Origin of the sequence: Agrobacterium sp. 10MFCol1.1 (assembly GCF_000381165.1) — a bacterium.
Lineage (GTDB): Bacteria > Pseudomonadota > Alphaproteobacteria > Rhizobiales > Rhizobiaceae > Agrobacterium > Agrobacterium tumefaciens.
Window position 1 is genome coordinate 57672 of record NZ_KB906073.1, and the last position, 115343, is coordinate 173014.

96 protein-coding genes and 1 riboswitch are annotated in these 115343 nt (G+C 59.1%); of the genes, 48 read left to right on the top strand and 48 right to left on the bottom strand.

The window, feature by feature from the left end; genetic code table 11:
- Positions 1-58 precede the first annotated feature (58 nt).
- On the top strand, positions 59-997 hold the full coding sequence (locus F617_RS0105015) for an AraC family transcriptional regulator (protein WP_013761499.1): 939 nt from the start codon (positions 59-61) through the stop codon (positions 995-997).
- 111 nt (positions 998-1108) lie between these two features.
- Here F617_RS0105015 and F617_RS0105020 read toward each other — a convergent pair whose 3' ends face one another.
- Genes F617_RS0105020 through F617_RS0105030 form a run of 3 tightly spaced genes read right to left on the bottom strand, consistent with a single transcriptional unit; the run spans position 1109 to position 6577 of the window.
- Complete coding sequence (locus F617_RS0105020) at positions 1109-4384, bottom strand: error-prone DNA polymerase (protein ID WP_019564606.1); 3276 nt, start codon at positions 4382-4384, stop codon at positions 1109-1111.
- The gene (locus F617_RS0105025; RefSeq protein WP_034501918.1) at positions 4381-5898 is read right to left on the bottom strand and encodes a DNA polymerase Y family protein; all 1518 of its coding nucleotides are present in this window, start codon (positions 5896-5898) and stop codon (positions 4381-4383) included. The genes F617_RS0105020 and F617_RS0105025 overlap by 4 nt, the downstream gene beginning before the upstream one ends.
- Positions 5813-6577: an ImuA family protein gene (locus F617_RS0105030; RefSeq protein WP_019564608.1), complete on the bottom strand. Its 765-nt coding sequence runs from the start codon at positions 6575-6577 to the stop codon at positions 5813-5815. Before F617_RS0105030 ends, F617_RS0105025 begins: the two co-directional genes overlap by 86 nt.
- A gap of 228 nt (positions 6578-6805) precedes the next feature.
- Here F617_RS0105030 and F617_RS0105040 point away from each other — a divergent pair, with 228 nt between their 5' ends.
- The 3 genes from F617_RS0105040 (at position 6806) to F617_RS28800 (ending at position 8799) form a co-directional block, all read left to right on the top strand.
- The gene (locus tag F617_RS0105040; protein ID WP_019564609.1) at positions 6806-7159 is read left to right on the top strand and encodes a DUF1304 domain-containing protein; all 354 of its coding nucleotides are present in this window, start codon (positions 6806-6808) and stop codon (positions 7157-7159) included.
- Positions 7160-7163: 4 nt separating this feature from the next.
- Positions 7164-8435 (top strand): glycerate kinase, encoded by a 1272-nt coding sequence (locus tag F617_RS0105045; protein ID WP_019564610.1) that lies wholly within the window; start codon positions 7164-7166, stop codon positions 8433-8435.
- A 115-nt stretch (positions 8436-8550) separates the two neighbouring features.
- Positions 8551-8799 carry a hypothetical protein gene (locus F617_RS28800; RefSeq protein ID WP_026330675.1) on the top strand — a complete coding sequence of 83 codons (249 nt, stop codon included), beginning with the start codon at positions 8551-8553 and terminating at the stop codon, positions 8797-8799.
- Between the two features lie 117 nt (positions 8800-8916).
- Here F617_RS28800 and F617_RS0105055 read toward each other — a convergent pair whose 3' ends face one another.
- From F617_RS0105055 to F617_RS0105080, 6 genes are all read right to left on the bottom strand, one after another.
- Positions 8917-10104: a Gfo/Idh/MocA family protein gene (locus tag F617_RS0105055; protein ID WP_013761506.1), complete on the bottom strand. Its 1188-nt coding sequence runs from the start codon at positions 10102-10104 to the stop codon at positions 8917-8919.
- 71 nt (positions 10105-10175) lie between these two features.
- Positions 10176-11228 (bottom strand): sugar phosphate isomerase/epimerase, encoded by a 1053-nt coding sequence (locus tag F617_RS0105060; protein WP_003510723.1) that lies wholly within the window; start codon positions 11226-11228, stop codon positions 10176-10178.
- A gap of 146 nt (positions 11229-11374) precedes the next feature.
- A complete protein-coding gene (locus F617_RS0105065; protein ID WP_003510725.1) occupies positions 11375-12448 on the bottom strand; it encodes an ABC transporter ATP-binding protein in 1074 nt (357 codons plus the stop codon).
- Between the two features lie 17 nt (positions 12449-12465).
- A complete protein-coding gene (locus tag F617_RS0105070; protein ID WP_003510727.1) occupies positions 12466-13314 on the bottom strand; it encodes a carbohydrate ABC transporter permease in 849 nt (282 codons plus the stop codon).
- Positions 13307-14245 (bottom strand): carbohydrate ABC transporter permease, encoded by a 939-nt coding sequence (locus F617_RS0105075; RefSeq protein ID WP_003510729.1) that lies wholly within the window; start codon positions 14243-14245, stop codon positions 13307-13309. The genes F617_RS0105070 and F617_RS0105075 overlap by 8 nt, the downstream gene beginning before the upstream one ends.
- A 69-nt stretch (positions 14246-14314) precedes the next feature.
- A complete protein-coding gene (locus F617_RS0105080; protein WP_019564612.1) occupies positions 14315-15616 on the bottom strand; it encodes an ABC transporter substrate-binding protein in 1302 nt (433 codons plus the stop codon).
- 196 nt (positions 15617-15812) lie between these two features.
- On the opposite strand from F617_RS0105080, the gene F617_RS0105085 reads away from it, so the two are divergent.
- The 3 genes from F617_RS0105085 to F617_RS0105095 are packed head-to-tail and all read left to right on the top strand — an operon-like array spanning position 15813 to position 18825.
- Positions 15813-17012: an ROK family transcriptional regulator gene (locus tag F617_RS0105085; RefSeq protein WP_019564613.1), complete on the top strand. Its 1200-nt coding sequence runs from the start codon at positions 15813-15815 to the stop codon at positions 17010-17012.
- Positions 17013-17065: 53 nt separating this feature from the next.
- Positions 17066-18166, top strand: coding sequence for a Gfo/Idh/MocA family protein (locus tag F617_RS0105090; protein WP_019564614.1), 1101 nt, complete (start codon positions 17066-17068; stop codon positions 18164-18166).
- 17 nt (positions 18167-18183) lie between these two features.
- Positions 18184-18825 (top strand): ThuA domain-containing protein, encoded by a 642-nt coding sequence (locus F617_RS0105095; RefSeq protein ID WP_003510737.1) that lies wholly within the window; start codon positions 18184-18186, stop codon positions 18823-18825.
- Between the two features lie 46 nt (positions 18826-18871).
- Here the strand turns inward: F617_RS0105095 and F617_RS0105100 are convergent, their stop codons facing one another.
- Positions 18872-20230, bottom strand: coding sequence for an amidase (locus tag F617_RS0105100; protein ID WP_019564615.1), 1359 nt, complete (start codon positions 20228-20230; stop codon positions 18872-18874).
- A gap of 346 nt (positions 20231-20576) precedes the next feature.
- Here F617_RS0105100 and F617_RS0105105 point away from each other — a divergent pair, with 346 nt between their 5' ends.
- The 3 genes from F617_RS0105105 to F617_RS0105115 all read left to right on the top strand — a co-directional run bounded on the left by F617_RS0105105 (position 20577) and on the right by F617_RS0105115 (position 24789).
- A complete protein-coding gene (locus F617_RS0105105; protein ID WP_013761514.1) occupies positions 20577-22895 on the top strand; it encodes an EAL domain-containing protein in 2319 nt (772 codons plus the stop codon).
- A gap of 30 nt (positions 22896-22925) precedes the next feature.
- A complete protein-coding gene (locus F617_RS0105110) occupies positions 22926-23819 on the top strand; it encodes an amino acid ABC transporter substrate-binding protein (RefSeq protein ID WP_019564616.1) in 894 nt (297 codons plus the stop codon).
- A 67-nt stretch (positions 23820-23886) separates the two neighbouring features.
- A complete protein-coding gene (locus F617_RS0105115; protein WP_003510747.1) occupies positions 23887-24789 on the top strand; it encodes an amino acid ABC transporter substrate-binding protein in 903 nt (300 codons plus the stop codon).
- A gap of 45 nt (positions 24790-24834) precedes the next feature.
- Here F617_RS0105115 and minE read toward each other — a convergent pair whose 3' ends face one another.
- From minE to minC, 3 genes are read right to left on the bottom strand one after another with little or no spacing between them, the layout of a single operon-like run.
- Positions 24835-25095 carry a cell division topological specificity factor MinE gene (gene minE, locus F617_RS0105120; protein ID WP_003510750.1) on the bottom strand — a complete coding sequence of 87 codons (261 nt, stop codon included), beginning with the start codon at positions 25093-25095 and terminating at the stop codon, positions 24835-24837.
- Positions 25092-25907, bottom strand: coding sequence for a septum site-determining protein MinD (gene minD / locus F617_RS0105125; RefSeq protein WP_003510752.1), 816 nt, complete (start codon positions 25905-25907; stop codon positions 25092-25094). Before minD ends, minE begins: the two co-directional genes overlap by 4 nt.
- A gap of 37 nt (positions 25908-25944) precedes the next feature.
- The gene (gene minC, locus F617_RS0105130) at positions 25945-26673 is read right to left on the bottom strand and encodes a septum site-determining protein MinC (RefSeq protein ID WP_003510754.1); all 729 of its coding nucleotides are present in this window, start codon (positions 26671-26673) and stop codon (positions 25945-25947) included.
- Between the two features lie 410 nt (positions 26674-27083).
- Between minC and F617_RS0105135 the strand changes: the two genes are divergently transcribed.
- The 7 genes from F617_RS0105135 to uxuA all read left to right on the top strand — a co-directional run bounded on the left by F617_RS0105135 (position 27084) and on the right by uxuA (position 34143).
- Entirely contained in the window at positions 27084-27770 is a 687-nt protein-coding gene (locus F617_RS0105135; RefSeq protein WP_019564617.1) for an HAD family hydrolase, read from the top strand.
- Between the two features lie 231 nt (positions 27771-28001).
- A complete protein-coding gene (locus F617_RS0105140; RefSeq protein ID WP_019564618.1) occupies positions 28002-28718 on the top strand; it encodes a FadR/GntR family transcriptional regulator in 717 nt (238 codons plus the stop codon).
- A gap of 61 nt (positions 28719-28779) precedes the next feature.
- The gene (locus F617_RS0105145) at positions 28780-29754 is read left to right on the top strand and encodes a sialic acid TRAP transporter substrate-binding protein SiaP (protein WP_013761518.1); all 975 of its coding nucleotides are present in this window, start codon (positions 28780-28782) and stop codon (positions 29752-29754) included.
- A gap of 61 nt (positions 29755-29815) precedes the next feature.
- Positions 29816-30388 (top strand): TRAP transporter small permease, encoded by a 573-nt coding sequence (locus F617_RS0105150; RefSeq protein ID WP_013761519.1) that lies wholly within the window; start codon positions 29816-29818, stop codon positions 30386-30388.
- A gap of 4 nt (positions 30389-30392) precedes the next feature.
- Positions 30393-31799, top strand: coding sequence for a TRAP transporter large permease (locus tag F617_RS0105155; protein WP_019564620.1), 1407 nt, complete (start codon positions 30393-30395; stop codon positions 31797-31799).
- 72 nt (positions 31800-31871) lie between these two features.
- Positions 31872-32918, top strand: a complete 1047-nt coding sequence (locus F617_RS0105160) for an L-idonate 5-dehydrogenase (RefSeq protein ID WP_019564621.1) — start codon at positions 31872-31874, stop codon at positions 32916-32918.
- Between the two features lie 16 nt (positions 32919-32934).
- Entirely contained in the window at positions 32935-34143 is a 1209-nt protein-coding gene (uxuA, locus tag F617_RS0105165) for a mannonate dehydratase (protein ID WP_019564622.1), read from the top strand.
- Positions 34144-34171: 28 nt separating this feature from the next.
- On the opposite strand, the gene F617_RS0105170 is transcribed toward uxuA, so the two are convergent.
- Positions 34172-34525, bottom strand: coding sequence for an antibiotic resistance protein VanZ (locus F617_RS0105170; protein ID WP_034501960.1), 354 nt, complete (start codon positions 34523-34525; stop codon positions 34172-34174).
- A 245-nt stretch (positions 34526-34770) separates the two neighbouring features.
- On the opposite strand from F617_RS0105170, the gene F617_RS0105175 reads away from it, so the two are divergent.
- A complete protein-coding gene (locus tag F617_RS0105175) occupies positions 34771-36282 on the top strand; it encodes an aldehyde dehydrogenase (NADP(+)) (RefSeq protein WP_019564624.1) in 1512 nt (503 codons plus the stop codon).
- Positions 36283-36339: 57 nt separating this feature from the next.
- Here F617_RS0105175 and F617_RS0105180 read toward each other — a convergent pair whose 3' ends face one another.
- From F617_RS0105180 to F617_RS0105195, 4 genes are read right to left on the bottom strand one after another with little or no spacing between them, the layout of a single operon-like run.
- The gene (locus tag F617_RS0105180; RefSeq protein WP_019564625.1) at positions 36340-37338 is read right to left on the bottom strand and encodes a TRAP transporter substrate-binding protein; all 999 of its coding nucleotides are present in this window, start codon (positions 37336-37338) and stop codon (positions 36340-36342) included.
- A gap of 16 nt (positions 37339-37354) precedes the next feature.
- Positions 37355-39187 carry a TRAP transporter large permease subunit gene (locus F617_RS0105185; protein WP_019564626.1) on the bottom strand — a complete coding sequence of 611 codons (1833 nt, stop codon included), beginning with the start codon at positions 39185-39187 and terminating at the stop codon, positions 37355-37357.
- A gap of 31 nt (positions 39188-39218) precedes the next feature.
- Positions 39219-40346 carry an LLM class flavin-dependent oxidoreductase gene (locus tag F617_RS0105190; protein ID WP_019564627.1) on the bottom strand — a complete coding sequence of 376 codons (1128 nt, stop codon included), beginning with the start codon at positions 40344-40346 and terminating at the stop codon, positions 39219-39221.
- Positions 40343-41209, bottom strand: coding sequence for an ABC transporter substrate-binding protein (locus tag F617_RS0105195; RefSeq protein ID WP_013761527.1), 867 nt, complete (start codon positions 41207-41209; stop codon positions 40343-40345). Before F617_RS0105195 ends, F617_RS0105190 begins: the two co-directional genes overlap by 4 nt.
- Before the next feature lie 212 nt (positions 41210-41421).
- On the opposite strand from F617_RS0105195, the gene F617_RS0105200 reads away from it, so the two are divergent.
- Both F617_RS0105200 and F617_RS0105205 read left to right on the top strand, forming a co-directional pair.
- Entirely contained in the window at positions 41422-41787 is a 366-nt protein-coding gene (locus tag F617_RS0105200; RefSeq protein WP_003510774.1) for a helix-turn-helix transcriptional regulator, read from the top strand.
- 1 nt (position 41788) lies between these two features.
- Positions 41789-42418: a glutathione S-transferase family protein gene (locus F617_RS0105205; protein WP_019564628.1), complete on the top strand. Its 630-nt coding sequence runs from the start codon at positions 41789-41791 to the stop codon at positions 42416-42418.
- A gap of 6 nt (positions 42419-42424) precedes the next feature.
- Here F617_RS0105205 and F617_RS0105210 read toward each other — a convergent pair whose 3' ends face one another.
- Together F617_RS0105210 and F617_RS0105215 are read right to left on the bottom strand one after the other, a co-directional pair.
- Positions 42425-44260, bottom strand: a complete 1836-nt coding sequence (locus F617_RS0105210) for an ABC transporter ATP-binding protein (protein ID WP_019564629.1) — start codon at positions 44258-44260, stop codon at positions 42425-42427.
- 48 nt (positions 44261-44308) lie between these two features.
- Positions 44309-45505: an aminotransferase class V-fold PLP-dependent enzyme gene (locus tag F617_RS0105215; RefSeq protein WP_026330676.1), complete on the bottom strand. Its 1197-nt coding sequence runs from the start codon at positions 45503-45505 to the stop codon at positions 44309-44311.
- Positions 45506-45594: 89 nt separating this feature from the next.
- Here F617_RS0105215 and F617_RS0105220 point away from each other — a divergent pair, with 89 nt between their 5' ends.
- Positions 45595-46431: an IclR family transcriptional regulator gene (locus F617_RS0105220; protein WP_019564631.1), complete on the top strand. Its 837-nt coding sequence runs from the start codon at positions 45595-45597 to the stop codon at positions 46429-46431.
- 6 nt (positions 46432-46437) lie between these two features.
- Here the strand turns inward: F617_RS0105220 and F617_RS0105225 are convergent, their stop codons facing one another.
- From F617_RS0105225 to F617_RS0105245, 5 genes are all read right to left on the bottom strand, one after another.
- The gene (locus tag F617_RS0105225; protein ID WP_019564632.1) at positions 46438-46932 is read right to left on the bottom strand and encodes a RidA family protein; all 495 of its coding nucleotides are present in this window, start codon (positions 46930-46932) and stop codon (positions 46438-46440) included.
- An 82-nt stretch (positions 46933-47014) separates the two neighbouring features.
- A complete protein-coding gene (locus F617_RS0105230) occupies positions 47015-48238 on the bottom strand; it encodes an amidohydrolase/deacetylase family metallohydrolase (RefSeq protein ID WP_019564633.1) in 1224 nt (407 codons plus the stop codon).
- Between the two features lies 1 nt (position 48239).
- Complete coding sequence (locus tag F617_RS0105235) at positions 48240-49115, bottom strand: ABC transporter permease (RefSeq protein WP_019564634.1); 876 nt, start codon at positions 49113-49115, stop codon at positions 48240-48242.
- Positions 49115-50056 (bottom strand): ABC transporter permease, encoded by a 942-nt coding sequence (locus F617_RS0105240; RefSeq protein ID WP_026330677.1) that lies wholly within the window; start codon positions 50054-50056, stop codon positions 49115-49117. The genes F617_RS0105235 and F617_RS0105240 overlap by 1 nt, the downstream gene beginning before the upstream one ends.
- Positions 50057-50289: 233 nt before the next feature.
- A complete protein-coding gene (locus tag F617_RS0105245; RefSeq protein WP_026330678.1) occupies positions 50290-51816 on the bottom strand; it encodes an ABC transporter substrate-binding protein in 1527 nt (508 codons plus the stop codon).
- Between the two features lie 136 nt (positions 51817-51952).
- On the opposite strand from F617_RS0105245, the gene F617_RS28630 reads away from it, so the two are divergent.
- The 7 genes from F617_RS28630 (at position 51953) to F617_RS0105275 (ending at position 60919) form a co-directional block, all read left to right on the top strand.
- Entirely contained in the window at positions 51953-52153 is a 201-nt protein-coding gene (locus F617_RS28630; RefSeq protein ID WP_127966203.1) for a hypothetical protein, read from the top strand.
- 178 nt (positions 52154-52331) lie between these two features.
- Positions 52332-53456, top strand: coding sequence for a glycosyltransferase family 4 protein (locus F617_RS0105250; protein WP_003510798.1), 1125 nt, complete (start codon positions 52332-52334; stop codon positions 53454-53456).
- Between the two features lie 282 nt (positions 53457-53738).
- Positions 53739-54257, top strand: a complete 519-nt coding sequence (locus F617_RS0105255; protein ID WP_019564637.1) for a helix-turn-helix domain-containing protein — start codon at positions 53739-53741, stop codon at positions 54255-54257.
- A gap of 158 nt (positions 54258-54415) precedes the next feature.
- Positions 54416-54574, top strand: a complete 159-nt coding sequence (locus F617_RS28635) for a hypothetical protein (protein ID WP_196811685.1) — start codon at positions 54416-54418, stop codon at positions 54572-54574.
- A gap of 412 nt (positions 54575-54986) precedes the next feature.
- Entirely contained in the window at positions 54987-56183 is a 1197-nt protein-coding gene (locus tag F617_RS0105265; protein WP_013761539.1) for a polysaccharide biosynthesis/export family protein, read from the top strand.
- A 294-nt stretch (positions 56184-56477) separates the two neighbouring features.
- On the top strand, positions 56478-57779 hold the full coding sequence (locus F617_RS0105270) for an efflux RND transporter periplasmic adaptor subunit (RefSeq protein ID WP_019564639.1): 1302 nt from the start codon (positions 56478-56480) through the stop codon (positions 57777-57779).
- The gene (locus F617_RS0105275) at positions 57776-60919 is read left to right on the top strand and encodes an efflux RND transporter permease subunit (protein WP_019564640.1); all 3144 of its coding nucleotides are present in this window, start codon (positions 57776-57778) and stop codon (positions 60917-60919) included. Before F617_RS0105270 ends, F617_RS0105275 begins: the two co-directional genes overlap by 4 nt.
- A 56-nt stretch (positions 60920-60975) precedes the next feature.
- Here the strand turns inward: F617_RS0105275 and F617_RS0105280 are convergent, their stop codons facing one another.
- The 5 genes from F617_RS0105280 to F617_RS0105300 form a co-directional block, all read right to left on the bottom strand.
- Positions 60976-61560, bottom strand: coding sequence for an invasion associated locus B family protein (locus F617_RS0105280; protein ID WP_019564641.1), 585 nt, complete (start codon positions 61558-61560; stop codon positions 60976-60978).
- Positions 61560-65528, bottom strand: coding sequence for an autotransporter domain-containing protein (locus F617_RS0105285; protein WP_019564642.1), 3969 nt, complete (start codon positions 65526-65528; stop codon positions 61560-61562). The genes F617_RS0105280 and F617_RS0105285 overlap by 1 nt, the downstream gene beginning before the upstream one ends.
- 232 nt (positions 65529-65760) lie before the next feature.
- On the bottom strand, positions 65761-66285 hold the full coding sequence (locus tag F617_RS0105290) for a flavin reductase family protein (protein WP_013761544.1): 525 nt from the start codon (positions 66283-66285) through the stop codon (positions 65761-65763).
- Positions 66285-67178 (bottom strand): aldo/keto reductase family oxidoreductase, encoded by an 894-nt coding sequence (locus tag F617_RS0105295; protein WP_019564643.1) that lies wholly within the window; start codon positions 67176-67178, stop codon positions 66285-66287. Before F617_RS0105295 ends, F617_RS0105290 begins: the two co-directional genes overlap by 1 nt.
- On the bottom strand, positions 67178-68335 hold the full coding sequence (locus F617_RS0105300) for an LLM class flavin-dependent oxidoreductase (RefSeq protein WP_019564644.1): 1158 nt from the start codon (positions 68333-68335) through the stop codon (positions 67178-67180). The genes F617_RS0105295 and F617_RS0105300 overlap by 1 nt, the downstream gene beginning before the upstream one ends.
- 100 nt (positions 68336-68435) lie before the next feature.
- Between F617_RS0105300 and F617_RS0105305 the strand changes: the two genes are divergently transcribed.
- From F617_RS0105305 to F617_RS0105330, 6 genes are all read left to right on the top strand, one after another.
- Positions 68436-69140 carry a GntR family transcriptional regulator gene (locus F617_RS0105305; protein ID WP_026330679.1) on the top strand — a complete coding sequence of 235 codons (705 nt, stop codon included), beginning with the start codon at positions 68436-68438 and terminating at the stop codon, positions 69138-69140.
- Between the two features lie 332 nt (positions 69141-69472).
- A complete protein-coding gene (locus tag F617_RS0105310) occupies positions 69473-70549 on the top strand; it encodes an ABC transporter ATP-binding protein (protein WP_003510819.1) in 1077 nt (358 codons plus the stop codon).
- Positions 70550-70603: 54 nt separating this feature from the next.
- Positions 70604-71839 carry an ABC transporter substrate-binding protein gene (locus F617_RS0105315; protein WP_013761547.1) on the top strand — a complete coding sequence of 412 codons (1236 nt, stop codon included), beginning with the start codon at positions 70604-70606 and terminating at the stop codon, positions 71837-71839.
- A gap of 174 nt (positions 71840-72013) precedes the next feature.
- Entirely contained in the window at positions 72014-72925 is a 912-nt protein-coding gene (locus F617_RS0105320) for a carbohydrate ABC transporter permease (RefSeq protein ID WP_003510821.1), read from the top strand.
- A gap of 4 nt (positions 72926-72929) precedes the next feature.
- Positions 72930-73787, top strand: a complete 858-nt coding sequence (locus tag F617_RS0105325) for a carbohydrate ABC transporter permease (protein ID WP_003500737.1) — start codon at positions 72930-72932, stop codon at positions 73785-73787.
- Positions 73788-73799: 12 nt separating this feature from the next.
- The gene (locus F617_RS0105330; protein WP_019564647.1) at positions 73800-75794 is read left to right on the top strand and encodes an alpha-glucosidase; all 1995 of its coding nucleotides are present in this window, start codon (positions 73800-73802) and stop codon (positions 75792-75794) included.
- A gap of 85 nt (positions 75795-75879) precedes the next feature.
- On the opposite strand, the gene F617_RS0105335 is transcribed toward F617_RS0105330, so the two are convergent.
- The gene (locus F617_RS0105335) at positions 75880-77169 is read right to left on the bottom strand and encodes a TadE/TadG family type IV pilus assembly protein (RefSeq protein WP_019564648.1); all 1290 of its coding nucleotides are present in this window, start codon (positions 77167-77169) and stop codon (positions 75880-75882) included.
- 181 nt (positions 77170-77350) lie between these two features.
- Positions 77351-77453, top strand: a riboswitch (TPP riboswitch).
- 128 nt (positions 77454-77581) lie between these two features.
- Here F617_RS0105335 and F617_RS0105340 point away from each other — a divergent pair.
- Genes F617_RS0105340 through thiD form a run of 5 tightly spaced genes read left to right on the top strand, consistent with a single transcriptional unit; the run spans position 77582 to position 81494 of the window.
- Complete coding sequence (locus tag F617_RS0105340; RefSeq protein ID WP_019564649.1) at positions 77582-78367, top strand: ABC transporter permease; 786 nt, start codon at positions 77582-77584, stop codon at positions 78365-78367.
- Complete coding sequence (locus tag F617_RS0105345; RefSeq protein ID WP_019564650.1) at positions 78364-79308, top strand: ABC transporter substrate-binding protein; 945 nt, start codon at positions 78364-78366, stop codon at positions 79306-79308. The genes F617_RS0105340 and F617_RS0105345 overlap by 4 nt, the downstream gene beginning before the upstream one ends.
- Positions 79309-79310: 2 nt before the next feature.
- Positions 79311-80051, top strand: coding sequence for a hydroxyethylthiazole kinase (locus F617_RS0105350; protein ID WP_019564651.1), 741 nt, complete (start codon positions 79311-79313; stop codon positions 80049-80051).
- Positions 80038-80700, top strand: coding sequence for a thiamine phosphate synthase (gene thiE / locus F617_RS0105355; protein WP_019564652.1), 663 nt, complete (start codon positions 80038-80040; stop codon positions 80698-80700). The genes F617_RS0105350 and thiE overlap by 14 nt, the downstream gene beginning before the upstream one ends.
- Positions 80697-81494, top strand: coding sequence for a bifunctional hydroxymethylpyrimidine kinase/phosphomethylpyrimidine kinase (gene thiD, locus F617_RS0105360; protein WP_019564653.1), 798 nt, complete (start codon positions 80697-80699; stop codon positions 81492-81494). The genes thiE and thiD overlap by 4 nt, the downstream gene beginning before the upstream one ends.
- Before the next feature lie 226 nt (positions 81495-81720).
- On the opposite strand, the gene F617_RS0105365 is transcribed toward thiD, so the two are convergent.
- On the bottom strand, positions 81721-82179 hold the full coding sequence (locus tag F617_RS0105365; protein WP_003500727.1) for an Lrp/AsnC family transcriptional regulator: 459 nt from the start codon (positions 82177-82179) through the stop codon (positions 81721-81723).
- Positions 82180-82306: 127 nt separating this feature from the next.
- Here F617_RS0105365 and alr point away from each other — a divergent pair, with 127 nt between their 5' ends.
- Both alr and F617_RS0105375 read left to right on the top strand, forming a co-directional pair.
- On the top strand, positions 82307-83473 hold the full coding sequence (gene alr / locus F617_RS0105370) for an alanine racemase (RefSeq protein WP_019564654.1): 1167 nt from the start codon (positions 82307-82309) through the stop codon (positions 83471-83473).
- Between the two features lie 7 nt (positions 83474-83480).
- Positions 83481-84737, top strand: a complete 1257-nt coding sequence (locus F617_RS0105375) for a D-amino acid dehydrogenase (RefSeq protein ID WP_019564655.1) — start codon at positions 83481-83483, stop codon at positions 84735-84737.
- 52 nt (positions 84738-84789) lie between these two features.
- Here F617_RS0105375 and F617_RS0105380 read toward each other — a convergent pair whose 3' ends face one another.
- Positions 84790-85500 (bottom strand): GntR family transcriptional regulator, encoded by a 711-nt coding sequence (locus F617_RS0105380; RefSeq protein WP_025595694.1) that lies wholly within the window; start codon positions 85498-85500, stop codon positions 84790-84792.
- Positions 85501-85676: 176 nt separating this feature from the next.
- Here F617_RS0105380 and F617_RS0105385 point away from each other — a divergent pair, with 176 nt between their 5' ends.
- The gene (locus tag F617_RS0105385) at positions 85677-86171 is read left to right on the top strand and encodes a BA14K family protein (RefSeq protein WP_019564657.1); all 495 of its coding nucleotides are present in this window, start codon (positions 85677-85679) and stop codon (positions 86169-86171) included.
- Positions 86172-86271: 100 nt separating this feature from the next.
- Here F617_RS0105385 and F617_RS0105390 read toward each other — a convergent pair whose 3' ends face one another.
- Both F617_RS0105390 and F617_RS0105395 read right to left on the bottom strand, forming a co-directional pair.
- Positions 86272-87636 carry a sigma-54 dependent transcriptional regulator gene (locus tag F617_RS0105390; protein ID WP_019564658.1) on the bottom strand — a complete coding sequence of 455 codons (1365 nt, stop codon included), beginning with the start codon at positions 87634-87636 and terminating at the stop codon, positions 86272-86274.
- A gap of 1 nt (position 87637) precedes the next feature.
- Positions 87638-89479, bottom strand: coding sequence for a sensor histidine kinase (locus F617_RS0105395; RefSeq protein WP_019564659.1), 1842 nt, complete (start codon positions 89477-89479; stop codon positions 87638-87640).
- A 236-nt stretch (positions 89480-89715) separates the two neighbouring features.
- Here F617_RS0105395 and F617_RS0105400 point away from each other — a divergent pair, with 236 nt between their 5' ends.
- Positions 89716-91062 (top strand): dicarboxylate/amino acid:cation symporter, encoded by a 1347-nt coding sequence (locus F617_RS0105400; protein ID WP_013761559.1) that lies wholly within the window; start codon positions 89716-89718, stop codon positions 91060-91062.
- Positions 91063-91254: 192 nt separating this feature from the next.
- Positions 91255-91692: an EamA family transporter gene (locus tag F617_RS0105405; RefSeq protein WP_019564660.1), complete on the top strand. Its 438-nt coding sequence runs from the start codon at positions 91255-91257 to the stop codon at positions 91690-91692.
- A gap of 56 nt (positions 91693-91748) precedes the next feature.
- Here the strand turns inward: F617_RS0105405 and F617_RS0105410 are convergent, their stop codons facing one another.
- A complete protein-coding gene (locus F617_RS0105410) occupies positions 91749-93101 on the bottom strand; it encodes an aspartate aminotransferase family protein (protein ID WP_019564661.1) in 1353 nt (450 codons plus the stop codon).
- A 38-nt stretch (positions 93102-93139) separates the two neighbouring features.
- Complete coding sequence (locus tag F617_RS0105415; protein ID WP_003510849.1) at positions 93140-93874, bottom strand: SDR family NAD(P)-dependent oxidoreductase; 735 nt, start codon at positions 93872-93874, stop codon at positions 93140-93142.
- Between the two features lie 233 nt (positions 93875-94107).
- Between F617_RS0105415 and F617_RS0105420 the strand changes: the two genes are divergently transcribed.
- Positions 94108-95754, top strand: coding sequence for a GNAT family N-acetyltransferase (locus F617_RS0105420; protein ID WP_019564662.1), 1647 nt, complete (start codon positions 94108-94110; stop codon positions 95752-95754).
- A 60-nt stretch (positions 95755-95814) separates the two neighbouring features.
- Positions 95815-96969, top strand: a complete 1155-nt coding sequence (locus F617_RS0105425; RefSeq protein WP_019564663.1) for an amidohydrolase — start codon at positions 95815-95817, stop codon at positions 96967-96969.
- Positions 96970-96999: 30 nt separating this feature from the next.
- Here the strand turns inward: F617_RS0105425 and F617_RS0105430 are convergent, their stop codons facing one another.
- From F617_RS0105430 to bcsN, 5 genes are all read right to left on the bottom strand, one after another.
- Entirely contained in the window at positions 97000-99348 is a 2349-nt protein-coding gene (locus F617_RS0105430) for a cellulose synthesis protein (protein WP_019564664.1), read from the bottom strand.
- Positions 99345-100400, bottom strand: a complete 1056-nt coding sequence (locus F617_RS0105435; protein ID WP_019564665.1) for a glycosyl hydrolase family 8 — start codon at positions 100398-100400, stop codon at positions 99345-99347. The genes F617_RS0105430 and F617_RS0105435 overlap by 4 nt, the downstream gene beginning before the upstream one ends.
- Entirely contained in the window at positions 100397-102883 is a 2487-nt protein-coding gene (locus tag F617_RS0105440) for a cellulose biosynthesis cyclic di-GMP-binding regulatory protein BcsB (protein ID WP_019564666.1), read from the bottom strand. The genes F617_RS0105435 and F617_RS0105440 overlap by 4 nt, the downstream gene beginning before the upstream one ends.
- Positions 102880-105069, bottom strand: a complete 2190-nt coding sequence (bcsA, locus tag F617_RS0105445) for a UDP-forming cellulose synthase catalytic subunit (RefSeq protein WP_003510865.1) — start codon at positions 105067-105069, stop codon at positions 102880-102882. Before bcsA ends, F617_RS0105440 begins: the two co-directional genes overlap by 4 nt.
- Before the next feature lie 82 nt (positions 105070-105151).
- Positions 105152-106051 (bottom strand): cellulose biosynthesis protein BcsN, encoded by a 900-nt coding sequence (gene bcsN / locus F617_RS0105450; RefSeq protein WP_019564667.1) that lies wholly within the window; start codon positions 106049-106051, stop codon positions 105152-105154.
- Positions 106052-106484: 433 nt separating this feature from the next.
- Between bcsN and F617_RS0105455 the strand changes: the two genes are divergently transcribed.
- Positions 106485-107669, top strand: coding sequence for an AGE family epimerase/isomerase (locus F617_RS0105455; protein WP_019564668.1), 1185 nt, complete (start codon positions 106485-106487; stop codon positions 107667-107669).
- Positions 107670-107717: 48 nt separating this feature from the next.
- Here the strand turns inward: F617_RS0105455 and F617_RS0105460 are convergent, their stop codons facing one another.
- The 5 genes from F617_RS0105460 to F617_RS0105480 are packed head-to-tail and all read right to left on the bottom strand — an operon-like array spanning position 107718 to position 113147.
- Positions 107718-108683, bottom strand: a complete 966-nt coding sequence (locus tag F617_RS0105460) for a glycoside hydrolase family 26 protein (RefSeq protein ID WP_003510877.1) — start codon at positions 108681-108683, stop codon at positions 107718-107720.
- Positions 108684-108695: 12 nt separating this feature from the next.
- Positions 108696-109199, bottom strand: a complete 504-nt coding sequence (locus F617_RS0105465; protein WP_003510879.1) for a DUF995 domain-containing protein — start codon at positions 109197-109199, stop codon at positions 108696-108698.
- 15 nt (positions 109200-109214) lie between these two features.
- Positions 109215-111143, bottom strand: a complete 1929-nt coding sequence (locus tag F617_RS0105470; protein WP_026330682.1) for a glycosyltransferase family 2 protein — start codon at positions 111141-111143, stop codon at positions 109215-109217.
- Entirely contained in the window at positions 111140-112123 is a 984-nt protein-coding gene (galE, locus tag F617_RS0105475; RefSeq protein WP_019564671.1) for a UDP-glucose 4-epimerase GalE, read from the bottom strand. Before galE ends, F617_RS0105470 begins: the two co-directional genes overlap by 4 nt.
- A 1-nt stretch (position 112124) precedes the next feature.
- A complete protein-coding gene (locus F617_RS0105480; protein ID WP_019564672.1) occupies positions 112125-113147 on the bottom strand; it encodes a UDP-glucuronic acid decarboxylase family protein in 1023 nt (340 codons plus the stop codon).
- A 396-nt stretch (positions 113148-113543) separates the two neighbouring features.
- Between F617_RS0105480 and F617_RS0105485 the strand changes: the two genes are divergently transcribed.
- The gene (locus F617_RS0105485; protein ID WP_003510891.1) at positions 113544-113894 is read left to right on the top strand and encodes a hypothetical protein; all 351 of its coding nucleotides are present in this window, start codon (positions 113544-113546) and stop codon (positions 113892-113894) included.
- A 60-nt stretch (positions 113895-113954) separates the two neighbouring features.
- Here F617_RS0105485 and F617_RS0105490 read toward each other — a convergent pair whose 3' ends face one another.
- Positions 113955-114725: a helix-turn-helix transcriptional regulator gene (locus F617_RS0105490; protein WP_019564673.1), complete on the bottom strand. Its 771-nt coding sequence runs from the start codon at positions 114723-114725 to the stop codon at positions 113955-113957.
- Positions 114726-115343: the final 618 nt, after the last annotated feature.

Here is a 115343-nt window from a genome sequence, read left to right on the forward strand (position 1 = left end):
CGTTTCCATGCTAAAAAATCCGCATTCCTTAACCAAACGTCCGAATTTGTGAGTTGCCATGAATGATGCATTGACGGAAATGCTGCGTGGTCTGCGGCTTGACGGCGTGGAATATGGCCGCTGCCGCATGGCAACGCCCTGGGCGACGGCCTTTCCCGAGCAGGAGGCGGCGCGGTTTCATTTTATTGGCGTGGGCCAGGCAAAATTACGCAAACCTTCCGGAGAATGGCTGACGCTTACGTGCGGCGATGCAGTGCTTCTTCCCCGTGGCCACGCTCATGTGCTGGGCAGCGGCGAGGATGTAACGCCTGCCCTCTTCGACCGGTTCGGTAAGAAGGAAGTGTGTCAGGGCATTTTCGACATGGAATGTGCCGGTGCCGGCGGCGACACGGTAGCGTTTACCGCCTCGATGCGTTTCAACATGGATAATCTGCATCCGCTTTTGCAACTGATGCCGGATGTGATGCTGACCAGCGATCTCGCCAAAAGCGATCCGGCCATTCCGCATCTCCTGGAAGCCATGGCGCGCGAAGTGGAACTGAACCGTGTTGGTGCCGGTGGCATTCTGGCGCGGCTTGCCGATGTCTTGACGGCGACACTGATCCGCACATGGGTAGAATATGGTTGCGGCGATTCCAGCGGCTGGCTTGCCGCCGTGCGCAATCCCGAACTCGGACGGGTGCTTGCAGCGATCCACCTTACCCCCGAGAAAGACTGGAGCGTGGAAGAGCTTGCCTCCCTGATGGGTGCATCCCGCTCGAGTTTTGCAGAACGCTTCACCCGTGTGGTGGGTGAAAGCCCAGCCCGTTATGTCGTTCGCATACGCATGCATCAGGCGCGACTGTGGCTGCGCGAGGGTATGCGTGTCACGTTGGCGGCGGAAAAGCTCGGCTACGATTCCGAGGCATCCTTCAGCCGCGCCTTCAAACGCGTGATCGGCGCGCCGCCCAGCCAGTTCCGCAGGAAGGACACCTCTGGTCTGGAAGATGCGGCATAGAGCGCATCTTAGAGCACGTCCGGTTTAAACAGAATCTTTGGACGCGCTCTATCTCTTTGTTTTACGTATTTTCCGGACGTAAAACCGCTACGCATTTTTACTGGAAATGCTCTAATGGAAATTGCGGGAAATTACCTTTATCCGCTCCACCTCATCTCCATCCTGGGTCGCAGGCGGTGGACGTTTCCTGATGTTGCGATGATCGTCCGGCGGAATACCGTGGTGGAACTCGTCGCCGCGCCCATGCGGCAGAGGAAAGGGGTGGTTGCGCTCACCCACGCTTGCCAGCGCCTCTGACAGATCGGTCAGCCGGTGTGCGACCAGATGCACCACCTCGCCTTCCCGTTGGATCTTGCCGTAAATGCCGACCATACCGGCGGAAAGCACCACGCGCCGGTATTTTTCGAAGGTCTTGACCCACAGAACCGCATTGGCGATACCTGTCTCATCCTCCAGAGTCATGAAGATCACTCCCTTTGCCGAGCCTGGGCGCTGGCGCACCAGAACCAGCCCCGCCGTTTCCAGCCACGTGCCATCACGGACGCGCACCGCCTCCGCGCAGCTGACGATCCGCCGGCGGGAAAGATCGCGCCGCAGGAAGGACATGGGGTGTTCGCGCAGGGTCAGCCCCACATGGCCATAATCCTGCACCACCTCGCCGCCATCAGTCATCGGCCGCAGCGCGACGGAGGGTTCGGAAAGCTCATCCACCACAGCGTTTTCCCGACTGGCAGCGGCAGCAAAAAGCGGCAGCGGCTCATCCCGCAACGCCTTGATGGCCCACAGCGCCTCGCGTCTGGAAAGCGACAGCGACGGCAGAAAGGCATCGGCTTCGGCGAGACAGACTAGGGCAGCGGCGGGAACACCTGCCCTCCGCCAGAGATCGTCCACGGAAACGAAATCGCGATCCTGACGGCAGGCGACGATTTTTGCTGCATGATCGTTGGAAAGCCCCTTCACCATGCGCAGGCCAAGACGCACGGCGTAGCGCTCTTTACCATTCGCATTCTTCTTGCCCGTGGGCTCCAGCGTGCAATCAAACCGGCTGTTGTTGACGCAAACCGGGCGCACCTCCACGCCATGGTCACGCGCATCACGCACAATCTGCGCCGGGGCGTAAAACCCCATGGGTTGCGAATTGAGAAGCGCCGTACAGAAAATATCGGGATGATGGCATTTCAGCCATGAGGAGGCATAGGCGATCAGCGCGAAGGAGGCCGCATGGCTTTCTGGAAAACCATAACTGCCGAACCCTTCCAGCTGCTTGAAGATGCGTTCGGCGAATTCTTGCTCATAACCACGATCCACCATGCCATCGATCATATCCTGACGGAATTTGGAGATGGTGCCGACATTCTTGAAGGTCGCCATGGCGCGACGCAACTGATCCGCCTTACCGGGTGAAAAACCGGCGCATTCGATGGCGACGCGCATCGCCTGCTCCTGAAACAGCGGTACACCCAGCGTTTTGCCCAGCACGCCTCTCAGCTCCTCTTTGGGATAATGTTCTTCTTCTTTTTTGTCACGGCGACGAAGATAGGGGTGCACCATATCGCCCTGAATGGGACCGGGACGAACGATGGCGACCTGAATGACGAGATCGTAAAATATCTTTGGCTTCAACCGCGGCAGCATGGACATCTGCGCCCGGCTTTCAATCTGGAAGGTACCCAGCGTGTCGGCTTTCTGGATCATGGCATAGGTGGGGTTATCATCCTGTGGGACAGTGGCGAGATCGTATTTAACGCCCGTGCGCTCCTCCAGCATGTTGAAACCGCGTCTCATGCAGGAGAGCATGCCGAGCGCCAGGCAATCCATCTTCATGAATTTGACGATATCTATGTCATCTTTGTCCCATTCGATGATCTGCCGGTCGTCCATGGCGGCGGGTTCGATCGGCACCAACTCGTCCAGCCGGTCATGGGTCAGAACGAAGCCGCCCGGATGCTGGCTGTGATGGCGCGGTGTGCCGACAAGCTGGTTGGCCAGCTCGAAGGCGAGCTTCAGGCGGCGGTCCTCCATATTGAGGTTCAGTTCCTGCACCTGTTTTTCGCCCACCCCTTCGCTCCAGCGCCAGACCTGCGAGGACAGAAGTTTGGTCAAATCTTCCGGCAGGCCCAGAACCTTGCCGACATCGCGCAGCGCCCCGCGCCCGCGATAACGGGTGACGACCGAGCACAGCGCGGCCTTGTCGCGACCATAAGTGTTATAAACCCACTGGATGACCTCCTCGCGCCTTTGATGCTCAAAATCCACGTCGATATCAGGCGGCTCGCGCCGTTCTTCCGAAACGAAACGTTCGAACAGGAGATCAACCTTGAGAGGATCGATGGCGGTGATGCCGAGCACATAACATACCACCGAATTGGCGGCTGAGCCGCGCCCCTGACAGAGAATATTTTCCCCCCGCGCAAATTGGACGATGGCATTTACTGTCAGAAAATAGGGTGCATATTCCAGCCTGCCGATAAGCCCCAACTCATGATGCAGTGCCTTTTCGACCTTCTCCGGCAGACCATCCGGATAACGCCCCGGCGCCGCTTCCCAGACGAGCTTTTCCAACGCCTGTTGCGCCGTCAGCCCCGGCAGGCTGCGCTCTTCAGGATATTGATAGACCAGCTCCTTCAACGAAAAGGTGCAACGCTTCGCGATTTCGAGGCTGCGGGCCAGTGCTTCCGGGTAGCGGGCAAACAGCCGGTGCATTTCCTGAGGCGGCTTCATATAGCGGTCGGCATGCCGCTCGCGCCGGAAACCCGCCTCGTCAATGGTGCAATTGTGCCGGATGCAGGTAACGACATCCTGCAGCATGCGCCGCTCGGGCACATGAAACAGCACGTCATTGGTAACAACAGTCGGCACATCAGCGGCTGCAGCCATATTCGACAATTCGAAAAGCCGCATCTGGTCGTTGGGTCGTCTTCGCAGGCTCAGCGCCATATAGGCCCGGTCAGCAAAAGCGGCTTTCAACCGGCGCAGGCGAAGCGCGCAGAGATCGTCAGCCAGATCGGCGAGCAGCACCACGATAAGGCCTTCGCCATAAGCTACGAGATCGTCCCATGTGAGCCGACATTTACCCTTGCCACCCCTCTTCTTGCCGACGGAAAGCAGCCGGCAAAGCCGCCCGTAAGCCGGGCGATCCATGGGATAGACAAGCACGGAAAGATCGTCATCCAGATCGAGCCGGCAGCCGATGACGAGCCGGATGCCATGATTATCGGCCGCTTCATAAGCGCGGGGAATGGCCGCAAGGCTATTGCGATCGACGATGCCGAGTGCCTCGATACCGAGATTTTTTGCCTGTTCGAACAGTTCATCACAGGAACTTGCACCGCGCAGGAAGGAGAAATGCGTTGTCACCTGAAGCTCGGCATAGCGCGGCGTGCTCATGCGAAGACCCCATGGATGAACCAGCCCTGCGAGCCCGTCTCGGTATGTTCGCCATCACCGGAGCGGAAAATCCAGAAACGCTCGCCGCTTTCGTTTTCGACAGTGAAATAATCGCGCACGGCGGCCTTTTCGCGGTCGCGTTTCCACCATTCGCCAAACACCCGTTCCGGCCCATCAGCGCGCCGCACATTATGGCGCACGCCTTTCCAGATGAAATAACGCGGCGGATGATCCGGAAGCAGCGCCAGAGTTTCGATGGGTTCCGGCCTTGCAAAAAGCCTGACCGGGCGCGGCCAGTGGCAAGGCCAGCCGAGCGTATCCTCAGGTGCCAACGCCGCAACGCTGGCAAGAGAACGTTCCGGCACGTCGCTTGCCACCGCCGCATAACGATAGACCCTGTGGCCGCGATTGAGGATGACATCGACCGTATCGGCGATTTCCGCACGCCCTTCCTCCAGAAGCGAGGACCGGGCCTGCGCGGCGACAAGCGGCTCGGCATGGGTGGCGGTCAGCACCATCAACTCGATGCCGAAGCCGGGATCGATGGTATCGATACGGTCGGTCAGAAGCCGGACAAGCTGTTTGACATCACGCACCGGTCTGGAGGTGCCGGCCCGCACGGCCTGCAAGCCGCTATCCACCCGGTGCAGCACCAGATCGACGCGACGTGCGCCAAGGCCGCGCTTTTCCAGCGAGACGCAAAGCTCAGCAACCAGCTTTTGCACATAGCGGGCAATTGTCTCCGCCGCCGCGATCGGCTCGGGAAAGGCGCGGCGCACCTCCACCAGTTCGGCAATGCGCACCGGCTCGATAGGTTCGCCAGTCTCGCCGAAAGCCTGGGTGAGCCGCCTGACCACTTCAGGGCCGAAACGCAGGGTCAGCGGCGCCCGTGGAGCCTCGGCAAGTTCGCCTATGGTGCGAAAACCGAGCACCTTCAATCCGGAAACGATACGCTCCTCCAGCCTGAGCGCCGCCAGCGGCAGCCCGCTGATCGCCGCCCGCTGCCCGCCCGGCGATACGATGCTGATCTCCTTACGGCCAAACCGGGCAAGCGCATGGGCCGCCCCCCAGCTATCGGCAATGGCAGCGCGGGCGGCGAAGCCTGCGGTATGCAGGCGGTTCACCATGCCGCTCAACATCAGCGTCTCATTGCCGTGCAGATGGTCCGCACCTGCCGTATCCAGCACCAGCCCATCAGGCGGATCTGCGGCGACGATCGGGGCATAGATACGCAGGAAATGAAAAGCGAGTTGTTGCAGGGCGCGGGCATCCGCCGCCGCATCCAGATCCTCGACAACGAGACCCGGCACCAAAGCCTGCGCCTTGCTGACAGGTGTACCGGGCCTGATGCCCGCCGCCTTTGCTGCCTTGTCCAGCGCCAGCACCAGGCGGCGGCTGCCCTGACGGCCGATCATGACCAGCGGCTTTTCAACCGGCGGCGCGTTCTGCCCCGAAAGACGCCGGTAGCGATCCGTCGACCATGTCGGCAGGTAAAGCGAGACGACCCTTTGCATCACAGGCTTCCACTTCAAATGCAGCGCTTTCGCCGCCGCGACATCGCAAAAGTTCCAGAAACCAGCGTGGCCTGCCCACCCCCGGCACCGGCAGGGGCGAAGATGGCCGGACAGAGACACGCCAGCGGGTGACAGCGGCCGTCGGCTCGCCAAACAACGCCGCATCGGCCGGGCGCCGGAAGCGGCGGATGGCGATGCCGGTGACACCAGAGGTTTCCGCCGCCAGTTGCAACCGCCGCGAGGCATTCATCGGCAACTTCGCAAGCTCGCCCATCACGGCGCCAAAACCGTTGCAGCGCAAGCCTTCCTCGAAACAGTCGAGCACGCCTTTCTCATCGCGGCATTCGACGATGATGACCCGGTTCTGCGACAGGCCCGCTTGCGTCAATCCCGGCATGAACAGATCCCTGCGGGTGACACACCATAAGACCTTGCCGGACAGCCTTGCTGCCACACCGGCCGCAAAAAGCGCCGCTGCTGCACCATCGGCGGCGCCATTGCCGCCGCCGCTCACCTCATGCAGGCAACCGAGCTTCAGCCCGCCTCTAGGCAAATGGTGATCGATGGCATCCACGCCAAAAGGCAAGGCCTCGTGCAGGCGGTGAGGACCGCCACCGATCCTTTCCAGCCTTTCACGCAGCTCTTCGACAACGAGCAACTGTTCCGCGCGCTTTTGCATGGCATGACAGGTTTCAATTCCGGTTTTTCAGTTTTATTGTTCCTGTTTTGTTCTTATTTCAGCAAAGAGTCAAGCAATGCTGTGTGGCTCTTCAACAGGTTTGCGCGGGAAGAGAGGGATTATGGCCTTGCGGCCATGTGTACCACCGTTAAAACGGATTATCCGGTCGCCTCTCCCTTTTTGCGGATAATTGACGCGCCGGACATCAGGGTTTGGAGGAAACCGCCGATGATCGCCAGCATTCTGATTGCCGTGGTTGCGGCCATCCATGTTTACATCACCATTCTGGAAATGCTGCTGTGGGAAAAGCCGGCCGGCCGCAAGGCCTTCGCCCTTTCTGCGGATTTTGCGCGACAGACGAAGGTGCTTGCCGCCAATCAGGGGCTTTACAATGGTTTTCTGGCAGCCGGATTGATCTATGGGCTCACGCAGGGCGATGAAGGACTGAGTTTCAAGGTCTTCTTCCTCACCTGTGTCCTGATAGCCGGCATTTTCGGCGCCATTACCGCCAATATGAAAATCCTGTTCATTCAGGCTTTGCCGGCATTGTTTGCGCTCGGCTTCCTCTGGATCGGAGTATGAACCTATGACCGCATGGAACGACCTCCGCGCAAAAGACGCCCTCAACCGCATATTTATGGCGGCAGTGGCGAGTGCAGATCCCGCAAAGGTGCTGCAACATCATCTTCCTTCCCCGCCCAAGGGCAGGTGCGTGGTGGTCGGCGCGGGCAAGGCCTCGGCTGCCATGGCCGCAGCGCTTGATAAGGCCTGGGCGGATGTGAACCTCTCCGGTATCGTCGTAACTCGTTACGGTCATGCCGTTCCGGCCGGGCGCATCGAAATCATCGAGGCCTCCCATCCCGTGCCCGACGACATGAGTGCGGAAGCGGCAAGACGCATTCTTGCCGCCGTTGAAGGGCTGACCGCAGACGACATGGTGATCGCGCTAATTTCCGGCGGCGGTTCGGCATTGATGGTCGCACCTGCACAAGGCATGGCGCTTGCGGACAAGATGGCCGTCAACCGCGCACTTCTTGCCAGCGGCGCGACGATTTCCGAGATGAATGCCGTGCGCAAGCACCTCTCCCGCATCAAAGGCGGGCGACTTGCGCTGGCCGCCAAACCGGCCAGAGTGGTTTCGCTGTTGATTTCAGACGTACCGGGCGACGATCCCTCCGAAATCGCTTCCGGCCCCACGGTTGCCGATCCGAGCGATATCAACAATGTGCGGGAAATCGTCTCCCGTTATGCGCTCGATCTTCCCGAGAATGTGCGCAAAGTGCTGGAAAAAGGGGAGGAAACGCCGAAGGCAGGCGATATAGAAGAGGACATCAGGCTGATCGCGACACCCTCGCTCGCCCTACAGGCGGCGGCGGACGAGGCGGTGAAGCTTGGCCTTACGCCGCTCATCCTCGGGGATTCGCTGGAGGGCGAGTCAAAGGATGTCGGCGCGATGATGGCGGGTATCGCCCTCTCCGCCAGCCGCAAGGGCCTGCCAGTCAAAGGCCCGGCCGTGGTGCTTTCCGGCGGAGAAACCACGGTGACGATCGGCAAAGGGCTGGCCGGCAAGGGTGGGCGCAACACGGAATTTCTGCTGAGCCTTGCGCTGACGCTGAAGGGTGCAGGCGGTATCTGGGCCATCGCCGGCGATAGCGACGGCATAGACGGCGTTGAGGATGCGGCAGGCGCACTGGTGACGCCGGATACGCTTGCGCGTATGCGCAAGGCAGGTGCCGATCCGCGCCAGTCGCTGGTGGGACACGACAGCTACACCGCCTTCAAGGCGGTTGGCGACCTTGTCGTGACCGGTCCGACGCTGACGAATGTAAATGATATCAGGGCGATTTTGATCGGGTGAAAGCGGGAGAGCTCAAGCCTGTTATGGCCGTGCGGTGCGCATCGTTGAGGGTGGCTGTTTTGACTATACCGTCGGACAGGTATAATCTGGTGGCCTGTCTTTTGGAGCCTCAGCCATGCGTTTTGGAGTGCTCGTAATTGGTCTAGCCGTGGCCCTGATCCCCACCTTGGCGGATGCCCACAATTGCAAATGCCGAAATCGCGGTGTTATGTTCGAACTCGGCCAGACATCCTGCCTGAGGGTCGATGGCGGCTCCTATCTCGCGCGCTGCGAAATGAAACTCAACGTCTCATCCTGGACGAGAATACAGGACGGTTGCCCCGTGACTGAACGAATGCAGCAGCAGATGAGACGCGTAAATTGATCACCTCTTCAGGTGGGTCATGAGGGGAAAGCGGGCAGAGAAGCCGAGAGCTTGCCCCCTCATCCGACCCTTCTCCCCCCGCAGGGAGAAGAAATACGCCGCGACGCCATGTCGATCTTACAGCTTCACCCAGCCGCCATTCTTCTTCCCGGATTCGATGCAGGCGGTGACAAAAGCGACGCCTTTGACACCGTCATCGACGGTCGGATAGGTGACCGCCTTGTCTAGCTCCGAACCGGTGCGGCGGGCTTCGATGGCGTGGGCCGCTTCGGTATAGATGGTCGCGAAGGCTTCGAGATATCCTTCCGGATGGCCCGAGGGAATGCGCGTGACGCGTGCGGCGGCGGCACCGGCGCCAGCACCGCCGCGGGTGATGAGCTGTTTCGGCTCGCCAAGCTTCGTGAACCAGAGATAGTTCGGATCAGCCTGCGTCCACTCGATGCCTGCCTTGTCGCCGTAAACGCGGACCTTCAGCCCGTTTTCATGCCCGACAGCAACCTGGCTGCACCAAAGCAGGCCCTTGGCTGGTTGCTTGCCGTCCTTTGGCTTGAAGCGCAGCATCACATGCGCATTGTCGTCCAGACGGCGACCTTCCACGAAGGTATGTACATCCGCTGCCAGTTCATCGGCTTCCAGACCGGAAATGAAGCAGCCGAGATTATAGGCATGGGTGCCGATATCCCCTGTGGAGCCGCCGACACCGGATTGCGCCGGATCGGTGCGCCAGACGGCCTGTTTCGCACCGGTCTGCTCCAACGGCTCAGCCAGCCAATCCTGCGGATATTCCATCTGCACCAGACGGATGTTCCCGAGCGCACCGGTTTCCACCAGTTCACGCGCATGCCGCACCATAGGATAACCGGTGTAGTTATGGGTGAGGATGAACAGCGCGTCCGCCTTGTCCGCCACGTCCTTCAGCTTTTTGGCATCCTCCAGATTGGAGGTCAGCGGCTTGTCGCAGATGACATGGATGCCGCGTTCCAGAAACGCCTTTGCCGCAGGATAATGTACGTGGTTGGGCGTGACGATCGCTACCGCCTCGATACCATCCTCGCGAAGCGCTTCCTTCTCGGCCATTTCTTCGAATGACCCATAGCAACGCTCTGGAGCAAGCCCGAGTTCGCGGCCGGAGGCGAGGGATTTTTCCGGTGTCGAGGACAAGGCCCCGGCCACGAGATCGAAGCGGTTGTCGAGCCGCGCGGCCATGCGGTGAACGCCGCCGATAAATGCACCCGAACCGCCACCCACCATGCCCAGGCGAATCCGCGTGTTCGCCTTGTCGGTTGTCTTTCCTTCAATAGCCATAATGTCTCCTCGGCATATTCTAAGCGCATTCCCACACGGAAAACGGCTTCACACTTTTCCTGGAAATGCTTTTAAAGCCCAAGCATGCGCCGGTTGGCCGCATCATCGGTGCCAGCAGATGCGAAATCATCAAAGGCTTTTTCCGTGACGCGGATGATATGGTGCTTGACGAACTCGGCCCCTTCCCGGGCACCGTCTTCAGGATGTTTCAGCGCGCATTCCCATTCAACCACTGCCCATCCGTCGAAATCATTGGCAGCCATTTTCGAGAATACCGCACCGAAATCCACCTGCCCGTCACCCAGCGAGCGGAAGCGGCCCGCACGGTTGACCCAACCCTGATAACCGCCATACACGCCCTGGCGGCCGGTCGGATTGAACTCAGCGTCCTTGACATGGAACATCTTGATGCGGTCTTTGTAGATGTCGATATTGTCAAGATAATCAAGGCATTGCAGCACGTAATGCGACGGGTCGTAGAGCATGTTGGCGCGCTTGTGGTTCTTCACACGCTCCAGGAACATCTCGAAAGTCACGCCATCATGCAGATCTTCGCCGGGATGGATTTCGTAGCAGACATCCACGCCCTGCTCATCGGCGTAATCAAGGATCGGCGTCCAGCGTCTTGCCAGCTCGTCAAAGGCGGTTTCCACCAGACCGGCCGGGCGCTGCGGCCACGGATAGATGAAGGGCCAGGCAAGAGCACCCGAAAAGGTCGCATGTGCGTTGATGCCGAGATTTCTCGAAGCCTTCAGGGCAAGCTTCACCTGTTCCACCGCCCATTGCTGGCGAGCCTTCGGATTGCCGCGCACTTCAGGTGCTGCAAAACCATCGAAGGCCTCGTCATAGGCGGGGTGAACGGCAACCAGCTGGCCCTGCAAATGGGTGGAAAGCTCGGTTACCTCGACGCCGTTCTGGCGGGCGACACCCGCAAATTCATCGCAATAATCCTTGGATTCCGCAGCCTTTTTCAGATCGATCAACTGCCCGGCCCAGGTGGGAACCTGCACGCCGGCATAACCCTTTTCTGCCGCCCATTTGGTAATGCCGTCCCATGTATTGAAAGGCGCAGCATCACCGGCAAACTGACCGAGAAAAAGACCCGGTCCCTTGATCGTTTTCATAAAAATCTCCTCCTGTATCGATACAGTTCAGCGGTAAAACCGCTTTGGCTCCCAATTTGCCAAGCTAACCGCTCATAATTTTCAGACAAGCCCCAAATGCCGGGGATCGAGAGAATTTCGTTATTCCACTAAAAAACGAAACACGTCTAAAGCGCCAGACCGCTTGCCCTGTCGAACACATGCACACGCTCGTGATGCACGGTGGCGGCAAAGGGGGTGTTGACCTTGACCAGTTGCTCGCCATCCACCACCGCCGTAACCTGATCGCCCGCCAGTTCGAAGACCACATGCGTCTGCGCGCCTGTCGGCTCGACCAACACCGTCCTGCCGGACAGCGAAATATCGCCGCCGACGGTCGAACCGATATGTTCCGGTCTCAACCCAATCGTCACCGACTGGCCGCGCTTGACATTTCTTGAGGCGGCAATGCGGATCGCCGTCCCGTCCTTCAGCCGGGCGGCAGGTTGATCGCCCTCGCCGTCGACCACGCCTTCGATGAGGTTCATGGCCGGCGAGCCGATGAAGGCTGCAACGAAGAGATTGGCAGGTGTCTTATAAAGTTCGAGCGGCGTGCCCTGCTGCTCGATACGGCCGTGATTGAGCACCACCACCCGGTCGGCCAGCGTCATTGCCTCGATCTGGTCATGGGTGACGTAGATGGAGGTCGTACCTACTTTCTGATGCAGAGCCTTGATTTCGCTACGCATCTGCACGCGCAGCTTGGCATCCAGATTGGACAGCGGCTCATCGAACAGGAAGACGGCCGGGTTGCGCACCACGGCGCGGCCCATGGCGACGCGCTGGCGCTGGCCACCAGAAAGCTGCGAGGGCTTGCGGTCCAGAAGCTTGCCGAGATCGAGCATGCGGGCGGCTTCCGCAACGCGCTCATCGATGACGTTTTTCGGCTGCCCGGCAAGCTTCAGGTTGAAGCCCATGTTTTCGGCGACCGTCATATGCGGATAAAGCGCATAGGACTGGAATACCATGGCGATATTGCGCTCGCGCGGCGTCATGGAATTGACGACGGTGCCGCCAATGAGGATATCCCCATCGGTGATTTCCTCCAGCCCGGCGATCATGCGCAGCAGGGTAGATTTGCCGCAGCCCGAAGGCCCGACCAGCGCAATGAATTCGCCATCGGTTATATCGAGCGAGATGCCGTGAATGACATCGAGCGAGGCATAGGACTTGCGGATATCCCTAAGTTCGACGGAAGCCATGTTTTGCTCCTTTCAAGTCACGATTTGACGGCACCGGCCGTCAGGCCCGCGATGATGTGTTTCTGTGCGAGGAAGAAGACGATGACGGTCGGCAGGATCGTCAGCGTGATGAAGGCGAGCACGAGCTGCCATTCCGTGCCGAATTCGCCGCGATAGACCATGATGCCGAGTGGCCAGGGATATTTCGATTCCGAGTTCAGCATAATCAGCGGCAGAATGTAGCTGTTCCAGCTGCCGACGAAGGAAACGATCCCAACCGTCGCCACGATGGGTCGTGAGAGCGGCATCGAAATGTGCCAGAAGAAGCGCAGATAGCCGCAACCATCCACGAAAGCGGCCTGAAACAATTCTTCCGGCAGATTGCGGAAGTAATTGCGAAACAGAAGGATGCTCATGCCGAGCCCGAAAGCCACCTGCGGCAGAACCACGCCCCAATAGGTATCGAGCAGACCGAGATCGCGGATGCGAATGAACAGCGGCAGGATGGCGGTCGCCGCCGGGAACATCAGTCCCAGCAGGAAGTAATTCAGCAGGAAAGACGAGCCAAAGAACTTCACATGCGCAAAGGTGAAGGCGGCCATGGCCGAGACGGTCAGCGTCAAAAAGACCGTCAACAGCGCAATCACCAGCGAATTGAATATCTGCAGCCAGTAGCGCTTGCCAAAGAGGATATCGCCGTAATTGGCCCATTGCCACTCGGCTGGCAAGCCGAACGGATTGACGCGCAGATCCCCCAGCGTCTTGAAGCCGCCAAGCGCCGTCGTCAGAAGCGGGATGAGCACGATGGCCGCGATCAGACTCAGCGATATATAAAGATAGAGCTTTGTTTGCAGCGGCATGCGGACGGAAGTGGATGGTTCAGTCATGGCGCATGAAAATCCTTTTGTAACCGAAGGCGAGCGTCACGCAGATAACGAAGAGAACGACACCCACCGCGCTGCCAAGCCCCACCTGCATGCGCATGACGCCGTAGGTGTAGAGAAAGGTGACCATGGTTTGCGTGGAGTTGGACGGACCGCCGCCGGTGAGCGGCATGATCATGTCGAACAGCTGTAGCGAGCCGATCACCGCGAAAAAGACGGACAGGCGCACCGTTGAGCCGAGCATCGGCAAGGTGACGTATCGAAACTTCTGCCAGCCGGAGGCGCCGTCGATTTCGGCAGCTTCCAGCACGTTCTTGTCGACGGATTGTAGGCCGGCGATAAAAAGCATCATGTGGAAACCGAAATACTTCCAGACGATGACGCCAAGCACGGCGTAGATCGCCACATCCTTGTCGGCCAGCACGTAAGGATTGGCGAAGCCGAAGAAATTGGAGATGGCAGCGAAAAGGCCGTAATCGCCATCATATACGAAGCGCCAGATCAGGCCGGCCGCGACATCCGCAAGGACATAGGGCAGGAAGAAAACCAGCCGAAAGGCAACGACGCCCGGAAGGCGGTGCGCCAGCATCATGGCAAGCCAGATCGCCAGCGGGATCTGGATCAGCACGGAAATCAGGATGATGAGGCCGTTATTGAGCAGAGCCTGCGAAAAGGCGGCATTGCCGAACAGGACCTGGAAATTCTTCAAGCCCACAAAATCGGTCGGCGTGCCGTAACCGTTCCAGCGGTAAAGGCTGTACCATGCCGCCTCGCCCATGGGCAGGATGACGAACAGGGTAAAGAGCAGCAATGCGGGCGGAAGGAAGACCAGCAGGGTCAGCGCACGGTCATGCGCGACCGAGCTTTGCTTGCGCTTCGTCTTCGACGCGCCGCGCGCCGGTATGGACGCAGAAGTCATGGAAATATCCGTCATCTCTATCCGCTTTCATTCAGGCAGATACTGCGGCGCCGCGTCCCGCGCGGCGCCGTCATGGAACCGAAATCAGCGAAGCTCGAAAGCATCCTGAATTTGCTTGGCACCCTCTTCGGCGCTCATCTGGCCGGAAACGATTTCGACGGAGACATCGTTGACCACGCGGCCAACGGCAGCGCCCAGTGTCTGGTCGAAGAAGTTCTGGTGCCAGGTAGAGCTTGCAAGCTGCTTGGCCGAATCTGCCAGCAGCGGGTTCTTGACCGCTCCATCCGCACCCGTCGCAACCGGCAGGATCATGCCCGCAGCCGCCATCTTTTCTTCACTTTCCTTGCTGGTCAGGAAGGCCGCGAAATCGATCGCTTCCTTGGAAGCGTTTTTCGTGACTGCCCAACCATTCAGACCGCCCAGCGTGTCAGTGACTTTGCCAGCACCACCTTCGACGGCGGGAAAGGCGAAGCGACCGATATTGTCTGCCGCAAGGCCTTTGCCGTCACCGGCATTCTTGCGCTGGTTGGCTTCAGTATTGTCAAAGCCGAGGATCATCGCGGCCTTGCCATCACCGAAAACGCCGAGCGCCTGGGGCCAGGTGGAGCCGAGATAGCCGGGCTGGAAGGGTTCGAGCTTGCCGAACTCGGCCAGTTGCTCGCCCGCCTTGATGATGGAGGGATCCATGAAGCCTTCACCCTCGCCCTTGCGGGCGGCGTCGAACACGGTCTGCCCGCCATTGCGCATGACGAGATAGCTCCAGTAGAAATGAATCGGCCATTTTTCACCGCCACCACCGGCAATCGGAACGATGCCCGCTGCCTTGATTTTCTTGACGGTGGCGCCGAGATCGTCCCAGGTCTTGATGTCTTCCGCCTTTACGCCCGCCTTGGCAAACAGCTCCTTGTTATAAAAGAAACTGACGAGGCTGACGCGGTAAGGTACGGCCCAGACCTTGCCGTCAAACGACAGACCATCGATTGCGGCCGCGCTATAGGCTTGGCGCAGCTTGCCACCATCGGCGTCGAAAACTTCCGTCAGGTCCTTCAGCGCACCGGTTTTGGACTGTTCTTCAAGAACACCGCCACCCCAGCTATAAAAGAAATCGGGAACGTCGTTGGACTGCAGCAGGGTAGGCAATTTTGCCTTGAACGCCTCGTTTTCCAGAAACTGCAGTTGCACGTCCACGTCAGGATGTTTGGCCTCATATTCCTTGGCAATCTCCTCCCAGACGGCCACGGATTTCGGGTCCAGCTCCACATGCATCCATTTAACGACCGTTGCGGCCGAGGCGCTTGCGGCGCCGAGCATGAGAGCAATGCTTGTCGTTGTGGCAAAGCCTATCAGCCTGCCGCTCAGGCTTGCGCCTGCGTGCCTAATCGTCATGATCGTGATCCTCCCTCGGGGATTTCCTCATTTATTCCCCAATGCGGATTAATTCACCTTAGCACTCGCTCATTGTCAAGGCGCCATGCCGATTTTTTGAGCGAATGGCTTGACACACCCCTCCCTCACACCGTTATTTAATCCGCAATCCGACATAAATTGGTTTTCGAACCGGCATTGATCGCAGCAGGACCCCATGAAGACCGCAGACCCAGAACTGATGCGCGCGATCAACCGGCTAAGCGTGCTGGACAGCATCCGCCGCCACGGACCGATCTCCCGGGTGGAAATCAGCGAAAGAACGCAGCTTTCCACCACCACCGTATCGGCGATCACCGCATCGCTGCTCGATGACGGGCTTATCCTTACCCGCCATATCGGCGATATCCGCACGGAGGGCGCACGCGGCAGGCCGCGGGTGATGCTGGAGCTGAACCCGGATGCGGCCCGCGTGGTGGGCGCCAAGATTGCGGCAAGCCGCATGGTCTTCGTCGTCACCGATTTTTGCGGCAACGTGCTGTCCACCCTCGCGCTGCCGATCCGTGTAGACCGCCAACCGATCGGCGTCATTGCCGATCTGGTGGAAGACGGGGTGCGGCGTTGCGTGGTCGATGCCGGACTGTCACTGGAAGATGTGGACATGGTCTGCCTTGGCCTGCCAGGCGTCATCGAACATCGCACCGGCAGGATCCGCAGCAGCCCTATCCTGCGGGAAGTAAACGTCGATTTTGCCGAGGAAATGACCTCACGGCTGAATTCCCCCACCATCATCGAAAGCGACGCCCACGCCATCACGCTTGCCCATCACTGGTTCGGCCATGCGCGCGATCTGGAGGACATGGTGCTGATCTCGCTCGAGCAGACACTCGGGCTTGGCGTGATGCATCAGAACCAGCTGTTTCGTGGTGCAGGCGGCCTCAGCCACAATCTCGGCGACCTCGTGATTGGCCTTGCCAGTGAAGGAACCGTGCGGCTGGCGAGCCAGGCGGGCGAGAACGCCATTCTCGGTTCCCGCCCGGTGGTCGGGCGTTTTGCAGAAGCTATCCGGCTTGGTCGCGGCATGCAGCATGCCCATGCACTGATTGCGGCGGAAGACAACGATCTTATTGCGGCAGCCTTGCGCGCCGGTGCAGCACTTGGCCTGACGCTTGCCAATATCGTCACGCTGTTTGCGCCGCCACGGGTCATTATCACCGGCTCCAGTCTCGAGCTCGGCGAACCCTTCATTACCAGCATCCGCGACAGTTACAACGCCGCCGTGCCGCCATCGCTGGCAGGCGTCGCAGAGCTGGTTTTCGACGTCGCAAGCGACGAACTGTGGGCGCAAGGGGCGGCAGCCGTCGCACTTTACGAGCTTTACGAATCGCCATGGAACACCACAGGGCCGGCGCTCTAGCCGGCAAGGTTGAGAGTGGGCTTAGGCATTTCTGATTTACGGGAGGAAATCACATGAACAAGGTCGGTATCGGCATCATCGGCTGCGGCAACATCTCCAGCGCCTATCTCAAGGCGATGGCGTCGTTTCCCATTCTCGACATTCGCGGACTGGCGGATGTGAACGAGGAGGCAGCAAAAGCGCGGGCAGACGAGTTCGGCCTTCAGGCAAGAAGTATCGATGAACTTCTGTCTGACCCCTCCGTGGAAATCATCGTCAACCTGACGATTCCCAAGGCGCATGTGGAGGTGGGCCTGCGCGCACTTGAGGCGGGAAAACATGCCTATTCGGAAAAGCCGCTCGGCATCAATTTCGTGGAGGGTAAACGGCTTGCGGACGCGGCAAAGGCAAAGGGCCTGCGCATCGGTTCGGCACCGGACACTTTCCTCGGCGGCGGGCACCAGACCGCGCGCCGCCTGATAGACGAAGGTGTGCTCGGCCAGCCGGTTGGCGGAACGGCTACCTTCATGTGCCCCGGCCATGAGCGCTGGCATCCCAACCCCGCCTTTTATTACGAAGTCGGCGGCGGGCCGATGCTGGATATGGGACCCTATTACATCACCGATCTCGTCAACCTGTTCGGCCCGGTCGCCAAGGTGGCAGGTTTCGCCATCGCGCCGCGCAACGAACGTCTCATCACCAGCGAACCTAAGAATGGCGAGAAAATCCCAGTCCATGTCGCCACCCATGTTTCCGGCGTGCTGGCATTCAAGAACGGCGCGGTGGTGCAGGTGGGCATGAGCTTCGATGTGGCGGGCCACAAACATGTACCGCTGGAAATCTACGGAACGGAAGGCACATTGATCGTGCCCGACCCCAATCATTTCGGCGGTGAGGTGCAATTGCTGAAAAAGGGCGGCCAGTTCGAGCCGCAGGCACTGTCTTCGCCCTATGCTGACGGCAACTACCGCTCGATCGGCGTGGCCGACATGGCCCATGCGATCCGCGAAAACCGCCCGCACCGCGCCAATGGCGATCTTGCCTTGCACGTGCTGGAGGTCATGGAGGCCTTCCAGACGGCATCGGACAGCGGCACCACCGTTTCCATCACCACCGAGGTGGAGCGCCCTGCTCCCCTTGAAACTTCGCTGGTCGACGGCCAGCTCGGCAAATAATCCCGAGGAGGAAATAAATGCGCGAAGCACTCATCGTCTGGGGCGGCTGGAGCGGCCACGAGCCGCAGGAATGCGCCACCATCGTCAAAGACATTCTGGAAGAGGATGGTTTCAAGGTATATGTCGAACACAGCACGGAGGCGTTCGCCGATCCGTCCGTGCATGATCTGAGCCTTGTCGTGCCGATCGTGACAATGTCGAAGATCGAGAAGGAAGAGATCAAGAACCTCACCGCCGCCGTCGAAAACGGCGTCGGCATTGCCGGCTTTCATGGCGGCGCGGGCGACAGTTTCCGCGACTGCGTCGAATACCAGTTCATGATCGGCGGCCAGTGGGTCGCCCATCCCGGCAATATCATCGACTACCACGTCAACATCACCCGCCCCGACGACCCGCTGATGGAGGGAATTTCCGATTTCCCCTACACATCGGAGCAATACTACATGCATGTCGATCCCTCCAACGAGGTGCTGGCGACGACAAAATTCACCGGCGACCACGCCTGGTGGATCGACGGTGTAGTGATGCCGGTGGTCTGGAAACGCAAATACGGCAAGGGCCGCGTCTTCTATTCGGCGCTTGGCCATCAGGCCAAGGAGTTTTCCGTGCCGCAGATGAAGACCATGTTCCGCCGCGGCGCCAACTGGGCGGCACGTTAAAGCGTGCATTGAGAGGCGGCCAAACAAGGCCGCCTTTTCCCTATCATCAACCCCGGATAATTTCTTCCGCAGCCATCGCCACACCCAGAACGTGGTCATCCGTGCCGTGCAGGCCTGATAGCAGCAGGCCAACGGGCATGCCCGCCTCGCCCGTGCCGCAGGGAATGGAAACGCCGCAGAGATCGAAGAAGTTGCCGATCTGGGTGTTGCGCAGGGTCTTGGCATTCATGGCAAAGAAGGTCTCATCATTCTCCACAAGCGGTGCGACCTTGGCCGCGACATGAGGCAATGTCGGCGATATCAGCAGCTCATTCTTGCCAATCATGCCCGAAAAAGCCGCCGTCATGCGTTCGCGCGCCTCGATGATGGCGATGTAATCCGGCAGGGAGATATTCGCGCCCAGTCTTGCTCGCGCAACCACGCGCGGGTCCATGCGAGCCGCATCAGCACCTTCCAGCCGCGCCTTGTGCAGGGCGAAGGCTTCCGCCGTTACCAGCGCACCCTTTTCCTTGATAAGATCGAGTAATTGCGAAAAGACCGGGAATGCCTGCCGCCGTACAGAAGCGCCGGCCCGGGAAAGCCGTTCCACTGCCTGCTCAAAAGCGACCGCGACGCCCTCCTCGATGCCATCGAAAAACACTGTTTCCGGCACGACGAGCGACAAGCCGGACAGAGGCGTGCGCGCCGCATCAACAGCCGCCTTGCCGCGCATGGCGGCATCTACCCACACGGCGTCCTGCACAGTGCGAGTGAGCGGGCCGAGCGAATCGAGACTTTTAGCCAGCGGATAGACGCCGCGCATCGAGTAACGGCCGCGGCTCGCCTTGTACCCCACCACACCGTTGAAGGCGGCGGGAATGCGCACCGATCCGCCGGTATCCGTACCGATTGCCACCGGCACCAGGCCGGCCGCAACCGCGACACCCGCGCCGGAAGAAGAGCCGCCTGGCAGCCGGTGGCCATCCGTGGAAGCGGGATTGCGCGGCGTTCCGTAATGCGGGTTGATGCCAAGGCCGGAAAACGCGAACTCGCTCATATTGGTACGGCCGACGCAGACCATCCCGGCCTCCATCAGCGCGCTCACAACATCCGCGTCACGGGACGCAGGCGCATCATTCGAAAGCACCGTCGATCCAGCCGTGGTCACAGTGCCTTCGAGATCGAAAAGGTCCTTCCAGGCGACCGGAATGCCGTCGAGCACGCCGCAGGATCGACCCTCGCGAATGCGTTTCAAGGCGCCTTCCGCCTCAGCCATGGCCCGCTCCGCCGTCAAGCCGACAAAGATCGCCCGGTCTTCCGATTTCCCGATTGCATCAAGCGTCTCTTCCGCCAAGGCGCGCGGATCAAGATGGCCGCTCTGGATGAGAATGGAAAGCTGCGCGATGTTTTTGCCCTTGTGAGCCATGATATGTTCCCTGAAACCGGCATGTTACGCACAACATGCCGTTTATCGGCAGCTTGGCAAGGTCAATCGCGGTACCCTTGCAACCATAAAGCCCGGTTGATGAGCGCGAAAAGAGGCCCCAATGCATCGTCGTATTCGGCGTCGATGTCCCATCGCAAGCCATCGAATATTTCAACCTGAGGTGCATATTTTCGGCGCCTTATATAAGCGGCGACTATAAAAAGACGGATTAATTCTTAATCGCATCTAAACTTTGTTGAATTATTTAGCAGACACCATTGAAATACATGCCCTATAAAAATTCCATAAAACAATCATAACGCGACATCGCGGGGGAATATCGCGAATGGAAGAGACTGCCTATCGGGGGATAGATAGACAGACTGAAACCGGTGACACGCTTCGCTCAACGACGCAGCCGGTACCAGGCCGCTTTTCGCGGCGGCGTTCGCTCGCCAGCAAGATAACCCTGATATTTCTCGGCGGCGTGATCTTTTCCTACAGCATTGGGGCGCTCGTCGGCTGGTACATGTTCGTTGCCGCAGCTAGCGAGCAATGGCTCAACCAGGCCCGCGTCAATTCACAGATTGCCAGCGCCACCCTGCGCAGCATCTATACCTATGTCAGCGTCACCGCCGACACGGACGGACAGGTGAACGGCATCTTGACCGACAAGCCGATTGGCGACGACGCATCCATTCTCGTTACCGGCTTCAACCCCAGCGACGTTCTCGCCCTCATCGGTGCGCAGACCAAGAATGCCGTCTGGCTTTTCCGCTACGATGAGGCCGATTCCGGATTCCGTCAAATCGCGGCGGCCTTCGACAACGCCACCGACGACGCCGAAAAACCGATTGCCACCGATCCCATCTTCTCCAGAGATGCGGTCGCCGCGCGTTTTGCCACCGGCTTTGCGACGATTGGCGATTCCAGCCATTATATCGGCCTGTTGCCGATCATCAGCACGGAAACGAAAAAACCGATTGGCGCGGTCGCCGTCAGCATCGGCGGTTCGGACGCACTTTATGGCGCGCAGCGCAAGCTCATCTACAATTCGCTCGTCGCCCTGATCGTTGTTCTGACCGTCACCGGCGTTCTCGTGACGCTGATTGCCAGGCATTTTCTGAAACCCGTTCCGGCGCTGGTGCAGGCGACACTCAGGATCGCCCGTGAGGAAACCGATGTCGTCACACCGTTTCAGGATCGACGGGACGAGATCGGCGATATGGCCACCGCCATCGAAACCCTGCGGGAGGCCGTTCTGGAACGTGGACGGCTCAGGCAGATACGTGACATGGCGCAGCAACTGGAACATATGGCCCATCATGATGCGCTGACGGGGCTTCCCAACCGCGTGCTCTTGATGAAGACGCTGGAGAACCGTCTCGAACATCTTTCCACGTCAGGCCAGCCGTTCAACGTCATGCTGCTCGATCTCGACCGCTTCAAGGCCGTCAACGATACGTTGGGACACGCGGCAGGCGACGCCCTGCTGGTGGCCGTGGCCTCGCGGATTTCCTCCGTGCTCGGTGAAAACGACATGGTGAGCAGGCTCGGCGGCGACGAATTTGCGATCATACAAGCGGTGACCGATAATTGTCGCGAGGATGCGGGCGCGCTGGCAAAGCGCGTGGTCCATGCGGTCTCGCGCAGCTTCAGCCTCGAAGGTAGCCATATAAGCGTCGATACCAGCATCGGCATCGCCTGCGCGCCCGATCACGGCAACTCCGCCACCCAGCTTCTGCAACATGCGGACCTTGGTCTCTACCGGGCGAAATCCATGGGATGCGGCTTTTTTGTCTTTTACGAGCCTGGCATGGACATGGCGGCGCAGCACAAGCACGCGCTCGAAATAGACATGAAATCCGCGCTCGAAAACCACGAATTCGAGCTGTATTACCAGCCCGTGGTCAATCTGGAGAGCGGCCGCATTGTCGCCTACGAGGCCCTTGCCAGATGGCGGCACAGCAAGCTTGGCATCATCACGCCGGATCGCTTCATAACGCTTGCCGAAGAAAACAATTTCATCAAACCTCTGGGCGAATGGGTTTTGGCGCAGGCCTGCATGGACGCCATGACCTGGCCCAGGGATATCCGACTTGCCGTCAATCTTTCCGCCGTGCAGCTTTGCAATGACGATATTGTCCCGATCGTTGACGGCGCGCTGAAAGCCTCCGGCTTCCCGGCCGAGCGGCTCGAGCTTGAAGTGACGGAAACGGCAATGCTGGAGCGCGACAACAGCGCCAGGGCTTTAAAGCTGCTGAAGGAAATGGGCGTCCGCCTCGTGCTTGATGATTTCGGCACCGGTTATGCCGGGTTGAGCACGCTGACGCATGTTGCCTTCGACAAGATCAAGATCGACCGCGAATTCGTTTCCGGCCTGCCGGAAAATCCAATGTGCTCGGCCATCGTCAACACCATCATCGACATGGCAGAACAGATCGGCCTGAAAGTCACCGCCGAGGGCGTGGAAGACAAGAAACAGGTCGAGGCCCTCAAGCTTTCCGGATGTGACGAGGCACAGGGCTATTATTTTGCCGAGCCGGCGCCGCTTGCCCGGATACTCAAGAACCGTGCCGTCATCGCCCAAACCGGAAACGACGAATATAGCGACGTCGGGCGACCGATGCAGGAAACCTATTACCCGCCACAAAAAGCGATTTGAGAACGCGGCTGACAGCCAAAAGGACATAAAATGCGTATTTCAGTATTTTGCCTTTTCCTCACATGCTTTATCCCCATAACTCCGGTGCAGGCCGCCGGCGAAGGCGATACGCTTCGGCAGATTGCCAAGACCGCGAAAATCCGCATCGGTTATCGTGAGGCCGAACCGCCGTTTTCCTATCAGCTGCCGGATGGAGAAGTGACCGGCTTCTCGACTGATCTTTGCCGCGCGATCAGCGAGGACATCCGCACGCAGCTGAAGCTGGACAAACTCGACATTGAATATGTAAAGGCCACGCCCGCAACCCGGTTCATTCTCGTCCGTAGCGGCAAGATCGATATTGAATGCGCGGCGACGACCAACAACAGCGAACGCCGGAAAATGGTGGATTTCTCCTATCCGAATTTCATGACCGCGACGCAATTTCTCTCCCGTAAACAGGACAATCTGAAGAGCCTTGCCGATCTGGCCGGACGCTCCGTCACATCCGCCTCCGGCACGGTCAACATCGAGCAGCTGAATGCGGTGAACCGCGAAAAGAACCTAAATATCTCGGTGATGCCCACGAAAACCAATGAGGAAGCCTTCGAACTCGTCGTTGCCGGCAAGGCCTCTGCTTTCGTCATGGATGGCATATTGCTGGCGGCGCTGGCGGCAACATCGGAGAATCCCGACCTCTACGCGCTCTCGGACGAAACGCTGAGCGCACCCGAACCGTATGGCCTGGTGTTTCGGCGCAACGACCCGGCCTTCAAGGCGGCGGTCAACGAAAGTCTGCGGCAGATCTTCACCGGTCCCACCATTCACGGCCTTTACGAAAAATGGTTCACCAAACCCATTCCGCCCAATGGCATGAACCTGAACCTGCCGATGACCGCCTCCTTGAAACAAGCCTATGACCATCCGAGCGAATACCGGGACTGAGGGAGTAAAAACCCCACCTCTATTTTATGAAAATGTTTTGACAGATAATTTTGGCTGGAGATGCGCGATGCAGAGATCGACATTGTGGCTCATGCTTGGGGTTTTTAGTCTTTTACCCACCATTGCAGCCGCCGACGAGACCCAACCGCCTACACTCGAAACCATTGCCAGAACCGGCACCATCCGGCTCGGCTTTGCCGACAGAAATCTTCCCTTTTCCTACATGGGAATTGGTCCGGAGCCGATCGGTTACAGCATCGAACTGTGCCTGAAGGTGGCGGATTCCATCAAGAAGAAGTTGGGCCTGCCGGAATTGAAAATCGATTTCGTCAAGCGCACCCCCAGCAACCGCATCACGCTTCTCAATGACGGCACAATCGACATGGAATGCGTGGCGAGCACGAATACGGAGGAAAGACGCAAGGCCGTGTGGTTTTCCTACAGCCACTTCATCACCGGCACGCGTTATGTCGCCCTGAAATCAAGCAACATGACAAGCGTCAGCGATCTTGCCGGGCGAACCGTGGTGGTGACGACGGGAACGATCAATATCAGTCAGCTGAATGTGCTTAACCGCAAACTGGGACTGAACATCGCCGTCCTGCAAAATGACAGTACGGAAGGCAGTTTCGACATGGTGACGGAAGATCGAGCCTCGGCCTTCGTCATGGACGATATTCTTCTGAGGTCCTTCGTCGCTGAAACGGGCAAGCCCGAAGACTATTCCATCTCGAACGAATATCTCGCCCCACCGCAGCCCTATGGCCTGATGCTCCGACGGGGCGACACCGCCTTCAAGAACGCCGTCAACGAAGCCCTTGGGAAAATTTATGCAAGCGGCGAAATCAACGCGATCTACGACAAGTGGTTCAACGCGCCGATCCCGCCGAACGGCATAAACCTCAAGCGCCCGCTTCCCGACGATCTGGCCGAGGCATTTAGAATGCCGGTCGATACGACGGCAGAGTAAAGAAAAACGCCGCCCTGCAAGGGGCGGCGGTATTCGGAGAAAACATCACGCGGCGCGCAGGTCGGCGCTCAACGGTATCTCGACATCGATCTCCAGTATGGAGACGTGCTCGTCACGATCCATCTTCACATGCACCCGATCGTTATCGATCTGCACATGCTTGGCGATGACGGCGAGAATTTCTTCCCGGAGGACGGCGACGAGATCGGTTCCCGACGACGCCCTTTCGTGGGCAAGCAGCACCTGCAGTCGCTCGCGCGCAAGCGGTGCCGACTTTTGTTTACGGAACAGGCCGAAAATGCTCATGCAGCCCTCCTAGCAAAGATCTTGGAGAAGATACCCCGCTTTTCGCCCGGAATGACCACCGGAATGTCCTCGCCTGACAGGCGGCGGGCAGCGTCGAAGTAAGCCATGGCAGGTGCACAACGGGCATCCGCGAGCGTAACCGGTGCACCGACGTTGGAAGCACGCAGCACATCCGTGCTTTCGGGAATGATACCGAGCAGCGGAATGGAGAGGATTTCCAGAACGTCGTCGACCTTCAGCATGTCGCCACGCTCGGCACGGGCCGAATCGTAGCGCGTCAGAAGCAGGTGCTTTTCCATGCGCTCGCCGCGTTCGGCCTTCAGCGTCTTGGAATCGAGCAGGCCGATGATGCGGTCACTGTCACGCACCGAGGAGACTTCCGGATTGGTGACCACGACGGCCACGTCCGCATGGCGCATGGCCAACGTCGCGCCGCGTTCGATACCGGCCGGGCTGTCGCAGATGACCCAGTCGAAATGTTTCTTCAACTCGGCGATGACCCATTCCACGCCTTCGGGCGTCAGATTGTCCTTGTCGCGTGTCTGCGAGGCGGGCAGCAGGAACAGCGTCTCAAGGCGCTTGTCGCGGATCAGCGCCTGCGTCAGCTTGGCATCGCCCTGGATGACGTTGACGAGATCGTAAACCACCCGGCGTTCAGCACCCATGACGAGATCGAGGTTACGCAGTCCGACGTCAAAATCGACAACCACGACCTTCTGCTTGTTCTGCGCCAATGCGGCGCCAAGCGCTGCGGTCGAGGTGGTCTTGCCAACCCCGCCCTTGCCGGAAGTAACAACGACTACCTTCCCCATACGGCTCTCCTGTTCCTGTGTTGTTTTCTCTATGTCGTCAGCCAAGTTTTTCGGCCTTTATCGTATCGTTTTCCAGCCACAGCTGAACGGGCTGGCCGCGCAGCTTGTCATCAATGTCCTCGGCAACCTTGTAGACGCCGTCGATTGCCAGTAGCTCCGCTTCCAGCTTGCGGCAGAAGATGCGCGCCGAAACATTGCCAAGCGAACCGGCCATGGCGCGACCGCGCAACGCCCCGTAAATATGCACCGACCCGCCCGCGATGATTTCCGCACCCGAGGCGACCGAACCGATGACGGTCACATCGCCTTCGGGGAACATGATCGACTGGCCGGAGCGCACCGGCTCGTTGATGACCAGCGACTGGACCACGGCCCGAACCTCGCCCGAAGCGCGCGGCTTTTCTTCCGGCAATTCGGCAGCGATGGCGACGGGCTCGACCTCGACATCTGAAGCGGGCTTTCCGCCCTTCAGCGACGGCGGCATGCCCGGCTCGATCATCGAGGGGCGAACACCTTCGATCCCCATGATGCCGACATTACGTTCCGTCAGCGCTGCCAGCAGAGCCTTCAGCCCTGCCTTGTCCAGCGACAGTTCAGACGCATCCAGAACCACCGGACGCGAAAGGAAGAACCCGGCCGAACGTGCAGCAAGATCATCCAGCCGTTCCAGCCATTGATCGAGCGGAGCTTCAGGGGACAGAACGACCGCGAGGAAGGAGCGGCCTTTGATACGGATCGAACGCTGGTCTGTTAGCACTTTGGTCATCTTGGTAAACAAATCGTTGACAATTAGGTACCTCGAATATGGTTAACAAATGGTTAACAACACCCCTTAAACGACGGTTTCGTTAAGAGAATTCCGCTGCGAAAAATCTCATGCACAACATTCATAAGCTCCGTTTAGCTTTTGATTTTGCGAACTTTGACTGCTTTCGAAAACTCACAATAGCAGTTGATCCTTGCTGCAACCTGACGCCCGCATGACCCTATGCGGACGCCGCCTCCCCTGCCTGACCATGCCCCGAGTCGCAGTCCGTGCAAACTGTCCGATTCCGGCACGATGTTCGCCACTGGCGGATGGGTCGCCATTTGCTTGATGAGCGGAAAAACGATTCCGTTATGCCTGCCGATGCTATAGACACGAGGCCAACCCGACACATCCAACGGAAGAATGCGATGCACAGCAAAGTCCCGGCGACCGCCCAGATCTCCTCGCGCGAATATGGCGCCTTCCTGTTCGACATGGATGGGACGCTGCTGAATTCCATCGCGGTGGTAGAGCGGGTCTGGCGCGAATGGGCCGTAGACAACGGCATAGAGCCGGAGGCTTTCCTGCAGCGCATCCATGGCATGCGCGCATCTGAGGTTGTGCGTCGCGAGGCAGTTCCCGGCCTCGATATCCAGGAACAGGCGGATATGCTTTTGCAAAAGGAAATGGACGATGTTGACGGCATCCTCCAGATTCCGCAGGCAGCCGCATTTCTTGAGAAATTGCCGGCCGGAAAATGGGCTATCGTCACCTCCGCCGCCCGCGCCCTTGCCGAACTCCGGTTGGCTGCGGCAGGCCTCACCCCGCCTCCAGTGATGATCTGTGCCGAGGACGTTGTGAACGGCAAGCCTGACCCGGAGGGTTACAGAAAGGCTGCTGCGAAGCTCGGCGTCGCACCTGAAGACTGCGTCGTCTTCGAAGATGCGCCCGCCGGCATTCTGGCGGGGGAAAGCATGGGCGCAACGGTCGTGGTCATTAACGCCACTCATTCGCATCCCATCGAAACGCCGCACCTTTCGATCGGTGGGTACGGTGAGCTGGACGTCACCATCGGCGACGACGGCGGCTTGAAGCTCACAAGTAACAAGGGCTGAAAAGCCGATCCAAACATGCGGTGTCATCCTCGGGTCTGTCCCGAGGATCAATCACGTTTCGTAAAATCCAATCCATTGCGCTGAGCCTGCCGCACCGGTCTCCAGTCTTTCGCCGTGTAGTTTTCCTCTAGCGGCCAATTGACAGCACCGCATAAATCCTACCTAATAAAATTGGTAAGACCATCTTACCGCTTGCGCGAAGGGGGGAGACTTTCGCGCTGGGAGGACATCATGTTTGTGGCTCTGGAGCCGCGCCGCCTCTACAGGCTGGTCGCGGAACAAATTCGCTTGCTTATCGAGAGCGGGGAACTGACGGACGGTCAGCGCCTGCCGGCGGAACGCGATCTGGCGGAACGTTTTGGCGTGTCCCGCCCGACGGTGCGGGAAGCACTGATCGTTTTGGAAGTGGAAGGCCATATCCATATCCGCATGGGTTCGGGCGTTTATGTGAACACGTCCCGCACGGCTAACAAGGCAAAGTCGCCCGCACCGGACGCGCACGGCCCCTTCGAAATCCTGCAGGCGCGCTGCATCATTGAAAGCGCTATTGCCGAGGAGGCCGCGCGGCTTGCCACGTCTGAATGCATCGCCAGGCTGGACGACATCATCGAACGCATGGCCGGGGCGCTCGACAATTCGCCGCAGGCCCTCAACCTGGACCGCGCCTTCCACACCGCCATTGCCGACATCATCGGCAACTCGGCGCTGAACCGCTTTACCGGCCTGATCTATGACGAGCGCAGCCTTTCGCCCTATTTCGAAAAGCTCGCCAGCTATTTCGAGGGTCCTCACACATGGATTCTTGCCGTTCAGGAACACCGGGTGATCCGCGACGCGATCGCGGCGAACGATCCGGAAGGCGCACGCGAGGCGATGCGCCAGCATCTGACGCTGTCGCAAAAGAGATTTTCCGAGAGTTTCGGGGAGGAAACGATCGGAGAAGAGTGACCGCGCCGCAACCGGCGACGGGAAAAACAGAAATCTGGCTTTAATTCGGGAGGAGTTAAGAATGAAAATCAGATTGTCGACTTTGATGGGTGCAACCGCTGCCATTTTGCTTTCGGCTTTGGCGGCACAGGCGCAAACAACGCTGAAATGGGCGCATGTCTACGAGACCTCCGAACCGTTCCACACGGATTCGGTCTGGGCTGCGGAAGAAATCGCCAAGCGCACCGACGGCCGCTACAAGGTGGATGTATTCCCCGCCTCGCAGCTCGGCAAGGAAGCGGATATCAACCAGGGCCTGAAGATCGGCACGGTGGATATCATCATCTCCGGCTCCAGTTTTGCTGCACGTGACTTCAAGCCGATCGGCGTCACCTATTTCCCATATATCTTCCGCGACCCGAGCCATCTGATCGCCTATACCAAGAGTGATATCTTCAAGCGTCTTGCCAAGGGTTACGAGGACAAGACCGGCAACCACATCGCCGCCGTCAGCTATTACGGCACGCGCCACACCACGTCGAACAAGCCGATTGCCAACTGCGCCGACATGGCGGGGCTGAAGATGCGTGTTCCCGACGTTCCGGCCTATCTCGCCATGCCACGCGCCTGCGGCGCAAACACGACGCCGATCGCATTCGCAGAAGTCTATCTGGCGCTTCAGAACGGCACGGTCGATGCACAGGAAAACCCGCTGACCACCATCGAGGCAAAGAAGTTCTTCGAAGTGCAGAAGAACATCGTGCTGACCGGCCACATCGTCGACCACCTCAACACGGTGATCTCGAAGAACCTGTGGTCGAAGCTTTCCGATGAAGACAAGAAAATCTTCACGGACGTCATGCAGGAAGCCGCCGTGCGGACCACGAAGACCATCGAAGGACGCGAAAAAAGCCTCGTGGAAGAGTTCAAGAAGCGTGGCCTGAACGTCGCAGAGGTGGACAAGGCGGACTTTGAGAAGAACGTCATGGAGAAGGTGAAGTTCGAGGACTTCGGTTACGACAAGGCCGACTGGGAAGCCATTCGCGCCGTCAAGTGAGCCAAGATCCGGTGCGGCCTCCGTTGCCGCACCGCCCTTTCTCTCCAGACGGGATATCTCAATGTCGCAGGAAATTCATACTCAGGTCACGCCTGAAGAACTCGCCCACACGTTTGACGAGGCGCCGCCCGAAGTCGACCTGAAGGTCTACGCCTTCGAGGACTGGGTTACGCTTGGCCTTTTCTGGCTGATGACAGGTTGCGTGTTCCTTCAATTCTTTACCCGTTACGTGCTTAACGACAGCTATGCCTGGACGGAAGAAATCGCCGTCAACTGCCTGATTGGCGTGGTGTTTCTAGGTTCGGTCATGTGCGTGCGCATGTCACGCCACATTCAGGTGGATGTGCTTTATCACTACGTTCCGCCGCAGGTTGCCCGCGTCATGTCGATCCTTGTCGACGTGCTGCGCATCGTGTTCTTCGCCTACACCTCGTGGCTGATGTGGCGGTATCTGGAAATCGTCGCGGACGAGGAAATGGTCACCGTCGCCCTGCCGCGCAACATCGTTTTCTATACGGTTCTGGCCGCTTTCGTCCTCATGTTCTTCCGTTCGGTGCAGGTCTTCATCGCCAACATGCAGCGTGGCTATTCCGTTCTGGAACGGCCGGAAGAATTCCAGAGCGCGGGGGATTGAACATATGCTTATTCTTATCGGCTCGTTTCTTCTGTTGATGCTGATCGGCCTGCCAGTCGCCATTTCAATGGCCACGGCATCGCTTCTCTACATCGTCTCGTATAATGTCGCGCCAGATATCATCGCGGCGCAGCGTCTGATTGCGGGCGTGGAAAGCTTCCCGCTTCTCGCCGTTCCCTTCTTCATCCTTGCCGGCAATCTTATGAACACGGCGGGGGTGACGGGACGCATCTATTCCTTTGCCGTGGCGTTGGTCGGCTGGATGAAAGGTGGTCTGGCACAGGTCAACATCATCGGCTCGGTAATCTTTTCCGGCATGTCCGGCACGGCCCTCGCCGACGCCGCCGGCATCGGCACCATCGAAATCAAGGCCATGAAGGATCATGGTTATCCGGTCGAAGCGGCCGTCGGCGTCACCGCCGCTTCCGCAACGCTCGGGCCGATCTTTCCGCCATCGTTGCCCTTCGTCATCTATGGCATGATGGCAAACGTCTCGATCGGCGCACTGTTCATGGCCGGCATCGTTCCGGGCGTCGTCATGACACTTTTGATGATGATCACCGTTGCAGTTTTCGCCTACGTCAAGGGCTGGGGTTCCGATACGCCGTTCAACCTCAGAACCATCTTCGGCGCTTCGCTTGAAGTGCTCATCGTCATGATGGTGCCGCTCGGCATCTATCTCCTGACGCTGTTTGGCCTGTCGCTCAACCTGTCAATCCTGATCGTGCTGGTGGTCTTGCTCGCCTGCGACTGGTATTTCGACTTCTCTGCCGTGATGGCCCTGATGACGCCAGTGATCCTGATCGGCGGCATGACGATGGGCTGGTTCACGCCGACGGAGGCGGCTGTCGCAGCCGTGTTGTGGTCTCTGTTCCTCGGGCTTGTCCGTTACCGGACGATGACGTTCAAGTCGCTGGCAAAATCGACCTTCGACACGATAGAGACCACGGCATCGGTTCTCTTCATCGTTGCGGCGGCATCAATCTTCGCATGGCTTCTGACGGTCAGCCAGGCAGCACAGTTGCTATCGGCGGCGATCCTGACGATCACCGACAGCAAGTGGATTTTCCTCCTGCTGGTCAACCTGCTGATGCTGTTCGTCGGCTGCTTCCTAGACACGATTGCGGCAATCACCATCCTCGTGCCGATCCTGCTGCCGCTGGTGCTGCAGTTCAATATCGATCCGGTGCATTTCGGCCTCATCATCACCCTCAACCTGATGATAGGGCTGCTGCATCCGCCGCTCGGCATGGTGTTGTTCGTGCTCTCACGCGTGGCGAAACTCTCCGTCGAGCGCACCACCGTCGCCATTCTGCCATGGCTGGTGCCGCTGTTCGTGGCGCTGCTGCTGATCACCTTCGTCCCGGCAATCACCTTGTGGCTGCCGACCGAGATGGGCCTGATCCGCTAATCGACGCACTGCCCGCGCGGCTAGCCGCGCGGGTTTCATTCATCCAATACACATACGATGAGAGGCACGGTGATGCAGACACGCGTGGCACGTCTATACGGCCGTGAAGATATCCGCGTCGAAACGCAGGACATGCAGGCGCCCGGCCCCGGTGAAGTGCTGCTGACCATGGCGGCGGGCGGCATTTGCGGTTCCGATCTACATTATTATCAGGACGGCGGCTTCGGGCCTGTGCGGGTGCGCGAGCCGATCATCTGCGGCCATGAGGCATCGGGGCGGGTGGAGGCGCTGGGCGAAGGCGTCAACGGGCTCGCACTCGGCCAGCTCGTCGCCGTCAATCCCTCGCAGCCTTGCGGCCATTGCCATTTCTGCCTGAAGGGCCAACCGATCCATTGCCTCGATATGCGCTTCATGGGCAGCGCCATGCGCCTGCCGCACGAACAGGGCATGTTCCGCGATCGGCTCGTGGTTCCCGCAAAACAATGCGCGACATTTTCAGACACCACTTCGCCCGCCGAAGCCGCCTGCACCGAACCGCTTGCGGTCTGCCTGCATGCCGTCGCACAAGCGGGCGATCTGACCGGCGCCAAGGTGCTGGTAACGGGCGCCGGGCCGATCGGCCTCTTGACGATTGCCGCCGCCCGCCATGCCGGTGCCGGCATCATTCTCGCCACCGACCTGACCGATGCGGCGCTGGAGCGCGCGCCCGCCATGGGGGCGGACCGCACCATCAATGTCGCGAAAAACGCAGAAGCACTTTTGCCCTATCAGGACAATAAGGGGTATTTCGACGTCGTTTTCGATTGCTCCGCCGCGGCACCTGCGCTTCGCGCCGCCTTCGCCTGTGTACGTCCGCGCGGTACTGTCGTGCAGGTGGGCGTCACCGGTGACATAACCATTCCGCTCAATGCGCTGGTGGGCAAGGAAATCCTCTGGCGCGGCTCGCAGCGTTTCCACGACGAATTCGCCATTGCCGCCCGCCTGATCTCCACGCGCGGGATCGATGTGCGGCCGATCATTTCCCACAGCTTCCCGCTTGAAGAAGCGAAATCCGCATTCGAGCAGGCTGGAGACCGCTCCGCCGCCTGCAAGGTGCAGCTGACATTTTCCGCAGAATGATATTTGAGGACAGAAAATGAGACATACATGGCGCTGGTTCGGCCCGGTGGACAAGGTCACGGTTCAGGATGCGGCTCAGGCAGGGGCGGAAGGCATCGTAAGCGCGCTGCACCACATCGCCACCGGCGATGTCTGGCCGGTGGATGAAATCGCCAAGCGGCATGAGGCGATCAAGGCCGGTGGGCTCTATTGGGACGTGGTGGAAAGCGTGCCGGTCTCCGAGGAGATCAAAACCCAGACGGGCGACTGGAAAAACCATATCGCCAACTGGCAGGAGACGCTGCGCCGCCTCTCCGCCACGGGCATTCGCACCGTCTGCTACAATTTCATGCCGGTGCTGGACTGGACCCGCACCGATCTGCGCTGGGAAACGAAGCACGGCGCAAAAGCCATGCGTTTTGACCTTTCCGATTTCGCCGCCTTCGACATTCACATTCTCAAACGCCCCGACGCAAAGGCCGATTATCCGGAGTGGCTGATCGAGGAAGCGGCAAAACGTTTCGCCGACATGCCGGATACGAAGATCGCCGCACTCGGACGTAATATCGGCGCGGGCCTGCCGGGTTCGGCGGATGGTTACACGCTCAGCCAGCTTCTCGAAAAGCTGCGCTCCTATCACGGCATAAACCGCGAAAAACTGCAGCAGAACCTGATCGATTTTCTGTCGGAAGTGACGCCGGTCGCGGAAGAGGTCGGCATTAACATCTGCGCCCACGGCGACGATCCCCCATGGCCGCTGCTCGGCCTGCCGCGTATTCTTTCAACGGAGTCCGACTACGCCCAGATGCTCTCGCAAGTCGACAGCCGGGCCAATGGCGTTACGCTCTGCACCGGCTCGCTCGGCGCGCGGGCGGATAACGACCTGCCCTTCATCGCCAGCCGTTTTGCAGACCGCATCCATTTCGTGCATCTGCGCAACGTCACGCGCGACACGGACACCGTGCCCTGCTCCTTCTTCGAAGACGAGCATCTGGAAGGTGGAACGGATATGGTCGCCGTTATCGCAGCACTTCTGTCAGAAGAATCCCGCCGTCGTGCGGAGGGCCGTGCAGACCACACCATTCCGATGCGGCCCGACCATGGCCAGGAAATCCTTGATGACCTGACGCGAGGGGCGCAGCCGGGTTATCCCGCCATCGGCCGATTGAAGGGGCTGGCAGAGCTTCGCGGCATCGAGCGCACGCTGTCGCATGGCCGTTTCGGATTGGCGAAGCAGGCGAATTAAGCCGTCACGATTGGCCGCCGGCAGCCTCTTAGCTTGCGGTCAATCGCGTCCTGAATTGAAGATACGAAAAGGCGGCAAGCCCACCGGCAATGGCGCCAACGGCTTTCACAACTGCATCTGTCATATGCGGATGCCGTGTGGGCGACAGAAATTGCAGCGCCTCGATGCCGAAAGCCGCCACGACACCCGCGACAATGATGGCAAGCCAGTAACGCGGATAGGCCAGCACGAAGGCAGCCGAACAGAAGGCAAAGGCGGCGGCGCGGTCGATGCCGACGGTCGTCAGCGTATGCGGCCGAAGCCCGATCGGGCAAACTGTAACGATCACGATCAGCAGCAGAACCGACCAGGCGATGTATTTCGGAAGTCTATTTGTCATCATGGCGTCACAATAGAGCGCTGCGCGCATAAACGGAAGATCGTCTTTTTCTTCCACCGCCCAATAAATCACACTTTTTGGACAGATACTGCACAAACCGGCTTTCGCTGAAGCCTTACTCGGGCTAAGGCAGAGAGCAACCGGACAAGGATCGCGGCTGATGGCCTTTCAGGCTGTCGCCCTTCGGTCCGGTTTTACGGTATCGGGTGGATTTTCCACACAGGATCAGATTTTCAGGGAAGAGCACAATGAGTTTCAAGCCGCACGGCAAACATCTGGTTGCAGGAGAATGGGTCGCCACGGAAGCGAAATTCCGCAGCGAGCCTGCACATGGCGAAGCTTTCGATTTTTCGGTCGGCACCGTCGATCTGGTGAATGCGGCCGCAGAAGCAGCCGAAGAGGCTTTCTGGAGCTACGGCTACACGACCCGCGAAGAGCGCGCCGCATTCCTCGACACCATCGCCGATGAGATCGAGGCCCGCGCCGACGCCATCACTGAGATCGGCACGTCCGAGACCGGCCTGCCCGCAGGACGCCTGCAGGGTGAACGCGGCCGCACCACCGGACAGCTTCGCCTTTTCGCATCGCATATCCGCAAGGGCGACTATCTCGACCGCCGCCACGACGAAGCGCTTCCGGACCGCCAGCCGCTGCCGCGCCCGGATATCCGTCTGATGCAGCGTCCGATCGGCCCCGTTGCGGTCTTCGGTGCTTCCAACTTCCCGCTCGCCTTCTCGACCGCCGGTGGTGATACCGCCGCCGCTCTCGCAGCCGGCTGCCCGGTTGTGGTCAAGGGCCATTCCGCCCATCCCGGCACCGGTGAAATCATTGCCGAGGCCGTTCTCGCCGCCGTCGAGAAGCACAATCTGCATCCCGGCGTCTTCTCGCTGATCCAGGGCGGCCGCCGCGATGTCGGTTCCGCGCTCGTCCAGCATCCGCGCATCAAGGCAGTCGGCTTCACCGGCTCGCTCGCCGGTGGCCGCGCACTGTTCGATCTCTGCGCCCAGCGTCCGGAACCGATCCCGTTCTTCGGCGAACTCGGTTCCGTCAACCCGATGTTCCTGCTGCCGGAAGCCGTTTCCGCGCGCGGTGAAGCCATCGCCAAGGGCTGGGCAGGTTCGCTCACCATGGGTGCTGGCCAGTTCTGCACCAATCCCGGCATTGCCGTGGTGCTTGCCTCGCAGGCGGATGCCGTGTCGGAAACCGCACGGGCGGCCCTTTCCGAAGTCGGCCCGCAGGTCATGCTGACCGACGGTATCGCCGCTGCCTATCGTGACGGTCGCGACCGCATCGCAGCCGGTAACGGCGTGCGCGACGTTTTGACCACCACCTGCGACCTGCGTAACGCAACGCCTTACCTGTTCCGCGTTTCGGGCAAGGACTGGGTTGCCAACCACGCGCTCGCCGAAGAAGTCTTCGGACCGCTCGGCCTGATCGTGACGGTCGACAGCGCTGAAGAAATGATCGAAGTGGCAAAGAGCTTCGAAGGCCAGCTGACGGCGACCATGCATCTTGACGCAGGTGACGCCGAACTCGGCCGCAAGCTGCTGCCGATCCTCGAGCGCAAGGCCGGCCGCGTTCTCGCCAACGGCTTCCCGACCGGCGTTGAAGTCTCCGAAGCCATGGTTCACGGCGGCCCCTACCCGGCTTCCACGAACTTCGGCGCGACCTCGGTCGGCACCATGTCGATCCGACGCTTCACGCGCCCTGTTTCCTACCAGAATATTCCTTCGGACGTTCTGCCGCAGGATATCCGCTGATCAAAAAAATGGGGAGGGCGCTCCTGCGCCCTCCCCATTCACAATAGTGCATCGGTATCAGGCCGACTGGATCGCCTGTATTTTCTCGAAGCCGCCGACAGTGCCGGCAAAATCCTGCCAGACGCCCTGCGCACCCTTGCGCCACTCATCCAAGGCTTCCGGCTGCAACACCTTGCCGCCCTTCGAAACGGCGAGCTCCACCGATTTCGCCTCGTCCTCGACGATCAACTGGTTGAAATAGAGCGCGCCTTCGCTTGATGCTTCGGTCAGGGCCTTCTTCTCTTCGTCATCGAGCTGGTTCCAGAAAGCCGCACCATAATAAACCACGCCCGATGCCCAGATATGGCCGGTCTCGGTCATGTAGGGTACAACCTCGTAAAGCTTGAACCCGGCATAAGCGGACTTCGTCAGATCCATGGCGTCGGCTACGCCGGTTGACAGTGCATTATAGGTCTCGGTGATGGGAATGCCGACCGGCGTGGTGCCGAAGGCGCTCCACAGCTTGGTGTGCAGCGGGCTCTGGATGACGCGAATCTTCTTGCCGTTGAGCTGCTCTGGCCGGGTTACCGGCTCCTTGGTCAGGAGATGGCGCGCACCGTAATTGATGAAGTCTACGGCCACGAATTGCTGCGCGCCGAGCTTGGTCTTCAGCTCGCTGCCGGTCTCGCCCGTCACCACCTTGCGCACATGGTCTGCATCGCGGAACAGGAAGGGCAGATCGAGGATTTGCAGTTCCGGCACCCAGCCGGAGAGCGAAGAGACCGTGGAAAGGCTCGCCTGAACCGATCCGAGACGGATATTTTCCGCCACTTCCTTTTCGCCGCCCAGCGCACCGCTCTTGACGATGTTGAAGCGGAAACGGCCGGGCAGCTTTGCCTCCACCAGCTCGCTGATCTTCACCCAGATTTTCGTCTCCGGCTTGTCGTCCGCGAACAGGGAGGCGACCGTAATGTTGCGGGTCCTGGCATTTGCGTTGCGCACGAAGGCGGGCGTGGCAAGTGCTGCCGCACCCGCAGCGGAGAGTTTCAGGAGATTGCGACGATCGATAATAGTCATGAATAAAACCCCGGATTTAGAAGACAATGGCCCAGGCGCACAGAATGGCGAGGGAAACGAGAAGGGATAGGAGATAGGGAACGACGGCCTGGAATAGCGCTGTCGCCGGAATGCGGGTGACACCGCTGACGACGAAGATCAGCATGCCGAGCGGTGGTGTGAGGCCATGGATCATCAGGTTGACCACGAGAATGACGCCGAAATGGATGGGATCGATGCCGGCCGCAACGGCCGCGGGCAACAGGATCGGTCCAAACAGCAGGATGGCCGCACCGATATCCAGCACCAGCCCCACCAAGAGCAGGATGAGGTTGGAAAGCAGAAGCACCGCGATCTTGCTGCCGCCAAGCAATGTCACGAAATCCGTGACGAGGCCGGAGACATTATCGACCGCCAGAAGAAAGGCGAAGGGGCCTGCCGTGCCGATAAGGAGACCGATGGCCGCCGCCTCACCGGCTGATTGCCGGAAAGTTGCGAAGATACGCCCCGCGCCCAGCCGGTACCCGAAGCCGAGAAGCAGCGTGTAGAGTGCGGCAAGTGCGGCCGCCTCCGTGGTGGTGACGACACCGATGCGGATGCCGACCACCACGATGACGCCGAGACCGAAGGCGGGTATGGCGGCGACAGCCGAGCGCCAGCGCTCCGTGCCCGTGGCGCGCGGCAGCGTATCGACGCTGCGCACGCTCCAATGGATAGCCACCGCAAGGCAGATCGCCATCAGCCCACCGGCGAAAAAGCCGCCGACCAGCAACGAGCCCACCGACAGGTTTGTAGCCGTTGCGAGGATGAGAAAGGCAATGGAGGGCGGGATGACATTGTCGAGCACCGACGTTGCAGCAATGATCGCGCCCGCCTGCGCCGGCGGATAGCCGTGTTTGACCAGTTCCGGCTGGAAGGTTGAAGCGCCGAAGGCGGCGTTGGCGACAGAGGAGCCGGATGCGCCGGAAAACAGCACGCTGGTCAACAGCGTCGTCTGCGCCAGCCCTGCCCGGCGGTGTCCAACCATGGAGGCGGCGAACCGAACCAGCTGGTTGGCAACGCCCGATTCCGTCAGCAGGCATCCGGCCAGCAGGAAGAAGGGGATGGCGAGCAGCAGGAATTTCGACATGCCTGTCACCGTTGAGGAAACGATGGCCGGCTCCGGCAAGGTACTGCCGAAGGCGATCGCCACATAGGCTGCGGCGAGAAAGGCATGGGCGAGCGGTGCTGCCAGCACCAGCCCCACCGCCGCCGTCAGCGCCAGAAATAGGCTGGGCGGCAGGCTCGTATCTACGAAGACTTCCGGCAGGCCGACATAGGCCGCAATTGCAATGGTGAGAGACACTAGAACGGCAAATGTCTTGCCCTCACTGACACGCTGAAGCGCCAGGTAAAGAAGGATCAACGCGCCGCCTGCACCCAGAAAGCCAAAACGCACCCATTCCGGCAGACCGAGCGTCGGAGACGTACCACCCAGCATCGCCGCGATTTCAACGCCACCGAAGGCGAGGATCAGTGCTGCGATGAAGGAGAAGGCATCCGCCAGAACTTCGGTGGCGGCATGAAACCGCTCAGGCAAAAACCGCACGAAAACATCGAGCCGCATGGCAAGCGCGCTTTTGAGACTGAGCGGCGCGCCGACCGCGATCATCGCCACATGCAGCCAGATGCCGAGATCTTCCGCACCGATGAAGCCGGTGTGAAACAGATAACGCAGGGTGACATTGACCAGCACCACCACGAGAAGAGTCGCAAGGATTGCGGCGGCGACCGCGCCAAGCGCCTTGTCCAGAACGGCAAGCGCCCGCTCCGCCGCACGCTGAGGGCCGATGCGCCGTTGTGCAATCGTTGTTGCCGGACCAGCCGTCATGTCTTTTTTCTCCACTCCCGGAAGGCCATGTTTACGATGCCTTTGCCGAGAGGTCGCGGTCAAACAAAGTCGACCAGGTGAATTGTTTGGCTGACGAGACTTCCCGCGATACATCAAGACGCGGAAGAACCTTTTCCCCGAAACGGAAGGCCTCTTCCAGCAATGGCATGCCGGACAGAATAAAGGTATTCACGCCCGCCTTTTTATAGGCCTCCAGCGTGCGGATCACCGTATCGGGCGAGCCGACAATTGCGGTGCCCGGTCCCGGCCGGACAAGACCGATGCCGGCCCAGAGATTGGGGGCAATTTCGAGATCACGCAGGTTCTCAGGCCTCTGTCCACCATGCATCGCCGTCATGCGCTGCTGGCCGACGGAATCGGTCTTGCCGACGAAACGCTGGTTGGCTGCAATGGCACGCTCGTCCATGCGCCCGTAAAGATCGGCGGCGGCGGCCCATGCCTCTTCATCGGTATCACGCACGATGACATAAAGCCGGATGCCATATTCCAGTTCGCGGCCAAGCTGTTCCGCCCGCGCCTTGACGAGATCGACCTTCGCGCCGATCTGGTCGGGCGTTTCGCCCCAGGAAAGATAGGTCTCGACATGTTTGGCGGCAACCTCGATCGCCTTGTCCGAAGAGCCGCCGAACCATAGCGGTGGTGGCTCTATGCCTTGCCCCACCGGCAGTGCCAACTTTGCGCCTTCGGTCTGGAAATGGCGGCCCTTGAAATCGACCGTCTCACCGGCAAAAAGACGATGCCAGATCTGCAGATATTCATCCGCCATATCGTAGCGTTCGTCATGCGGCATGGTCATGCCATATGCACCGAGCATCTTGGCATCGCCCGAGACGACGTTGATCAGCAGGCGTCCGCGCGAAAATTCCTGAAGCGTCGCCGCCATCTTGGCGAGCAGCGTTGGCGCGACAAGACCCGGATGAATCGCGACCAGAAACTTCAGCCGCTCGGTATAGGAAAGCAGCGCGCCAGCCAGAACCCACACATCATGCGCGCCGGTGGCAAACAGGGCGCCTGTGTAACCAAGCTGATCATAAGCAAGAGCAAGCTGCTTGTAATAACCGAGATCAACCTTGCGGGATCCTTCCGGTTGCCAGGGATAGGCGCCATCGGGCGCGCACATGTACCAGAAAACGTTCATCTGTCGCCTCCCGCGCTGGCTGATTGTGGGGCCGGTCTCTGCCCGGTCAGAACCGGTAGAGAGAAATGGCCGTGCCTGTAAAGCGTATCGGCCTCCTCCTGCTGTTCGGCAAGGATATTTTCGGCGGCGGGCACCACCGAAAGATCTCGTGAGCGCAGCACCTTTGCCCAGGACTGCGCATCGCCTTCGCTGCCCGGCTCGGCGGCAAGAAGGGCCGCGGCTCTGTCTATATCCGCCATGACGGCGCGGCCAACGCGGTCCAGTTCGGCGGCAATCGCATCGCGTTGTTCCAGCGCCACAGTGTGACGCGCGAGCGTCCAGAACAGCGAACGGTTGGGAATGGTGGAGCCGCAACGGACCAGAAGACTGATCCCGTCATGGGTCAGGGCTTTTTCGAGCCGTGGCGACATCGTCACCCAGGCATCGACGCGGCCTTCCACAAGATCGCGCAGGCTATCGCTGTCACCGCTCTCGATGCGTATTACATCCGCAAGGCCAAGCCCCGCCCCTTCCAGGCTACGCGCAAGAAGATAGGTATGAAAAGACCCGTCAATCAGCGATATGCGTTTTCCCGAAAGGTCGGCCGCAGAGCGGATGGGGCTGTCGCGCCGCACGAGGATCGCGCCGTTTGCGGGGCGTGGTGCCGAGGCAGCGATATAAGCTGCGGAAAGCCCCCGCGCATCCGCCTCGATTGGCGGCGTCGAGCCCGTGCCGCCGAAATGAATTTCGCCTTTTTCCAAAAGCGCTGCGGTATCGCGCCCCTCGCGGTAGGGCACGAATTCCGGATCGAATTCATCAAACGCGCCGGGCCAGAGCCGGGCGAGGCGCAAATGCAGATTGTTGGGATGGACCCCGATTTTCATGTCGACACCTCATTTCTCAATCAATCTACTTTTTTATAGAATGTTTTCGAGGAACGTTTTGGCGATCCTCTGCGGGAAAGCGAAAGAGAAATCTATAAATCCTGTAGATTTTAAAAAATTTCCTGGCGCGGTCAAACTCGGCTAAATCAAACCATTGAAATTTATCGCAATACAATTTACTTTTTTATAGTTTGAAAAATGGACCTGTAGTCGTGACGAAACCGGTTTCCAATCTCATCTGCCGCAGCGTGGTGGAGGCGAGCGAGCTTTTAAAGCTTGTCGCCAACGCCAATCGCCTGGCCATCGTCTGTTATCTCATGGAAACGGAGGCTTCCGTTTCCGCACTGGAATATGAGCTCGGCATTCAGCAGCCGACACTTTCCCAGCAGCTTGCCGAATTGCGCGATGCCGGTGTGATCGAGGGCTCGCGCGAAGGCAAACAGGTGATTTATCGCGTCACCGATCCGCGCATCATCCAACTCGTTGCGACATTGCGCGGTCTTTATACTGATCTTTCTGATGTGACCGGCAAGAAAGGCAGGCGAGCTTTGCCACTAGATGAGGCGATGTTCGATTAGCATGATCGACCTCCACACCTGGATCACCCCGAACGGCCTGAAAATCTCGATTGCGCTGGAGGAACTCGGGCTGCCCTATATCAGCCACGCCATCGACATTGAAAAAGGCGAACAATTCTCAGCCGACTATACCCGCGTCAATCCCGGCTCGAAAATACCGGCAATCATCGACCGCGATAACGGCACAATTCTAACGGAATCGAACGCGATTCTGATCTATCTCGCCGAAAAGGCCGGGCGTCTTCTGCCTGCCTCCCCTGCTGCGCGGCTGGCAGTCACCGAATGGCTGATGTGGCAGGCCGCCAATTTTGGCCCGACACTCGGTTATGCCCATTATTTCCTGACCTACAATGCCGGACAGGCACCCTTTGCCGAGGCGCGTTTCGCCTCGGATACGGAGCGCCTCTACCGCACACTGAACCAGCGCCTGACGGGCCGGGAATTCATCGCCGGTGATTTTTCCATAGCCGATATCGCCATCTGGCCTTGGGTCTCGCGTTTCGCGCGCCATAAAATTGACCTCGACGATTTTCCGGCGGTACAGCAATGGTATCGCCAGCTCGGACAGCGCGAAACCTTCCGGCGCGGTTACCGCGTGCCTTTCGCGACATCCGATGTACCGGGTCTTTAACCCGCTTTAGCAGGCGACAAGGTGACCGGGCGAGACCTCACGGTACTCACGCGGTTTCACCACGTAATCGATCGCGCGGATCGGGCTTTTCAGCTCGTCATTCGCGGCATTTCGCCGGGTGTTTCTGCGGTCCGGGTCCGGCACCGGCACGGCGGCCATCAGCTTACGGGTGTAATCATGCTGCGGATTGTCAAACACCGCCGCACGTGGGCCGATTTCAACGATCTCGCCGAGATACATTACCGCTACCCGGTGGCTGACGCGCTCCACCACCGCCATGTCATGGCTGATGAACAGGAAGGCGAGATCGAGGCTTTGCTGCAGATCCAGCATCAGGTTGATGACCTGCGCCTTTATCGAAACGTCCAGCGCCGAAACGCTCTCATCGGCGACAATCACCTTCGGCTGGAGCGCAAGCGCGCGGGCGATACAAATACGCTGACGCTGGCCGCCGGAAAATTCATGAGGGTAGCGCGCCGCCATATCGGGCGAAAGGCCGACCTTCGCCAGCATATCGGCCACAACATTCTTCGCCTCGCGGGCGCTTCCCATGCGGTGCTCCAGAAACGGTTCGGCAATCGCCGCACCCACCGTCATGCGCGGGTTGAGCGAGGCATAGGGGTCCTGAAAGATCATCTGCACCGTTTTGCGCATCTCGCGCATGCCTGATTTGTCGAGGGCGAGAATATTCTCGCCATTAACCATCACTGAGCCGGCATCCGGCTCGATCAGCCGCATGATGGCGCGCCCGGTGGTCGATTTGCCGCAACCGCTTTCGCCGACCAACGACAATGTCTCGCCGGCCCTGAGATCAAAGGACACATTCTCCACCGCATGCACGCGGCCGCTGAGCCGCCCCAAAAGGCCGGAGTGAATATCGAAGCGCTTGGTCAGCCCTTCTACCTTGAGCACCGGCTGGGCACTCGCGTCAACGGTATCGCCCGGCCGCGCCGGCTGCTGCGTTTCGCCTGTGGTGGTGTTGACGATGGGAAACCTGAGCGGTCTTTCCTCACCCGTCATGGAACCCAGAACCGGAACGGCGGACAAAAGCGCGCGGGTATAGGGATGCTTGCCGCGATGAAAGATATCAGCGGTCGCGCCAACTTCCACCTGCTCGCCGCGATACATGACAACGGTACGATCGGCGATCTCAGCCACCACGCCCATATCATGGGTGATGAACAGAACCGACGTGCCTTCCTCCTCCTGAAGCGTCTTGATGAGGTCAAGGATCTGGCCCTGAATGGTCACGTCGAGTGCGGTCGTCGGCTCATCGGCGATCAGCAGCTTCGGCCGGGATGCAAGCGCCATGGCGATCATCACGCGCTGGCGCATGCCGCCGGAAAAGCGATGCGGATATTCATCGAAACGCGATGCGGCTGAAGGAATACGGACCTTTTCGAGCAGCCGAACCGTCTCCGCCCTCGCGTCGGTTTTCGACATCGGCTGGTGGCATAACAAGGCCTCGGAAATCTGGTCGCCGATGGTGAACAGCGGATTGAGGCTGGTCATAGGCTCCTGAAAGATCATGGCGACCTCGTTTCCCCTCACCTGCCGCATGGCATCTTCGGAGAGGGACAGCAGGTTGCGCCCTCCAAGCAGGATTTTACCCTCCACCCTGCTGCTTTCACGATCCAGCAGCCGCATGATGGAGAGGGAGGTAACGCTTTTACCCGAACCGCTTTCACCGACGATCGCGACCGTTTCACCCGGCCCGACATCAAAGGAAATATCACGAACCACGGGTTTCCAGCCGCCATCCACGTGAAAGGACGTGGTGAGATTGCGGACGGAAAGCACGGCATCTTCGGCACCAACGGGTGCGGCCTGCGGCATGGTCATGATCGTTCCCTTCTTGTCGTTAGGTTTTGGCGGCGCAAGCGGTCAAGCCTAGTCCGGCCAGCGCAGCATGCCGTCGAAGCGGTGTCGGCTCCGGTCTTCGAAAGGTGTTGCAATCACCTCGTTGGAGGCACGCGCCTTGTCCAGTTCCTCGGCCAGACGAGACGCCACGATGGTTTCCTGTCCGGGATGCAGATTGCATGGGTCGAGATAGAAATAGCGATGCTCTACCTCGTGGTCGCGGGTGATGATGGGAGGATTGCCCCTGGCCAACGCCGTCGTCAGGTCCCAGGCAGTGATATGCGCTTCTTCGGCATCGATGATCACGCGCAGCCTGTCGAGCGGGTTATTGGTCGGATCCGGCTCGATGAGCGCGGTCACGCCCGGGCGGCCATCCAGCGTTTCCTTCCAGAGATTGAGATATCCGGTCTCGCGCTCACGGATGCCGGCATGGTCGCGCTTTTCCCAGGCTTCCAGTGCCGCCATAACGCCATAGATGCTTTCCTTGCCGACCTTCATGCCGCGGCCAATGCCCATATTTTGCAGGAAGGCGTTGCGCACCAGTTCCTTACTTCCGGCCACGATGCCGGAGGTGGGGCCGCCGAGAAACTTGTGGCCGGAATAGAGGACAATATCTGCGCCGGTGGCCAGAAACAGCTCCAGATCATATTCGGACGCCGCATCCACGATAACCGGAACACCCTTGGCATGGGCGATCTCTACGAATTCGGAAAGATGCAGCAGGCCATAATTCACGACATGGTGCGAGATGACATAGATCGCCGCCGCCGTCTTTTCGGTGATGGCGTTTTCCATGTGGAAGCGATGGGTCGATGTGGCCTGCCCGACCAGCACCACCTTGCCGCCGCCAAGCCGGATCGCCTGATCCACCGGCGCGCCGTAGCTCACCACATGCCCCATCTGCACCAGCACTTCGTTCTTTTCCGGTGCGATATCAGGCAGCTTTTCGATGGCCAGGAGGTTGTTGCCGGTGATGGCACCGGCAACAGCAAGGCTGATGCCGGAAGAGCAGGAAGCAGTGACGAAACCAGCCTCGCCGCCCGTCAGTCTCGCGATGATCGCGCTTGCCTTGCGCTGCAGATCGTTGATCTCTACGAATTGCGGCAGGATCGCCGCCATGGCCTCCACCGCCTCTGGAACGACGATGGAAGCACCGAGCGACGTCATGGTGCCCGAGACGTTGATGACCGGGCGAAGGCCGATCCTGCTTCTGATATCCTCGGTCATGTCTTTCTCCTGTCTTTGCGATGCGATAGGCATCGACATATATGCCATAATAATGTAATAGCTTCTCAAAATTCATGAGGAGCCCGAAATTGGACGCCCATAAACTGGACGAATTGTCTTCAAACGCCTTGTCCGCGACCGAGGAAAACCCGGACGCGAAGGTGGCCAAGCGCTCGCGTGTCAGCGGCATTGATCGCGCTCTTCAGGTGATTGATTACCTTTACGAAACCGGATCGCCAGCTGGCGCTTACTCCATTGCCAAGGCGATCAAGGCGCCACTTTCCACCGTCTATGTGATCGTTGACGATCTGGTCGAAAAGAACATGCTGGCGCGCAACGCCGAAGGTAACATATGGCTCGGCGCACGGCTTTATCACTATGGCCTTGCCTATGCCCGCTCGCTGGATTTCATGGGTGTCGCCACGCACGAAATGCATGATCTGTGCCGCCATGCGGGTGAGACGGTGCAGCTTTGCGGTCGCGACGGTGACCATATGCTGGTGCTCGCCATGGCGGATGGCCCCAGCCATTTCCAGGTTGCCTCGCGCGTCGGCACCCGTGTTCCATTGAACTGGACGGCATCCGGCCGCCTGCTCGTTGGCCATCTGCCGGAAGAGGAGCGCGTCGAGCTTTTCAAACGCTGCGCCCGCACGTCGCCCACCGGCCGTGCGGAAATCAACCCGGAAGCGCTCTCTCAATCGGCAGGCACAGCGTTCCGTGACCGGCTGTCGATACAGGTTGCGGAATCCGACTACGCTGTTGCCTGCATCGCCTCGCCGATCTGCGACACCAATGGAGAATGCGTGGCGACGATCTCCATCGTGCTGCCGGAACAGAAGGTGCTGGCGGACGAAAACCACTATACCGAACAGGTCAGGGTTTCGGCCGAAAGGATCGAGAAGCTGATGGGCTGGCGCAACCATTGAACGGCCTCAATCCCTAAGGGCTATGATGGCTTCTATCTCGACGGTGATGTTGCCCGGCAGCGAACCGAACCCCACGGCGGAGCGGGCGTGCTGCCCCGCATCGCCGAACACATCGATGAAGAGATCCGAACAACCGTTGATGACGCTTGGATGATCGCGGAAATCGCTGACGGCATTGACCATGCCCAGCAGCTTGACCACCTTCTTCACCCGCGACAGATCCCCAAGCGCCTCATGCATGACGGCAAGAAGATTGATGCCGGTTAAACGCGCATGCTGGTACGCCTCGTCCAGCCCGATCTCGGCTCCGACCTTGCCGGCGTACAGGTGTCCGTTCTCCTCCCTCGGGCCTTGCCCCGAAAGATAGAGCATGTTGCCTTCCACCACATGCGTGACGAAATTGGCGATCGGCGGCGGTGGCGGCGGCAGCGAGATGCCGAGCGCGGCAAGCCGGTCGTAGGGCGAATGACGCCCATCTGCCTCAAGCGAAGACTGTTTCACGCGAATTCCTCATAATACCGGGACGGGTATCCCTATTCTTTGCGGAAGACGGAGAGCATCCCTCCCCGCCGCTCCAGTCGGTTCAGCGCCAGGAATAGCCATGGCTGTGGCGCACGAGCTTGCGCGCTCTTGGGACATAACGGCTGGCGGCAATGGCCTCCGCACCGATCACCGCATAGCGCGGCTCGAACAGCCGCTTGAGACGCGAAACATCGCCATTGGAATCGGTCGCCTCCAGATCGGAATCGACAAGATCGAAAACCGTGAAATCCGCGCGCTGGCCAACGTCGAGGTGGTTTTCCATGTCGAGGCGGATGATGGAGGCCGGATTGCGGGTGACGGCCTCGACGACATTTTCGAAGGGCATATCGACCGAAAGCAGCTTCGACATGGTCGTCGCCAGATCCCAGACGGGGAAATTCATCGAATGGCCATGCAAATCCGTGGAGATCGAGAAGGGCAAAAGGCCGCGCGCGATCGCCGCTTCCGCCACCTTGAAGGAGAAGGATGCACCGCCGTGGCCGATATCCAGCCGGATGCCTTCCCCCGCGCAGCGCTCCGCGAGGTTGAACAGGTCCTCGTCTTCCATGATGCTGGAGCCGGACTTGCCGTTGAAGCAATGGGTCACGACATCGCCGGGACCAAGAATTTCCAGCACCTCATCGTAGAGCGCAGGCGGTTCACCCACATGCACCATCATCGGCACTTTCAGGATCTTGGCGATCTTCTTGCCGAGTTTGACCGGCGTAACACCCCAGGAACCCGTAATGACATGGCTCGCCCGCACCTTGAGGCCAACGATATGCTCGCTGTTCTCTGCATAACATTCAAGGATGCGGTCGAGGTCGATATCCTTGATATCGCGAAGTTCCGGCACCCGGTTGCAGGCGACAAGCCCGATGGAGCCGAGATTGAGGAAGGCCTTGATGCGTTCCTTCGATGGTTCGATGATATATTCGCGAAAACCGTGGAAATTTGCTTCCCCCGCCGAACCGGCATCCACCAGCGTCGTCACGCCGCGCTCGGCCCCGCATTCTGAGGGGCGGATGGAGATATCGGTGCCGCCATGCCAGATATGCACGTGCAGATCCACCCAGCCGGGCGAGACGAATGCGCCCTTTGCGTCGATGCGCTGCGCATCCGCCGGCGCCTGAAGGGCAGGCCCAACCGCCACGACCTTGCCATCGCCGCCGATCAGGATATCGGTCTGGGCCTGTGGCGCCCCCTTTTCGAAGCCGACGGGTTTCACATTGGAGAGAAGAATGGGAGCTTGAAGAGGCGTTTTTGCCTGTTCACCGGACGTCATATTACAAATCCCTTCGCAGTCTTGGGTCGAGCATGTCCCGCAGTCCGTCGCCGACCATTTGCAGCGAGAGCACGGAAAGAATGATGGCAAAGCCGGGGAAATAGGTCATCCAGTCCGCCTGGCCGATATATTGGCGGCCGGCAGAGATCATGGTTCCCCAGGTCGGAATTTCGGGGCTGACACCCAGCCCCAGAAATGAAAGGCCGGCCTCGGCCAACATGGCGCTGGCGAAAAGGAAGGTGCACTGCACGAGGATCGGCGAGATCAGATTGCGCAGCACATGCCGCGTCATGATGTGGAAGGTGGAGATGCCGAGCGCCTTGGCCGCCTCCACATAGGGCAGTTCACGGATCACCAGCGTCGAAGCACGCACGATGCGGGCAAGACGCGGCGAATAAACGACGGCAAGTGCGATGATGACAGTCGTCAGCGACGGGCCGAGCGCCGCGACCAGCGCGATAGCCAGCAAAATATCCGGAAAAGCCATCATGGCATCGATCAACCGCGCGATCGGCGTGTCCAGCTTCTGGAAGAAACCTGCAAGCAGGCCGAGCGTGATGCCGATCAACGCCGAGAGCGCCACCACGGCGGCCCCCACCAGAAGCGACAGCCTTCCCGCAAAGATGGTACGGGAAAAAACGTCACGGCCGAACTCGTCGGTGCCGAACCAGTAGAGTTCGCTCGGCGGTTTCAGACGGTTGACGATCGACAGTTTCGACGGCGAATAAGGCGCGATCATCGGCGCGAAAACGGCGAGCAGCACGAAGACGAGCAGCACGATCAGACCGGCTGCGACCGTCTTGCGCTTCAACAGACGCCGAATGAACAGGATGGTCGGGTTGCGCGCCGGCTGGGCGGTGGAGGTGATATCGGCCATCAGTAACGAACCCTCGGATCGACCAGCAGATACAGCATGTCGATGGCAAAATTGATGAGCACGTAAAGCCCGGCGATGACGAGAAGCGCGCCCTGAATGACCGGATAATCGCGCCTCAAGACGGCTGACACGACGAGATTGCCGACGCCCGGCAGGCCAAACACGGTTTCCGTAACGACCGCGCCGGAAATCAGCACGGCGGCGGTGAGACCAAGCACGGTGAGGATGGGGATGAGTGCGTTCTTCAGCGCGTGTTTCATCACCACCCGGCGTTCCTTGACGCCCTTGGCTCTGGCGGTACGGACATAGTCGTCGCCGAGAACATCAAGCATCGAGGCGCGGGTAAAGCGCAGAATGAGGGCGGAAGAAACGAGGCCGAGTGCGATGGCTGGCAAGGTCAGGTGATACATGCGCTCGAGGAAGCTTGCGCCCGGACCGCCATATCCCGACACCGGGAACATATCGAGCCGGACGGCGAAGAACTGCATGAGGATCAGGCCAAGCCAGAAGCTCGGAATGCTCGCCGCCAGCATCGCAATGGTTGTCGCTGCCTGATCCACGAAGGAACCGCGCCGGTAAGCGGCATAGATGCCGATGGGAAGCGCGATGGCACTGGCGATCAACAGCGAAAAGATCGTCAGGAAGAAGGTCGGTTCCGCCCGATCCAGAAGCGCCGATCCAACCGGCATGTTGAGGAAGATCGACTGGCCGAGATCACCGCGCAGCAATTGCCCGATATAGTAGACATATTGCACGCCAAGCGACTGATCTAGGCCAAGTCTGGTGCGCAATTCCGCAATGTCCTGTGCCGAGGCATCCGGCCCAAGCATCACCGCCGCCGGATCACCGGGCGTGACGCGCAGGATGAGGAAGACGATGGTGACGACGAGAAACATCACCACGATCATTCCGGCAAGTCTCTGGAAAATATACCGTATCACGTATGAATGCTCCGAAGCGCGTGATGGGCCGCTCTCACGCGGTTGAACAGAGTTGTCGACGAGTGCCGGTAACCCCGGCGCTCATGGCTGGAAAACTCCCGCCTCCGTCATGCCGGATCCGATCCGGCATCCAGCCACCGCGCGTCTGCGTGGTGAAGGCGTCCTCTTGCGGTCAAAGACTTGATCGCGCTGGACCCCGGATTCAGTCCGGGGTCACGGAGTGCGGAGCGGTCTTACTTCGTAACCGAAGCATTCCAGAAATAGGGCCAGGGAGCCGGATCGACGCCATCAAGCTTGTTGGACTTCGCCGCCACGGCGTTGAAGTCGCCGATCTTGATGAGCGGCAGCTCGTCATAAATCGTCTTCTGCACCTTGGCCCAGAGAGCAACGCGCTTCTCCGGATCAGCCTCCGAGGTGAAAGCGTCCACCGCCGCCTTGCGCGTCGGCGTGTCCCACCAGCCCGGCGAACCTGTGGAAAGCGCGCCAATCAGCGCCGGCTCCGGCAGGAAGGGGCTGTGGCTGATGTAGATATCCCAGAGCTTCGGGTCGGCACGGCGCTGCGTCAGCGTCGCCCAGTCCACCACCTGCATATCCACCTTGAAACCGGCAAGCTTCAGATACTCCGCTGCCACCTGCGCCATTTTGTAGTGGAACTCATACTGACGGCTGGTGAGGATGCGCAACGGCTCGCCATTATATCCGGCGGCCTTCAGCTTTTCGGCTGCGGCCTCCGGGTTGCCGACATTATAATTGCCTTCGACGCCCTCTTCCGAATGCCAGGAGAAATTGGACGGATAGTAGGCGCCATCAAGCGCATAGAAATCCGTGCTGCCGAACGCCGCCGCCAGCATGTCCTCCATGTTCAACGCTTCGGTCACCGCCTTGCGGACCTCAAGCTTGGAAGACAAACCTTCCTTGGTATTGAATACAAAGACCGGATAACCGAAGGGCTTCAGCATCAACGGCTGCGAGGCCGAGGAGGACTTCACCTTGGCGAAGGATTCCACCGGAATGGAATCGACGTAGTCATACTGGCCGGAAACAGCGGCCTCGACACGGGTATTCGGATCGGGAACCGGAACGAAACGGATTTCATCGAGATACTGATGGCGCGCACCGCCATATCCGTCACTTTCACCGTCACGAGACTTGTAGCCGTCGAAACGGACGAGCTGGATATATTGGTCCGCCTTGCGTTCCTTCAGCATATAAGGGCCGGTGCCGACAAATTCTGTCATCGGCTCAGCCTGCTTTTCAGCGGGCAGAATGATGGCTGCGGAGTTGTTGAAAGCAAGCAGCGAGGTTAGCGGCGCATAGGGCTGCTTGAGGGTGATTGTCACCGTCTCGGCATCAGGCGCGGAGATATTGTCGATGAAACCGGCGACCTGTTTTCCGCGTGATGCGATCTTCATCCAGCGGCCAAGCGAGGCGACGACATCTTCCGAGGTCATATCGCTGCCGTCATGGAACTTGATGCCCTTCCGCAGCTTGATCGTGTAGGTTTTGCCGTCCGCACTGATGTCAGGCAGGCTTTCCGCCAGAAGCGGCGTCACCTTCCACCCCTTGTCGAAGGTATAGAGCGTTTCGAAAATATGTTGCGTGACAATACCTACGAGATCGGCCGTCGAGGCCATGGGATCGAGTGTCGGCGGCTCGCCGATCGTGGCGACATTGATGACACCGCCCTTTTCCGCAGCCATCATCACGCCCGGCGCTAGCATCAAAGCAGCAGTGGCGAGAAATGCAAGTTTACGTCTCATTGTTAAGCTCCCAGCTCTTGGTTCCGACCTTATGAGTTCCATTATTATGTTATAGCAATCTTTATAACAGAATAACTCGATAAGACGCCTTGTCAATGACAATGCGGTGCGAGGAAGGGTTTCCAAGACAGGCGAAATGGAAGACGGGCCTTCGCAAGAGGCGGAAACGGAACGTAAGTCGATGGAAAACAGGCTATTTCGCCCGAAACACGGCGCGCGGCAAACACCGCTGCTGCCAGCCGGAACTGCGGAAACTACGGCTGGCTTTCAACTGGAAAACGAAGAGGAGGAATTAAGAGGCTTTGATATTTCGCATTTGCGAACAAAGTGCTATTGAGGATCAGACCAAGACCAGATTACGACAGACATAATCTCGCATTCTTATTAATCGTTACGTTATTCGCCTTCCCAGCCGTGTTTTTAAGGGCTGCAGACAGACCAGATATTCTAAACCGCCGAGCTTTATTCCGGGGCGGGTTATAAATTTTTATTACGTTGAAATTATTGAGGAAATCATGAAGACGGCAATCGTGCATGACTGGCTCACCGACAGAGGTGGGGCCGAAAAAGTGCTTCACAACCTTCTTGAGATCTATCCTGACGCGGATCTCTATTGCCTTGTCGATTTCATGAGCGATCGAGACCGGGGCTTTCTCGGTGGCAGGCCGGTCAACACCTCCTTCATCCAGAAACTGCCTTTCGCTCGTAAAAAATATCGCTCCTATCTGCCGCTGATGCCGCTGGCCGTCGAACAATTTGATCTCAGCGGCTACGATCTGGTGATTTCCTCAAGCTACGCCGTCGCCAAGGGCGTCATCACCGGACCCGGCCAGTTTCACGTCTCCTATATTCACAGCCCCATCCGTTACGCCTGGGATCTCCAGCACCAGTACCTGAAAGAATCGAAGCTTAGTCGCGGTTTCGCCTCGTGGATCGCCCGTGCCGTTCTTCACTATATTCGCATGTGGGACATCCGCACCGCCAATGGCGTCGATCTCATGACGGTCAATTCCAAATTCATTCGCAGCCGGGTTCGCAAATGCTACGGACGCGACTCCACGGTTATTTATCCGCCCGTGGATACTTCCCATCTCTCCCCTTCCGACCTGAAAGGCGATTATTTCGTCACTGCTTCGCGGCTGGTGCCTTACAAGAAGGTCCACCTCATCGTAGAAGCCTTTGCAAAAATGCCCGATAGACGACTGGTCGTCATCGGCGACGGCCCGGACATGAAACGCATCAAGGAAATCGCCACTCCCAATGTCGAGATCCTCGGTTTCGTCGGCAATGACGAGCTTCACAAATACATGGCGGAAGCCAAGGCATTCGTATTTGCCGCCGAAGACGATTTCGGCATCGTCCCGGTTGAATCGCAAGCGCTGGGAACACCCGTCATCGCCTATGGAAAAGGCGGTGTACTAGAGACCGTTGTTCCTCTCGGCGCTTCCAATCAGCCAACCGGGCTTTATTTCCGCGAGCAAACGCCTGAAGCCATCTGCGCTGCGGTGCAGGAGTTTGTCGATAACTCCGACAGTTTCGACAAGAACGCCTGTGTCGACAACGCCGCCCGCTTTTCAAGTGAACGCTTCCTGCGAGAATTTGCCGATACCGTGAATTTCGCGCTGGCTGAACGGGCCTGACATGCAATTTTCAAGGTCGAATATATCCATATTGGATATACTCTGTTGTCTTCGACAGAGACACTCATAGGTCAAGCAAGTGGCGTCACCGGCATTCTCTTATCCAGCGCAGGCTCGCCGTCGCCTTGTCCGCAATGCAGTCGCCGTGCATAATGATTCCTCGTTGTGAGCGAGGCGGCCCTGACCGGCCTTACCTCATGAGTGATTTGGTCTTTGTACAAACAGAGGAATATCACAAATTGGTATCTAGTAAATACCAAATCGTGATATTTATGCGGAATTATGAGCAGGAAACGCGTCGAGCCAAAGACGCCGTTGGGAAAACGGCTGACCGAGGTCCGCGAAGCACTGAAATTTGACGAGCGTGAGCCATTTGCCGAGGCACTAGGCCTGACAGTCGCAATGCTTGGTTACTATGAACGGGGCGACCGTATTCCCGACGCTGGCGTTTTGGCTCTCTATCGTGAGCGGTTCGGCATCAATATAAGTTGGCTCGTGGCCGGTATGGGCGACATGTTTGACGCGGCGCCAGCGGCACCTACTCTTGCCTACGACGTTGCCCTGCTGCAAAAAATCAGCGACCGGGTCGAGACGATCTTCGCGGAGTGTCGCCAAAAGTCGCCTACACGGTCTACAATAACGGAGGCCGCGCTTATTTATAACGAACTGGCCAAAACCATATCGGACATTCGCGACGTCCAGATGGTAGAAGCAATTTTACCCGTACTTCTGCTACGCTTCAGGGAGCGTATAACAACACCAGGATCGGGACTCGGCAAATACGAATCTTCAAGTTTTTAATATTAAGCATATTTATACAGCTGCCACAATAGACAGATTTTTAACCTCATTCAATACTTCCGATACACGATTAGTATTTCATAATAAATTTTGTATCCACATCAAATAAATATTTCACTGAATTATAAATAATTTTAAAATTTACATTAGGTGTTTTCATGGAAGATAAGGCGTTGCGTGATCACAGCTATGATATAGCCAAGGGTCTCGGCATTCTGGTCGTTTTTGACCACACGGGAATGATGGCCGCTATCCGTTTCGGGGTCAATGAGCGGCTGGCGCCGCGGACCAACCGGGGACTAAGGATCAGCCGCTGACTTAGGGAAAACATACTGCAAAACAACCAATTATCATGTTTTTAAGTCAAACATGAAAGAAACTGGACAAGCGTGACAAAACTGCACTAGCGCTATGCGGTAATCGCAGTGATTATGCCGTCCGATTGAATATAGAAGAACGATGATACTGACGCCATTCGGGGTCGTGAATATTGTGCATGTTACGGATTTTCCGGCGCAATCGAGCGACGACTTAACTTGAAGCATCGCCTTAAGTTAGGCAATAAGCCTGATGCAAGCGTAGACATTTCGTGACACGATTCTGCTGAACGGATGTAATGCCCGGTTGAGATTTGATTTACCGGTGTCAAATATGAAGTGCCAATTTTTATAAAACTATACGATGTCCGGTTTGTTTCTTTTTTCGGACGAAATTTATTTTGAGGACCAAATGCGTTTATTGAATGTTTCGATTCTGCTTGCCTCCGCAGCACTTGCGGGGTGCACCGTCACAGCGGCATCAGGCCCCGATGCGGCAACAATCGAATCCAACGCTTCAGTGAAATTCAGTTCCAAGGACAAAAAGAAAACTGCTGGCGTTGACTACGCTCTTATCGATATCAACAGTTCCGTCTTGAACTATGTCGGCGATACCACCACCGCTACCCTGCTCGGCAGTTTCGGCGGCGGCAAGGGTGGTGTTCCGGCGTTGCCGATGGGCGTTGGTGACGTGGTGCAGGTCGCAATCTTCGAAAGCCAGGCGGGCGGACTTTTCATTCCAAACGATGCGGGCAGCCGTCCCGGCAACTTCATCAGCCTGCCGAACCAGACGGTAGACCGGGAAGGCAATATCAGCGTTCCCTATGCCGGCAAGATCCGCGCAACAGGCCGCAATGTCGAGGATGTGCAGAGCGAGATCGAGGAGCGTCTGGCCAACCGGGCCATCGAACCGCAGGTCCTCATCACCAAGATTTCCAGCCGCTCCGCACAGGCATCCGTGCTTGGCGACGTCAAGGAGCCGACGAAGGTCCAGCTTTCAGAAGCGGGTGACCGCGTTCTCGACGTCATCTCCTATGCAAAAGGCCTCAGCGCCCCGAATATCGAATCCTATGTCACGCTGATCCGTCGCGGCAAGACCGCGCGCGTCAACTACAATCACCTTGTCAGCACGCCTTCCGAGAACATCTATGTGGTTCCGGGCGACACGGTCATGGTGGAGCGTGAACGCCGCACCTATCTCGCTTTCGGCGCTTCCGGCCTCAATGGTCGTTTCGAATTTGAGGACGCCGCGCTGAAGCTCTCGGATGCATTGGGCAAGGCGGGCGGATTGCTTGACTCCCGTGCCGACCCTGCGCAGGTCTATGTCTATCGTACCGTCAAACGCGATCTTCTCGTGAAGCTTGGCATCGACATGTCCAAGTTCCCGGGACAGGAAGTTCCGGTCATCTTCCGCGCCAACCTGCGCGATCCTTCAACCTTCTTTGCCACCACGAAATTCCCTATGCAGGATCGCGATATCATCTACGTCACCAACTCGCAGGCAACCGAACTTTACAAGTTCCTGGACCTCGTTGGCTCCGTTCCCGCAACGGCCGGCAACGTCTCCGAGGATGTACTTGCGACGCGCAACGCCATCCGGGCGTTCTAAGCCTCGGCAACTCGCCGCTCCTGTTCAAAGCCGCCCCGGAAACGAGGCGGCTTTTTATTTTGGTCACGATTGGGGTCAAGTTCCGTGCATCGAGCCCGGCGACGGGCATATGCCCAAAACCGCCACAACCCTTGTTTCGCAAGGCAACATGGCGGCAGACATCGTCGCCGCCATTACAAAAGTTTAAGGTGATTTTGCAGCGCATTGGGTGTCTTGTGGGAGCTAAAGCTGCTCCCAGGGCTTGCCGAACATGTTCGGGAAACATGTATTGCTCTCATTTTGCGGAACCGTCAGATGAAACGTTTCTGGACCGCCCTCAGCGTTCTCGCCATCGCAGCCGCCGGCGCGTGGTATTTTAAAGATCGCCTGCCCCTTGATCAAATTCCCTACCTCAAACAATTCGCCAGCGTTTCGCCACATGCAGAAACGGCAACGGCCGATGGATCTGCCGGCAAGAAGGGCCAGACGTCGCAGAACGGTCAAGCCGGCCAGCAGACAGGCCAGAGGCAAGGTGGCGGGCGGCGCAATGGCGGGCCGCCTACCGTCAGCACCATCGCCGTCAACAAGGCGACGTTGCCAATGGACGCTACGGCGACGGGATGGGCGGTTGCCGCCGACATCACCAATATAGCGCCGCTTCAGGCCGGTCTCGTCACGGAAATCTCCGCGAAGGACGGCCAGCATATCAAGGCGGGTGATCTGATCCTCAAGATGGATGACCGTATCGCCCGCGCAGCCGTCGACAAGGACAAGGCCAATATCGCTGCCGATCAGGCAACGCTGGAACAGACGGAAGCCGCCTTCCAGCGCGCCGCCAATCTGGTCAAGCAGAGCGCAGAGTCCCAGCAGGTGCTGGATCAGGCAAGGGCAGCCCGGGACAGCGCCGCCGCAAAGATCGATGCCGACAAGGCGACGCTTGCTTCCGACCAGGTAACGCTCGAACATATGGAGATCCGTGCGCCCTTCGATGGGCGACTGGGCGATGTTACCGTCAGCCCCGGTGCCTATCTCAGCGCTGGCATCAATATTGTGACGATCACGAAATACGATCCCATCTCTGTCAGTTTTCGCCTGTCGCAGCGCTACCTGCCGCAATTGCGCGAAGGCGTTCAGAAGGACACGGCGGTCGATGTAGACCCGGCGGCAACCGGCGGCGAGCCCATGAGCGGCATGCTGCGTTTTTACGACAACGTCGTAGACCAAACGTCCGGTACCGTACTTGCCAAAGCGGAATTCAAGAACGATCGCGGGCTGTTGTGGCCCGGCCAGTCCGTCAACGTCACGGCTCATTTCGTCTCCGACGCGGAGATGATCGTCGTGCCGACGGTTGCCGTGCGGCCGGGGCCGAAGGGTAATTTCGTCTACACCGTAGATGACAACCACCGTGTTCATATGACGACCGTGGAAGTTGCCCGCTCCAACGGCGATATGACAGCCATTGCCAACGGCCTCACCGGCGGCGAGCATGTGATCATCGAAGGCCAGTCGGGACTTGCCGACGGTCAACAGGTGGTCGAGCAATTCTCGGACAAGGGCAGCGCGGCCGCCAATCTAGCCGCCAATATTCCGCAGCAGGAACAGGTGGGTAACCCATGATCCCGAATTTCTGCATCAACCGACCCGTTGCAACCACCCTTCTCGCCATCGGCCTCGTGCTCGCCGGGCTTGCCGGTTTCCGCCTGTTGCCTGTCGCTGCGCTGCCGAAAGTCGATTTTCCGACGATCAGCGTTTCGTCGTCGCTGTCGGGCGCCTCGCCGCAAACCATGGCGACCTCGGTCACCACGCCGCTGGTGAAGCAGTTCGAGACCATTCCGGGTGTCAGCGAAATCAGCGCCACCAACACTCTGGGCAACAGTTCCATCGTGCTGCAATTCGATCTCAACCGTGACATCGACGCAGCGGCAGCAGATGTTCAGGCGGCGATTTCGCGCGCACAGCGGCAATTGCCAAGCAACATGACGACAACGCCGAGTTACCGCAAGACCAACCCGGCCGATGCGCCGGTACTGCTGCTCGCCATCAACAGCAAGGAGATGCCGACCAGCAAGGTGGACGAAATCGCCGAGAACATCATCTCGCCGCTGCTTTCAACCATCTCCGGCGTCGCGCAGGTGAGTATCTACGGCGCGCAGACCTATGCCGTGCGCATTGGCCTCGATCCCTCGCAGCTTCAGGCAAGAGGGCTTGGCGTCGATACCGTCACAACCGCCATCGCGCAGGCGAACAATCAGGTGCCCGTGGGCGCGTTGCAGAATGACAACCAGCGCCTGACGATAGAGGCAGACACCCAGCGCACCGATGCGGCGGCCTTCCGCTCGCTGGTGGTGGCGACAAGCAACGGTGCTTCCATCCACCTCGGCGATATCGCCAATGTCACGGACAGTATCGACAACCCCAATGCCGGCAGTTGGTTCGATGGCGAACAGGCGATTGTTCTTGCCGTGCAGCGCCAGCCGGACGCCAACACCGTTGATGTGGTGGATGCCATCCGGGCCAAGTTACCGGCGCTGCGCCAGCAATTGCCGCCATCGGTCAATATCAACGTCATGAATGACGCCTCGACCGCGATCAAGGACGCGATTGCCGACGTACAGTTCACGCTGCTCCTCACAATCGGGCTGGTGGTTGCGGTTATCTATCTCTTCACCGGGCATCTGACGGCGACCATTATTCCGGGCCTTGCCGTGCCGCTATCACTGATTACCGCCTTCGGCGCCATGTATGTTCTGGGGTACAGTATCGACAATATCTCGCTACTCGGACTGACATTGTCGGTCGGACTTGTGGTGGACGATGCGATCGTCATGCTGGAAAACATCCTGCGACTGCACGAGGAAAAAGGCCTGACGATGCGCGAGGCGGCCCTTCAGGGCGCCGCGGAAGTCAGCGGCACCATTCTGTCCATGTCCATCTCACTGGTCGCAGTGTTCATTCCCATTCTGCTGATGGGCGGAGTGATCGGCAGGCTGTTTAACGAATTCGGCATGGTGGTCACGCTGGCGATCATGGCGTCGGCGCTGGTTTCGCTGACCGTCACGCCCATGCTCGCCTCAAGGCTTTCGGGTCATTCCTCCAGACCGCCGGCCATCATCCGTTGGTTCGACGCCGGCTTCGAGCGCACGCTTCGCCTCTACGGCAAGGCGGTTGGCTGGTGCCTTTCCCATCGCCGCGTGGTTCTGGGCGCATTCCTGGCATCGGTAGCAGCATCGCTTTATCTGTTCGAGACTTTGCCTTCCAGCTTCTTCCCGCAGGAAGATATCGGTCGCCTTTCCGTGTCGACGCAGGCGCGTGAGGACATTTCCTATACCGCGATGCGCGATCTTCAGGCCCAGGTGGCCGATCAGATCCGCAAGAACCCGGCCGTGGTGCATGTGACCTCTACAGTCGGTGGCAACTCCCGCAACCCGCTGAATAACGGCTCGATGTTCGTGGAGCTGAAACCGAAGGAAGAGCGTGCACCGCTAAGCCAGGTATTGGCCGAACTTGGCCAGGCGACATCGAAGGTGGCGGGCATCCGCACCTATATCAATCCCCAGCAAAGCTTGCGTTTGGGCGGGCGCAGCTCCGCCAGCCAAGACCAGCTCGTCATTCAGGGCCTGAACGCCGACGCGACCAATGAATGGTCGAACAAGCTGATGGAGGCGATGCGCCGCGACCGCACATTCGCCGCCGTCAATTCCGACGCTCAGAACGGCGCAATTGCGGCGACTATTTCGGTCGACCCTGAAAAGGCAGCCGCCTTCGGCATTACCAACGACCAATTGCGCAAGACGCTGGAAATGTCGTTCGGCGGTTATACGGCGGCGCAAATCCAGTCGACCGGTGATAGCTATGATGTGATCGTCGAATTCGACAGCTCGAAACAGTGGAATGACGATTTCCTGAGCGACATCAACATTCTCTCGGCAAAATCGGGTGTTCTGGTTCCGCTTTCCAACTTCGCCACCCTCACTCGCACGCAGGCGCCGGTGACCATCAACCAGACGGGCCAGCTCGTTTCTACGACCGTCTCCTTCAACCTGCCGGATGGCGTGGCGCTTTCGGATGCGACGAGCCGTATTGACCAGATCAAAACCACCATCGGCCTGCCGCAGGACGTGTTCACCAGCTATGGCGGCACGGCGGCGATATTCCAGCAGAGCCAGGGCAATACCGGCATCCTCATTCTTGCGGCAGTGTTGACCATCTATGTGGTGCTGGGTGTGCTTTACGAAAGCTTCATCCACCCGCTGACCATCCTTTCCGGTCTGCCGGCGGCGGCTTTTGGTGCGCTGGTCGCGCTGAAGGTGATGGGCATGGATTTCTCGATCATTGCACTGATCGGGCTGTTGATGCTGATCGGCATCGTCAAGAAAAACGCGATCATGATGATCGACGTGGCGGTGGAACTGATCCGCGAAAAGGCCGAACCGCCCACCAGCGCCATCCACGAAGCCTGCGTGCGCCGTTTCCGGCCGATCATGATGACGACCTTCTGCGCGCTGCTGGGCGCCCTGCCCATCGCCCTCGGCTCAGGCGCCAGCTCGGAACTGCGCCAGCCACTTGGTGTTGCCGTGGTCGGTGGTCTCATCGTCTCGCAATTGCTGACGCTGTTCATCACCCCGGTCATCTTCGTGGAAATGGACAGGTTGGGTACCTACCTCACCGGGCTGTTTTCGCGCAAGAAATCGGCTGAAAAACACGCGGAACCGCAAAAGCCGGAAAGTGCCAGCGAACCCGATTCCGTCGCGGCATAGATCGTAGATACGCATCTCCGGACACAAACCGCGATGCGGTTTCTACCGGAAATGCTCTAATGCAAGCTTCCGAGGCGCTCCAGTGCCTCGGAAAATCCCTGTCCCTGCAACTGGAACGAAACCGTTCGGCCCTGCAGATCGGGGGCCTCTATTGTCAGGGTTTGTCCGGCCTTCAGCGCGGTTACAAGTTCGACGAACGGCGTGAAGGAAACGATGCAGCCCACGGGCAGACACGTGCTGACCTGAACTTCCTGCAACCGCACATTTCCGGATTTTACCGAAAACAGCTTTGTGACGGCAAGGCCGAAAGGCATGACCATGGTGCCGGAAAGCTTACCCGGCGTCCCCACACCATCCAGCCGGAACTCGACGGAGACGACCAGTTTGCGTGTCTTCTCCTCAAGCTGGACCTGAGCGATGGCGCAGAGCGGTTTTGCCGTCTCCGCCACCGGCGTATTGGCGTCATTATCATCTTTTTTCGCAGGCGCGACGCAAGCAAGCTGCCAACTCCCGTGAACCTCACGCAACGGCGCGTCCGCCTTTTTTTCTGCATCTTGCGCGGGAGCACCGCCTGCCACCAAACCGGCGGACAGGAACACCGTGAGAGCCGTTTTCCAAAGCGTGTTTTGACTGCGCTTCATCAGAAACGAACTCCAAGTTGGGCTGAAGCAGATTGATCCAGAAGACCCGCGCCAAAAACCGCGCCGTAACGGAATGTCAAGGTGGCGGATGGGTTGAGATTGTAGCTAAGCCCCAGATTGATCAATGCCACGTCGCGCGCCATGGCAGCACTTGTCACAGAAAACGCACTGCCACCCTCGTAGAACAGTGCGCTCTCCATCATCGGATCGCCATAGGCATGACGCCACCCGATATCGAGCATCGCGCGTCCAAGCATCCCCTCCAACGCAATGTCACGGCTGATGCGCGCCCCGAGCGTCGAATAAAACTCGTCGTGGCTGACGGCACCCGAAGAGACGGCGGCGATACCGCCCATCTCCCGGAAAGCATCCGTCCGCGTATTCACGTAAGCGATATTGGCGTAAGGCTCGATATGGGTGAGATCGAAATCGAACCGCCAGGCGGCTTCGGCAAAGACCTGCGTGGTGGAAGCGTCGTAACCGGCAGTGAGGTCCTCCTTCAATGTTGAAAAGGAAACTGCCCGGCGGGTTTCGACATCCTGAAAGGCGTGGGTTGCACCAAGACGCAGGGATGCAGGGCCAATTGTTTTGCCCGCATAACCCGCCACATAGTAGCTGTCTACGTCAGCAGATGCAGCAGGAGAACCCTGGCTGATCACATCGCGGCCGTAACCGGCGGCCACCCCGGCACGCCAGCCATCAGCCAGATCTCCGTCAACACCAAAGAGGACGCCGCCGCCCTTCATCTCGGCCGATGCGCCGTTTCCATCGCCATCGATGCGGCCGCGAGAGCCGAAACCACTGGACCAGAACGTGAGTGAACCCTCGTCAATGTCAAACGGGTTTGATCCGCCTTCAGCATAGGCGACCGGCAGGATCGGGCGCGCATCGACACCTTCGAAAGCACTGCGCAGCCGGTTGAGAATGAGATCGCGGGTGAGTTGGCTGCGGTTGATCAAAGCCATGGCAAGCGAGGGATGAATTTCCCCGGCAAGCTGCGCGAAGGCGGATTGCGTTTCGCCCTGCTGCAGAAACACGGCCGCCTCGTAGAGCGGCGAGCTTTCCCCAAGCGCCTCTATGGCGTTGGCGGCCCCGCGCGCATTGGCCGTCGATGTTTCAACGGCCAGAAAGCCGGCATCCGGTGATGCCCGGGCGAAGGAAAGATAGGTGCTGCCGTCGTCGGCACTCCGGGCTACCCTTGCGGTCAGATAGGCGAAATTTTCGCCGACACTTGAAAACGTACCGGTAATTCCGCCCGTTGCCGTCAGGATCGTGTAGCGGGTGCTGAGGCTATAGGCAGTTTGGTTCGCCAGCGACGTAACGACAAGACTGACATCATTGTCGATAGTGATGGTTCCGGTCACGGCAAGCCTGTCGGAATTGCCGGCGGCGTCGATTTCAACCTCATAGCGAGAGCCACTAGCAAATGTTGCGCTGCCCGTGGAAGCCAGCGTGCCGATCGAATTGCCGGGCGCGAGCGTGCCACCCGAGCCGACGGTCAGGCCTCCGATGGTGCCGGAGCCGCCAAGTGTCGCGCCGGTACCGACCGAAACAGCGCTTGCAAGCGAGCCATTGACGCTGAGCTTTCCAGAGGAAACCGCACTGGTGCCCGTATAGGTACTATTTCCGGTCAAGACCAGATTGCCATCGCCGGTCTTTTCAAAGGTGCCAGTACCGCTGATGGCATTGGAAAGCGTGCCGGCACCATCGACAACGAGTTGCGCATCGTTGGCGATGCCGCCCGAGCCGAAACTTTTTGAGGTGCCTTTCAGCGTGCCGGAGGAAATCGTGGTGCCGCCGGAATAGCTGTTATTGCCGCCAAGCGTTGTGACGCCAGCTTCGGCAACGACTTTGCCCGCACCTGAAATATCGGCTGAGAGTATATAGCCGGTCTCGGAATGGTTGAAGACGATGCTGCCGTTGCCTGCACCGAAAGCAATCGTGCGCGCTTCCAACGCACCCGCTGAGCGGGCGGTTTGGCCCACGGCAGCTCCGATGTTGAGCACCCCTGTGGAACCCGCCGATGCGGCAATGAGAATAGTGGGCGCAGCCAGCGAGGCTCCGCCGGTTATCTCCACGGAACCGTTTCCGGCATCGCCGACGACCATGAGATTGCCAACCGCAACGCGCGATCCCACACCGCTGACCAGAACGTTTCCATTCGATCCCGCCGCACTGCCCGCATAGAGATCATAGGCATCAAGCGATCCGCCATTCGTAACGGTCAAGCTTCCGGAACCTTCAAAACCCACATCGACGGAGCCGGAGTTCACAACGCCGTTGTCGATATAAGCGGTGACGTTCGAACCCGATCCTGTGATCGTCATCGTGCCGGAGGAACCGGCAAGATCACCGAGCATCACCTTGGCAGCTTTGATACCGCCGCCGGCGCTGACCGACACATTTCCTGTAGTCCCGCCTCCGTATCCGACAAAAAACGTTCCGGTCATCGCCCAGCTCGATCCGTCGCCCGCCACCGTTACGGTGGAAGTGGAGCCGCCATGGGCCGCAACATAGCCGTCGCGGCTTTCCACCGTGCCACCGGCCTCGACGGTCATGGAACCGTTGCCGTCAAGGCCGACATTGAGATCGGCGCGGCTTTGCAATTTGCTGCCGGCACCGGATACCCGGGCGGAACCAGTACCACCGGCATTTGCTCCGATGATGATATTCGCTGCATCGACAAGGCCGCCGCCCGTGACTGCCAGCGAACCCGTGCCATTCACCCCCACCTCGAGATCGCCACGGTTGACTGTCCAGACCGAGCCCTGCCCATCCACGGCGGCAGTGCCCGTCGCACCCGCCACAACACCAAGCCGCGCCGCCGTACTATCAACGGAGCCACCCGCCATAACGTTGAGCTTACCATTGCCGGCGGCACCGCCCGGATCGGCGACATCGCCGCCGACCTGCAGGTCGCCGGTCCTCCAATTCGAGCCGTCGCCGGTGACAGTCGCCTCACTTGCCGAATGGCGGCCGATAATGGCCTCGCCACTGGTTATGGTCCCTGCGGCCTCTACGAGAAGCGTTGCAGCTCCCGAATTGCCAACGACGAGCGATCCGCCGCTTTGCAGCGCGGAGCCCAGACGGCTTACCGTCACAGAACTTCCGTCCGCAGAAGCCAGATTGGCAATCACCGTCGTTGTCTGACTGATGACCGTGCCGCCACCGGTTACGGTGAGCTTACCAACGCCTGCTTCGCCAACGACCATATCCCCGGACATGGTCCAGTGGCTGTCTTCACCGGAAACCAGCGCGGTTCCCGTCGTGCCGAGGTCTTCGGCCAGAACTCCTCTCGCACTGTAAAGCTCGCTGGCGCCGAGCACCTCCAGATTTCCACCGCCGCCAGCTCCGGAAGACGACCCGCTCACAAAAACGGTGTCGGAAGTCGTGAGAGTGGAAGAGTTATCGAGCTTGAGGGAGCCATTTCCAGTCCCGCTTCCGCCAATAAGGACGTTCTTCGACGATGCCGTCGTGCCGTGCAAAAGGGAAAGGTTACCCACGCCGCTGCCACCGATGGAGACATCACCGTCATTCTGCCATTTCGCACCGATGAAACTTGCGGTGCCGGACGCGCCACTAACAGCGCCGAGAAAAACTGAATCTGTCTGCAAGCCGCCCTGCACTACCAGCGTGCCGGCCCCTGGCGCGGTGCCTATCAACAATTCACGGGCTTTGGCGCTCGTCCCTATCGTAATGACCGGGCCGTAGGTATCGATCATCACATCATCGCTGGCACCAGGCACGCGGCGCGACGGACCCCAGTCCGCGTCGGTAAACCAGTCACCCCCATCGGACCCCGTCCAGAGCAACGTTTCGGCGATAGCCTCCGATGTAGCGGCAAGCGAAAATATAAAGAAAAAAAGACCCGCCGTACCGCAGACGAAAAGCCTGCTTGGCGTCAAGGCACGCATTTCCGCTGTCGGACAGGTTTCCCCTTCCGAAACATGGCAGAAACAAGCGGACATTCAGTCTCCCTAACCCGCGCGACGTGCGGTCTTCCTTTGATCGAGCGAATCATTTTGTGAATCAGATCAACTACGCCAGTTTGAAAGATGATTTCCAGTATGAACAGCGCAAAGCGTGGTTTTTACTGACAGACGAAACAAAAACGGAGCACGACAGGCGTGCTCCGTTAAATAAGCAACAGATGGCTGGAGTAAATCTCTGCCGAGATCGAACGGGAAAATCCCGTTCTGCCTACTGCTTTGAAAACCGCCCGAAGGCTCCGCCTGAAAAGCACAGGGGATCGCCATCGCGGTGGGCGGCACGCAGCACTTCGCCGACGATGATGGTGTGATCGCCCGCATCGTGGGCTGCCGCCTGCCGGCATTCGAAACGGGCGAGCGTGCCCGGAATGACCGGAACGCCCTCGTCGTTGATTTCCCAGTCAAGATCGTCAAATGCGCGGCCGTTGCGGGTGAAGCGGGCGCTCAGCACGTCCTGATCTGCGCTCAGCACATGGATGGCGAAATGCGTTGCGCCGCTGAAGGCCGGATAGCGCGATGAATTTTTGGCAGGCGACCACAGCACCAGCGGCGGATCGAGCGATACCGACGCGAAGCTGTTGACCGTCATTCCGATCGGCCCTTCGGGCGTCGTTGCCGTCACCACCGTCACGCCGGTGGTGAAAGCGCCGAGCGCATTGCGAAAGCTGCGGCTGTTTTCGCCGCCGGGAACAAATACATGCTCATTGGGCATTTTGATCGCTTCTGCGACTGTCATCACGGCACCTCGCTTCCAATTGCAAGTGTGTAAAGCTCAAACCAGGTCTGGCGGTCGATGGTGACGCGCAGGGCATCGGCCGCCGTTTTTATGCGCTGAATATTGTTGGTGCCGAGCACGGGCACGATCTTTGCTGGATGCCGCAGCAGCCAGGCGATGGCAACGGCAGTGGCATCGACGCCCTGCTCGTTGCCGATGCGCTGCAGGGCAGCCATGGTTCCACCATGCGCACCGGAAAACAGCGAACCGCCGCCAAGCGGCGACCACGCCATCGGTGAAACGCGCTTTTCCTGCAGGAAGGCCAGATCGCCATTGGTGAAGCTATCGGTAGCAAGCAAGCTCATTTCGATCTGGTTCGTAACCAGCCTATTGCTCATAGCCGATTGGAGCAGGGAGAAATCCCAAGGGCGGAAATTGGAAACGCCCACGGCCTTGACCTTGCCGGACGCTACCAGTGCATCGAGCGCCTTGCCGGTTTCTTCGGGATCGATCAGCGGATCGGGCCGGTGGATCAGCAAGAGATCGACATGATCTGTGCCCATGTCACGCAAGGAGGCCTCGACTGAAGCGTTGATATGGCCAGCCGTGGTATCGTAATGCTTGACGCGGGCGGCTGAGTGACGCCCGGCTGGCGCCACGATGCCGCATTTCGTCACGATCTCGATCTTGTCGCGAAGGGATGGAGCTGCCTTGAGGCCGGCACCCAGAATGGCTTCCGCCGTGTATCCACCATATATATCAGCCTGATCCATGGTGGTGATGCCCTGCGCCAGGCAGGCTTCGATCTTTGCCTGTACATGGGAAGGCGAAGTATCAGCATCGTCGCCGATGCGCCACATGCCGTAAACGATGCGGCTAAGTTCCAGGTTTTCAGAAAGAGCGATACGTTCCATCAGTGGCGTTCCCCGTTGCCCAGCGGCGTGGCAGGTGTTTCAGAAGGCACCCGGCCGTATGCATGCGGCAGGGAGCAGGTTTTCATTTGCGGCAGGACCTTGGTTCCGAAGTGTTCAGCCTCGTCGAGATGCGGATAACCCGAGAGGATGAAGGCGCGAATACCCATCTTCTGGTATTCCTCCAACGCCGAAAGGACCTTGTCGGTGGAGCCGACGAGCGCTGCACCACAGCCGGAGCGCGCCCGGCCGATGCCGGTCCACAGGTTGGGTTCGACATAACCGAACTTGTCGGCCAGTTCCCGGGCCCGCGCCTGATGCGATACACCGAGTGAGCCGCTGTCGTGGGCGCGGTTGCGGATCAGCTGGCCATATTCGTCGTCGAGCTTCGAAACCAGATGCTCGGCATATTCACGCGCTTCCTGTTCGGTATCGCGCACGACCATGTGGACTCGCAGGCCGTAATCCAGCGTGCGGCCATGGGCTGCGGCACGCTCATGGGCAGCGCGCATGCGGTCTGCGAGCTGGTCTTTCGTTTCGGGCCACATCAGATACACGTCGCATTGCGCGCCGCACAGCTCCAGCGCATCCGGCGAATAACCGCCGAAATAGAGCAGCGGACCGCCATTCTGCTGGTACGGACGTGCAGGCTCGGTGGAGACACCCTGGAACTGGTAGATTTCGCCGTCATGGTCAATCGTGTCACGGGTCCAGGCCTGGCGCAAAATCTGCACGACTTCATGGCTGCGTTTGTAGCGAAACGCGCTGTCAGCCACCTCGCCGGGAAAATCGGAGCTGATGACGTTGAGCGTCAGGCGACCCTTCAGCATGTGATCGAGCGTCGCCACCGTACGCGCCAGCATGATCGGCTGCATTTCGCCGCAACGGATTGCAGCAAGGAAATTGATGCGGTCGCTGATCGGAGCGCAACCTGCCACGAAGCTCAACGTGTCCTGGCCGACCTGATAGGAAGAGGGGCAGAGAATGTTGCGAAAACCGAGTTCCTCGGCCTTTTTGACGATATCCGAGCAATGTTCGAAGCTGGAGCGCAGGCTGCCATCCGGCACGCCCAGATAGGCGTAATCATCGGAACAAAGGGCAGAAAACCAGGAGACCTCGGCAGCATCGAGATCAGCGGATGTAACGGGTACGACGGTCATGCAATTCCTCCTCAAGGCCGCTCTCGTTTTTCTTGCATAACATCAAGAAATATGTAAATCAATGATGTATCAATTTTTGTTTTGCGGAGGGGATAGCATCATGAAACACACGGGCGGCAGCCTGCCTATGTATCTGCAGATCGCCGAAATGCTGGTGCGCGAAGTCGCTGCGGGCCGTCTGACAGATGGTGAAAAGCTTGCTCCCGAAAGGGATATGGCAGCCGATCTCGGCATTGCTGTCGGCACGCTTCGCAAGGCGCTTGCGGAGTTGCAGGAGCGTGGACTGCTGGAGCGTGTGCAGGGTTCCGGCAATTATATCCGCGCGGTCAGCGATCCCCAGAGCGTTTATGCCTTCTTCCGGCTGGAGATGATCGAGGGCGGTGGCCTGCCAACGGCGGAGGTGGTGGATGTTGCCCGCCTTGCCAAGCCATCCACCCTGCCCGACTTTGGCACATCGCCGGAAGGCCACCGCATCCGCCGCCTGAGGCGTATCGCGGGGAAAGCGGCGGCAATCGAGGAGATCTGGCTCGACGGTTCCTATGTCGATACGATTACCATCGAGAACCTGTCGGAATCGCTCTATCTCTATTATCGCACCCGCCTCAATCTCTGGATATCGAAGGCAGAAGACCGCATCGACCTCGGGGAAGTGCCAGAATGGGCGCCTGCACAATTCGGCCAGAAACCCGGCGCGTCGGTGCCGCGTGTCCTTCGCCTGAGCCAGGGTCAGGACGGAGCCGTGGCTGAAGTCTCATGGACATGGTTCGATCACACCGTCGCACGGTACGTTTCACGCATACGTTGAAAACGCACGAAATTCGCGTGATGCACATGGACAGAGAAAATTGACCACAGGCAAGGAAGCCGAGACCTGCCACGCAGGGATTTTCGCTGAAATATTTCTACAAATCAAAGCTTAGCCGGTTTTTGATTTCTGTCAGAAATAAAATTGATACACTATTGATTTCCTTTTGACGAAAGGTAATATCGCGGGCCTAGGGAGACAGGCGTTTGGCCGTCCCACGATATCGCCGGACGATCGGGATGATTTTTTCGAAAAGCGATGCGTGGATTTGAAGGTTGATGCCGGGTTTGCGTTCATCCGATTTTGGACGCCCCGGACGTGAGGAGGAAAAGATGGCTTCAGTCAGCCTGCGCAAGCTGGACAAGAGTTACGGTGCCCTGCGCATCGTCAAGGGTATCGACCTTGAAATCAACGATGGTGAATTCGTGGTTTTCGTCGGCCCCTCCGGCTGCGGAAAATCCACGACGTTGCGCATGGTCGCCGGGCTGGAAAGCATCAGCGGCGGTGAGGTGATGATCGGCGACCGCGTTGTCAACAAACTGCCGCCGCGCGAGCGTGACATCGCCATGGTGTTTCAGGACTACGCGCTTTACCCGCACAAGACGGTGCGTGAAAACATGGGTTTCAGCCTGAAGGTACGTGGTGTAAGCGCCTCGCAGGCCAATGCCAGCATTGATGAGGCAGCGAATATGCTGGGCATCAGCCATCTGCTGGACCGTCGTCCGGGCCAGCTTTCCGGCGGCCAGCGCCAGCGCGTGGCCATGGGTCGCGCCATCGTGCGCCGCCCGCAGGTGTTTCTGTTCGACGAGCCGCTTTCCAACCTCGACGCAAAACTGCGCGGACAGGTTCGCACGGAAATCAAGCGCCTGCACCAGCAGCTGGGCACCACCATCATCTACGTGACGCATGATCAGGTGGAGGCGATGACGCTGGCTGACCGCATCGTCATTCTGCGCGGCGGCGATATCGAGCAGGTGGGCACGCCGGACGAGGTCTATAACCGTCCGGAAAGCGTGTTCGTCGGCGGTTTCGTCGGTGCGCCTGCCATGAATTTCGCCCGCGCCAGAGTGACCGGCGACAGGCTGACATTTACGGACGGCAACTCTCTTCCACTGGCAGCAATCAGACCGTCCCGTGAAACGGCGCTCGATGGACGGGAGGTCATCGTCGGCATTCGCCCTGAACATTTCGGTCCCGCCGGGGGATTTGACACACAGCTCTCCGTCAAGGTGCAGGTGGTGGAGCCTTTGGGGTCGGATACGCTGGTGCATTTCACCCTCGGTGATGCGGCGCTGACGGCGAGAATGCCGCCAGAGATGAAACCGGCTCCGAATGAGGAACTGAAGATCGGCCTCGACCCATCGAAGGTGCACCTGTTCGACGTGACGACGGAACGCTCCATTCAGTGACAGGATCGGGCCGCCACCGGCCCGGCTTCAAGATTTCAATAACGGGAGGAAAACATGAAATTCAAAGCCCTTACGGGAGCGGCGCTCTGCGCAACGATGCTCAGCTTTTCGGGACAGGCCTTTGCCGACGCCGAACTCAAAATCTTCGTTTCCAGCCAGCATCAACCCGACGTGTGGCGCAAGGCGCTCGATCAATATGAGGCGAAGACGCCAGGCGTGAAAGTCGTGATCGAGACCGGCGGCAATACCTCCGAAATGCAGGCGCAATATCTCAACACCGTCATGTCTGCCAAGGATTCGAGCCTCGACGTGCTGATGCTCGATGTCATCCGTCCCGCACAGTTCGCAACCGCTGGCTGGACCAGCGATTTCTCCGGCAAGGACTTGTCCGCCTACCTGCCGACCTATGCAGAAGCAAACACCGTGAACGGCAAGATCGTGGCGCTGCCGGCGTTCGCCGATTCCATGTTCCTCTACTATCGCAAGGACTTGCTGGACAAATACGGCATCCAGCCGCCGACCACCTGGGATGAGCTTAAGGAAGCCTCAAAAAAGGTGATGGAGGGCGAAAAGAACCCCGAACTTCAGGGCCTCTCCTTCCAGGGTAAGGCCATCGAAGGTGCGGTATGCACGTTCCTGCTGCCCTACTGGAGCGAAGGCAAGTCGCTGGTTCAAAACGGCAAGCTGAATTTTGACAATCAGGCGGCCGTGGATTCGCTGAAGCTCTGGAAGAGCTTCGTCGACGAAGGCATTTCCAAGAAGAACATTTCCGAAGTGGCGACCGACGACACGCGCAAGGAATTCCAGGCGGGCAAGGTTCTCTTCGCCGTCAACTGGTCCTACGCCTGGACCCATTTTCAGGGCAAGGAATCCCAAGTCAACGACAAGGTTGGCGTCGCCCGGTTGCCGGCCGTCAAGGGCGGAGAGCAGACGACGTGCCTCGGCGGCTGGGAATTCGGCGTTTCCGCCTATTCCAAGCAGCAGGACGAAGCCAAGAAACTGGTGGAATATCTGTCCAGCCAGGATGTTTCGAAGTTCATGGCCATCAATGCCGCGCTGCTGCCCACCTATGCCTCGCTCTACAAGGATGCTGATGTGACCAAGTCCATCCCTTGGTTTGCGGATGCTCTTCCGGTTGTTGAAACGGCAAAGGCCCGTCCGGTAACACCGCGTTACAACGAGGTCAGCGAAACGATCCGCACCACCGTCAATGGCGTGCTTGCGGGCGTGATGTCGCCGGAAGACGGCGCAAAGCAGATGGAAAGCCGTCTGCGCCGCGTATTGCGCTAAGCCCTGTGGCCGGGGGCGGCATGCAGGACATGCCGTTGCCGGCCCGTTTGGCCGAACCAGTGAAAATCGCCTGAACGGCGCGATAAACGGGCCGGGACTTAACCGGTCTGATCGGGAGACGATGACGTGAATTCAGTTGCGGGAGTGGCAGACGTGACGATGCCGGAGAGAACAATGGTCAGGGTGGACGAGAAACCGCAGCCGCGCTGGACGCGGTGGCTCGATCTCGGTGACCGGTCGCTTGCCGTGCTTTTGCTGGCGCCTGCAGCCATTCTTCTTTCCCTTATCATCGTCTATCCGGTGGCGCGTCTCGTCTACACCTCGTTTTTCAGCCTTTCGCTGACATCAGGTCTGCCGGCGGAATTCATCGGCTTTGAAAACTACACGGCGATGCTCGATGATCCGATTTTCTGGGAAACGACCTGGAATACGGTGCTGATAACGCTGATAACGGTGCCGGGAGCGCTGTTCATGGGCCTGGGCCTTGCGCTCCTCGCCAACCTGCCGTTTTCGATGCAATGGCCGATGCGCCTGTCGCTGCTCATCCCCTGGGCGCTGCCTCTGTCGTTCGCCGGCCTCATCTTCGCGTGGTTTTTCCACTACGAATACGGCGTGGTCAACGATGTGCTGAACCGGCTGGGCTTTGAAGGCATCATCTGGTTCAACTCCCCGAACTGGGCCTTTGCGGCCATCTGCCTGACCATCATCTGGAAGACCTCCTCCTTCATGGCACTGATGATCCTTGCAGGGCTGCAAACCATTCCGCGCTCGCTTTATGAAGCCGCCGATGTGGATGGCGCCGGCAAGCTCAGGCAGTTCTTCGAGATCACGCTGCCGCTCCTAAAGCCCTCGATCGTCGTTGCTCTCATCTTCCGTACGATTACGGCGCTGCAGACCTTTGATATTCCATACATGATGACCGGCGGCGGCCCCGGCACATCAACCACGACGCTCGCCATGTACATTCACCAGAACACCGTTTCCTTCCTCGATCTCGGTTACGGTTCGGCACTGGCGGTCATGATGTTTGCGCTCTCCATGTGCGTCACCGCCGTTTATCTCCGCATTATCAGGACGAAGGACTGATCCTATGAGCACCGTTGCGACCTCCTCCGGTCTGTCCTCCTTCTTCTCCGGCAAGCCGCTGCGCTTCATTGCGGCCTCCATATTGCTGGTCAACGGCCTGTTTCCGGCAATATGGATCCTGTTCACCTCGCTGAAAACCGAAGCGGAACTGACGGTGAAACCGATCACATGGTTTCCGCATGCGCCCACACTCGCCAATTACATGCAGGCCTTTTCCGACCAGCCGCTGCACCTCTTCCTGTTCAACAGCTTCATGGTCGCGCTGCTTTCCACGGCCCTCACAATTCTGATTTCGGTGCTGGCAGCCTATGCGCTGGCGCGGCTCGATCTCAAGTACCGGGCGCTGATCCTCTCGCTCATCATCGCCGTTTCCACATTCCCGCTGGTAACGCTGCTGGTGCCTCTGTTCGAGATCATGCGTGCGCTCAACCTGCTCAATAGCTGGACCGCTCTTATACTGCCTTACACCGTGCTCTCCCTGCCGGTCTGCACGCTGATGCTGGTGTCCTTCTTCGAAAGCATCCCGCGCGATCTGGAAAACGCCGCCATGATTGATGGCTGCACCCGCATCGGTGCGCTGTTCAAGGTTGTCGTGCCGCTATGCGCGCCGGGTGTCTTCACCGCCGGTATTCTCGCTTTCGTGAACGCCTGGGACGAATTCCTGCTGGCGCTCTCCTTCAATTCCAATCCGGCACTGCGCACGCTGCCGGTCGGCATCCAGCTTTACCAGGGTGAGTTCGCTTTCCCCTGGCCCGTCATCTCGGCGGCGCTGGTGGTCGGCATCGTCCCGGTTGCGATCCTGATCGTCATCTTTCAGGAACGCGTCGTCTCCGGTCTCACCGCCGGCGGTCTCAAGGGTTAAACAGGTACAGTCATGCAATTCGAAAAGACCAGAGACGGCTTCACGCTTGCGATTGGCAGCCACACCATTCTTTCTCATTCGCCTGAGAACCCGGCTTTCTTCGCCGGTTTGGGCAAGGAGCGGATGGATATGTATCGCGGCAATTTCGATATCGAGGACTATGTCATCGAACGAACTGCGCTCCGCCACGCCGAAGTCAGTGGCGACAGCGTTACGCTGTCTTCCGCACCCGGGCAGGCCGCGCGCCTTCATCTGGCGCTGGATGGAAATGCCATCAGGGTCACGGCGCTGGATGAAACCATCAATCGGCTGTGGCTGCGGATCGTCGCAGATGAGGACGAACATGTCTGGGGCGGTGGCGAACAGATGTCCTATTTCGACATGCGCGGCCGCCGCTTTCCGCTCTGGACCTCCGAACCCGGTGTCGGCCGCGACAAGACCGCTGAAATCACCTTCAAGGCTGACGTCAGCGGCAAGGCGGGTGGCGATTATTACAACACCAATTACCCGCAGCCGACCTATCTGTCGTCGCGCAAATATGCGCTGCATGTGGAAACCAGCGCCTATTCGGTCTTCGATTTCCGCAACGAAGATTTCCACGAAGTCGAGATCTGGGCGATCCCCGAAAGGATCGAGTTTTTCACCGGCGATCGTTTCACCGATATCGTTTCCGCCCTCTCGCTGCGGTTCGGACGCCAGCCGGAACTGCCGGAGTGGGTCTATGGCGGCGCGATCATCGGGTTAAAGGATGGCGCCAACTCCTTTGCCCGGCTGGAAAAAATCCGCGCTGCCGGAACCAAGGTCTCCGGCCTGTGGTGCGAGGACTGGGTGGGGCTTCGCCAGACATCATTCGGCGCCCGGCTCTTCTGGGACTGGCAGGCCAATGAGGCGCGTTATCCGCATTTGCGTCAGAAGATCGCCGAGCTTGCCGATCAGGGCATTCGTTTTCTGGGATACGTGAACCCCTATCTCTGCGTCGACGGCCCGCTTTTTCCGGAGGCGGAGGCGGCCGGTTATTTCGCCACCGGCGCGGACGGCAAGACGGCGCTCGTGGATTTCGGCGAGTTCGATTGTGGCGTGGTCGATTTCACCAATCCGGCCGCAGCCGAGTGGTTTTCCGAAGAGATCATCGGCAAGAACATGCTGGATTTCGGCCTTTCTGGCTGGATGGCCGATTTCGGCGAATATCTGCCGATCGACATCACGCTATCGAACGGCATCGACGCCAAGCTGATGCACAATACCTGGCCGACGCTCTGGGCAGAGGTCAACGCCAAGGCTGTTGAAAGCCGTGGCAAAACCGGCGAAGCGCTGTTCTTCATGCGGGCGGGCTTTACCGGTGTGCAAGCCCACTGCCCGCTGCTGTGGGGCGGCGACCAGTCCGTCGATTTCTCCCGCCATGACGGTCTCGTCACCGTCATATGCGGTGCGCTGTCCTCCGGTCTTCTCGGCAATGCCTATCACCATTCCGACATTGGCGGTTATACCAGCCTGTTCGGCAATGTCAGAACCCCGGAACTCATCATGCGCTGGACGGAGATGGCAGCCTTTACTCCTGTCATGCGAACCCATGAGGGCAATCGCCCGCGCGACAATCTCCAGATCGATCAGGACGAGACCGTTCTTGGCCATTTTGCCCGCATGACGGCAATCTATGTCGCACTCGCCCCCTATCTGAAATCGCTCTCCACTGAAGCAGCCAAAACCGGCCTGCCGGTACAGCGCCCGCTTTTCCTGCATCACGAGAACGACCGGCAGACCTATGCCATTCAGGACAGCTATCTCTATGGGGCCGACATGCTGGTCGCACCAGTGTGGAAGGCGGGGGAGACGCAGCGCACGCTTTACCTTCCGGGCGATGGGGAATGGATGCATCTTTGGAGTGGCGCGCGGTATTTTGGCGGGCACGAGATCACCGTGGAGGCTCCGATAGGCCAGCCGGCTGTGTTCCACCGCGCTGAAACGCCCTTTACTGCGTTATTTGAACAGCTTCGCAATATCGCTTGAAGCATCACCTTCCGGCCATTTCCAAAAAACGCCGCAGATATTGCGGCGTTCAACCGATGCTTTAACAGGCCTCGCTAAAAGGCCATCAGCCCGTCAGGCGTGGTGATGTAATGGCTTTCTTGAACAATGCCGTCATCGCGTCGCTGATGCCCTGGGACGGGCTGACTTCGAAGTACAGGCCCGGGGAAGCGCAGCTCTGCATGCGTGAGCCGATTTCCGCCTGAAAGGGCTTGATCCAGCTATTATACCAGTCATTCGTCGGCAGCGGCAGATAGGTGGTATAAAGCACCGCGATACGAAAACCCTTTTCCTTCAATTTCGTACAGTCTTTGATGTCGATCGGCTCCTGACAGCGGCCTCCCGTCAGTTTTTTAGTACAGGAGGACGGCTTGTAACTGTCGCCCACCCCGTCTGAAACAAAGAAAATAACCTTATCCGGATTTGCCGAGCTTGCGCCCGTGCCCGAACTGCCGACCTTATCTCCAATCTGGATCAGTGCCCGGTCGAAATCTGTTTGCTGGTCGTTGTTGTATCCCTGATAGGGGATTGACATCAGGTTGATTTCACCAGCTTTTTTCTTTGCTGCGTCCAGATCCGAGGTTAGCGAAACGACCTCAAGCAGCTTGGTATCTTCCGCCCGTTCCCCGAAGGTATAGACGGCCATGCGATATTGATTGCTGCTTTTGCGCGTGGACTTTGCCGTGTCCATCAGGCTGGCGGTTGCCTTGGCAACCACGTCGATACGCGTCGTAACCCCGAGTTTCTTGGCCTTGAAGTAATAGCTGTTCGGGTCTGCCACGCCGTCCTTCACGATGTGACAGGCAAAAGCGCATTTATCGCCAGTGTTCGCAACCAGGGTGGCAACATCCGTGGGTGTCGCGCCCACTCCCATGGAGGGCGTATTATCAAGCAGAAGATAGAAATCGCTGAAGGTTTCCGTTTCGTATTTGGCCGTGGCCGTGCCGGCAACCGAAACGAAATCCTTCCCCAGAAGCCCTGAGAGGGTCGTGCTGACCGACGCCTTGAAGCTGACGGACGACTCGACCACATTGCCGTGCTTGATCACCGAGACATCGACAGAGGTAATGGTGTAGTCCGCGTCGCCGCGCTGATTGCCATCGAAGAATGCCCGGGCTTCTTCATTGCCGACGGGAATGACACCGTCCCCCGACATCTTCTTTGCCGCCTGAACACTTGCGGACATATCGGCGACTGCCGCCAGAGCCGCGGAATCCGCCGCCTGCTGCAGATCGGCTTTGACCGACATGCCGCGCGTAATATCGAGCGCCACACCGGCAGCCCCGCACAGAGGCACCATGAGCAGCGCGGTCAGAATGCCAAAATTTCCAGATTTCTCTTGCCAGAAGTTTTTCAAGTTCGCCCCCAACCAATCTGGGAGCTGAAGCTAATACAGCGGAATTGAAAAGCGGTTTCAATAAATAACTAATTTTTGATAAACTTAATATAATAAACAACTAATATGTTCGCGGCAAATTCGCCAATATTCTCGTTAACTTTCAACGTTGACATTACTTCAAAACCCTCCTAGCAAAACAGTCTCTTCCGAGGGGAGCACCTGACGGTGCTGAGATGGCGATGAGCCGGACCCTTGAACCTGATCCGGGTCATGCCGGCGTAGGAACGGAAACTGTAGCGCCTTTGCGTTACTGCCCTTTCTCTTCTCCGCTTTGCCCGGATCTCCGTGATCGCCACAGCTGGAGACCGAACGATGATGATGAAACATCCTTCCCTTCGTATACGGTACGGCTGCGTCTGAGCCCCGGCCGATGCGTGCCTCCCATGCGCTGAAGGGCGTCGTTCTTATTCTGATTGTCTGGCAGCTGGGCATCTGGCTGTTTGCACCGCCCCGCTACATCCTGCCCTCGCCGGCCAATGTTACCGCAGCACTCCTGCGCCAGCCAGCCTTCCTGTTCGGACAGGCCATGGTGACATCAGGTGAAATGGCTGTCGGGCTTGCGGCTGGCATTGCCGCCGGCATTCTCGTTGCCTTTACGATTGCCGCCGTCCCGCGTTTTGGCCGCCTCGTCTGGCCCATGGTTCTCGTGTTGCAGGCATTTCCGGTCTTCGTGCTGGCCCCTATTCTCGTACTCTGGTTCGGTTTCGGCATGGCCTCGAAAGTTGTCATGACGGCGATCATCATCTTTTTCCCCGTCGCTTCAGCCTTCACCGACGGCCTCAACCGCACGGATCGGACAATCCTCGATGCCGCCTCGCTGACGGAGGCGAGCCACTGGCAAATCCTAATCCGGCTGCGTGTGCCGCTGGCGCTTCCCTCACTCATTTCCGGGCTGAGGGTCGCAGCTCCGCTCGCCCCGCTCGGCGCGGTCATTGGCGAATGGGTGGGCGCCTCCGCCGGGCTCGGTTTTGTCATGATCCAGTCCAATGCCCGCATGCAGACCGACACAATGTTCGCCGCCATGACCATCCTCGCCGTCATTGCGGTGCTGCTGCGGCTTGTCGTCGACCGGGCAACGGCCAACCTCGCCCCCTGGGCCAAAGAAACAGACCACGTCATTCCTTTCAAACATTTGCGGAGACTTTCGGCACCATGAAACGAACTCTTCTTTCCCTCGTCGTCGCGGCAGCAAGCGTGCTTTCGCCCGCGCAATCGCAGGCGGCCGACAAGCTTACCGTATTGCTGGAATGGTTCCTGAACCCGGACCATGCCCCGATGGTGATTGCCAAGGAACGCGGCCTTTTCGCCGATGCAGGGCTGGAGGTCGAGTTGATCCCGCCCGCAGACCCATCCGCCGTACCGCGTCTGGTCTCGGCAAAGCAGGCCGATATCGGTGTACACTACCAGCCGAACCTCTATCTCGACCACGATGCAGGGCTGCCGCTCGTCCGTTTCGGCACGCTGGTGGAAACCCCGCTGAACACCGTCACCGTTCTGGCCGATGGTCCAATCAAGAGCCTGAAGGACCTGAAGGGCAAGAAGGTCGGCTTCTCCGTTTCCGGCTTCGAGGATGCGATGCTGAAGCGCATGCTGGAGAAGGAGGGACTGACAAAGGACGATGTTGAACTGGTCAACGTCAATTTCTCACTCTCGCCGTCCCTGATCGCCGGCAAGGTCGATGCCACGCTTGGCGGTTTCCGCAATTTCGAACTGACGCAGATGAAGCTTGAGGGCCACGAAGGCCGCTCGTTCTTCCCCGAGGAACATGGCGTGCCCGCCTATGACGAGCTCATCTTCGTCACCCATCTAGATCTCGTGAAAGATAGCCGCCTGCCGCGTTTTCTCTCGGCCGTTGAGCAGGCGGCGATTTTCATCACCAACCACCCGCAAGAATCCTGGCAGCTTTTCATCAAGGCCTATCCGAACCTTGACGACGCGCTGAACAAACAGGCGTTTTTCGATACGCTGCCGCGTTTCGCCAAACGTCCAGCCGCACTCGATCGCACCCGCTACACACGCTTCGGCACCTTCATGCAGGACATGCAACTGATCAAGCAGGCGCCGGCGGCGGAAGACATTGCCGTGGAGTTGCAATAACCATGGCAAACAGTTTTCCGACTGCGGCGAAGGCCGCAGAGATCCTCGAAAGGGTAAGGCAGACGCGCCCGCGCGTGCATTGCCTGATGAACACCGTGGTACAGAAATTCACCGCGGATGGCATTACCGTCGTCGGCGGCATCCCCTCGATGACAACCTCACTCGAAGAAATCGGTGCTTTCGTCACGAAAGCCGATGCGGTAACGATCAATCTCGGCACGCTCGACGCCGACCGGCGCAAAGTCATTCGATTTGCCGTCGAGATCGCCCGCGCGGCTGGCAAGCCGTGGATTCTGGACCCCGTGCATTGCGACTATTCGCCATCGCGACTGGCGTTCGCGCGTGACCTGATCTCGCTTGGACCCACCATCGTGCGCGGCAACAGCGCTGAGATGAGCCTGATCGGTGCTGTTCCGAACGCCATCAGGATAGAGACCGGACCTGTCGATAACCTGCGCGATGCCACAAGGAGCGTCAGAATCGTCAACGGTCACCCGTGGATGGCGAAGGTGACAGGCACGGGTTGCCTATCGGGTGGCGTCATCGCCGCCTTCATGGCGGTGGAAAAAGACGCACTGACGGCCGCCGCCGCCGCCCTCGCCATCACGGGTGTCGCAGCCGAACTGGCAGCGAAAAACGCCAAAGGCCCCGGCACATTCGAGCCGGCATTTCTGGATGTGCTTTCAGAAATTTCCGGCGAAGACATAATAAACCATGCGAGGATTGAGCATGAACAAGGTTGATTACCGTCTCAACGCGCTGGTCGATGCGAGCCTCGGCGATGTTGCGCCGTTGGGCGAGCTTGCTCTGGCGGCCGCACTCAACGGCGCGACCATTCTGCAATATCGCGACAAACACGCCTCCACGCGGGAGATGATCGAAAACGCCAGCGCCATTCGCGAAGCTATTGCCGGCACGGGCGTGCCGCTGGTCATCAACGACCGGGTGGATGTGGCGCTCGCCTCTGGCGCGGACGGGGTGCATCTCGGCGCCGATGATATGGATGCCAAAACCGCCAGACGCATCCTTGGAGATAAGGCGATCATCGGCCTCACCGTCAAGAACCGCGCCGATGGCGAGCGGGCGGCCTCCAAGCCCGCCGATTACGCCTGCATTGGTGGCGTGTTCGAAACCGTTTCCAAGGTCAATCCAGACAAGCCTGTCGGCCTTGACGGCTTTACGACGCTCCGCACTCTGCTCCGCGAATTGCGGCCGGGCATGCCGGTGGGCGCCATCGCCGGTATCGATCTTGCCCGCGTGCCGAACGTCATCGCTGCCGGTGCGGATGGTGTTGCCGTCATTTCTGCAATCTTCCGCGCAGGCGATATTGCCAGCACAACCAGGGACTTCCGCGCGGCAGTCGATGCAGCGCTGAAAGCGAGACAGTCATGACAGCAATCGCATTGACCATCGCCGGCTCAGACAGCGGCGGCGGCGCGGGCATTCAGGCCGACATCAAGACTTTCTCGGCACTCGGCGCCTATGCCGCCAGCGTCATCACCGCCATCACCGCCCAGAACACCAAAGGTGTGACGGCAGTGGAGGATATTTCCGTCGCCACCATCGTCGCGCAGATGGATGCGGTTTTTTCCGATCTTGCCGTCAATGCGGTGAAGATCGGCATGGTATCGCGGATCGAAACCATCGCGGCCATAGCTGCAAGGCTTCGGCAGCAGCCCCAACCGGTGGTGCTCGACCCCGTGATGGTTGCGACCTCCGGCGACCGTCTATTGCATGCGGATGCGATCGAGACATTGCGGCGCGACCTGCTGCCGCTCGCCACCATCGTCACGCCGAATCTGCCTGAAGCAGCGCTTCTCACCGGCTTACCTATTGCAGACACCGAGGCGGAGATCACCCGTCAGGCCGAGATGATCCTGAAGGTGGGCGCGAAAGCCGTGCTCATCAAGGGCGGCCATGGCGACGGGCCGCAGAGTACGGATTATCTGTTTGCAGACGGCACCGTGCAGGCGCTTTCCGCTACGCGAGTGGACACGAAAAACGACCATGGGACCGGCTGCACGCTGGCGGCGGCGATTACCGCGCATCTGGCCATGGGGCATAACCTGGCGGAGGCGGTTGGTCTTGCGAAGGACTATCTGAATGGAGCGCTTGATGCTGGCCGGGAGCTTGCCGTCGGTCAGGGTCGAGGACCGGTGCATCATTTTTATCGGTGGTGGGGGTGAAGGTTAGAGTGGAGCGTAGGGCTTACCCCCCTCTGTCCTGCCGGACATCTCCCCCTCAAGGGGGGAGATCGACAAGTGGCCTGCCCCGGGCGTTTTAGTTGGCGAACGAGATCGCGATACCGACGTTAATGGGGACCGAGGCGAAAACCTCACCCGATCTCCCCCCTTGAGGGGGAGATGTCCGGCAGGACAGAGGGGGTGAGCCGCACGCTCTGCGCATCCGCCTTCACCGCGCCTTCGGCGTCGCCAGCACATTCCTGATCGCAAAACTCGAATGAATCCGCGAAACACCCGGCAGCTTCGACAGAATCTCCTTATGGATGCGCTCGAAATCGCCCGCACTTTCCGCCTCACATCGCAGGAAATAATCCGACCCGCCCGTCATCAGGTAACATTCGCGGATTTCTGGATAACGCCGCACCGCGTTCTCAAACCTGTTGAGAAAATCCTCCGTCTGGCGATCAAGCGTGATCTGCACGATGACCGAGATCACCTCGCCGCCGGCAAGGCCGCTGGTCAGCGCCGTATAGCCCCGGATGATACCCTCCCGTTCCAGAATATCGACCCGGCGAAGGCAGGCAGAGGCCGAAAGGCCGACTTCCGCAGCAAGTTTCGCATTGCTGATGCGGGCATTGAGCCGGAGCAGGCGGATGATGTGGCGGTCGGTCGCGTCGAGTGACGACATAGAAAATTCCAATACGACAATGAAAGTTGCGTAGATTGCATTTTTATCGCATCTTATTCGAACAATAGCCAAGAAATTCGACAATCGTTGCAATACTCTCATATGATAAAAATGAGGGTGAACGACCATGGACATGCAGATCAGCCGCCAGCAGGCAGCGGGTGGTGCAAGCGGCCATCTGACCATCGATCTTGGCGCATTGCGCGATAATTATCTCGCACTTGCGGCAATGGCGCCCACATCGCAGACGGCAGCGGTCGTCAAGGCTGACGCATACGGACTCGGCGCGGATATCGTCTCGCAGGTGCTGTTTGAAGCGGGCTGCCGGAATTTCTTCGTCGCCCATATCGATGAAGCGCTGGCGCTCCGGCTGCGTCTTTCAGCGGAAGCGCGGATTTTCGTCCTCAACGGGCTTCAGCCCGGTAACGAAACCTCCTGCGCAGCCATGGCCGTCACACCGGTTCTGAATTCGCTCGAGCAGATCGCCCAATGGGCGGCCCACGCCAAAAATCTTGGCAAGACGTTACCCGCCGCAGTGCAGATCGATACCGGCATGTGCCGTCTCGGCCTCTCTCCCGAGGAGCTTGAAGTCCTCGCCTCCCGGCCGCAACTGCTTGATGGTATCGACATCGCCCTCGTGATGAGCCACCTCGCCTGCGCCGACGAACCGGATCACCTCTCCAATGCCGCCCAACTCTCTGTGATGCGAAAAGCCGCTGTCGCTTTTCCTGATGTATCCGTCTGCTTTTCCAATTCCGGCGGCATCTTTCTGGGCAACGACTATCACAACTCCCTGCTACGCCCCGGCATCGCGCTTTATGGCGGCGCGCCCTCAGTTACCCGTCCCAACCCGATGAAACCGGTTGTCCGGCTTGATGTCGCCGTTATTCAAACCCGCGACGTTCCCGCCGGATCGCTGGTCGGTTATGGCGGCTCTTTCGAAGCGGCCGGGCCGACGCGGCTTGCGACGATCGCGGCTGGTTATGCCGATGGCCTGCCGCGATCGCTCAGCAATCGCGGTGCGGCATGGTATAATGGCGTTCGCCTACCCATTGCTGGTCGCGTTTCAATGGACAGCATCATTCTCGATATATCCGCCCTGCCCTTGGGAACATTGACGCAAGGCAGCTTCGTGCAGATGATCGGGCCTGACCAGACGCTGGAAGACATTGCCGAGGATGCGGGCACGATCGCCTATGAAATCCTGACCGGCCTCGGACGCCGTTACCGCCGCAATTATATTCAGCCGGGCGAAAACCCGGCCGTCGCTTCAACATCTGTCAGCCATAAGTGAGACGATCATGAACGTCACTATCCTCGGAGCCGGCGTCGTCGGCGTGACCTCCGCCTGGTATCTGGCCAAAGCCGGACACAAGGTGACGGTGATCGACCGCCAGCCGGCGGCAGCACTTGAAACCAGCTTTGCCAATGCCGGCGAGGTTTCCCCCGGCTATTCCTCGCCATGGGCCGCGCCCGGCATTCCGATGAAGGCCATGAAATGGCTGTTCATGAAGCATGCCCCGCTCATCATCCGCCCGACCGCCGATCCGGCGGCGTGGCGCTGGATGAGCCAGATGCTGCGCAATTGCACATCGGCGCGTTATGCCATCAACAAGAGCCGCATGGTGCGCATTGCCGAATATAGCCGCGATTGCCTGATGGCGCTGCGCGACGAAACCGGGATAGAATACGACCAGCGCATGCAGGGCACACTGGAGGTTTTCCGCACCCAGAAGCAGTTCGACGCCATCGGCAAGGATGTGGACGTGCTGACGGCAGGTGGCGTGCCTTTCGAAATTCTCGACCGCGAAGGCTGCGCCGCCATCGAGCCCGGCCTTTCTCCTTCCAGGGAAAAGATCGTCGGCGGACTGCGCCTGCCCGGTGATGAAACCGGCGACTGCTTCATGTTCACCACCGAACTTGCGCGCATGGCTGAAGAGGCGGGAGTCACCTTCATCTACGATACCGGCATCATGCGCCCCATCGTCGAGGCAGGCCGTATCAAGGCCGTGGAGACCACCAAGGGGCTGGTGGAAGCCGATATTTTCGTCGCCGCACTGGGCAGCTATTCCCCGCAATTCGTCCGCCAGCTCGGCCTTACCCTGCCGGTTTACCCGGTCAAGGGCTACTCCATCACGGTTCCGATCGTGAAGGAGGAACGCGCGCCCGTTTCGACCGTGATGGACGAAACGTTCAAGGTGGCAATCACCCGGCTCGGCTCGCGCATCCGCGCCGGTGGCATGGCGGAAATCGCCGGTTTCAGCAAGGATCTGCCCGCAGCAAGACAGGAAACTCTGGCCCATTCGGTGGAAGACCTGTTCGGCGGCGCAGGTGACCAGAGCCAGGCGAAATTCTGGTGCGGCCTGCGCCCGATGACGCCGGATGGCACGCCTGTTATCGGCACCACCCGCTACAGCAATCTTTATCTCAACACCGGCCACGGTACGCTTGGCTGGACCATGTCCTGCGGCTCGGCCCGTGTGCTTGCCGATCTCATCAGCGGGAACAAGCCCGAGATAGACACGCACGATCTGGCACTCAGCCGTTACGCAGCCTGAAGTGCGACAGGGCGGCGCTTATCCCCGCCTGAAGGGCGGGGATGGTGGCCGCTCAAAGTGCCAGTGCATCCTTCAGCGCCAATCCTTCCTTCATGCGAAGGTCGAGATCGGCCTCGATGTGATCGAGGTGCTGCAGCATCAAGGCACGGGCCTTTGCCGCATCCTTCGCCTCCAGTGCATCGAGCAGGTCGGCATGATCGTTGTGGCCGCAGCTTGAAACGCCCGAGCGCCCGTAGAGCGCGATAACCAGCGACGAGCGGGCGACCAGTTCGTCCATGAATTTTTCGAGGATGGCATTGCCGGCAAGCGAGGCCAGCATCAGGTGGAAATCGCCTGATGCCTTGATTTCCGCGCGCCTGGCGTGCGGGCCGCGCTCATGCTGGTGGCGGCTTTCCTGAACCAGATGCTCTCTCAGCTGCTTCACCGCCGCAGGCGTGATCTTTTCGATTGCGGCGTCCAGAACGCCGGGCTCGATCAGCCGGCGCGAAGCAAAAACCTGCCGCGCTTCGTCCGGTGTGGGATTGGAGACAAAAGCGCCGCGGTTGCGCTCGGCCTTGACCAGTCCTTCGTAAGCCAGCATCTGAAGAGCCGCCCGCACCACCGTGCGGCTGACATCGAACAGCGTTCCCACTTCCGATTCCGACAGCTTCGTTCCCGGGGCAAGCCGTCGGTCGACAATGGCGTCGCGCAGCGTATCTCGAATAGCCTGGGCACGGTCTTCGTGGGATGAATCGGAATTGACGGTTATATGGGCAAGGCTCATGGAATTGTCCTGTTTGAACTTGAGTTCTAGCGCGAAGCGCGGCTTGCGCAAACAGGAATTGCGAGCTGTCGCCAGCCGCCACAATTCATTCAGCGCCCGTTCAGCAGGCGCGCTATATTTCTTTAACCATCGAATTTGCAACTGGCAGCGCCCTGCCATCCGGATGGAAGAAGATTATGTCGTCCTTTGCAGCTAAAACCGTTCTGGCTATCGCCGTCGCCGCCGCCACCATCGTGCCCTTCAACAGCGCATCCGCCGATGACTGGGGCCGCCGCGACCGTCGCGATGCCGCCATTCTGGGTGGCGTGCTTGGCCTTGCCGCCGGTGTCGCCGTTGGCTCAGCCCTTTCCCGCCCGGCACCGGTAGACGACGAGCGAGTCTATATCGACCCGCCGCGTCGCTATGAACCGAGCTATGTGTACGAAGAGCCGGACTACCGCTATTATCAGCCACAGCCGCAGCCTGTCTATCGTCCGGCACCGGTTTACCGTGCCCAACCGGTCTATGACAATAATTCCGGCTACTACCAGCAACGCCGTACCTACCGCACCATCGAGCCGTGGACGAATGCCTGGTACGATTATTGCTCGCAACGTTATCGCAGCTTCAACGGCCGCTCCGGCACCTATGTCGGCAATGACGGCCAGCGTCATTTCTGCGTAGCGGGTTGATCTGGGATAACGTCTGCGCAGTTATCGCTGTTAATAATCAGGCCGCGGACGGAAACGTCCGCGGCTTTTCATTAAGTGTCACCCCAGATCCTGCGGCACCTCAAGCAGCGCCGTTTTTCACATAATCCGCCCGGTTGATGCCGTGACGTTGCAGCTTGTCGTAAAAGGTCTTGCGGGCAATGCCGAGTATCGCAATGGTTTCGGCCACGTCGCCATTAGATTGCACAAGCGTTTCGCGAATGATCTGCGCTTCTATTTCATCCATTCGCTCCGGCAGGGTGCCGGAAGCCGGAATGCTCGATTGCGAAACAGTCGTGGTGGCCGCATCCATCTCCAGCCCCAATACTACCCTTTCAGCGAAATGCCCGAGTTCGCGCACATTGCCCGGCCAGTCGTAGTCGTTAAGGCGGCGGGAAACGCCGGCGCTGATCTGCGGTACCGGCATGTTGAACCGGTTGGCGGCCTTGGTGACGAAGTGCGAAAACAGCAGCGGAATATCCGCCTTGCGCTCGCGCAGCGGCGGTATCGACAGCGTCACCACATTCAGCCGGTAATATAGGTCCTCGCGAAACGTGCCACGCTCGGCCGGGTCGCCGAGATCCACCTTCGCCGCCGCCACCACGCGAATATCGACCGGTCGCTCCTCATTTGAACCGAGTGGCGAGACCTCGCGCATTTCCAGAACGCGCAACATCTTCACCTGTACGGCAAGCGGCATACTTTCGATCTCGTCGAGAAACAGCGTGCCGCCGCTTGAATGTTCGATGCGACCAACGCGTTTTTTCTGCGCACCGGTGAAAGCACCCGGCTCATGGCCGAAAAGCTCGCTTTCGATCACCGTTTCCGGCAGCGCCCCGCAATTCAGTGCCACAAAATTGCCCCTGGATCGCTTCTTGCTCCAGCGATGCAGCGCCGTTGCCACCACTTCCTTGCCGCTGCCCGTCTCACCTGCCACCAGCACGTCTACATCCGTATCAGCAATGTGCCGGAGCGTGGTGCGCAGGCGTTCCATGGCGGGCGTCTGGCCAATCAGAGGTAAATCGTCCTCGGCTTGAGCACTCGCCCGGCGAAGCGCGCGGTTTTCCAGCACGAGGCGGCGCTTTTCCAGTGCGCGGCGGGCGCTTTCAACCATGCGTTCGGCGGGGAATGGTTTGGCGATGAAATCATAGGCGCCGTTGTGAAGGGCATCGACCGCCATCGGCACATCACCGTGGCCGGTGATGAGGATAACCGGCAGATCGGCATCGATCTTGCGGACATGGTCGAAGAACTCAAGCCCGGTCATGCCGGGCATGCGCACATCGGTGATGACGACGCCGTCGAAATCCTCGTTGAGCGCCGCAAGTGCCTGTTCGGCGCGGGAAAAGGAGGTAACGGGCAATCCGTCGAGTTCCAACGTCTGCACCATCGCCTTGCGCAGCTGGGAGTCGTCATCCACCAGAAATATGGTTCCACCTGCCATCATGTTATGCTCGCTTCAGATATACGGAAAAAGACGTGCCTGCCTCGCTGCTCGTTACCTCAATCCGCCCGCCATAGTCGGAGGCGATATCGTTGGAGATGACGAGACCAAGGCCTAGGCCGCTTTCCTTAGATGTATTAAAGGGCGAAAAAAGCTGGGCGCGGATCGCTTCGGGAATGCCGGTCCCATTGTCGCTGACCGAAAGCAAGACCATGTCCCCTTCCTCGCGCACCCGCACCTCGACACGCGCCGCATCAATCGCTTCAGTGGCTTCCAGTGCGTTTTGCAGAAGGTTGATGAGAATTTGCTCGAGCCGGATGCGGCTGCCAAGCACCTTCAGGTCCTGATCCGGCAACACGATATCAAGTGCATCCATCTGTCCGGAAAAACGACTGCGCAACAGCATCACCGCGCCTTCGATGACCAGCTTGAGACTGACCGGTTCGGCAGCGGTGCGGCCCTTGCGCGCCAATATCTTCAGGTCGCCGGTAATCGTGCCGATGCGATCGGTCAATGCCGCGATGTTTTCGAGATTTTCGTTGGCCTCCGCCATGCGGTCGCGTTTCAGCAGGGTGCGGGCATTGTCGGCAAAGGCGCGGATCGTCGCTACCGGCTGGTTGATTTCGTGGGCAACGCCCGCCGCCACCTGCCCTAGAATGGAGAGACGGTTGGCCTGCACCAGCTCGTGCTGCACGTTGCGCAATTCACCTGTCGTCTTTTCGTGCAGGGCAATTTCCGCCTGAAGATGGTCGCGGGTCCTTGTCAGATCACGGGTGCGCTCCTGCACCTTCATTTCCAGCTCGGTGCGGGCGCGCTGCTCCTCTTCCTTTTCCCTCAGCGCCTTGTGCCTGCGCCACAGCCACAGAGCCGAAAGCGCCATCAGCGGCATCAGCGTTGCCAGCGCCACCACCCTGCCCTCGCGAATGGCGGCGTTCAGCGCCGGTGCCACCGGTTGCAGATAATGCAGGGTCCATGAGGTCGTCGGCACCGGCGTTTCCAACCGCAGATAATCGCCGCGCTCACTTGCCGGGTCATCGACACGGATAAGCGGAACGCCGTCGCTCGAGAGTCGCGCCATCCGGAACGGCAGCGTTGTAAGCGCCTCGTTACCGAATTGCAGGCTTTCGGAAATGGCTTTGCGTCGCGCCTCGTCAATCAGCGCTACGGTCTTGAAGCGCCAATCCGGCACGCTCGTCATCAGCACGACGCCGTTCCTGTCAACCACATAGACCGGTTTGCCGCCGATGTTCCAATCCGCCTCCAGACGGTTGAACTCCACCTTGGCGATGACGACGCCGAGCGGCCGACCGTCTGCGGCATCGATGCGGCGCGAGATATAAAGGCCCGGCCGGCGGCTGACATTGCCAAGCGCATAATGTTCGGACATGCCGGTATTCATCGCCGCCTGAAAATACTCGCGGAAGGCATAATTGGAGCCGACGAAGCTGTCGGCCTGTCGCCAGTTACTGGAGGCAATTGTCAAGCCGGTCGGTCCGGTCACATAGATGACAGAGGACTGCGTGCCTTCGATCAGCCCCTCCAGCTTGCGGTTCAGCCGGTCAATGGCAGGCGCGCCACCGCCATCCAGCGCAATCGCAAGGTCGGGGTCGCCGGACAGAACCAGCGGAATGGCGCGCGGCCGCTCCAGCGCAACATTCAGAAGCGCGATCTTGAGTTCGGCATCGGTGGAGGCCTCGGACGCGGCGGTGCGTATTGCCTGGTTTCGCGCAAAGTCATCGGCAACCAACAGAACTCCCAGGCTGACGAGCAGCCACAAGCCCGCCAACGCCAGCCATTGAGCGCGCCGTCGTGCCTGGGAATGAGAGGCCTGATCTTCTTGGGTCATGCGACAATTGTGCGGATTTACACACAGACCGCAAGAGGTTTTGTCCGGATATCCGCACATACATCGGCGAGCTGATACGGCGTCAATAAAAAGTACTTTTTAAATCAGCCAGTTACACCAAATAAGCAAGTCTGGCATGCGTATTGCACATGACTCCTCAATCGGCGCGAAGCCGTCAACGACACGGCGATCCCGGGAGGCCAATTAAGGCAGGGTGAGGCCGAGGAGGAAAAAACATGATCGATACAACAACCGTGGCGGCAGGCCACGCCAAGCAGCCATTCTACAAGCACCTGTATTTCCAGGTTCTGGTCGCCATTATCGCCGGTATCGCGCTTGGCCATTTCTATCCGGCCTTTGGCGAACAGCTGAAGCCGCTCGGCGACGGCTTTATCCGTCTCGTCAAGATGATCATCGCTCCCGTCATCTTCCTCACTGTCGCAACCGGCATCGCCGGCATGAACGATATGAAGAAGGTTGGACGCGTGGCCGGCAAGGCCATGATCTACTTCCTCGTGTTCTCCACCCTCGCGCTCATTGTCGGCCTCATCGTCGCCAACACTGTGCAGCCGGGTGCCGGCATGAACATCGATCCGGCCACGCTGGATGCCAAGGCCGTCGCGACCTACGCCGACAAGGCCCATGAGCAGACCATCACCGGCTTCCTGATGAACATCATCCCGACCACCATCGTCGGCGCATTCGCCAGCGGTGATATCCTGCAGGTGCTGTTCTTCTCCGTGCTGTTCGGCATCGCGCTCGGTATCGTCGGCGAAAAGGGCAAGCCCGTCACCGATTTCATGCATGCCATGATGTATCCGATCTTCAAGCTGGTCGCGATCCTGATGAAGGCCGCCCCCATCGGTGCCTTCGGCGCCATGGCATTCACCATCGGCAAATACGGCATCTCGTCCGTCACCAACCTCGCGATGCTGATCGGCACCTTCTACGTCACATCAGCACTGTTCGTGTTCGTGGTCCTCGGCGCTGTCTGCCGCTATAACGGCTTCTCGATCGTCGCGCTTATCCGCTACATCAAGGAAGAACTGCTTCTGGTTCTCGGTACCTCGTCTTCGGAAGCCGCCCTGCCGGGCCTGATGAGCAAGATGGAAAAGGCGGGCTGCAAGCGCTCCGTCGTCGGTCTCGTCATCCCCACCGGTTATTCCTTCAACCTCGACGGCACCAACATCTACATGACGCTGGCTGCCCTGTTCATCGCACAGGCGACCGGCATCCACCTCTCCTTCGGCGAACAGATCCTGCTGCTGCTCGTGGCCATGCTCTCCTCCAAGGGTGCTGCCGGCATCACAGGCGCTGGCTTCATCACGTTGGCCGCAACGCTCTCCGTCGTGCCGTCGGTTCCGGTTGCCGGCATGGCGCTCATCCTCGGCATCGACCGCTTCATGTCGGAATGCCGCGCACTCACCAACTTCGTCGGCAATGCGGTCGCGACCATCGTTGTTGCCCGCTGGGAAGGTGAACTGGATCAGGAACAGCTCGCCCGCGTTCTCAGCGGCAAGGAAGAATTCACTGGCATCGCCGATGTGGATTCGCTTCCGGGTGCGGTTCAGCCCGCCGAATAACACGACCTCCCAAGGTCCAGCCTGTCCCGGTTCGTCCGGGCAGGCTCTCGAATGAAGGCCGGCGCATCAGATCGATGCTCCGGCCTTTCATCGTTTGAAGCCCTCCCAACCGTCGAAAACGGTTTTTATCGCCGTGCGGATGTTATAGGCCAGATCGAGCGAGAACGAATGCGAAAAACGGAGTAGGCCCTTATGAAGAACCTGTTTCTGGCCTGGCAATTCTGGGCACTGCTATCGGCGGCCTTTGCGGCATTGACTGCGATTTTTGCGAAAATCGGCATCGAAAACGTCAATTCCGATTTCGCCACCTTCATACGCACCATCGTCATTCTCGCTGCCGCTGGCCTGATGGTTTATGTTACCGGCAACTGGCAACAGCCCTCCACCATTTCGGCGCGTACCTGGACCTTTCTCGTGCTTTCGGGGCTGGCGACCGGCGCATCTTGGATATGTTACTTCCGGGCGCTGAAAATCGGCGATGCCGCCCGCGTCGCCCCCATCGACAAGCTCAGTGTCGTGTTCGTCGCCGTCTTCGCGGTTCTGTTTCTGGGGGAACGGCTGTCGCTGCCCAACTGGCTGGGTGTGGTGCTAATCGCCTGCGGCGCGGTGCTTGTGGCATACCGGGGATAAGGCAAGCTAACAGCGGCGCCCGGCCGGACGAACCGGCCGGGACATTCGCAAAGTCATCAGGCGCGTGCGGCCGCAACCTTGTCCAGTCCCCGCTTAACGCCGGCGAACAGCTCATCAAGCTGCTCGGCCGTGATGATCAGCGGTGGGCAGAAGCAGATCGATTCGCCGATCGGGCGAGTGATCACGCCCTCATCCTCAATGCCGGCGGCAATGACGAGCGTCGCATCGCCCGGCTTCGTACCTTCCCACGGCTTTATCTCCAGCGCGCCAAGAAGACCGACGCCGCGCGAGGAATGCACCAGCGGATGGTCGGAAAGCGCTTTCAGATGATCGAGGAACTTGCCTTCCAGCCTCGCGACATTGCCGACCAGATCGCGCTCCTGAATAATCTTCAGGTTTTCGAGACCGACGGCCGTCGCGACCGGGTGGCCGGAGGCGGTATAACCATGGCCGAAGGAGCCGATCCGGTCGGATTCGTCGGCGATCGGCTGGTAAAAACCGTCATTCATGATGATCGCCGACAGCGGCATGTAGGATGAGGATATCTGCTTGGAAACAACAAGCACATCCGGCTTGATGCCGTAGGTCTCGCAGGCGAACATCTTGCCGGTGCGGCCGAACCCGCAGATGACCTCGTCCACGACAAGCAGAATGTCGTATTTCTTCAGGATCGCCTGCACACCTTCCCAATAACCTTCAGGCGGCAGAAGAACCCCGCCGGCACCCATCACCGGCTCGCCCCAGAAGGCGGCAACGGTTTCCGGGCCTTCGCTGAGGATCAGATCTTCGAGTTCCTTCAGAATACGCGCGGTAAAATCCGCCTCGCTTTCACCTTGCTTGCCGAAGTGCACATAGGAGGGGCAGGCCGTATGCAGCATGCGGTCCAGCGGCAGGTCGAAGCTTTCATGGTTGCGCGGCAGGCCGGTGATCGAGGCAGAGGCAATCGTCACGCCATGATAACCCTTGATGCGGCCAATGATCTTCTTCTTGTTCTTTTTGCCCAGCGCATTGGAGCGATACCACACCATCTTGGCAACGAGATCGTTCGCCTCCGATCCCGAAGACGTGAAATGAACCTTCGACATCGGCACTGGCGCAAGCTCGATCAGCAACTCGGCAAGATCGACCGACGGGCCGTGCGTCTTGTAGGAGAAGGTGTGGTAATAGGGCAGCTTCTGCATCTGCTTTGTCGCAGCGTCCACCAGTCGCTGTTCACCGAAGCCAAGCGCCACAGACCAAAGCCCTGCCATCGCCTCGATATAACGCTTGCCGCTGCTGTCGGTCACATAGATGCCTTCACCACTTTCGATGACCAGACCACCGGTCTTTTCGAATTTACGCAGATTGACGTTTGGATGCATCTGGTAGGCGATATCGCGTGCCTCGACGGAATTCGGCAGAATGGTCATGGGATAAAGGCTCCGTTTCGGTTGGATGGGCTGAAGCGTCAGACGTGCTGGCCGCCATTGATGAGAATTTCTGCGCCGTTGATGTAGCTCGACTGCTCCGAGCAGAGGAAGTAGATGGTCTGCGCCACCTCCGCCGTGGTGCCGAGCCGCCCGAGCGGGACCTGCGCTTCCACGAGTTCAGCGGTTCCGGGTGAAAGGATGGCGGTGTTGATTTCGCCGGGCGCTATGGCATTGGCGCGCACGCCGCGCGGCCCGAATTCATGCGCCAGCTCCCGTGTCAGCGCCGCAAGTCCCGCCTTCGATGCGGCATAGGCGACGCCGGCGAAAGGGTGCACCCGCGAGCCGACAATGGAGGTAACGTTGACGATGCAGCCTTTTGCCGCCTCCAGTTCCGGCAAAAGCGCACGGGCAAGAAGCGCCGTCGAGACGAGATTGACGTTTAGCACCCGCGTCCAAATCTCCGCCGTTGTGTCGGCAACGCCAAGGCGGCTACCGCCTTCGCCCTTCGGCGAGATTCCGGCATTGTTGACGAGTGCGGCCAGCTTTCCTTCCGGCAGGCGCGAGCGCACCTCGTCGGCCAGATCGTCGATGCGGGACAGGTCCTCCAGATCGGCCTGGATATGGCTTTCGCGCGCGGATGGCCAGCGGCATTCCTCCGAAAAGGGTTGCCGCGATACGGTCAGGATTCTCCAGCCTTTTTCCTGAAACAGCTTGACGGTGGCATGCCCTATTCCGCGGCTCGCACCAGTCAAAAGCATAAAAGGAACAGCCATGAAAGAACTCCTTTGCCATGCGAACCGTTGAGCCGGTCGCGCATTCAGCCCGCATGTTAGAGTGCTGCGACCCGCTGACAAGGGCTATTTTGTCGCGGTGCACGAATGGGAGCCGCGTTACGGGCTAATCCCATTTGATATAGGCCTTTCACCCGAAGGGAATATTTGAAGCCGGCCATTTGCTCATAAAATGCAATCTCCCGAATCTGTGATCCGTATTGGGAGGGGGACGAATGCGTATCGACATCATCGACACCGACGCCGGCTTCGAGGCGATCCGGCAAAACTGGGAAACGGTGTTCATGGCCGATCCCCATTCCCGACACTTCCTGTCCTGGGGCTGGCTGCGGGATTACATGCCGCGCCGCAAGCGCTGGTTCATCCTGGCGCTCAGGGAACGCCCCGAAGGCTCGCCCTATGTGGCATTTTTTCCGCTGCGCATCGTCACCGAACCGGACAAGAAAACCGGCCGCTTCCACGACAGCATAGTCATGGCTGGCAATGCCGCGGCGGATTACACCGGCTTCATCACTCTGCCGGAATATGAAAATAACGCGGTTGCCGGTTTCTGTTCCTATATTCGGCAGCAGAACTGGACCGAACTCAAGCTCGACTATCTTTCCGGCCCACCGGAGCGGCGCGACGCGATGATCCGCGCGCTTCAGGGGCCGCTCGTCATGTTCCGCGACAACATGCCGACTAACCCCTATAACATCAACAATTGCATCTGCCCGGTCGTGGCCCTGCCGGACACGTTCGACTCCTATCTCGACAGCCATATGAGCAGCCAGTCCCGGCAAAAGCTCCGGCGCTTCATGAGGAAGGTGGAAAGCGGTGACGAATACCGCATCACCTTCGCAACGAGAGAAACAATCAAGCGGGACATGGGCATCCTGTTCGATTTCTGGCGCATCCGCTGGGCGCCGCACAAGGGCAAGGAGCGCACCGAACTGTTGATCGGCGCAACACGGCAAATGCTGATGGATGTGTATATACGCGGCGATCTGGAAGTGCCGGTCCTGTGGTTCGGCGACCAGCCGCTCGGCGCGCTTGCCAATATCATCGACCGGCAGAAAAAATCGGTATTGTTCTACATTACCGGTCGTGACGAGAACTGGAAGACCCCCTCACCCGGCCTCGTGCTGCACGGACACTGCATCCGCAGGGCGATCGAACAGGGTTTCAAGACTTATGATTTCCTGCGAGGCAACGAGCCGTACAAATATTTCTTCGGCCCGGAGGAGCACAAGCTCAGCTGCACGCTGTTCCGCACCCGCTCGGGCGACAATCTCGGCGGCAAGCTCCACCCGCGCAGCATACGCTTCGTCTACGAAGAGGGTCTCAAACTTTATAAGACGGGCAAGAAGGCGGCCGCCAACATCGCCTTTTCCCAGGTGCTGGCAGCCGCGCCCGATCACCTTGGCGCACAATTCGGGCTGGCCAATCTGACCTTCGACCGCGGTGAATTCCGCGAAGCGGAAATCGCTTTCCTCGGTCTCCTCGGCAGCGGTCAGGACCCGGTTCTGCTTTGGATGCGCATAGGCGAAGCGCGGTTGGCGCAACGGCAATATCACGAGGCGTCCGAAGCATTCCGTCAGGTGACCAATCGCGCCCCCTTCCACCGCGAGGCGCTCTACAAATGCGCCGTGGCGCTGATTGCGGCCGAAAGAACGATGGAAGGCGCCGAAATCCTCGACAGATTGCAGCATTACCATTCTGACGACGCTACGCATCTGGAATATGCCGAAAAGGCGCGCGCAGCCCTTGCCCGGCTGGAACTGGGAAAGGCCAGGATTCCGCTGCCTGCCGATGTCATCACGCTGAGCGCCAGGCCAAAATCGACGGGCAAGCGCTGGCGTCCGCCAAAGGTTTTGCATTGAACGTAATGACCTGTAAGTTGCGGCAGAAAAAATCGGCCGGACGACTTGCAAGGGTTTTTTATGTTTCTGACCAACAAGGATATGCTTGACCTCATCGAGCTGCGCCATGATCTGCACCGCCATCCGGAAATTTCCGGCGAGGAGAAGGAAACAGCGCGGCGTATTCGCGATTTCCTCGAGCAGGCAAAACCGGATCGGATGTTCACCGATCTGGGTGGTCATGGCGTGGCAGCGGTCTATGACAGCGGCAAAAGCGGTCCGGTAGTCCTCATCCGCTCGGAACTCGACGCTCTGCCCATTCAGGAAAAAACCGACGCCGAATACCGCTCCGGCACAGATGGTAAGGGCCATCTTTGCGGCCATGACGGTCATTCCACCATTCTGACGGCGCTTGCACTTGGACTTTCCAGAAAGCGCCCGGAAACCGGCAGCGTCGTACTGCTCTACCAACCGGCAGAAGAGACAGGTGCGGGCGCGGCCGCCGTCATCGCCGATCCGCGCTTTGGCGAGATGAAGCCGGATTATTCCTTTTCTCTTCACAATCTTCCAGGCCTGCCATTCGGCCATGTCAGCGTGGTGGAAGGGCCGGTCAACTGCGCATCACGCGGCATCAAAATCCGCTTCTCCGGCAAGACCGCGCACGCCTCCTCACCGGAGCATGGCGTCTCGCCGATGCGGGCGATATCTGAGTTGATGCCGGCTTTGACCGATCTCGGTTCCGGCTTTCCACCGCAACCCGATTTTTCGATGGTGACAATCACCCATGCCGTGATGGGTGAAGCGGCCTTCGGCATTTCTCCGGCAGATGCGGAAATCTGGGCGACGCTCCGGACGCTGACAGACGACCGAATGGAAAAACTCTGCGCAGATGCGGAAGCGCTGGCAAAAAAGGTGGCCGAAGAACAGAAACTGACACTCGATATCGCCTATGACGATATTTTCCTGCATTGCGAAAATGCGCCGGAAGCCGTCGACCATATCCTGCGGGCGCTGACTGCAGAGAAAATTTCCCACGGTTCGGAAGGTTTGCCGATGCGAGCCTCCGAGGATTTCGGAAGGTTCCGCGCCGTCTCGTCATCGGCCATGTTCTTTTTGGGTGCAGGCAAGGACTATCCCAACCTGCACAATCCCGACTACGACTTTCCGGATGGGCTGATCGATATCGGCGCACGCATCTTCATGCGCATCATCCGCAACCTCACAGACGCGGGGTAAGCAGCGGCAGCCCATTGCCGCCCCACGCCATCAGCCGCCCTGGGGCCCTCTGCTCGGCCGGGCGGCACGGACAGCTGCCAGTCCCCTGATGCCCTCCTTATCGCCAATGGACGTCAGACTTTCGAAAATCTGCGCAGCATCGGCGTAGCGGTTCATGGCAAGATAGGAATAACCGCGCAATACCATGAGATCGGTGCGCTCATCGGCAAGCCGCGCACGCTGATCAAGCAGGAGAAGCGTTTCCGCATAACGTTTGGACTGGAAGGCGGAAACCGCTCTGTCGGCCAGGATTGAAACCTGCAACTCAGTCGCGCGCGGGCGGTCCATGCGCGATTTCGTCGCCGAGACAGCGGCATGGTCCGTCAGCCCCATGCGCAGATAGGCAAGGCTCTGGCCATAGGCCGCATCGCTTTTAACAGTCGACTGGCCACCGGCAATTGCGGATTCGAAAGCCTTCAGGGCTTCCGCCGGCCGGTTGGTCTCCATCAGGCACCAGCCGAGATCAAGCGCCTGCTGTGCGGGCAGGCGCTGGGGATCGGGATAGACCGCGCAGGAGCGTGGACGTGACGAGGCACTTACGGTCCTCTGCGTCTGCGCTGGCAGACGCGCCTGCTTGCGCGAAGGTTCCGGAGCCGGCTGCTGGACAGACGGCTGGGGCTGGCTATAAGCCACCACTGTCTCAGACTGCGGCGCATAGGGCGCGGGTGCCGTTGTCTGGGAAGCTGTGGCGACAGGCGGTGCGGTGACGGGCGCTATCTGCTGCGCGGACTGGTCCACCATACGTGCCGTTCCCACATCAGCGATGCGTTGCGAGCGGCTTGCCCATTGCTGCTGTATGCTGCGCAGACCGGCGAGATTGCGCAGATCGTGATAGCTGACTGCCATGCCATAGGCCGATGGTTCGTCATCGGCTTTCCAGCCAAGCGCAGTGCTGAACCATTGCAAGGCGAGCGGCGTCTGCCGGAAAGCAAGCGAATACCAGCCGAACTGCTGCGCGGTCGCCGCATCCTTGCGAGTTATTGTTTCAGCGGCGATGCGCTGCAACACATCCGGCGGAAGGACCACAGGCGGCTCAAGCGCCAGAAGATTGGCTGTCGCGGCAAGATAGGTCGCAAGCCCGTCGTCCGAAGCGGTGCGCCACTTATACATGACCTCCTCAGCTTCACGTGGCTCGTTGCGGTCGATCAGCGCCAGCGCCAACCCCTGCGAAGCAGACGCGCTGTCTTCCTCTTCCCGCGCCTTGCGAAACCACTTTTCCGCCTCCGCCATGTTCTTCTGGCGGATATTATACCAGCCGAGCAACAGGGCATCGCTTGCAAGCTTGTCGGTCTCGGCAAGCCTTTCAAGCCGCATCAGATAGGCGGAAGGAACGGAAATTCCCTCCTTCTCCCCTGCCTTCGCCACGAATTGGCGGGCGAGATCGTTCTTGACCGGTTCGAATTCCAGCTGACCGTCTGCGTTGGGCTTTTCCTTGGCAAGCAAATCGCCGATCATCTCCGCCGGCAAAAGCGCGGACGCCTTCTGCACCGTGGCGAGCCTGTCGCTTGGCGTCGTGCAATTGTTGAGAATGTAGAGATAGGCGTCGCGCGCCCGTCCCATGCGGTCGGTATTGGCAAACGCATCGGCAACCCGCCACAGGACATCCACCTCGCTACAGGTCAGCAGGCCGGGATTGCTGGCGGCCGCGTCCACCACTGTCGCATATTGCTTGAGATCGGAAGCGTTGACGAGCCGCTGGCGGGCCTCGGCGAGGGAAAGCATGCCGGTCAGATTGTCGGGAGGCTGCCAGCCGGGTTCCGCCTGCTGGCGGTCGGCGATCGCCTTTCTGACCTCGGCGTAACGGCCGTCGCTATAAAGCTGCCACATGGCATCGAGCCGGGGATCGCCGTTAACGGGAATGGCGAGCGGATCGGCAGGCGGTGTCCAGTTCGGATAGAGCGTGCGCAGCCTCGCGATTTCGGCCTGAAGGCGCTGGGTATCGCCCTTGGCCGCGAAATAGCGCAGCGCGCTGAGATCGACCTCGAGCATGTCTGATGACGCCGGCTGGGTCTGGCGGGGTGCGGGCGCCTGCGCCATTTGGGGCTGCGATATCTGTCCACCCGTCTGTGTCTGCGTAACCGGCGGTTGCGGATCAGTCGCCGGCACCGTTACCGCTGGCGTCACGGGTTGGGTTAGCTGCGCCATCTCGCGATTTTTAAGGAACGCGTTGATCTGGGCCGGATTGGCTGCCGCTGGAGAAACGCGCTGCGCCGCACGGTTGCCGCCAACCGCCGAAGTATGAATGTCCGATACACGTCCGAGAATGGTGTCGCGCCAGTGGAAGGCGGCGAGAGCAATCAGAAGCAGGATGAGAGCCGAGGTAGACAGCGGTTTGTTCATCGGCACTCCCCGTTATTCCTTGCCAGAAACGACAATGCCAGAAGATGCAATGTAGAAGGATAATAAAGCGTTGGCTGAAAGCCTTTCAGTTCGGCAGGCACAGCCGGGCCGCCGCCGGCGCAGGCTGCGAGCGCCGGAATGATGCGATAACCGGGATCCGACAGAACGTCCTTGACCGCGCCGCTCTTGAGATCGAAGGTTCCCGCAGCACCGCTTTCCAGCGTCATGCCGTTTTTCAGGCGGTCAAGCAGCTCCGGCGAGCCCATTTTCGCCCTTGCAAGATAAAGCGGAATCCGCACCGCATTGTAACCGAACTCGGGCGGAAACGCCGATGCCGGTTGCGGTTTCGTCTTCATCGACACCCAGTCGGCGGGCAGTTTCCTGTCGCTGAAAGCAAATGTGGCGATCTGCGCCACGCCGTCGTCGGCAAGCGCCTTCCAGAGTGGCGATGGTGCGACGAGATTGAGGACCGGAAATGCTTCGAAAATCAGATAGGAAGGATTGACCACCGGGCCGTCGCCCCGGTCAACCTCGCCAAAGCCGCTGGCGGCGGGCAAAAGCAGCGTTCGCCCGCCGCGCTGAACGACAGTCTTCTTGAGGACCGCCGATGCGATGGCCGCCGATGCCTCTGCATAGTCCTGCCGGTTCCACTGCGCGGCAGCCAGCGCCAGCGCGTAGGCAATCAGAATATCGCCATCCGTGGCATTGTTGATGTCAGTCACATGCGGTCTGGTGCGCGGGTCCCATTTCCACGCGGAGAGACCGTCGTCGCGCACCAGGAGTTCCGTGCGGGTAAAACTCCATATCAGCTCGAAGTCGGCAATGTTCTCTGAAAGAACGGCAAGCCACATGCCGTAACCCTGGCCTTCGCTGTGGCTGATATTGCCGTTACCGGTATCGATGATGCGCCCGCCGGGATCGAGAAACGCACTTTTATAGGCCGACCAGGCCTCAGGCGAGACAGATGCGGCGCGGGCAATCGAGATGCCTGAGATCAACGCCATCAGCGACACGCAGAAAATGCCGGCAAGTCTAAAAATCCCACGCCTCATCGGTGTCGCCCCATCATACGCAGCATCGCGAAGGTGGCAAAGCCCAGGAGCGACACGAACCCGATGAATGCCAGCGAATAGGAAAGAACATTGGAAGACAGCCAATTAGCAGCGATCAACCTCCAGTTCGAGAGGGAAAACGCCCGCGTGACATAGAAATACGGCTGCCCCACCTCGACCGTTTCGATCTTTTCTGCACCGGCATCGTAAGCTGCGACCCGCCCGGTGACGTCGCGCCAATGGTTTTCACGCACCATCGAAGACATGCCGTCACGAAGCTCCGCCGACGTCGGGGCGGTAGCCAGCGTCCAGACCCCTTCGCCGGAAGGGCTTAGACCCTGCACCAGCATGAAGGAGACATTGCCGGGCGGCGCATAGGGCTGCTCGGCCGCCGGCAGGAAACGCAGCGTATCGGAACTCAGATCGAAATTCCGCTTCATCCACTCCTCAAAGGAGGAAACCTGGCCTTGCCAGATGCCGCCGTCCACCCGCTCTCGCCAGTCATTAAAGAGGGTTTCGCTGTTCTGCGCAGGCGGCTGAACGCCCGTTCCCATTTTCCAGGATATCTGGCTGGAAGGGACAAGATTGAACTGGCTGATCAGCGATTGCGGGAACTGCGAAATCGTCCCGACGAACAGGGCGTCACGGTCGCCGATCACCAGCGGAGAGGCCACGGTCTCGACATTGATCGGATATCCCGCAGCGCTTGCCAGCCGGCTGACCAATGTCGCCGCCGCCGACATGGTGTCGTTATCGAAACGATCAAGCGACAGCGCGACGGGATTTGCGGCAAACCTGTAGGGCTGCCCGGCACCGGACATCGCGGCGAGATCCGGTTTGCGACCGATCTGCGCGTAATCGGGAATATGGATTTCCGATGTGTCGAACAGGGCAAAACGCGGGGTCGTACTGGCCGGCGCTCCCGGCGCGCAGACCTGATCCTGCGCCGTCATCAACACGGCCTCGATGGTGATCTTGTTCGGGCCAGGCTTGAAGTGGCGCATCGTCACATTGATGGGCAGATGCCGGAAAATGCCGCCACCATTGTTGGAGATCGGCACGGTCGAGGCGATCTCGTCATTGACGTAGATGTCTATATGGCTACCGGGCAGCACCTGCGAGGAATAGGCGGCATCGAGCAGCATGGCCGCCTCGCCATAGGCCGACGCATAAAAATCGGCGGGCATGCCGACGTAGAATTCGTTGCGGAAACGCCGTCCACCAAATTCGCTGCTCTCAAGCCCAAGCTCGGAAAGCGCGATGCGACGGTCCGACATGACGAGCGGTACATCCGGCGCATGCCAGCTGCGAGTGGAAAAGGTCGTTCTCTGGGCACCGGGCGTGCGCGCGATCGAGGAAAACAGCGTCTCAATCGCCGCCTGTACCGCCTGCGGGGTGGGACCGCTGACGAAGAGCGGCGAGAGGCCACCCGGTGCAGTGGTATCGAAGCCGGCAAAAGCACCCGCCGACGCCTCGGGCGGCACCGCGCCGGTGAAGCCGGCAATCTCGCGTGCGGTGCCGACAAGAACCACCAGCGTTCCCGCCTTGCGTTCGGCGGAGGGTGCTGCCACGAAACGGATCGTCTGGTTCGGCATCTGGGTTCGGAGTGCCAGAGCCTGAGAAAGGCGCAGCAGCGAATCTGCAAATGCCGGATTGCCGAGGGCAGGTGCAACGATCTCGATCGACGTTGCCGCCTTGGCGTCCGGACCGGTTGCCTGGATATCGTCGATATTGGTGAAGTTGCCCGCGACATCGGCGTTAAAGCCGATATAGGTATTTGCCGGATTAACATCGGTCCACAGATCATAAGTGGACTGGATTGTGCAATCGGTTCTGTGGCGCTGCTGCACGCCAAGCGTCACGACATTCGCGCCCACCTGCAGGACACCGGGTGGAATTTTCAAGGAAACATTGCCCTCACCGTCGGGCGCCTCAATGCGCGCCGTCTCCAGCGGAACATTGTTGAGGCTGACCTGGAAATTCGAGTCTTCCGGCGCGACCACGATGGCGTTCTGATAACCAATATTCAGCGAAACGGCGGCATTCACCTGCTCGGGCGTCAGATAAATGCTCCACTGCCGCCGATCCATTTCGCCGGAAAGGCTGAGCTTTTCGTACGGCAAGATATACCGGCGACGGCTATCCGCCGCGGGTGACGATGCCTGAACGGGTGCGGGTCTCGCCTGACCCTGCGGCGGCATGGATACGGGTGGCGTCAGCGGCCGCAGCGGCGGTTGCGGCGCAGGTGCGGGCTGCATTACCACAGGAGGCTGGCCCACTGCAGGCTGGGTCGATTGCTGGGCTGGCTGCGGCTGGCGCGGTACAGCTGGGGGAAGTGTCGGCGACGGCACGGGTGCCGGGGCTGTCTGTGCGGGCTTCTCCGGCGACATGTCGAAGGGTGAGGACTGCGCCATCGCACCGGTTGCGACGACACCCAACATCAGCGCTGTCAGTGAACTCCTGATCGTTTTACCGCCGTTCATTTTACAACTCCGGCAGGTTTGACGGTTTTGGAGGCGGGCCGGAGCGCCTTGGCCAGATAGAACAGGCCGCGCTGCGTCTGGAAGAGCGATATCGCCAGAAAGATCGCCGTGCCTCTGATGAGGCCGGGGTTCTTGCGGCGCACGCGCTGGAACTCGCTCCATTGCTCGGAATTGGCGAAGATCAGGTCGGCGATCAGGCGATGATCGATGGCGCGCTGCGGCGAGAATGTGCAGCCTATGGAAATGAAACCGTCGTTCCGGACCGTGCGGACCACATTGATGGTCATGGTTTCCGGCACGCCCTCGCTATGAGGCTTCACCCTAATGATCGCTGTCGTGTTCTTTTCGATAGCGGTGGTGCTGTCGAAAAGATTGATCAGCAGGCCATGCACCGACACGTTGTCAATGGAGGCCGGCACCCATGCGTCACTACCCTCAAGCTTGACCTCGCAGCGCCGCTTGACGGTGATGCGCCGCGACGCCGATTTTTCGCCGCGCTCGGAGACGACGCCAAGCGCACAGCCCGCGAAGATAAGGTTGAGCAGGTTCCAGCCGCCGACGACGAGTGTGACGTCCGCCTTGTATGGCTCGGCGTAGATGCGCCAGATGGCAAAGGCCATCGCAACCAGCAAAAGTGCGAAAATGACAAAGAACGGGCGGCTGATTTCCGAAAGCCGCGCCTCGGCGATGGATTCGTCCTTCGCCGTCACCTTGAAGGTCGGCTTGCCGGGATTGAAGATCACCGACACGACGGCTGGCAGAAGGTGGACCGTCTGCACATATTCGTAGAGTTCAGAAATCCACGGCCAGCGGAAGCTGCCATAGAGATAGTTCTGCATCATCAGGTTCACGAGCATATACGCGGCCGTATAAGCCAAAAACTCGCCGCCGGAAGCCACGAAAATCTGAAGATCGAAGAACAGGTAGAACAACGGCGCAAACAGGAAGATCGTGCGCGGGAACGGGAAAAGCCAGAACAGCGTCGACGACATGTAGCAAAGACGCTGCGTGAAGGAGAGACCACGGCGGAACAGAGGCTGGCGAAAGATCAGGATCTGCATCATGCCCTGCGCCCAGCGGCTGCGCTGGCCGATGAAGCTTGCGAAGGTGGCCGGTTGCAGCCCGGCGATCAGGGGCTTGTCGACATAGACGCTGTTCCAGCCGCGCGAATGCAGCGCGAGCGCCGTTTCGCAGTCCTCGGTGATGCTGACGCCGCTGAACCCTTCCGTATCCAGCAGTGCCTCGCGCCGCAGCACGGCGGCGGAACCACAGAAAAACGCGCCGTTCCACTTGTCGAGACCGCGCTGGATGATGCCGTAAAACATCTCGTTTTCGCTCGGCATCGTCTCGAAGGTGCGCAGATTGCGCTCGATCGGATCGGGATTGACGAAGAAGTGCGGCGTCTGCACCAGGAAGAGCCGGGGATCTTCCTCGAAATAGCCCACCGTTTCCAGAAGGAAATCGCGCGCCGGCGCATGGTCGGCGTCAAACACCGTCACCAGTTCGCCGGTGGAATGGGCGAGGCCGTTATTGAGATTTCCGGCCTTGGCGTGGACGTTGCGCTCGCGCGTCAGATAACGCACGTCGAGGTCCTCGCAAAGCTTCTTCAACTCCTCATGGCGGCGCTGTGCCGCCTGCGCCTCGACGATATTGCTGGCATTGCGCTTCTGCACCGAGCCGCCGTCGTCCAACAGCCAGACGGTGAACTTGTCGGCCGGGTAATCCATGTTCTTGGCCGCCGCCAGCGTATTGGCGAGAAGCTCCGCGTCCTCGTTGTAACTCGGCACGAAAACATCGACCGTCGGCCGGTAATCGGGCGAGCCAGGCCGGGTCTTGCGGGAAGGCAGCGGCATCGACACGATGACGAGGCTGAGACCCAGCATCACGACGCTGTACATTTCAGCGAGATAAAGCAGAAAGCCGGGAATGAAGTTTTCGAGCTGGTTGACGGGCGGCAGCGTGCTCGTGGTGCGCCAATAGACATAGCGAAGCACGATGGCCGTGCCGAAACCAAGCGCCACGAGCCGCCAGGCTCCCTGCCCGTTGAAACTCTTTATTGTAGCGAGAAGTACGAGCGAGATCGCCGTGGCGACCAGGTGCGTCTGCAGGCTGACCGGCATCGTGACGATGGCCAGAACGCAAAGCGACACAAGAAACCAGACAATGATTGTGATGGCCTTGTTCATCCCGAAACTTTCCGCTCTCTTCCCCGCCCGGAATTTTTACCGGGATCTTTTGCAATGCCCTCTTCTGCTGTTGCTCCAGCCATCACCTGCATCCCGGAGGCGCTGCCGAACCGGACAGACATGTGGGCGACGGAATAGCCACCTGCGGAACCTGCGTCGGCTGCTGGCTCTCCACCTGCACGCTGGCCGCGCGCCTGCCGACTACAGCAGGCCTTGCGGGCTGGGCGGGCGCGCCAACGGATGCGGGTGACGGAATACTGACTGCCGCCACCGGCGGTAGCGGCTGCGCCGTCGGCTGAACAGGCGTGACGGGTACGGCAGCACGGCGCACGGGTTGCAATGGTATGCTCGCAGTCACTTCACTGCCGGGCCGCATCGGCACCTCATTGGTCTTCATGGGATAGACCGGATGGCCCGGCCGCCCAAGGTTCTGATCCACCGCCTGCGGCGTGCCATAGGGGTTCCAGCTTTGCGAGGCATAGGTGCCGGTGATCGTGTAATTATACATGACCGTCAGAAGCTGCTCGACGCTTGCCCCCGACTGGCAGAGGCGCAGTCGCACCTTGATACGCCCCAGGTTGCGGAAATCCTGCCGCATGCTTTCGGGTGAGCGGATGTCCTGCCAGCCATAAAGGCAGGTATCGCTGCCCCGGCCCTTGCCGGCCGCATAAGAAAAGGCGCCGTAACCGTTCTGCAGATAATTCGCCGACATGACGATGTTCTCACCCGGAAACTCCGAGCGGATTTCCCGCGCGACGGAGGATGCCTTAAAGCCGGAGAAAGTCAAAGCATCGCGATCAGTGTCGCCGGCTTGCTGCGGACCGAAGAACTCGGCCTTGATGTAGTTCTGTCCGGGCGTAGCGGCTTCGGCGCGCAATACGACCTGCTGTGCCACGGCATTGGAGTAGGTGCGATTGACTACGGTGACGATTTCCGGACCGCCGGGCGGTGGGAAAACCAGTGCTTCGGACGCAGACAACATCTTTGCGCCCCCGAACGACCTGACGCCCGAGGGAGTATTGCAGCCCGAAAGAACTGCAATAGAGAATAGCAATGAAGTAAAGGCAGAAAATTTCACTGCCCCGTGCCCCTTTATTTCCCCAAGCCCTAACAGGTTAAAAGGAGACCGAATCACTAATGACCAGACCATTGTTACGAAATACTGGAGGCAGGCGAATAAGCAATATCAAATTTATATTGTAATTTCTGATGCTTTGTGGCCTCCGAATCGTTTCGGATCCCTTCTTTGCCGGACGAGACGACGGAACCAAATCGCGCTGGTGCGGGTTCGCTCGGCGTGAGGTCGATATTTTTACGGTTGCAGCGCAATATGTCCCATGGTCTACTTGCGTCTATAATGACGTATTTTTATTGATCACTTTTTTCATTCAACTGTAAAAACAGAGAGTTGACGCATGACTGTGCAATTTCCGAGTATCGTTCAGGCGCTGGCCGAAGAGATCGGAACCTTACGGAAATGGCTTGAAGAGGACGCACTGCCGCTGTGGTGGGAGGTTGGCTCCGCCCGTCCGGACGGCGGTTTTTACGAGCGCCTCGGCCAGGATGCGAAACCGGTTTTTTCTGATGACCGCCGCGCCCGCGTGCAGCCTCGTCAGGCCTATTGTTTCGCTGCCGCCGGCCAGAACGGCTGGCAGGGTCCGTGGAAGGATGCGTTGCTGCATGGGTTGAGCTGGTTCGAAAAGGTCTATCGCCTCGATAACGGCCTTTACGGCAACCTCGCCGACCAGACCGGCAAGCTGATCGATCCGTCCTTCGATCTCTACAATCAGGCTTTCGCGCTTTTCGCCGCAGCACAGACGGCCGCAGCCCTTCCCGACCGCAAGGACGAGATGCGTGCCCGGGCGCTCGAGATCCTCGCCGTCCTCAATCGCGACTACAAACACCCCGTCGCCGGCTTTGAGGAAGCGAACCCGCCGCGCACGCCGCTGTGCTCCAATCCGCATATGCATCTTTTCGAGGCGATGCTTGCCTGGGAAGTGCAGGACCCCGAAGGTCCATGGACCGCGCTGGCCGATGAGATCGCCGGCCTTGCACTCACCCGCTTCATCGATGGCAGCAATGGCGGGCTACGCGAATTCTTCGGCCATGACTGGATGCCGTTTGAAGGCGAGAAGGGCCGCATCATGGAGCCCGGTCACCAGTTCGAATGGGCCTGGCTTCTGGTGCGCTGGGGCAGCCTGCGCAACAATGACGAGGCAATCGCCAAGGCCAAGCGCATGTTCGAGATCGGCGAAGCGCATGGCATCTGCCCACGCCGCAAGGTCGCGATCATGAGCTTGTACGATGATTTTTCGGAACATGACGGGCTGGCACGGCTCTGGCCGCAGACGGAATGGCTGAAGGCAGCCTTGCGCCTTGCCAGCGTGACCATTGGTGAAGAAAGACAGCGTTATCTTGCCTCGGGCCTGAGGGCCATCGGCGCGCTGCAGCCTTTCCTCGACACACCGGTCAAAGGACTTTGGTTCGACAAATGGCCGGCCGACAAGCCGATGCTGGACGAACCGGCACCGGCCAGCACTTTCTACCACATCGTCTGCGCCATCTATGAGGCCGAGGCCGTACTCGCCTCCAGCCATTAGAGTCCGGGCGGGCGAGCGGGCCGGGCGTCCGCTCTACCCGCTCCAGCCTCAGTTAAGCCGCGCCGGGCGCACAACGCGCCAGTCGGGCTTGCCGAGATTGTGCGGCCATGGGTGCACGTCCTTGTCGTTGAAATAGACGACCTCTTCCAGCTTGGGAAAATCCGCCTGTTTGAGCGTCACGTCGTTCATCCATGGACGGACGTAGGAATCGCCGCCTTCATAACCCAGTTCAGCAACCCAGACCGGTTTATTGAAGGTTTCGACAAGCCCATAGCCCTTGCGCAGTAGATCGGTGAACTTCTGCGGCCCGCCATATTCGATCTTGTCATAGTCCTCGAGACCGAAGACCGAGAGACCGACCAGGTCCGCGTAATTGTCACCAGGATAGTAAGCGCGCAGACCGTCGAGACCTTTCGGCGACCACATCACCTTGACGCCGGGGACCGCCTTGCGGGTCATGTCCACCATGCGTTTGTAGGCCGTGATATAGTCCTGCGGGTTCCAGCCCGACCACGAGAAGCGGCCGGATGTGTCTTCCATTTCCTGTCCCCAACGCAGGATCAGCGGGCTCTTCATTGCGGACATGCGTGCGGCGATCGCCTGCATGTTCTTGTCGTAGTCGCCTCCCATCACCTTGCGACGCAACTCGTCGGAGGTGAGCCGCCAGTTGACGTCCCATGACCAGGGTTCGACCGTGATCAACACATTACGCTTGCGCTCCAGAGCATAGGCATCTGCGAGCGCGAGGCTGTCGAGATCCACGTCCTCCCAGGGCAGGAACAGATGTTCCGTCGCCACCCCGGTCTGGCCGGTGAAATCGCCGTGCGGATCGTAGGCGCCGAAGCGTATACCATCCGCGTGCAATGTCGGACGTTTGTCGGCAAGCGTCTTCATGCCCGTGGAGCCCATGGGCGCGACCCCCTGGGCATCCAGTTTGAATATGGGGTACATGCTGGCTGAAGCAGCAACAGCAGCCCCGCTTGCAAAGAGCAGTCTTCTTCTTGTTATTTGCATGACACTTTCCTCCTACCTCGTCGCAGTCATCGCCTTGCCATAGGCGGCGATTTGCGGGGTGACGTCGTCCTTGCGGACAAGTTTCAGGAATTCATCTCCGGGCCGTGGCGGATTATGCCGGAAGACGTACCAGGGGCCGCCCTGCTTGCGCTGGTAAAGCACCTGACCGATGCGACCGTGGTCGAAACACGTGTCTGCCTTGCCGTTTCCGGCATCGGTTTTCCAGGTAGCTCGCATGCACAGCGTACCTTTGGCATCGACAGTCCAGCGGCCTTCACCGACGGCCTTCTTGCCTTTCTCTTCAGTCAGGGCGATGAACTTGCGGCCATCGGCGATGAAGCGTCCGCCACCAGTCTCCCATTTCCAGGTCTTGTCGTAATACATATCTACGACTTCGCTGGTCCGGAGCGGTTTCGGCGTCTTCGTGCCGCCCGCGGCGTGGACGGCACTTGGCGCGATCACCGCAAGGCAGAGTACGAAAGCGGAGAACCCGCATTTGCTTATTGTTGTTCTCATCACAGCCTCCTCCTTCTATTGTCCGACCCTATTGTCGGCCAGCATGATTTCTCCGGTTGTCATGACCGGTGGCGGCACCATGGGCTCCGCCTGCATGTTTCGAATTCCGGGCATTCCCGGCAGTACGATGCGCAGTTTCAGACGCACCGATCTCGCTCCCTCCACGCCAGCACCGGCCACGGTGAACCGCGTTTCGGTGAAGCTGACATAGGGTTGCCCGTGCGACAGGGCCTCCAGCCCACCAATCGCATGGGAGCTGAGTTCCGCGGCACTACCTGCCACAAGCAGTAACGAACAGGCGGCAACCGTCGCCCCACCGCGCAATGCCGGCAGCCGTGGCAAGCCGTTTTCCATGGTGTGTCGGACGAGAAGAAAAACCGAAAGGCCCGCGTAGATCGCCACATTGATCGCGGCGAAGACGAAGAAACCTTCCGCAGCGTTTTCACGCGGCGCCAGCACCATTGCGAGAAGGCTTAGTGCCGCCAGAACCATGTAAGGCGCGATTACACGCAGCGGCAGCGGCGGTTTTGCCTGCGTGCCCTTGGGTGTAATGCGAAAGTCGACAAAATCACCACGGATCGTATCGCGTATCGCCGCAAGCACACCCATCAACGACCAGGGCCAGCGCAGGAACAGAAACACGATGGCTTCCCACCCGAAGAGTTTCGCATCATGCGGGCGAAAGGCCCCCGTGGCCCGCCAGAAAAAGGCGAACACGATCATGATGAGCGAAATCGGCAGGAAATGCGCCAGAAACACTGGATAGGAGGCATTGACGAGTACCTGGCCGCTCAACAGTGCAAAAGCGGGAAGCACGAACATCAGTGCCATGAAGCCGGAAAACAGGGGATACCAGAGCTGTGAAAACAGGAACTGGAATTTCAACCGCAAGGGAAGCTTCGGCACGTAATGCCGCGAATATTGCAAGAGGATGGTCATCAGACTGCGTGACCACTGGAATTCCTGCACCACGAGATCGGTAAAAGTCACCGGCCCGTCGCCATGCGCGATTGCGTTGACGGCATGGACGCCGCGCCAGCCGCCCGCATTCATCAAAAGCGTGGTGGAATGGTCCTCGGCAAGCTCGGGTCCCAGACCGCCCACCTCACGCAGGGCTTTGGTGCGCACGGCATAATGCGAGCCGATACAAAGCGGCGCCCAGCTGTTGTTGTAACCCAGCTGCAGGGCGCCGTGCAGGCTTGCCTCGGCATAAAGCCTGCCACGCGCAGCCCAGCTTTCCTTTGCATTGGCATCGCAGATGCTTGGTGCGGAGACATATCCAACCGCCGGATCGGCGAAAGGACGGATGATTTCACTCAGATAGTCCGGTTCCGGAACGTGATCGGCGTCGAATTGCGCGACGAAATCATAACGCTCATACCCGTAATGATCGTAGAAATAAGCGAGATTGCCTTCCTTGCAACGGGTGCGGCGAGGCCATGTCTTGCGGTGATAATCGACGACACCCTTCCGCGTCGAAACGAAAACACCGTGCGCGCCGCACCATTTCAACGTTTGCGCATCCGGGTCCTCATCCGCAAGCCACACGTCGAATTCCAGGCCCTTCTGCTCCAGCATGGCCTGCAGCGTCTTTTGTACTACGGCAAAAGGCTCCGATGGCGCCTTGGTTACAACCATCGCCACCCTGCCCTGCGGCAGAGGAGAGCGCCGGTCGACGACCCTGGCGTTCAGGAAGATGAAGATGAAATAGGACGGCAGAAGCGTGATCCACGCGAGCGTTACCGTAACGACCGTAAAATACGGCCAGTCGATGACCCGATCCCGGTCCAGCCACCAGATCCAGAAATAGGCAAGCGTCACCAGCCAACCGCCAATTCCGAGACGATAGGCCATGCGGTTCCAGCCGGTGAAGACGGGCAGCATTCGCAATTGCCCCGCGACGGGACGCGATGATGGTAAGGAAGGGGTAGAGCGAGCTTTCATGACAGCACCTCCAGCCCGAAGCCGGGACCAGCCGTGCGGATGATGGTGTCTATATCGGAGCGCTTCGGCGCAAAGCCGAGGGTCGCCCTCGCTCTTTCTATGTCGGCGAACAGGGCGGGCGGATCACCGGCGCGCCTTGCGCCGAAATGCACCGGCACTTCCTGTCCCGTGACGCGATGGATCGCGCGGATGATATCCCCGACCGATGTGCCGTGGCCGGAGCCGAGATTGACACGCAGGGTCTCGCCGCCATCGGAAAGATAGTTGACGGCGGCCACATGGGCATCAGCCAGATCGCTGACATGGATGTAGTCGCGGATACAGGTGCCGTCGCTGGTGTCGTAATCCTGGCCGAATACATCAAGTTGCGGCAGCCGCGAGGCGGCAGCCATCAGTGCCCGGGGGATCAGATGGGTTTCCGGCTCGTGGCGTTCGTAAAGTTCGCCATCCGGGTCGGCACCCGCCGCATTGAAGTAGCGCAGCGCGACGAAACGCATGCCATAGGCGGCAGCGTAATCATCGAGCGCCATTTCGAAAATCAGCTTCGTACGACCGTAGGGATTGACCGGCATCTGCGCCGTTTCCTCGCGGATCGGTAATTGCGGCGGCACGCCATAGGTGGCGCAGCTGGAGGAAAATACCAGCCCGCCGATATTCTGGTCGAGACAGGCATCTAGAAGCGCCAGACTGCCGCCGACATTGTTGCGGTAATATTTGCGCGGATCCTCGACGGATTCGCCGACATAGGCATTTGCGGCGCAATGGATGACGAAGGCTGGCGAGAACTCCTTGAGCGTGGCCTTCAAGAGACTACGATCGAGAATGTCGCCTTCAATGAAGGGACCCCAGCGAACTGAATCCGCGTGACCCGTCGAGAGATTATCGTAAGCAATGGGCTTGAAGCCGGAATGCGCCAGCGCCTTGCAGATGTGGCTGCCTATGAATCCGGCCCCGCCCGTGACGAGGATTGTACGGGACATCTCATACGGCCTCCGCAACCTTCTTGCCGGCCAGCAGCGCATCGAAATAGACGATGGTTTTCTCCAGACCGGTTTCGAGCGGTACGCGCGGTTGCCATCTGAGCATTTCCTTGGCACGCGAAATATCGGGACGGCGCTGCTGCGGATCATCGATCGCGGCGGGCAGATGCACGATGCGCGAGCGGGAATTCGTCATGCGGATGACGATATCGGCCAGTTGCCGCACCGGAATTTCGCTCGGGTTGCCGAGATTGATCGGTCCGGTGCAATCCTTCGGCTTGGCTGAAAAACGCAGGAACCCGTCGATCAGATCATCGACGTAGCAGAAGGAGCGCGTCTGGCTGCCGTCGCCATAAATGGTGATGTCCGAACCCTTCAGCGCCTGGACGATGAAGTTGGAGACCACCCGCCCGTCATCGGGGCGCATGCGCGGCCCATAGGTGTTGAAGATGCGCCCAACCTTGATATCGACGCCATAAAAGCGGTGATAATCGAAAAAAAGCGTTTCGGCGCTGCGCTTGCCCTCATCGTAGCAGGCTCGCGGCCCGATTGTATTTACGTTGCCGAAATAGCTTTCCGGCTGCGGATTGACGAGCGGGTCGCCATAGACTTCCGATGTCGAGGATTGCACCACGGTTGCACCGCATCTGCGAGCGACTTCGAGAACGTTGACCGCGCCGAGCACATTGGTAAGCAGGGTGCCGACTGGATCACGCTGGTAGTCCGGCGGCGAGGCCGGCGACGCGAAGTTGAAGATCAGCGAGACGTCTATGTCATAGGGCTTGCGGACATCATGCTCGACCATCAAAAACCGCTTGTTGGCTTGCAAATGCTCAACATTCACGGTCCGTCCAGTCGAAAGATCGTCGAGACAGATCACCTCATGACCGCAAGCCAACAGACGTTCGCAAAGATGGGAGCCAAGGAAACCAGCCCCGCCGTTGACCAGAACGCGCTGGCCTGGCCGCCACTCGGAATAGATTGTAGCGCCGTTGTCATGGTCGTTGGGAACGAAATTACGCATTACACACTCCTCCCAATGAGGAACCAGCCCGGCTGATTCGACTTGAACTAGATCAAACTCCAGATTGCAGGATATTTCGAATGTCACCTCCGGTTTTTATTTCTTCTGGAGGTTTTAATATTTGGATTCGGTATATTTCAACTTTTATGATAGGCGCGTCATAAAACAGGTCAACTTTATTTTATCGAAATATTACAATTGATTACCCCGAATTACTCGTATTAATCACTCGATTTAATACTTTTTAACTACGCCTCCATTATGCCTTTCTTATTGAGCATTAGCGCAAGCTTCGCTCAACCAGTCGGGACTATTCTGGTTTTGTAAGGCTCGGTCCACCGGGGCAAAACCACCCGGCGAGATGCGACAGCTAGTCGATTTCAGGGGACATACATCATGAATGAAATGCCTTATTCCCATAACAGCAAAGCGGCCCGCCGCTGTCGTTTTGCACTTGTTGCCGCCGCACTTGCGACGTTCACTTTCGCAACGGCCTCGTGCTCCGTCGTTGAAGATGCCGTTCTGATCAAGACCGCATCTGCTAATACGGCGACGATCAAGAGCCGGGTTACTCCAGCCAAGGCGTCCTACGGCTATGACAAGACAGGCAACGCAGCCGTCACGCTTGTTGCCGATACTTACGACACACCGACGATATCGCCGCGGCATTCCTATTCCGGTTCTTCTCCCTATATCTGCTCACCGAGCGGATTTGGTCAGAAGTCCCGCTGTTTCCTGAGGCCCTGAGCCTCAGGCATAACCTCTGCTTGAAACTGGCGTCATTGCGGCATCAGGCCCGCCAGATGTTCAGTTTCTCCAGCCGGAGATAGCCGCGTCGTCGTCCTTGTGAAAGAAGCGCGACGCTGCCTCCGTTCGGTTGCGCACATTCATCTTCTTATAGATGTTGCGAACGTGCACCTTCACGGTATTCTCGGACAGGTGAAGCCGGTCGGCGATGATCTTGTTTTGCGTTCCCTTGCAAAGCAGGTCGAGGATCTGCACCTCGCGCGTCGTCAGCGCCGCCATTTCACTCTTGCTGACGGCAAGAGCGTCGGCGCGGTTGGCAATCACGGCGTTGCTTTGAACGCTTTTGCCGTTCACGGCCTGGGAATAGGGGGTGAGCTTGCCGAGAAGGGCAGCGGGAAAATGCTCCCCGCCCTTCATGAGGAGATCAACCGCCGCCATGAAAACGTCGAGCCGCAGATTAAGCGGCAGCACGCCATCAATGATACGCATCCCCACCAGTTGCTTCAGCGGCTCCTCAAACTTGTCGATGGTTTCGACGACAAGTGCAATTGGGGCATCCGGATGCTTTTCGCGGACCGCCGAAAGAACGCTATGAAGCCGCTCGCCCGACATGCGGTACGGCAGGACCAGCCGGACATCGGCGCCATAGTCATCGTCGATCGTTGCCGACGACATAACGCTCATCACAGCGAATGTAGGGAACTTTTTGCCCAGCGCCTCCACGAGGCACTCGGAAAACAGGTCCGGATCCGCGATGATCAATAAAGTTCCATTTACAGGCGCAACGGCTCCACTTTGTTTTGCCGCATAATCTGAAGTTCCCATGAACATCGACGTCTCCCCTAAAGCGCTACGCATTACGTTCTTTTTGGTTGTGTGCTCTGTCATTCGCCGGGATACCCCTAGAAACAAATGGGGCAACTCCCGCTTCACGCCATGTCAACTATCATTAATTACCCGTTAATTAAGGAGGCTAATACGAAAAGCTGTGCAAAGAAATGGCCCAAATGGGTTATTTCTTGCAATTGACGTACAAAATTGGTTACGCCCGTAATGAATCGTTGAGCCCGGAACCAGTGTAAAAACAAACACATCGGAAAAGCTTTCGCTCCGGTTTTGCAATCCGGGAAAATATAACTTTTGGTTGATATCCCTTTACATACCTGCCCGGCAAACGAACTTCCGGAATGTGCCATTTCGGGATAGGGACCCTTCTCACCGCCATTGACTATATTTTTAGAAAAAGCAGCTTTTCCCGGCCTGAGCGCAATTATTTGCGTCTGAACCGGCTGCAAATCTCCATGCGACCGCCTTCCGACATATATATTGGTGGTAAGGGTGCCGATATGTTTAGCCCGAATTGATAGCTAGGAAGCGCGATTTTTCTGCTGCACAGTCTGACCGTCGCTGCAAACAGTGACCGATGGAAAGACAACCCCGGCCTTTGAC

Bases quoted from the DNA above. Each gene is read 5' to 3' on its own strand.
- F617_RS0105145 (WP_013761518.1), top strand. From the start codon at position 28,780: ATGAAAATCAGATTGTCGACTTTGATGGGTGCAACCGCTGCCATTTTG.
- F617_RS0105375 (WP_019564655.1), top strand. From the start codon at position 83,481: ATGAACGTCACTATCCTCGGAGCCGGCGTCGTCGGCGTGACCTCCGCC.
- F617_RS0105180 (WP_019564625.1), bottom strand. From the start codon at position 37,338: ATGACTATTATCGATCGTCGCAATCTCCTGAAACTCTCCGCTGCGGGT.
- F617_RS0105300 (WP_019564644.1), bottom strand. From the start codon at position 68,335: ATGACCGTCGTACCCGTTACATCCGCTGATCTCGATGCTGCCGAGGTC.
- F617_RS0105020 (WP_019564606.1), bottom strand. From the start codon at position 4,384: ATGAGCACGCCGCGCTATGCCGAGCTTCAGGTGACAACGCATTTCTCC.
- F617_RS0105280 (WP_019564641.1), bottom strand. From the start codon at position 61,560: ATGAAGCGCAGTCAAAACACGCTTTGGAAAACGGCTCTCACGGTGTTC.
- F617_RS0105110 (WP_019564616.1), top strand. From the start codon at position 22,926: ATGCGTATTTCAGTATTTTGCCTTTTCCTCACATGCTTTATCCCCATA.
- F617_RS0105160 (WP_019564621.1), top strand. From the start codon at position 31,872: ATGCAGACACGCGTGGCACGTCTATACGGCCGTGAAGATATCCGCGTC.
- F617_RS0105140 (WP_019564618.1), top strand. From the start codon at position 28,002: ATGTTTGTGGCTCTGGAGCCGCGCCGCCTCTACAGGCTGGTCGCGGAA.
- thiD (WP_019564653.1), top strand. From the start codon at position 80,697: ATGACAGCAATCGCATTGACCATCGCCGGCTCAGACAGCGGCGGCGGC.
- F617_RS0105105 (WP_013761514.1), top strand. From the start codon at position 20,577: ATGGAAGAGACTGCCTATCGGGGGATAGATAGACAGACTGAAACCGGT.
- F617_RS0105190 (WP_019564627.1), bottom strand. From the start codon at position 40,346: ATGAACGTTTTCTGGTACATGTGCGCGCCCGATGGCGCCTATCCCTGG.
- F617_RS0105195 (WP_013761527.1), bottom strand. From the start codon at position 41,209: ATGAAAATCGGGGTCCATCCCAACAATCTGCATTTGCGCCTCGCCCGG.
- F617_RS0105465 (WP_003510879.1), bottom strand. From the start codon at position 109,199: ATGAGAACAACAATAAGCAAATGCGGGTTCTCCGCTTTCGTACTCTGC.
- F617_RS0105115 (WP_003510747.1), top strand. From the start codon at position 23,887: ATGCAGAGATCGACATTGTGGCTCATGCTTGGGGTTTTTAGTCTTTTA.
- F617_RS0105435 (WP_019564665.1), bottom strand. From the start codon at position 100,400: ATGAGGCGTGGGATTTTTAGACTTGCCGGCATTTTCTGCGTGTCGCTG.
- F617_RS0105385 (WP_019564657.1), top strand. From the start codon at position 85,677: ATGTCGTCCTTTGCAGCTAAAACCGTTCTGGCTATCGCCGTCGCCGCC.
- F617_RS0105295 (WP_019564643.1), bottom strand. From the start codon at position 67,178: ATGGAACGTATCGCTCTTTCTGAAAACCTGGAACTTAGCCGCATCGTT.
- F617_RS0105030 (WP_019564608.1), bottom strand. From the start codon at position 6,577: ATGCAAAAGCGCGCGGAACAGTTGCTCGTTGTCGAAGAGCTGCGTGAA.
- F617_RS0105045 (WP_019564610.1), top strand. From the start codon at position 7,164: ATGACCGCATGGAACGACCTCCGCGCAAAAGACGCCCTCAACCGCATA.
- F617_RS0105380 (WP_025595694.1), bottom strand. From the start codon at position 85,500: ATGAGCCTTGCCCATATAACCGTCAATTCCGATTCATCCCACGAAGAC.
- F617_RS0105285 (WP_019564642.1), bottom strand. From the start codon at position 65,528: ATGTCCGCTTGTTTCTGCCATGTTTCGGAAGGGGAAACCTGTCCGACA.
- F617_RS0105060 (WP_003510723.1), bottom strand. From the start codon at position 11,228: ATGAAAACGATCAAGGGACCGGGTCTTTTTCTCGGTCAGTTTGCCGGT.
- F617_RS0105085 (WP_019564613.1), top strand. From the start codon at position 15,813: ATGAAGACCGCAGACCCAGAACTGATGCGCGCGATCAACCGGCTAAGC.
- F617_RS0105250 (WP_003510798.1), top strand. From the start codon at position 52,332: ATGAAGACGGCAATCGTGCATGACTGGCTCACCGACAGAGGTGGGGCC.
- minD (WP_003510752.1), bottom strand. From the start codon at position 25,907: ATGGGGAAGGTAGTCGTTGTTACTTCCGGCAAGGGCGGGGTTGGCAAG.
- F617_RS0105320 (WP_003510821.1), top strand. From the start codon at position 72,014: ATGGTCAGGGTGGACGAGAAACCGCAGCCGCGCTGGACGCGGTGGCTC.
- F617_RS0105205 (WP_019564628.1), top strand. From the start codon at position 41,789: ATGATCGACCTCCACACCTGGATCACCCCGAACGGCCTGAAAATCTCG.
- F617_RS28800 (WP_026330675.1), top strand. From the start codon at position 8,551: ATGCGTTTTGGAGTGCTCGTAATTGGTCTAGCCGTGGCCCTGATCCCC.
- F617_RS0105420 (WP_019564662.1), top strand. From the start codon at position 94,108: ATGCGTATCGACATCATCGACACCGACGCCGGCTTCGAGGCGATCCGG.
- F617_RS0105345 (WP_019564650.1), top strand. From the start codon at position 78,364: ATGAAACGAACTCTTCTTTCCCTCGTCGTCGCGGCAGCAAGCGTGCTT.
- F617_RS0105310 (WP_003510819.1), top strand. From the start codon at position 69,473: ATGGCTTCAGTCAGCCTGCGCAAGCTGGACAAGAGTTACGGTGCCCTG.
- F617_RS0105430 (WP_019564664.1), bottom strand. From the start codon at position 99,348: ATGAACAAACCGCTGTCTACCTCGGCTCTCATCCTGCTTCTGATTGCT.
- F617_RS0105305 (WP_026330679.1), top strand. From the start codon at position 68,436: ATGAAACACACGGGCGGCAGCCTGCCTATGTATCTGCAGATCGCCGAA.
- F617_RS0105090 (WP_019564614.1), top strand. From the start codon at position 17,066: ATGAACAAGGTCGGTATCGGCATCATCGGCTGCGGCAACATCTCCAGC.
- F617_RS0105275 (WP_019564640.1), top strand. From the start codon at position 57,776: ATGATCCCGAATTTCTGCATCAACCGACCCGTTGCAACCACCCTTCTC.
- F617_RS0105255 (WP_019564637.1), top strand. From the start codon at position 53,739: ATGAGCAGGAAACGCGTCGAGCCAAAGACGCCGTTGGGAAAACGGCTG.
- F617_RS0105425 (WP_019564663.1), top strand. From the start codon at position 95,815: ATGTTTCTGACCAACAAGGATATGCTTGACCTCATCGAGCTGCGCCAT.
- F617_RS0105055 (WP_013761506.1), bottom strand. From the start codon at position 10,104: ATGGCTATTGAAGGAAAGACAACCGACAAGGCGAACACGCGGATTCGC.
- F617_RS0105460 (WP_003510877.1), bottom strand. From the start codon at position 108,683: ATGCAAATAACAAGAAGAAGACTGCTCTTTGCAAGCGGGGCTGCTGTT.
- F617_RS0105365 (WP_003500727.1), bottom strand. From the start codon at position 82,179: ATGTCGTCACTCGACGCGACCGACCGCCACATCATCCGCCTGCTCCGG.
- galE (WP_019564671.1), bottom strand. From the start codon at position 112,123: ATGTCCCGTACAATCCTCGTCACGGGCGGGGCCGGATTCATAGGCAGC.
- F617_RS0105170 (WP_034501960.1), bottom strand. From the start codon at position 34,525: ATGATGACAAATAGACTTCCGAAATACATCGCCTGGTCGGTTCTGCTG.
- F617_RS0105325 (WP_003500737.1), top strand. From the start codon at position 72,930: ATGAGCACCGTTGCGACCTCCTCCGGTCTGTCCTCCTTCTTCTCCGGC.
- F617_RS0105230 (WP_019564633.1), bottom strand. From the start codon at position 48,238: ATGACGTCCGGTGAACAGGCAAAAACGCCTCTTCAAGCTCCCATTCTT.
- F617_RS0105480 (WP_019564672.1), bottom strand. From the start codon at position 113,147: ATGCGTAATTTCGTTCCCAACGACCATGACAACGGCGCTACAATCTAT.
- uxuA (WP_019564622.1), top strand. From the start codon at position 32,935: ATGAGACATACATGGCGCTGGTTCGGCCCGGTGGACAAGGTCACGGTT.
- F617_RS0105340 (WP_019564649.1), top strand. From the start codon at position 77,582: ATGCGTGCCTCCCATGCGCTGAAGGGCGTCGTTCTTATTCTGATTGTC.
- F617_RS0105395 (WP_019564659.1), bottom strand. From the start codon at position 89,479: ATGACCCAAGAAGATCAGGCCTCTCATTCCCAGGCACGACGGCGCGCT.
- F617_RS0105210 (WP_019564629.1), bottom strand. From the start codon at position 44,260: ATGACCATGCCGCAGGCCGCACCCGTTGGTGCCGAAGATGCCGTGCTT.
- minC (WP_003510754.1), bottom strand. From the start codon at position 26,673: ATGACCAAAGTGCTAACAGACCAGCGTTCGATCCGTATCAAAGGCCGC.
- F617_RS0105400 (WP_013761559.1), top strand. From the start codon at position 89,716: ATGATCGATACAACAACCGTGGCGGCAGGCCACGCCAAGCAGCCATTC.
- minE (WP_003510750.1), bottom strand. From the start codon at position 25,095: ATGAGCATTTTCGGCCTGTTCCGTAAACAAAAGTCGGCACCGCTTGCG.
- F617_RS0105135 (WP_019564617.1), top strand. From the start codon at position 27,084: ATGCACAGCAAAGTCCCGGCGACCGCCCAGATCTCCTCGCGCGAATAT.
- alr (WP_019564654.1), top strand. From the start codon at position 82,307: ATGGACATGCAGATCAGCCGCCAGCAGGCAGCGGGTGGTGCAAGCGGC.
- F617_RS0105015 (WP_013761499.1), top strand. From the start codon at position 59: ATGAATGATGCATTGACGGAAATGCTGCGTGGTCTGCGGCTTGACGGC.
- F617_RS28630 (WP_127966203.1), top strand. From the start codon at position 51,953: ATGGAAGACGGGCCTTCGCAAGAGGCGGAAACGGAACGTAAGTCGATG.
- F617_RS0105245 (WP_026330678.1), bottom strand. From the start codon at position 51,816: ATGAGACGTAAACTTGCATTTCTCGCCACTGCTGCTTTGATGCTAGCG.
- F617_RS0105290 (WP_013761544.1), bottom strand. From the start codon at position 66,285: ATGACAGTCGCAGAAGCGATCAAAATGCCCAATGAGCATGTATTTGTT.
- F617_RS0105175 (WP_019564624.1), top strand. From the start codon at position 34,771: ATGAGTTTCAAGCCGCACGGCAAACATCTGGTTGCAGGAGAATGGGTC.
- thiE (WP_019564652.1), top strand. From the start codon at position 80,038: ATGAACAAGGTTGATTACCGTCTCAACGCGCTGGTCGATGCGAGCCTC.
- F617_RS0105405 (WP_019564660.1), top strand. From the start codon at position 91,255: ATGAAGAACCTGTTTCTGGCCTGGCAATTCTGGGCACTGCTATCGGCG.
- bcsN (WP_019564667.1), bottom strand. From the start codon at position 106,051: ATGTTGTCTGCGTCCGAAGCACTGGTTTTCCCACCGCCCGGCGGTCCG.
- F617_RS0105270 (WP_019564639.1), top strand. From the start codon at position 56,478: ATGAAACGTTTCTGGACCGCCCTCAGCGTTCTCGCCATCGCAGCCGCC.
- F617_RS0105315 (WP_013761547.1), top strand. From the start codon at position 70,604: ATGAAATTCAAAGCCCTTACGGGAGCGGCGCTCTGCGCAACGATGCTC.
- F617_RS0105470 (WP_026330682.1), bottom strand. From the start codon at position 111,143: ATGAAAGCTCGCTCTACCCCTTCCTTACCATCATCGCGTCCCGTCGCG.
- F617_RS0105075 (WP_003510729.1), bottom strand. From the start codon at position 14,245: ATGACGGATATTTCCATGACTTCTGCGTCCATACCGGCGCGCGGCGCG.
- F617_RS0105265 (WP_013761539.1), top strand. From the start codon at position 54,987: ATGCGTTTATTGAATGTTTCGATTCTGCTTGCCTCCGCAGCACTTGCG.
- F617_RS28635 (WP_196811685.1), top strand. From the start codon at position 54,416: ATGGAAGATAAGGCGTTGCGTGATCACAGCTATGATATAGCCAAGGGT.
- F617_RS0105330 (WP_019564647.1), top strand. From the start codon at position 73,800: ATGCAATTCGAAAAGACCAGAGACGGCTTCACGCTTGCGATTGGCAGC.
- F617_RS0105215 (WP_026330676.1), bottom strand. From the start codon at position 45,505: ATGACCGAGGATATCAGAAGCAGGATCGGCCTTCGCCCGGTCATCAAC.
- F617_RS0105095 (WP_003510737.1), top strand. From the start codon at position 18,184: ATGCGCGAAGCACTCATCGTCTGGGGCGGCTGGAGCGGCCACGAGCCG.
- F617_RS0105040 (WP_019564609.1), top strand. From the start codon at position 6,806: ATGATCGCCAGCATTCTGATTGCCGTGGTTGCGGCCATCCATGTTTAC.
- F617_RS0105390 (WP_019564658.1), bottom strand. From the start codon at position 87,636: ATGATGGCAGGTGGAACCATATTTCTGGTGGATGACGACTCCCAGCTG.
- F617_RS0105490 (WP_019564673.1), bottom strand. From the start codon at position 114,725: ATGTTCATGGGAACTTCAGATTATGCGGCAAAACAAAGTGGAGCCGTT.
- F617_RS0105155 (WP_019564620.1), top strand. From the start codon at position 30,393: ATGCTTATTCTTATCGGCTCGTTTCTTCTGTTGATGCTGATCGGCCTG.
- F617_RS0105485 (WP_003510891.1), top strand. From the start codon at position 113,544: ATGAATGAAATGCCTTATTCCCATAACAGCAAAGCGGCCCGCCGCTGT.
- F617_RS0105070 (WP_003510727.1), bottom strand. From the start codon at position 13,314: ATGACTGAACCATCCACTTCCGTCCGCATGCCGCTGCAAACAAAGCTC.
- F617_RS0105235 (WP_019564634.1), bottom strand. From the start codon at position 49,115: ATGGCCGATATCACCTCCACCGCCCAGCCGGCGCGCAACCCGACCATC.
- bcsA (WP_003510865.1), bottom strand. From the start codon at position 105,069: ATGAACAAGGCCATCACAATCATTGTCTGGTTTCTTGTGTCGCTTTGC.
- F617_RS0105100 (WP_019564615.1), bottom strand. From the start codon at position 20,230: ATGGCTCACAAGGGCAAAAACATCGCGCAGCTTTCCATTCTCATCCAG.
- F617_RS0105080 (WP_019564612.1), bottom strand. From the start codon at position 15,616: ATGACGATTAGGCACGCAGGCGCAAGCCTGAGCGGCAGGCTGATAGGC.
- F617_RS0105415 (WP_003510849.1), bottom strand. From the start codon at position 93,874: ATGGCTGTTCCTTTTATGCTTTTGACTGGTGCGAGCCGCGGAATAGGG.
- F617_RS0105025 (WP_034501918.1), bottom strand. From the start codon at position 5,898: ATGCAAAGGGTCGTCTCGCTTTACCTGCCGACATGGTCGACGGATCGC.
- F617_RS0105150 (WP_013761519.1), top strand. From the start codon at position 29,816: ATGTCGCAGGAAATTCATACTCAGGTCACGCCTGAAGAACTCGCCCAC.
- F617_RS0105185 (WP_019564626.1), bottom strand. From the start codon at position 39,187: ATGACGGCTGGTCCGGCAACAACGATTGCACAACGGCGCATCGGCCCT.
- F617_RS0105350 (WP_019564651.1), top strand. From the start codon at position 79,311: ATGGCAAACAGTTTTCCGACTGCGGCGAAGGCCGCAGAGATCCTCGAA.
- F617_RS0105410 (WP_019564661.1), bottom strand. From the start codon at position 93,101: ATGACCATTCTGCCGAATTCCGTCGAGGCACGCGATATCGCCTACCAG.
- F617_RS0105455 (WP_019564668.1), top strand. From the start codon at position 106,485: ATGACTGTGCAATTTCCGAGTATCGTTCAGGCGCTGGCCGAAGAGATC.
- F617_RS0105440 (WP_019564666.1), bottom strand. From the start codon at position 102,883: ATGAACGGCGGTAAAACGATCAGGAGTTCACTGACAGCGCTGATGTTG.
- F617_RS0105065 (WP_003510725.1), bottom strand. From the start codon at position 12,448: ATGGCTTCCGTCGAACTTAGGGATATCCGCAAGTCCTATGCCTCGCTC.